The organism is Microcella alkaliphila (genome assembly GCF_004216855.1).
GTDB lineage: Bacteria > Actinomycetota > Actinomycetes > Actinomycetales > Microbacteriaceae > Microcella > Microcella alkaliphila.
On the sequence record NZ_SGXT01000013.1, the window covers coordinates 280,911 to 395,171 of the forward strand.

At 69.0% G+C, this 114,261-nt stretch carries 110 protein-coding genes and 3 tRNA genes (2 of these 113 running past the window's edge); 74 read left to right on the forward strand and 39 right to left on the reverse strand.

Annotation, left to right across the window (positions count from 1 at the left end):
• Window positions 1–928, forward strand: the 3' portion of a protein-coding gene (locus EV140_RS04735; RefSeq protein WP_130281563.1) for a transglutaminase TgpA family protein. It extends 1,376 nt beyond the left edge of the window; only the last 928 of its 2,304 coding nucleotides appear in the window; the start codon falls outside the window, past its left edge; its stop codon occupies window positions 926–928.
• Here EV140_RS04735 and EV140_RS04740 read toward each other — a convergent pair.
• Window positions 915–1,436, reverse strand: a complete 522-nt coding sequence (locus tag EV140_RS04740; protein WP_130281565.1) for a ribonuclease FAU-1 family protein — start codon at window positions 1,434–1,436, stop codon at window positions 915–917. The genes EV140_RS04735 and EV140_RS04740 overlap by 14 nt on opposite strands.
• Window positions 1,437–1,498: 62 nt before the next feature.
• On the opposite strand from EV140_RS04740, the gene EV140_RS04745 reads away from it, so the two are divergent.
• The 6 genes from EV140_RS04745 to mutM all read left to right on the forward strand — a co-directional run bounded on the left by EV140_RS04745 (window position 1,499) and on the right by mutM (window position 6,837).
• A complete protein-coding gene (locus tag EV140_RS04745) occupies window positions 1,499–2,758 on the forward strand; it encodes an FAD-binding domain-containing protein (protein WP_241971295.1) in 1,260 nt (419 codons plus the stop codon).
• A gap of 87 nt (window positions 2,759–2,845) precedes the next feature.
• A complete protein-coding gene (locus EV140_RS04750) occupies window positions 2,846–4,219 on the forward strand; it encodes an aspartate aminotransferase family protein (RefSeq protein ID WP_130281567.1) in 1,374 nt (457 codons plus the stop codon).
• 118 nt (window positions 4,220–4,337) lie between these two features.
• The gene (locus EV140_RS04755; protein WP_130281569.1) at window positions 4,338–4,868 is read left to right on the forward strand and encodes a YceD family protein; all 531 of its coding nucleotides are present in this window, start codon (window positions 4,338–4,340) and stop codon (window positions 4,866–4,868) included.
• A gap of 75 nt (window positions 4,869–4,943) precedes the next feature.
• Window positions 4,944–5,147: a 50S ribosomal protein L32 gene (rpmF, locus tag EV140_RS04760; RefSeq protein ID WP_130281571.1), complete on the forward strand. Its 204-nt coding sequence runs from the start codon at window positions 4,944–4,946 to the stop codon at window positions 5,145–5,147.
• Window positions 5,148–5,169: 22 nt separating this feature from the next.
• Complete coding sequence (gene rnc / locus EV140_RS04765; protein WP_130281573.1) at window positions 5,170–5,877, forward strand: ribonuclease III; 708 nt, start codon at window positions 5,170–5,172, stop codon at window positions 5,875–5,877.
• A 30-nt stretch (window positions 5,878–5,907) separates the two neighbouring features.
• On the forward strand, window positions 5,908–6,837 hold the full coding sequence (gene mutM / locus EV140_RS04770; protein ID WP_130281575.1) for a bifunctional DNA-formamidopyrimidine glycosylase/DNA-(apurinic or apyrimidinic site) lyase: 930 nt from the start codon (window positions 5,908–5,910) through the stop codon (window positions 6,835–6,837).
• A 399-nt stretch (window positions 6,838–7,236) separates the two neighbouring features.
• Here mutM and EV140_RS04775 read toward each other — a convergent pair whose 3' ends face one another.
• Window positions 7,237–8,316, reverse strand: a complete 1,080-nt coding sequence (locus EV140_RS04775) for a GNAT family N-acetyltransferase (protein WP_130281577.1) — start codon at window positions 8,314–8,316, stop codon at window positions 7,237–7,239.
• A gap of 96 nt (window positions 8,317–8,412) precedes the next feature.
• Here EV140_RS04775 and EV140_RS04780 point away from each other — a divergent pair, with 96 nt between their 5' ends.
• Entirely contained in the window at window positions 8,413–12,222 is a 3,810-nt protein-coding gene (locus tag EV140_RS04780) for a chromosome segregation SMC family protein (RefSeq protein ID WP_130281579.1), read from the forward strand.
• Window positions 12,223–12,367: 145 nt separating this feature from the next.
• Window positions 12,368–12,544, forward strand: a complete 177-nt coding sequence (locus EV140_RS13215) for a hypothetical protein (protein ID WP_157985603.1) — start codon at window positions 12,368–12,370, stop codon at window positions 12,542–12,544.
• Window positions 12,545–12,666: 122 nt separating this feature from the next.
• On the opposite strand, the gene EV140_RS04785 is transcribed toward EV140_RS13215, so the two are convergent.
• Window positions 12,667–14,007, reverse strand: a complete 1,341-nt coding sequence (locus EV140_RS04785; RefSeq protein WP_130281581.1) for a nicotinate phosphoribosyltransferase — start codon at window positions 14,005–14,007, stop codon at window positions 12,667–12,669.
• 60 nt (window positions 14,008–14,067) lie between these two features.
• Here EV140_RS04785 and EV140_RS04790 point away from each other — a divergent pair, with 60 nt between their 5' ends.
• From EV140_RS04790 to EV140_RS04810, 5 genes are all read left to right on the forward strand, one after another.
• Window positions 14,068–15,417 (forward strand): cryptochrome/photolyase family protein, encoded by a 1,350-nt coding sequence (locus EV140_RS04790; RefSeq protein ID WP_241971296.1) that lies wholly within the window; start codon window positions 14,068–14,070, stop codon window positions 15,415–15,417.
• Window positions 15,418–15,915: 498 nt separating this feature from the next.
• Complete coding sequence (gene murI, locus EV140_RS04795) at window positions 15,916–16,758, forward strand: glutamate racemase (RefSeq protein ID WP_130281583.1); 843 nt, start codon at window positions 15,916–15,918, stop codon at window positions 16,756–16,758.
• A complete protein-coding gene (rph, locus tag EV140_RS04800; protein ID WP_130281585.1) occupies window positions 16,755–17,507 on the forward strand; it encodes a ribonuclease PH in 753 nt (250 codons plus the stop codon). Before murI ends, rph begins: the two co-directional genes overlap by 4 nt.
• Complete coding sequence (rdgB, locus tag EV140_RS04805) at window positions 17,507–18,124, forward strand: RdgB/HAM1 family non-canonical purine NTP pyrophosphatase (RefSeq protein ID WP_130281587.1); 618 nt, start codon at window positions 17,507–17,509, stop codon at window positions 18,122–18,124. Before rph ends, rdgB begins: the two co-directional genes overlap by 1 nt.
• Before the next feature lie 9 nt (window positions 18,125–18,133).
• Window positions 18,134–18,802 (forward strand): metal-dependent transcriptional regulator, encoded by a 669-nt coding sequence (locus EV140_RS04810; RefSeq protein WP_130281589.1) that lies wholly within the window; start codon window positions 18,134–18,136, stop codon window positions 18,800–18,802.
• A 9-nt stretch (window positions 18,803–18,811) separates the two neighbouring features.
• Here EV140_RS04810 and EV140_RS04815 read toward each other — a convergent pair whose 3' ends face one another.
• Both EV140_RS04815 and EV140_RS04820 read right to left on the reverse strand, forming a co-directional pair.
• On the reverse strand, window positions 18,812–19,786 hold the full coding sequence (locus EV140_RS04815) for a DUF368 domain-containing protein (RefSeq protein ID WP_241971297.1): 975 nt from the start codon (window positions 19,784–19,786) through the stop codon (window positions 18,812–18,814).
• On the reverse strand, window positions 19,783–20,613 hold the full coding sequence (locus EV140_RS04820) for a DedA family protein (RefSeq protein ID WP_130281591.1): 831 nt from the start codon (window positions 20,611–20,613) through the stop codon (window positions 19,783–19,785). The genes EV140_RS04815 and EV140_RS04820 overlap by 4 nt, the downstream gene beginning before the upstream one ends.
• A gap of 109 nt (window positions 20,614–20,722) precedes the next feature.
• Between EV140_RS04820 and EV140_RS04825 the strand changes: the two genes are divergently transcribed.
• Both EV140_RS04825 and EV140_RS04830 read left to right on the forward strand, forming a co-directional pair.
• Window positions 20,723–22,279, forward strand: a complete 1,557-nt coding sequence (locus EV140_RS04825) for an L-lactate permease (protein ID WP_130281593.1) — start codon at window positions 20,723–20,725, stop codon at window positions 22,277–22,279.
• A gap of 161 nt (window positions 22,280–22,440) precedes the next feature.
• Complete coding sequence (locus tag EV140_RS04830) at window positions 22,441–23,535, forward strand: alkene reductase (RefSeq protein ID WP_130281595.1); 1,095 nt, start codon at window positions 22,441–22,443, stop codon at window positions 23,533–23,535.
• A 60-nt stretch (window positions 23,536–23,595) separates the two neighbouring features.
• Here EV140_RS04830 and EV140_RS04835 read toward each other — a convergent pair whose 3' ends face one another.
• Complete coding sequence (locus EV140_RS04835; RefSeq protein WP_130281597.1) at window positions 23,596–24,228, reverse strand: hypothetical protein; 633 nt, start codon at window positions 24,226–24,228, stop codon at window positions 23,596–23,598.
• A 242-nt stretch (window positions 24,229–24,470) separates the two neighbouring features.
• On the opposite strand from EV140_RS04835, the gene EV140_RS04840 reads away from it, so the two are divergent.
• Entirely contained in the window at window positions 24,471–24,872 is a 402-nt protein-coding gene (locus EV140_RS04840; protein ID WP_130281600.1) for a hypothetical protein, read from the forward strand.
• 29 nt (window positions 24,873–24,901) lie between these two features.
• Here the strand turns inward: EV140_RS04840 and EV140_RS04845 are convergent.
• Both EV140_RS04845 and EV140_RS04850 read right to left on the reverse strand, forming a co-directional pair.
• Window positions 24,902–24,983: transfer RNA gene (locus tag EV140_RS04845), tRNA-Leu, on the reverse strand.
• Between the two features lie 198 nt (window positions 24,984–25,181).
• Window positions 25,182–26,738 carry a PucR family transcriptional regulator gene (locus tag EV140_RS04850; protein WP_130281602.1) on the reverse strand — a complete coding sequence of 519 codons (1,557 nt, stop codon included), beginning with the start codon at window positions 26,736–26,738 and terminating at the stop codon, window positions 25,182–25,184.
• Window positions 26,739–26,888: 150 nt separating this feature from the next.
• Here EV140_RS04850 and gabT point away from each other — a divergent pair, with 150 nt between their 5' ends.
• The 5 genes from gabT to EV140_RS04875 all read left to right on the forward strand — a co-directional run bounded on the left by gabT (window position 26,889) and on the right by EV140_RS04875 (window position 32,644).
• A complete protein-coding gene (gabT, locus tag EV140_RS04855; protein ID WP_338418536.1) occupies window positions 26,889–28,241 on the forward strand; it encodes a 4-aminobutyrate--2-oxoglutarate transaminase in 1,353 nt (450 codons plus the stop codon).
• A 54-nt stretch (window positions 28,242–28,295) separates the two neighbouring features.
• On the forward strand, window positions 28,296–29,756 hold the full coding sequence (locus EV140_RS04860; RefSeq protein WP_130281604.1) for an NAD-dependent succinate-semialdehyde dehydrogenase: 1,461 nt from the start codon (window positions 28,296–28,298) through the stop codon (window positions 29,754–29,756).
• 322 nt (window positions 29,757–30,078) lie between these two features.
• Complete coding sequence (locus EV140_RS04865; protein WP_130281606.1) at window positions 30,079–31,626, forward strand: APC family permease; 1,548 nt, start codon at window positions 30,079–30,081, stop codon at window positions 31,624–31,626.
• Between the two features lie 35 nt (window positions 31,627–31,661).
• A complete protein-coding gene (locus tag EV140_RS04870) occupies window positions 31,662–31,925 on the forward strand; it encodes a sigma-70 RNA polymerase sigma factor region 4 domain-containing protein (protein WP_130281608.1) in 264 nt (87 codons plus the stop codon).
• A gap of 2 nt (window positions 31,926–31,927) precedes the next feature.
• Entirely contained in the window at window positions 31,928–32,644 is a 717-nt protein-coding gene (locus tag EV140_RS04875) for a gamma-glutamyl-gamma-aminobutyrate hydrolase family protein (protein WP_130281610.1), read from the forward strand.
• Here the strand turns inward: EV140_RS04875 and EV140_RS04880 are convergent.
• A complete protein-coding gene (locus tag EV140_RS04880) occupies window positions 32,597–33,640 on the reverse strand; it encodes a phosphotransferase (RefSeq protein ID WP_130281612.1) in 1,044 nt (347 codons plus the stop codon). The genes EV140_RS04875 and EV140_RS04880 overlap by 48 nt on opposite strands.
• 112 nt (window positions 33,641–33,752) lie before the next feature.
• On the opposite strand from EV140_RS04880, the gene nudC reads away from it, so the two are divergent.
• A complete protein-coding gene (gene nudC, locus EV140_RS04885) occupies window positions 33,753–34,697 on the forward strand; it encodes an NAD(+) diphosphatase (RefSeq protein ID WP_241971298.1) in 945 nt (314 codons plus the stop codon).
• Entirely contained in the window at window positions 34,694–36,439 is a 1,746-nt protein-coding gene (locus tag EV140_RS04890; RefSeq protein WP_130281616.1) for an ATP-dependent helicase, read from the forward strand. Before nudC ends, EV140_RS04890 begins: the two co-directional genes overlap by 4 nt.
• Here the strand turns inward: EV140_RS04890 and EV140_RS04895 are convergent.
• A complete protein-coding gene (locus tag EV140_RS04895; RefSeq protein WP_130281618.1) occupies window positions 36,408–37,208 on the reverse strand; it encodes a hypothetical protein in 801 nt (266 codons plus the stop codon). The two genes, EV140_RS04890 and EV140_RS04895, sit on opposite strands and share 32 nt — an antisense overlap.
• Window positions 37,209–37,263: 55 nt before the next feature.
• Entirely contained in the window at window positions 37,264–38,661 is a 1,398-nt protein-coding gene (locus tag EV140_RS04900; RefSeq protein WP_130281620.1) for a zinc-dependent metalloprotease, read from the reverse strand.
• A gap of 113 nt (window positions 38,662–38,774) precedes the next feature.
• On the opposite strand from EV140_RS04900, the gene EV140_RS04905 reads away from it, so the two are divergent.
• The 4 genes from EV140_RS04905 (at window position 38,775) to EV140_RS04920 (ending at window position 43,537) form a co-directional block, all read left to right on the forward strand.
• A complete protein-coding gene (locus EV140_RS04905; RefSeq protein ID WP_130281622.1) occupies window positions 38,775–39,887 on the forward strand; it encodes a YlbL family protein in 1,113 nt (370 codons plus the stop codon).
• 75 nt (window positions 39,888–39,962) lie between these two features.
• Window positions 39,963–42,872 (forward strand): UPF0182 family membrane protein, encoded by a 2,910-nt coding sequence (locus EV140_RS04910; RefSeq protein WP_198674349.1) that lies wholly within the window; start codon window positions 39,963–39,965, stop codon window positions 42,870–42,872.
• Between the two features lie 138 nt (window positions 42,873–43,010).
• Window positions 43,011–43,403: a hypothetical protein gene (locus EV140_RS04915; protein ID WP_130281624.1), complete on the forward strand. Its 393-nt coding sequence runs from the start codon at window positions 43,011–43,013 to the stop codon at window positions 43,401–43,403.
• A gap of 60 nt (window positions 43,404–43,463) precedes the next feature.
• Window positions 43,464–43,537 (forward strand) — tRNA-Met (locus EV140_RS04920).
• A gap of 17 nt (window positions 43,538–43,554) precedes the next feature.
• Here EV140_RS04920 and EV140_RS04925 read toward each other — a convergent pair.
• The 7 genes from EV140_RS04925 to EV140_RS04955 all read right to left on the reverse strand — a co-directional run bounded on the left by EV140_RS04925 (window position 43,555) and on the right by EV140_RS04955 (window position 50,871).
• Window positions 43,555–44,622 carry a glycosyltransferase family 4 protein gene (locus EV140_RS04925; RefSeq protein WP_198674350.1) on the reverse strand — a complete coding sequence of 356 codons (1,068 nt, stop codon included), beginning with the start codon at window positions 44,620–44,622 and terminating at the stop codon, window positions 43,555–43,557.
• Complete coding sequence (locus tag EV140_RS04930) at window positions 44,619–46,205, reverse strand: ABC transporter permease (RefSeq protein WP_241971299.1); 1,587 nt, start codon at window positions 46,203–46,205, stop codon at window positions 44,619–44,621. The genes EV140_RS04925 and EV140_RS04930 overlap by 4 nt, the downstream gene beginning before the upstream one ends.
• Window positions 46,206–46,213: 8 nt before the next feature.
• Window positions 46,214–47,005 (reverse strand): ABC transporter ATP-binding protein, encoded by a 792-nt coding sequence (locus EV140_RS04935; protein ID WP_130281628.1) that lies wholly within the window; start codon window positions 47,003–47,005, stop codon window positions 46,214–46,216.
• On the reverse strand, window positions 46,995–48,014 hold the full coding sequence (locus EV140_RS04940) for an ABC transporter substrate-binding protein (RefSeq protein WP_130281630.1): 1,020 nt from the start codon (window positions 48,012–48,014) through the stop codon (window positions 46,995–46,997). Before EV140_RS04940 ends, EV140_RS04935 begins: the two co-directional genes overlap by 11 nt.
• A gap of 67 nt (window positions 48,015–48,081) precedes the next feature.
• Window positions 48,082–49,041, reverse strand: coding sequence for a lysylphosphatidylglycerol synthase transmembrane domain-containing protein (locus tag EV140_RS04945; RefSeq protein ID WP_198674351.1), 960 nt, complete (start codon window positions 49,039–49,041; stop codon window positions 48,082–48,084).
• The gene (locus EV140_RS04950; protein WP_157985604.1) at window positions 49,038–49,790 is read right to left on the reverse strand and encodes a CDP-alcohol phosphatidyltransferase family protein; all 753 of its coding nucleotides are present in this window, start codon (window positions 49,788–49,790) and stop codon (window positions 49,038–49,040) included. The genes EV140_RS04945 and EV140_RS04950 overlap by 4 nt, the downstream gene beginning before the upstream one ends.
• A 196-nt stretch (window positions 49,791–49,986) precedes the next feature.
• A complete protein-coding gene (locus EV140_RS04955) occupies window positions 49,987–50,871 on the reverse strand; it encodes a ribokinase (RefSeq protein ID WP_130281634.1) in 885 nt (294 codons plus the stop codon).
• A 62-nt stretch (window positions 50,872–50,933) separates the two neighbouring features.
• Here EV140_RS04955 and EV140_RS04960 point away from each other — a divergent pair, with 62 nt between their 5' ends.
• Complete coding sequence (locus EV140_RS04960) at window positions 50,934–51,740, forward strand: carbon-nitrogen hydrolase family protein (protein WP_130281636.1); 807 nt, start codon at window positions 50,934–50,936, stop codon at window positions 51,738–51,740.
• Here EV140_RS04960 and EV140_RS04965 read toward each other — a convergent pair.
• Together EV140_RS04965 and EV140_RS04970 are read right to left on the reverse strand one after the other, a co-directional pair.
• Window positions 51,737–52,933 (reverse strand): aminotransferase class I/II-fold pyridoxal phosphate-dependent enzyme, encoded by a 1,197-nt coding sequence (locus EV140_RS04965; protein ID WP_241971300.1) that lies wholly within the window; start codon window positions 52,931–52,933, stop codon window positions 51,737–51,739. The two genes, EV140_RS04960 and EV140_RS04965, sit on opposite strands and share 4 nt — an antisense overlap.
• Before the next feature lie 35 nt (window positions 52,934–52,968).
• Entirely contained in the window at window positions 52,969–53,622 is a 654-nt protein-coding gene (locus EV140_RS04970) for a TetR/AcrR family transcriptional regulator (RefSeq protein ID WP_130281638.1), read from the reverse strand.
• Between the two features lie 240 nt (window positions 53,623–53,862).
• On the opposite strand from EV140_RS04970, the gene EV140_RS04975 reads away from it, so the two are divergent.
• The 4 genes from EV140_RS04975 (at window position 53,863) to EV140_RS04990 (ending at window position 57,836) form a co-directional block, all read left to right on the forward strand.
• Window positions 53,863–54,432, forward strand: coding sequence for a hypothetical protein (locus EV140_RS04975; RefSeq protein WP_130281640.1), 570 nt, complete (start codon window positions 53,863–53,865; stop codon window positions 54,430–54,432).
• A gap of 134 nt (window positions 54,433–54,566) precedes the next feature.
• Window positions 54,567–55,334 (forward strand): hypothetical protein, encoded by a 768-nt coding sequence (locus tag EV140_RS04980; protein ID WP_130281642.1) that lies wholly within the window; start codon window positions 54,567–54,569, stop codon window positions 55,332–55,334.
• Between the two features lie 125 nt (window positions 55,335–55,459).
• Entirely contained in the window at window positions 55,460–56,758 is a 1,299-nt protein-coding gene (locus EV140_RS04985; RefSeq protein WP_130281644.1) for a S1C family serine protease, read from the forward strand.
• Window positions 56,759–56,783: 25 nt separating this feature from the next.
• Window positions 56,784–57,836: a glycosyltransferase family 2 protein gene (locus tag EV140_RS04990; RefSeq protein ID WP_130281646.1), complete on the forward strand. Its 1,053-nt coding sequence runs from the start codon at window positions 56,784–56,786 to the stop codon at window positions 57,834–57,836.
• Window positions 57,837–57,857: 21 nt separating this feature from the next.
• On the opposite strand, the gene EV140_RS04995 is transcribed toward EV140_RS04990, so the two are convergent.
• A complete protein-coding gene (locus tag EV140_RS04995; RefSeq protein ID WP_198674352.1) occupies window positions 57,858–60,650 on the reverse strand; it encodes a CDP-glycerol glycerophosphotransferase family protein in 2,793 nt (930 codons plus the stop codon).
• 129 nt (window positions 60,651–60,779) lie between these two features.
• Between EV140_RS04995 and EV140_RS05000 the strand changes: the two genes are divergently transcribed.
• Entirely contained in the window at window positions 60,780–62,087 is a 1,308-nt protein-coding gene (locus EV140_RS05000; RefSeq protein ID WP_241971301.1) for a CDP-glycerol glycerophosphotransferase family protein, read from the forward strand.
• Here EV140_RS05000 and EV140_RS05005 read toward each other — a convergent pair.
• The 4 genes from EV140_RS05005 to EV140_RS05020 form a co-directional block, all read right to left on the reverse strand.
• Entirely contained in the window at window positions 62,065–62,877 is an 813-nt protein-coding gene (locus tag EV140_RS05005) for a hypothetical protein (protein ID WP_130281650.1), read from the reverse strand. The genes EV140_RS05000 and EV140_RS05005 overlap by 23 nt on opposite strands.
• Window positions 62,874–63,617 (reverse strand): ABC transporter ATP-binding protein, encoded by a 744-nt coding sequence (locus EV140_RS05010; protein ID WP_130281652.1) that lies wholly within the window; start codon window positions 63,615–63,617, stop codon window positions 62,874–62,876. Before EV140_RS05010 ends, EV140_RS05005 begins: the two co-directional genes overlap by 4 nt.
• Window positions 63,618–63,619: 2 nt before the next feature.
• Entirely contained in the window at window positions 63,620–64,417 is a 798-nt protein-coding gene (locus tag EV140_RS05015; RefSeq protein ID WP_130281654.1) for an ABC transporter permease, read from the reverse strand.
• A 78-nt stretch (window positions 64,418–64,495) separates the two neighbouring features.
• The gene (locus tag EV140_RS05020) at window positions 64,496–65,188 is read right to left on the reverse strand and encodes a phosphocholine cytidylyltransferase family protein (RefSeq protein WP_130281656.1); all 693 of its coding nucleotides are present in this window, start codon (window positions 65,186–65,188) and stop codon (window positions 64,496–64,498) included.
• Window positions 65,189–65,396: 208 nt separating this feature from the next.
• Here EV140_RS05020 and EV140_RS05025 point away from each other — a divergent pair, with 208 nt between their 5' ends.
• The 3 genes from EV140_RS05025 to EV140_RS05035 are packed head-to-tail and all read left to right on the forward strand — an operon-like array spanning window position 65,397 to window position 68,129.
• Window positions 65,397–66,302 (forward strand): ABC transporter ATP-binding protein, encoded by a 906-nt coding sequence (locus tag EV140_RS05025; RefSeq protein ID WP_338418537.1) that lies wholly within the window; start codon window positions 65,397–65,399, stop codon window positions 66,300–66,302.
• Entirely contained in the window at window positions 66,278–67,840 is a 1,563-nt protein-coding gene (locus EV140_RS05030; protein WP_130281658.1) for an ABC transporter permease, read from the forward strand. Before EV140_RS05025 ends, EV140_RS05030 begins: the two co-directional genes overlap by 25 nt.
• Before the next feature lie 22 nt (window positions 67,841–67,862).
• The gene (locus tag EV140_RS05035; RefSeq protein ID WP_130281660.1) at window positions 67,863–68,129 is read left to right on the forward strand and encodes a DUF3039 domain-containing protein; all 267 of its coding nucleotides are present in this window, start codon (window positions 67,863–67,865) and stop codon (window positions 68,127–68,129) included.
• Window positions 68,130–69,554: 1,425 nt separating this feature from the next.
• Here EV140_RS05035 and EV140_RS05045 read toward each other — a convergent pair.
• The gene (locus tag EV140_RS05045; RefSeq protein WP_241971302.1) at window positions 69,555–70,160 is read right to left on the reverse strand and encodes a vitamin K epoxide reductase family protein; all 606 of its coding nucleotides are present in this window, start codon (window positions 70,158–70,160) and stop codon (window positions 69,555–69,557) included.
• 345 nt (window positions 70,161–70,505) lie between these two features.
• Here EV140_RS05045 and EV140_RS05050 point away from each other — a divergent pair, with 345 nt between their 5' ends.
• From EV140_RS05050 to EV140_RS05065, 4 genes are read left to right on the forward strand one after another with little or no spacing between them, the layout of a single operon-like run.
• Complete coding sequence (locus EV140_RS05050) at window positions 70,506–73,025, forward strand: Rne/Rng family ribonuclease (protein WP_422386085.1); 2,520 nt, start codon at window positions 70,506–70,508, stop codon at window positions 73,023–73,025.
• A gap of 50 nt (window positions 73,026–73,075) precedes the next feature.
• Window positions 73,076–74,065, forward strand: a complete 990-nt coding sequence (locus tag EV140_RS05055; RefSeq protein ID WP_130281947.1) for a permease — start codon at window positions 73,076–73,078, stop codon at window positions 74,063–74,065.
• Window positions 74,055–74,807 carry a TIGR03943 family putative permease subunit gene (locus tag EV140_RS05060; protein WP_130281667.1) on the forward strand — a complete coding sequence of 251 codons (753 nt, stop codon included), beginning with the start codon at window positions 74,055–74,057 and terminating at the stop codon, window positions 74,805–74,807. The genes EV140_RS05055 and EV140_RS05060 overlap by 11 nt, the downstream gene beginning before the upstream one ends.
• Window positions 74,788–76,170, forward strand: coding sequence for a hypothetical protein (locus EV140_RS05065; RefSeq protein WP_130281669.1), 1,383 nt, complete (start codon window positions 74,788–74,790; stop codon window positions 76,168–76,170). Before EV140_RS05060 ends, EV140_RS05065 begins: the two co-directional genes overlap by 20 nt.
• 10 nt (window positions 76,171–76,180) lie before the next feature.
• Here the strand turns inward: EV140_RS05065 and EV140_RS05070 are convergent, their stop codons facing one another.
• Window positions 76,181–76,456, reverse strand: coding sequence for a DUF4031 domain-containing protein (locus EV140_RS05070; RefSeq protein WP_130281671.1), 276 nt, complete (start codon window positions 76,454–76,456; stop codon window positions 76,181–76,183).
• Between the two features lie 167 nt (window positions 76,457–76,623).
• Between EV140_RS05070 and rplU the strand changes: the two genes are divergently transcribed.
• The 9 genes from rplU (at window position 76,624) to rsfS (ending at window position 83,435) form a co-directional block, all read left to right on the forward strand.
• Window positions 76,624–76,932, forward strand: coding sequence for a 50S ribosomal protein L21 (gene rplU / locus EV140_RS05075; protein ID WP_130281673.1), 309 nt, complete (start codon window positions 76,624–76,626; stop codon window positions 76,930–76,932).
• Between the two features lie 18 nt (window positions 76,933–76,950).
• Window positions 76,951–77,205, forward strand: a complete 255-nt coding sequence (rpmA, locus tag EV140_RS05080) for a 50S ribosomal protein L27 (protein ID WP_130281675.1) — start codon at window positions 76,951–76,953, stop codon at window positions 77,203–77,205.
• Window positions 77,206–77,312: 107 nt separating this feature from the next.
• Complete coding sequence (gene obgE, locus EV140_RS05085) at window positions 77,313–78,827, forward strand: GTPase ObgE (RefSeq protein WP_130281677.1); 1,515 nt, start codon at window positions 77,313–77,315, stop codon at window positions 78,825–78,827.
• Window positions 78,824–79,609 (forward strand): glutamate 5-kinase, encoded by a 786-nt coding sequence (gene proB, locus EV140_RS05090; RefSeq protein WP_130281679.1) that lies wholly within the window; start codon window positions 78,824–78,826, stop codon window positions 79,607–79,609. The genes obgE and proB overlap by 4 nt, the downstream gene beginning before the upstream one ends.
• Window positions 79,610–79,625: 16 nt before the next feature.
• A complete protein-coding gene (locus EV140_RS05095) occupies window positions 79,626–80,924 on the forward strand; it encodes a glutamate-5-semialdehyde dehydrogenase (RefSeq protein WP_130281949.1) in 1,299 nt (432 codons plus the stop codon).
• Between the two features lie 47 nt (window positions 80,925–80,971).
• Window positions 80,972–81,175: a hypothetical protein gene (locus EV140_RS05100; protein WP_096421068.1), complete on the forward strand. Its 204-nt coding sequence runs from the start codon at window positions 80,972–80,974 to the stop codon at window positions 81,173–81,175.
• A gap of 25 nt (window positions 81,176–81,200) precedes the next feature.
• A complete protein-coding gene (nadD, locus tag EV140_RS05105; protein ID WP_277871089.1) occupies window positions 81,201–81,812 on the forward strand; it encodes a nicotinate-nucleotide adenylyltransferase in 612 nt (203 codons plus the stop codon).
• Complete coding sequence (locus EV140_RS05110; protein WP_130281683.1) at window positions 81,809–83,008, forward strand: hypothetical protein; 1,200 nt, start codon at window positions 81,809–81,811, stop codon at window positions 83,006–83,008. Before nadD ends, EV140_RS05110 begins: the two co-directional genes overlap by 4 nt.
• A gap of 34 nt (window positions 83,009–83,042) precedes the next feature.
• A complete protein-coding gene (gene rsfS, locus EV140_RS05115; protein WP_130281685.1) occupies window positions 83,043–83,435 on the forward strand; it encodes a ribosome silencing factor in 393 nt (130 codons plus the stop codon).
• Here the strand turns inward: rsfS and EV140_RS05120 are convergent.
• Window positions 83,395–83,952 carry an antibiotic biosynthesis monooxygenase gene (locus tag EV140_RS05120; protein ID WP_096421072.1) on the reverse strand — a complete coding sequence of 186 codons (558 nt, stop codon included), beginning with the start codon at window positions 83,950–83,952 and terminating at the stop codon, window positions 83,395–83,397. The genes rsfS and EV140_RS05120 overlap by 41 nt on opposite strands.
• 113 nt (window positions 83,953–84,065) lie before the next feature.
• Between EV140_RS05120 and EV140_RS05125 the strand changes: the two genes are divergently transcribed.
• From EV140_RS05125 to EV140_RS05140, 4 genes are all read left to right on the forward strand, one after another.
• A tRNA-Ala gene (locus EV140_RS05125) sits at window positions 84,066–84,141 on the forward strand.
• Between the two features lie 118 nt (window positions 84,142–84,259).
• A complete protein-coding gene (locus EV140_RS05130; protein WP_130281687.1) occupies window positions 84,260–85,660 on the forward strand; it encodes a pyridoxal phosphate-dependent decarboxylase family protein in 1,401 nt (466 codons plus the stop codon).
• Between the two features lie 53 nt (window positions 85,661–85,713).
• Window positions 85,714–86,385, forward strand: a complete 672-nt coding sequence (gene pdxH / locus EV140_RS05135; RefSeq protein WP_130281689.1) for a pyridoxamine 5'-phosphate oxidase — start codon at window positions 85,714–85,716, stop codon at window positions 86,383–86,385.
• Between the two features lie 78 nt (window positions 86,386–86,463).
• Window positions 86,464–87,546: an LLM class flavin-dependent oxidoreductase gene (locus EV140_RS05140; RefSeq protein ID WP_130281691.1), complete on the forward strand. Its 1,083-nt coding sequence runs from the start codon at window positions 86,464–86,466 to the stop codon at window positions 87,544–87,546.
• A gap of 7 nt (window positions 87,547–87,553) precedes the next feature.
• Here the strand turns inward: EV140_RS05140 and EV140_RS05145 are convergent, their stop codons facing one another.
• From EV140_RS05145 to EV140_RS05155, 3 genes are read right to left on the reverse strand one after another with little or no spacing between them, the layout of a single operon-like run.
• The gene (locus EV140_RS05145; protein WP_130281693.1) at window positions 87,554–88,390 is read right to left on the reverse strand and encodes a UbiA family prenyltransferase; all 837 of its coding nucleotides are present in this window, start codon (window positions 88,388–88,390) and stop codon (window positions 87,554–87,556) included.
• A 10-nt stretch (window positions 88,391–88,400) separates the two neighbouring features.
• Window positions 88,401–88,766, reverse strand: a complete 366-nt coding sequence (locus tag EV140_RS05150; protein WP_130281695.1) for a rhodanese-like domain-containing protein — start codon at window positions 88,764–88,766, stop codon at window positions 88,401–88,403.
• Window positions 88,767–88,823: 57 nt separating this feature from the next.
• The gene (locus EV140_RS05155; RefSeq protein WP_130281697.1) at window positions 88,824–89,081 is read right to left on the reverse strand and encodes a hypothetical protein; all 258 of its coding nucleotides are present in this window, start codon (window positions 89,079–89,081) and stop codon (window positions 88,824–88,826) included.
• A gap of 195 nt (window positions 89,082–89,276) precedes the next feature.
• On the opposite strand from EV140_RS05155, the gene EV140_RS05160 reads away from it, so the two are divergent.
• Together EV140_RS05160 and EV140_RS05165 are read left to right on the forward strand one after the other, a co-directional pair.
• Window positions 89,277–90,509, forward strand: a complete 1,233-nt coding sequence (locus tag EV140_RS05160; protein WP_130281699.1) for a phosphotransferase family protein — start codon at window positions 89,277–89,279, stop codon at window positions 90,507–90,509.
• A 70-nt stretch (window positions 90,510–90,579) separates the two neighbouring features.
• Window positions 90,580–90,972 carry a hypothetical protein gene (locus tag EV140_RS05165; RefSeq protein ID WP_130281701.1) on the forward strand — a complete coding sequence of 131 codons (393 nt, stop codon included), beginning with the start codon at window positions 90,580–90,582 and terminating at the stop codon, window positions 90,970–90,972.
• A gap of 6 nt (window positions 90,973–90,978) precedes the next feature.
• On the opposite strand, the gene EV140_RS05170 is transcribed toward EV140_RS05165, so the two are convergent.
• The 3 genes from EV140_RS05170 to EV140_RS05180 are packed head-to-tail and all read right to left on the reverse strand — an operon-like array spanning window position 90,979 to window position 94,152.
• A complete protein-coding gene (locus tag EV140_RS05170) occupies window positions 90,979–91,641 on the reverse strand; it encodes a response regulator transcription factor (RefSeq protein ID WP_130281703.1) in 663 nt (220 codons plus the stop codon).
• Window positions 91,638–93,173, reverse strand: coding sequence for a sensor histidine kinase (locus EV140_RS05175; protein ID WP_130281705.1), 1,536 nt, complete (start codon window positions 93,171–93,173; stop codon window positions 91,638–91,640). Before EV140_RS05175 ends, EV140_RS05170 begins: the two co-directional genes overlap by 4 nt.
• A gap of 52 nt (window positions 93,174–93,225) precedes the next feature.
• Window positions 93,226–94,152, reverse strand: a complete 927-nt coding sequence (locus EV140_RS05180; RefSeq protein ID WP_338418538.1) for an App1 family protein — start codon at window positions 94,150–94,152, stop codon at window positions 93,226–93,228.
• 300 nt (window positions 94,153–94,452) lie between these two features.
• Here EV140_RS05180 and EV140_RS05185 point away from each other — a divergent pair, with 300 nt between their 5' ends.
• From EV140_RS05185 to EV140_RS05205, 5 genes are all read left to right on the forward strand, one after another.
• Window positions 94,453–95,094 (forward strand): TetR/AcrR family transcriptional regulator, encoded by a 642-nt coding sequence (locus tag EV140_RS05185; protein ID WP_130281709.1) that lies wholly within the window; start codon window positions 94,453–94,455, stop codon window positions 95,092–95,094.
• A gap of 210 nt (window positions 95,095–95,304) precedes the next feature.
• Window positions 95,305–96,129: an ABC transporter ATP-binding protein gene (locus EV140_RS05190; RefSeq protein WP_130281711.1), complete on the forward strand. Its 825-nt coding sequence runs from the start codon at window positions 95,305–95,307 to the stop codon at window positions 96,127–96,129.
• Window positions 96,126–96,830, forward strand: a complete 705-nt coding sequence (locus tag EV140_RS05195; RefSeq protein WP_130281713.1) for an ABC transporter permease — start codon at window positions 96,126–96,128, stop codon at window positions 96,828–96,830. The genes EV140_RS05190 and EV140_RS05195 overlap by 4 nt, the downstream gene beginning before the upstream one ends.
• A complete protein-coding gene (locus EV140_RS05200) occupies window positions 96,827–97,585 on the forward strand; it encodes an ABC transporter permease (protein ID WP_130281715.1) in 759 nt (252 codons plus the stop codon). Before EV140_RS05195 ends, EV140_RS05200 begins: the two co-directional genes overlap by 4 nt.
• Entirely contained in the window at window positions 97,585–98,511 is a 927-nt protein-coding gene (locus EV140_RS05205) for an ABC transporter substrate-binding protein (RefSeq protein ID WP_130281717.1), read from the forward strand. The genes EV140_RS05200 and EV140_RS05205 overlap by 1 nt, the downstream gene beginning before the upstream one ends.
• Window positions 98,512–98,547: 36 nt before the next feature.
• Here EV140_RS05205 and EV140_RS05210 read toward each other — a convergent pair whose 3' ends face one another.
• Window positions 98,548–99,264 (reverse strand): DedA family protein, encoded by a 717-nt coding sequence (locus tag EV140_RS05210; RefSeq protein WP_241971305.1) that lies wholly within the window; start codon window positions 99,262–99,264, stop codon window positions 98,548–98,550.
• Window positions 99,265–99,478: 214 nt separating this feature from the next.
• On the opposite strand from EV140_RS05210, the gene EV140_RS05215 reads away from it, so the two are divergent.
• On the forward strand, window positions 99,479–100,912 hold the full coding sequence (locus EV140_RS05215; protein WP_130281953.1) for an aspartate ammonia-lyase: 1,434 nt from the start codon (window positions 99,479–99,481) through the stop codon (window positions 100,910–100,912).
• A 21-nt stretch (window positions 100,913–100,933) separates the two neighbouring features.
• On the opposite strand, the gene EV140_RS13310 is transcribed toward EV140_RS05215, so the two are convergent.
• Entirely contained in the window at window positions 100,934–101,095 is a 162-nt protein-coding gene (locus EV140_RS13310; RefSeq protein WP_173826864.1) for a hypothetical protein, read from the reverse strand.
• Between the two features lie 119 nt (window positions 101,096–101,214).
• Here EV140_RS13310 and EV140_RS05220 point away from each other — a divergent pair, with 119 nt between their 5' ends.
• The 7 genes from EV140_RS05220 (at window position 101,215) to EV140_RS05250 (ending at window position 107,118) form a co-directional block, all read left to right on the forward strand.
• Complete coding sequence (locus EV140_RS05220) at window positions 101,215–102,462, forward strand: PrsW family intramembrane metalloprotease (protein ID WP_241971306.1); 1,248 nt, start codon at window positions 101,215–101,217, stop codon at window positions 102,460–102,462.
• Window positions 102,463–102,908: 446 nt separating this feature from the next.
• Complete coding sequence (locus tag EV140_RS05225) at window positions 102,909–103,355, forward strand: DUF4190 domain-containing protein (protein WP_130281721.1); 447 nt, start codon at window positions 102,909–102,911, stop codon at window positions 103,353–103,355.
• A 150-nt stretch (window positions 103,356–103,505) separates the two neighbouring features.
• Window positions 103,506–104,324, forward strand: coding sequence for a DUF4397 domain-containing protein (locus tag EV140_RS05230; RefSeq protein ID WP_130281723.1), 819 nt, complete (start codon window positions 103,506–103,508; stop codon window positions 104,322–104,324).
• A gap of 37 nt (window positions 104,325–104,361) precedes the next feature.
• Window positions 104,362–105,006, forward strand: a complete 645-nt coding sequence (locus EV140_RS05235; RefSeq protein ID WP_130281725.1) for a class F sortase — start codon at window positions 104,362–104,364, stop codon at window positions 105,004–105,006.
• 17 nt (window positions 105,007–105,023) lie between these two features.
• Window positions 105,024–105,647 (forward strand): RNA polymerase sigma factor, encoded by a 624-nt coding sequence (locus tag EV140_RS05240; RefSeq protein WP_130281728.1) that lies wholly within the window; start codon window positions 105,024–105,026, stop codon window positions 105,645–105,647.
• Entirely contained in the window at window positions 105,631–106,428 is a 798-nt protein-coding gene (locus EV140_RS05245; protein WP_130281730.1) for an anti-sigma factor, read from the forward strand. The genes EV140_RS05240 and EV140_RS05245 overlap by 17 nt, the downstream gene beginning before the upstream one ends.
• 30 nt (window positions 106,429–106,458) lie before the next feature.
• Entirely contained in the window at window positions 106,459–107,118 is a 660-nt protein-coding gene (locus tag EV140_RS05250) for an LbetaH domain-containing protein (RefSeq protein WP_130281732.1), read from the forward strand.
• A 73-nt stretch (window positions 107,119–107,191) separates the two neighbouring features.
• Here the strand turns inward: EV140_RS05250 and EV140_RS05255 are convergent, their stop codons facing one another.
• Window positions 107,192–108,376, reverse strand: a complete 1,185-nt coding sequence (locus tag EV140_RS05255; protein ID WP_130281734.1) for a MarP family serine protease — start codon at window positions 108,374–108,376, stop codon at window positions 107,192–107,194.
• Window positions 108,377–108,530: 154 nt separating this feature from the next.
• On the opposite strand from EV140_RS05255, the gene rpsO reads away from it, so the two are divergent.
• The 5 genes from rpsO to EV140_RS05280 all read left to right on the forward strand — a co-directional run bounded on the left by rpsO (window position 108,531) and on the right by EV140_RS05280 (window position 113,336).
• Window positions 108,531–108,800, forward strand: coding sequence for a 30S ribosomal protein S15 (gene rpsO / locus EV140_RS05260; RefSeq protein WP_096421095.1), 270 nt, complete (start codon window positions 108,531–108,533; stop codon window positions 108,798–108,800).
• Window positions 108,801–108,896: 96 nt separating this feature from the next.
• Entirely contained in the window at window positions 108,897–109,514 is a 618-nt protein-coding gene (locus EV140_RS05265; RefSeq protein ID WP_130281736.1) for a Pr6Pr family membrane protein, read from the forward strand.
• 53 nt (window positions 109,515–109,567) lie between these two features.
• On the forward strand, window positions 109,568–110,269 hold the full coding sequence (locus EV140_RS05270) for a hypothetical protein (RefSeq protein WP_130281738.1): 702 nt from the start codon (window positions 109,568–109,570) through the stop codon (window positions 110,267–110,269).
• Entirely contained in the window at window positions 110,266–110,790 is a 525-nt protein-coding gene (locus EV140_RS05275; RefSeq protein ID WP_130281740.1) for a hypothetical protein, read from the forward strand. The genes EV140_RS05270 and EV140_RS05275 overlap by 4 nt, the downstream gene beginning before the upstream one ends.
• A 278-nt stretch (window positions 110,791–111,068) precedes the next feature.
• Window positions 111,069–113,336 carry a polyribonucleotide nucleotidyltransferase gene (locus EV140_RS05280; RefSeq protein ID WP_130281742.1) on the forward strand — a complete coding sequence of 756 codons (2,268 nt, stop codon included), beginning with the start codon at window positions 111,069–111,071 and terminating at the stop codon, window positions 113,334–113,336.
• Between the two features lie 73 nt (window positions 113,337–113,409).
• Here EV140_RS05280 and EV140_RS13590 read toward each other — a convergent pair whose 3' ends face one another.
• The gene (locus tag EV140_RS13590; protein ID WP_130281744.1) at window positions 113,410–113,808 is read right to left on the reverse strand and encodes an ATP-binding cassette domain-containing protein; all 399 of its coding nucleotides are present in this window, start codon (window positions 113,806–113,808) and stop codon (window positions 113,410–113,412) included.
• A gap of 55 nt (window positions 113,809–113,863) precedes the next feature.
• A protein-coding gene (locus EV140_RS05290) for a YbhB/YbcL family Raf kinase inhibitor-like protein (RefSeq protein ID WP_130281746.1) crosses the window boundary here: on the reverse strand, window positions 113,864–114,261 show its 3' portion. The gene runs 130 nt beyond the window's last position; only the last 398 of its 528 coding nucleotides appear in the window; the start codon falls outside the window, past its right edge; its stop codon occupies window positions 113,864–113,866.

The following is a 114,261-nucleotide window of genomic DNA, read 5'->3' on the forward strand; positions in this document are numbered from 1 at the left end:
CGACATCGTGGCGCAGTTCCTCGTCGAGCGCAGCGGCTACTGCGTGCACTTCGCGAGCGGGATGGCACTGATGGCGCGCACGCTCGACATCCCGTCGCGCATCGCGGTCGGGTTTCTGCCGGGGGCGCGCAACCCGCAGGTGCCGAGCGAGTACATCGTGAGCTCTGACAACATGCACGCCTGGCCTGAACTGCACTTCGACGGCCTCGGCTGGGTGCGCTTCGAGCCGACCCCCAGCCTGGGCGTCGTGCCCGAGTACGCAACCGACGACATTCTGATCGGCGACGACTTCGTGCCACCCGACGGCGAGGCACCCGCGCCCGACGAGACCGACCCCGCCGACCCGGCGAACCCCGACGGTGACACCGACCCGGCCGACCCGGCGAACCCCGACGGAGACTCCGACCCGGACGGGCCCGACGGCATCCCCGACCTCGTCGACGGTGACGACGTTGCGGGCGGCCTCGGCAGCGACGGCGGTCTGCTGGCCGATCCCGTGCTGCGCTCGAACCTGATCGTCGCCGCGCTCGTGCTGATCGCGCTCGCGCTGCTGGCGACCCCCGCCCTGTGGCGGGCGAGCCGTCGCCGTCGACGGATGCGCGCCACCGATCCGCTGATCGTCTGGCGGGAGGTGCGTGATACGGCCCGCGACCTGCGTTTGGCGGCCGAGCCGACCCGCACCGTCCGCGAGCTCGGCGCAGGCTGGGGCGTCGATATCGCGCTCGTCGCGCCGCTCGTGACGGCATTGGAGGCGCGGGCCTACGCCGGACCGCACGGCGAGGGCGTCGTCGCGCCGCCCGTCGAGCCCGTCCTCGCCGCGCTCAGAGCGGCCGTGCCGTGGTGGCGCCGCGTGCTCGCGGTGATCGCCCCCCTGTCGCTGATCGACCGTGAGCCCGACGACGCGCGCGTCGTCGTCACGGCTCCATAAGGGCAAGCCACGCGTCGGCGCGGCCATCGAACACGCCCTCGCCCCGGGCGGCCAGGTCGCGCACGCGGCGGGCGTCGCTGAGCACGCGCGCCGCGACATCGTCCGGGTAGCCGAGGGTGCGGCGGTGGGCCGAGAACTCGTCGACGTCGTCGATGTAGGGGTTCACGCGCGGCGAGCGCACGATCACGTCGAGGTCCATGTCGATGGCCGAGGCCCCGAATTCTTCGAGCCGTAGCTCGGCCGCGATGTCGACGTAGAGGCCGATGCGGGCACCCTCGCGGTCGGGAAAAAACGCGGGCATCCACTGCTCGCCGGGCATCAGTACCTTCACGTTCGGCCGGTAGGCGTGGAAGTCGGCCCCCGGGCGGCGGCTCACGGTGCCCTGCTGCTGGCCGAACCAGACGCCCGTCTCGTCTTCGCCGAGCACGATCACCGGATGCACCCAGTGCGGTGACCCGTCCCACTTGCGCCAGCGCAGCTCGGCAGCGGAGCCGGGCTCGAGGGTCATGCTCGGAAGGCTATCGACCGCCCCTCAGCGAACGCCCGGCGCGCCCGCCGACACTGAGAAGCGTGACCGATGCCCACGCCCTCACCGACTGTGCATCGTCGCTGTTCCCGCCCACCCGCGTCGCCGGCCTCCAGCGCGCCGTCGACGCCGTGCCGCGCCTTGGCGCCGCGTACGGCCGCGACCGCAACTACGACCGAGGCCTCGGCAACGACACCACCGTCAGCGCGCTGTCGCCGTACGTGCGCCATCGGCTCATCACCGAGCACGAACTGGTGGCGGCCGTCATCGAGCGGCACGGTGTTCGTGCGCCGGAAAAGTTCGTCCAGGAGGTGTTCTGGCGCACCTACTGGAAGGGCTGGCTCGAACTCAGGCCGCAGGTGTGGCGCGACTACGTGGCCGATGTGAGCCGCCTTGTGGACGATGGCGAGCATCCGCTGCCCGTCGACGCTGGGCTGCGCGAGCGATACCTCGCCGCCATCGAAGGACGCACCGGCATCGACGGCTTCGACGACTGGGCGCGCGACCTGGTCGCCGACGGCTGGCTGCACAACCACGTTCGCATGTGGTTCGCCAGCATCTGGATCTTCACACTGCGCCTGCCCTGGCAACTCGGCGCCGACTTCTTCCTGCGGCACCTGCTCGACGGCGACCCCGCCTCGAACACGCTCAGCTGGCGGTGGGTGGCCGGCCTGCAGACCCGCGGCAAGACGTACCTGGCCACGGCCGAGAACATCGCGCGCTACACCGACGGGCGCTATCGGCCACGCGGGCTCGCGACGACGGCGGAGCCGCTGGACGGGCCTCCCGTACCGGCGGCGACTGCCGCACCCGAGCCGAGGCCTCTCGCTCCCGGGCGCGCTCTGCTGCTGCTGGGTGAGGACGACCTGCACCCCGAGTCGCTGCCGTTTGCCGGCGTCAAGGTGGTGGGGGTGGTGCGGCCGGAGCGGGGCGCGCCCCGCGGTCCAGGGCGTGCCGCAGGCGGGGTGCAGGCGTTCCAGCGCGGCGCGCTCGTCGACGCCGGTCGGCGCGCGAGCGAGCGATACGGATGCGCGGAATCCGTGATCGACGAGGTGCGAGCATCCGAGCTGGTTGCGCTCGCCCACGCGCACGACGTCGACCGCATCGTGACCGCGTATGCGCCCACCGGCTACGCCGCCGACGCGCTCGAGTGGGCGCGCGCGGAAGCCGCCGGGGACGGCATCGTGATCGAGACCGTGCTGCGCGGCTGGGATGCCCGTGCCTGGCCCCAGGCGACGCGCGGCTTCTTCCCGTTCACGGAGCGCATCCCCGGGCTTCTTCGTGATGCCGGAATTGGCGCGTGACACGGCGCCGCGACCGGCGATAATGAGCGATAGCGGCGCCGGTGCCCACCGGCGCGTCACACCCTCGTTGTCAAGGAACCGATAATCATGACCGACACGATGAACCGGTCAACTGCATCCCCCGCCCACCCCCACCTCGACCCCGCGGACGGCCGCCGGGCGTACGAGCTCGATCGCCAGTACGTGTTCCACTCGTGGAGCGCGCAGGGCGCCCTCGACCCCTTCGTGATCGCCGGTGGGGCCGGCAGCGAGGTGTGGAACTACGACGGCGAGCGCTACCTCGACTTCTCGTGCCAGCTCGTCAACACCAACATCGGGCACTCGCACCCGAAGGTCGTTGCCGCGATTCAACAGCAGGCCGCGACGCTCGCCACGGTCGCGCCGTCGCACGCGAACCTCGCCCGCGGCGAGGCCGCCAAGCGCATCGTCGAGAAGGCCGGTCCCGGTTTCTCGAAGGTCTTCTTCACGAACGGTGGCGCCGACGCGATCGAGAACGCCATTCGCATGGCGCGCCTGACGACCCGCAAGCACAAGGTCATCTCGACCTTCCGCAGCTACCACGGCAACACCGGCGCCGCGATTGCCGCGACCGGTGACTGGCGCCGCATGCCGAACGAGTACGCGTGGGGGCACCTGCGCGTGTTTGGCCCGTTCCTGTACCGCAGCGAGTTTCACGCCACGACCGAGGCTGAGGAGTGCGAGCGCGCTCTGCAGCACCTCGAACGGACGATCCAGGCGGAGGGACCCGACACGATTGCCGCGATGGTGCTCGAATCCGTGCCCGGCACGGCCGGCATCTTCGCGCCGCCCGCCGGCTACCTCGCCGGCGTGCGCGCCATCGCCGACAAGTACAACATCGTGTGGATCGCCGACGAGGTCATGGCGGGGTTCGGTCGCACCGGCGAGTGGTTCGCCTGGCAGGGGCAGAGCGTCAACCCGGAGGGCGTCGTGCCCGACCTCATAGCGTTCGCAAAGGGCGTCAACTCGGGCTACGTTCCGGTCGGCGGAGTCGTGATGTCGCCCGAGATTGCGGCGGCCTTCGACGAGCGCGTGTTCCCCGGCGGCCTCACGTATTCCGGCCACCCGCTGGCGATGGCCTCGATCGTCGCCTCTATCGACGCGATGGAGGAGGAGGGCATCATCGAGAACGCGAAGATGATCGGTGAGCAGCACCTCGGCCCCGGCCTTCGAGCGCTCGCCGACAAGCACCCCATGATCGGCGAGGTGCGCGGCCTCGGTGTCTTCTGGGCGCTCGACCTCGTCACCGACCGCGAAACGCGTGAGCCGGTACCGGCCAGCGTGATCGGCGCGCTGAAGCGTGAGCTGATGGCGCGCCGGGTGCTGCCGTTCGCTGCCGACAACCGCATCCACGTCGTGCCGCCCTGCGTCGTGACGCCGGAGGAGGTCGAGCGAGCGCTCGTCGCCTACGACGAGGCGTTCACGGCGGTTACGCAGGGCTGATCAGGCGCGCTCCCAGTGTCGTTGGGGCGGTTACGGAGACAGCGCCGCCTACTGTGATGAGGCCGCGGCATCCACCGTTTGATCGGGGGTGGATGTCGCGGCCCTACACTTAACGGCTATGCCTGCTGCGATTTCTCCCTACCGCGTGTCCGCGCGCGACCTCATGCATCGCCCCGGCGAAATGCGCGAGCGCAGCCTCGAGTTCGCGGCCCCCGAGCAGCTCGGTGTGGGCGCGGCCTACGTCGCTGAGGGCTCGCCGCTCACGATCGCGTTGCGGCTGGAAGGCCTGCACGACGGAATTTTGGTCACGGGTGAGGTCGATGCGACCCTGTCGGGCGAGTGCGTGCGGTGCCTTGATCCCGTCTCGCGACCCCTCGAAGTCGAATTCCAGGAGCTTTTCGCGTATTCTCCTGAGGACGCTGTCGACTACACGGTTCACGATGATCACGTGGATTGTGAACCCGTAGTTCGGGACGCGGTTGTGCTCGCGCTTCCGTTCCAGCCCGTGTGTCGCGACGACTGCCCCGGCCTCGACCCCGAGACCGGCGAAAAGTTGGCGGACCACGCTGAACAGAGGCCGCGCGAGGTCATGGACCCGCGCTGGGCTGCCCTGGAAGGATTCCGGGCGGCTGAGACCGACACCGACTGACACCGGCACCCCCACTGACTGAAGACTGAACCTGGGCGCGCGTGCGCGCCGAGGCTGAGAGAGAAGAGAGACACCATGGCTGTTCCCAAGCGGAAGAAGTCGCGCGCCAACACCCACGCCCGCCGCTCGCAGTGGAAGGCTGAGCTCCCCACGCTCGTCAAGACCGTCGAGAACGGCAAGGTCGTGTACAGCCTTCCCCACCGTGCGAAGGTCGTTGAGGACTCGGCGGGCACCCCGCTGTTCCTCGAGTACAAGGGCCGCAAGGTCGCTGACGTCTGATCGGTCCGACCGATCCGTGGCGATGAGCGCTGACCCCGGGGTGACCCCCGACCGGTCGGCGCTTATTGCCGCGCTCGGGGTCACGATTGACCCTGAGCTGCTCGAGCTTGCCCTCACCCACCGCTCGTGGGCGTACGAGAACGGCGGGGTGGCGAACAACGAGCGCCTCGAGTTTCTCGGCGACTCGATTCTCGGCCAGGCCGTCACGGTCATGCTCTACTCGAGCTACCCCGACCTCGACGAGGGTGAGCTGGCGAAGCGTCGCGCGTCGCTCGTCTCTGCGGTGGCGCTCGCCGAGGTGGCCCGGGGCATCGGCCTCGGCGATCACCTAAAGCTTGGCAAGGGCGAAGAGCTCACCGGCGGCCGCGGCAAGTCGTCGATTCTCGCCGACACGGTCGAAGCGCTGATCGGCGCCGCGTATCTCGACTGCGGCGGCGACGAGGCCACTGCGCTCGTGTTGCGGCTCATCGATCCGTTGCTTGCCGACCCTGCCCGTTTTGGCGCCGCCATGGACCCGAAGACGTCGCTGCAGGAGCTGGTCGCATCTCTCGGCCGCACGGCGCCCGTCTATGAAGTCGTCGACGCTGGCCCCGACCATTCGAAGGTCTTCACCGCGACCGTCGTCGTCGACGGTGAGGGCATCGCAACCGGCACCGGCACGAGCAAGAAGCAGGCCGAGATGGCTGCGGCGTTGAGCGCCTGGACGGCGCTGTCGGCGCGCACGGCGTGAGCCGGCGCGTATGGCGCGAGGCGAGCATCCGTGCCTGAACTGCCCGAGGTTGAGGTCGTCCGCCACGGCCTCGCCCCCGCCGTCACGGGCGCGACGATCGAGCGCGTCGAGGTGCTCGATGAGCGCTCGCTGAAGCGCCACGACGGGCCCGCGGAGGACTTCATCGACCGGCTGACGGGGGCGCGCCTTGTCGCGCCCGTGCGGCGCGGCAAGTTTTTGTGGATGCCCGTGGCCGCGGGCAGAGGATCCTTCGGCGACCCCGTCGAGGCCCTCGTCGTGCACCTCGGCATGAGTGGGCAGGTGCTGTTGCGCTCGCGCGGTGCGGACGATGGTCCGCTGACGCGCATCCGGTTCGAGATCGTGCACCCGGAGCACGGCGAGCTGCTCGTGAATTTTGTGGACCAGCGCATCTTCGGGTCGATGGCGCTCGATGTGTTGGAGGTGACGCCCGATGGGGCGGCCGGCGGCTATGGGTCTGAGTTGGCGCTCGTGCCGGGCCAGGTCGCGCACATTGCGCGTGACCCGCTCGACCCGGCGTTCGACGATGCGGCGTTCATCGCGGCGCTGCGGCGGCGCCGCACGGGCATTAAGCGGGCGCTGCTCGACCAGACGCTGGTGAGCGGCATCGGCAACATTTATGCCGACGAGGCGCTGTGGGCGGCGCGCCTGCACTATGACCGGCCGACCGCGTCGCTGCCCGTTGCTCGCGTTCGCGAGCTGCTCACCGAGGTTCGCGTGGTGTTGGCGCGGGCGCTCGAGGAGGGCGGTACGTCGTTCGACGCCCAGTACGTGAACGTGAACGGAGCGAGCGGGTACTTCAGCCATTCGCTGCGCGCCTACGGCCAGCAGGGTAAGGCGTGCTCGCGGTGCGGAGGTCTGATCGTGCGCGAGCAGTTCATGAACCGCGGCTCGCACTTCTGCCCGCGCTGCCAGCCGCGCGCCCGCCGCCGCGCCGCCTGAGCCGCGGTCGCGCTGGCCGCCGCCGCTGGGCCGCCCCGGCGCTGCCTGTCCTCCCGCCGCGCCCGAGCCCGACGTCGCCTCACGCGTGGGTGACGTCTCTGACTGGCCTTGCCCCGAGAGGTAATCCACCACCCTCAGCAACTTCCACAACAGCGGAATGCCTGACGTGAATTCACGCGTTCCGCTTCTTTGGAAGGCGCGGCAGAGGGCATACTTCGCCGCGAGTGTGCAGTCGTGGCGGGTTTGCCTCACGCCGCACAGCCACAACTGCACACTCGCGCGACCTACTGCTCGCGCGGGCTGTCTCTCGGCGAGGCGAGCCGCCGTGCGCGCCGCCAGGTAGGTCGAATTGCGCGCGGCGGCCCAGGTCGCGCCACGCGCCCTGCCGGAGCACCAGCCCTACGCGCGCACGTCCTTCCTCCACGCCCCCTCGTACACGAACGGCGCAAAGCCGATCGCCTCGTTCACGCTCAGCATGTGCCGGTTCTCCTCCGCGTTGTAGGTCACGATGCGGGGGTGTCCGGGCCGCACCCGTTGCAGGTGCGCGATGTTGGCGAGTTTCAGCAGCATCCCGAGGCGGTGGCCGCGGTGCTCACGCACCACGATCGTGTCCTCTTGGTCGACCGGGCGGGTGAGGTCGTCGGGGGCGAGCAGCTCGGTGAAACCGGCAAGACGGCCGCTCGGCACGTGCTCGACGGCGGCGACCAGCGCGGTCGACGGGTTCTCGGCCTCGAGTGCCTCGTCGGCGAGCAGGCGCTCCACCGTCCACGGGTCCTCGCTCTCCTCGAGCCCGGCAGAGGGCGCATCGGTGCTCATACGGGTCAGCAGGTGCGCGATGTCCTCGCGCCACTCGGGCGGCGTTGCGTCGGTCCAGGTGTGGATGCGGTACTCGCCGCCCGCCGCATCGCGAGCCTGCGCGCGCATCGCCTCCAGCGAAGCCTCGTCGACCGGAAGGGGAAGCCAGCTGCCGCGTTCCACCTGCTCGAGCCGATAGCCGAGCGACTGCAGCAGGCGGGTCTCGGGGGTGTCGGCGGCGACGTCGCCGAAGCCCGTCGGCGCGGCGAGCCGGGGCCCGCCCACACGCCAGCACGAGGCGTAGACGATGAACTTCGTCGCCCGCGCCTGCCGCGCGAGAGCCTCCACGCGCTCCGCGAGAGCGCGCCCGATTCCGCGGCCCCGAGCATCCGGAACCACCTCGACCGCCAGCCACGCCGTGTCGGCGGCGTCGCCGAGCCGGTGCTCGGCGATTCCGCGCGCGACGGGGCGTCCGTTGTCACGCGCCAGCAGCATCCGTTTCGGTTCGAATTCCTGCTTCCTCCACCCGGGCAACATCTCCTCCGGAGGGCGCACCTCGTCGCGGGTGCCCGAGTCGTGCGCCCACACGGCGCTGCGCACATCGATGCAGGAGATGAAGTCGGCGGCGTTCGGCGCGTCGACGCTGTCGGGAATGACCACCTCGGTGATCTCTAGGCCGGTCATGTCTGCTCACTCTCGGTCGGCCAGCCCGCCAGGCTACTCCCGCGCGAGCCGGTACGGTAGGCCTGTCCGCATCCCCATCCCCGTGAGGCGTCGCCCGTGCACCTGAAGTCCTTGACCATCAAGGGGTTCAAGTCGTTCGCCCAGCCGACGACCTTCCACTTCGAACCGGGCGTGACCTGCATCGTCGGGCCGAACGGCTCCGGCAAGTCGAACGTCGTCGACGCGCTCGCGTGGGTCATGGGCGAGCAGGGCGCGAAGACGCTGCGCGGCGGCAAGATGGAGGACGTCATCTTCGCCGGCACCGCCACCCGCGGCCCGCTTGGCCGCGCCGAGGTGCGCCTCACGATCGACAACTCCGACGGGATGCTGCCGATCGAATACTCGGAGGTCACGATCTCGCGCACGCTGTTCCGCAACGGCGGCAGCGAGTACGCGATCAACGGCACGGCGTGCCGCCTGCTCGACGTGCAAGAGCTCCTGAGTGACTCGGGCCTCGGCCGAGAGATGCACGTCATCGTCGGCCAGGGCCAGCTCGACAAGGTTCTACACGCGAGCCCCGAGGAGCGCCGCGGCTTCATCGAAGAGGCCGCCGGAATCCTGAAGCACCGCCGCCGCAAAGAGAAGACGGTGCGCAAGCTCGAGGCGATGCAGACGAACCTCACCCGCCTGAACGACCTGGCGGGCGAGATCCGCCGCCAGTTGACGCCGCTCGGCCGCCAGGCCGAGATCGCGCGCGAGGCGCAGACGATCGCCGCGATCGTTCGGGATGCCCGTGCCCGCCTCCTCGCCGACGAGGTCGTCAGCATTCGGCGCGCCCTGCACGAGCACCAGCGCACCGAGGCCGAGCGCACGAGCGAGCGCATCGTGGTGCAAGAGCAGCTGGACCAGGCGCGCCTGCGGGTGCAGCGCATCGAGTCGCAAATGGTGGGCGACGCCGTCGACCAGGCGCGCGGCGTCACCTTCGGGCTCGAGCAGGTGCAGGAGCGGCTGCGCTCGCTATCGTCGCTCGCCCAGCAGAAGCTCACGCTGCTCAGCCAGCAGGCCGAGTCGCCGGGCGCGCAAACGACCGTCACGCAGGCGCAGATCGACGAGGCGCTCGCCGAGACTGACGAGCTTGCCGCCGGCGTGGGGGAGGCCGAGCGCCGTGTCGGCGAGGCTGCGGCCCGCACCGCGACGGCCCGCGCTGCCCTCGACTCGCTCGACGAGGAGATCGCCGCGCAGTCGGCGCTCGTCTCGCAGCACGACCTCGAACTGCAGAGCCTGTCGGGGCGGGTCGACGTCGCCCGCTCGACGCTCGCCGCTGCCCGTGGTGAGCTGCTGCGGCAGCAGAACGCGCTCGAGCAGGCCGAGGCCCGCGTCACCCAGACCCGCGCCGACCTTGCGGCCCTTCCCGAGCTGGAACAGGCCGAGGGTGTCGACGCCGAACTCGACGAGGCGCTCGCCACCGCCGACGCCCGCGTCGCCGAGGTGACCGCCCGTATTGACGCGGAGCGCGATCAGCTGCACTCCCTCGAGCGGGAACGCGACGCGCTCGCCGCCCGCGTGAGCGCCCTGTCGCAGGCGGTCGACGTCGGCGACGGCGCCGCAGGACTCGCCGGCAGTGACGGCGTGCGGGGGCTCGTCAGCGACCACCTCCAGGTCACCCCGGGCTACGAGGCGGCCATCGCCGCAGCCCTCGGCACGCTCGCGGACGCCGTACTCGCTGACGATCTTGACGCGGGCCTCGAGGCCCTGCGCCGCGTGCGCGACGACCAGGGCGGCCGCGTCGAGGTGGTGCTCGCCGACCTCATCTCGCCCTTCGACCCGACGAGCGGCTTGCAGTCGACCGGCGGCCTCGTGCGCGCATCCGGCGTCGTGACCGCCCCCGACGGCGTGCTGTCGTTGCTCGCTCACACGCTCGTCGCCGACGATCTTGAGGCCGCCCGCGCCGCGTGGCCCGCGGTCGAGCGACTCGGCTCCGTCACGAGCGTGACCGTCGTCACGCGCGACGGCGAGGTGCTGTCGCGCGCGGTCCTGCGCGGCGGATCGGGCGCGGGCCGCAGCCGCCTCGAGTTGGCGGCTGAGCGCGACGCCGCATCCAGCGCCCTCGATGACGTCTCGACCGAGATTGAGCGCGCCCGCGGCGTCCTCGACGACTCGCGCCACGAGTTGGCGGCCGCGAAGGACGAGGCGACGGCGGCGCTCGCCGCCGTGCGCGACCAGGATGCTCAGCGCGCGGCACGCAGCGAGCACCTGTCGCGCGCGCGCACGCAGGCGGAGGCCGCCGAGGCCGAAGCCGAGCGTCTCGCCGCCGGCGTCAACCGTGCCGAGGCGAGTGTGCGGGATGCGGAGGTCGCCGCCTCCGCCGCCCAGCAGGCGCTGGACGAGTTCTCGTCGCGCCCGCGCCCCATGCTCGACGCGAGCGCCCGCGACGGGCTGGTCGCCGAACTCGACGCGACCCGCGCCGCCGAAGTCGAGCAGCGCATCGCGCTCGAGACGGCCCGGGAGCGCGTCCGTGCCGCACGCGACGCGGCTGAGCAGCTGCGGCGCCGCCGCGAGGCCGAGCGCGCCGCCGCCGACGAAGCCGCCCGCCGCGCGGTGCTGCGGCAGCGCCAGGTCGACGCCGCCCGCCGGGTCGCCGCAGCCCTACCCGCCGTGCTCGCTGCCGTCGACCGCTCGGTCGCCGAGGCCCGCGTTGCCCTGCACGCCCGGGAGGCCGAGCGGGCGCAGCAGAACGACGAGCTCGCCGAGCTGCGCCGCACCGAGGCGGGCCTGCGCGAGCGGCTCACCGGCATCACCGAGGGCGTTCACGGACTCGAGCTGCAGATCTACGAGAAGAAGCTGCACCTCTCTCAGTTGCTCGAGCGTGCGGGAGACGAGCTGGGGCTCGTCGAAGACGTGCTGGTCGCCGAGTACGGGCCCGAGGTGCCGGTGCCCGACGACGACGCGCTGACGAGTGCAGCGCAGGCCGCGGCCGACGCGGTGGCCGCGCAGGCGGCGGCGCGCATCGACCCCGACGATCCCTTCGCCGAGGCGGAGCCCGAGCCTGCCGACGCGGGCGACGGCGCCGGTGACGGCGCCGATGCTGCTGACGCCGCTGCCGAGCGTCGCGTCGCCGAACTCGTTGCGGCGAACGCGGCGTCCACAATTCAGGAAGACGGCGCCGATTCGGCCGCCGGTGACGACGTCGACGGCTCGCATCCTGAGTTACGAACGCTGCCCGCCGGCTCCGCGCCCTCCGGCAAGCCGTTCGTGCGCGAAGAGCAGCAGGCGCGCCTCGCCCGCGCCGAGCGCAAGCTCGGCCAGCTCGGCCGCGTGAACCCGCTCGCGCTGGAGGAGTTCGCCGCGCTCGAGCAGCGCCACAAGTTCTTGACCGAGCAGCTGACCGACCTGGCGAACACGCGCCGCGACCTGCTGTCGATCATCGACGAGCTCGACGAGACGATGCAGCACATCTTCGCGGAGGCCTTCGCCGACACGCAGACCGCCTTCGATCAGGTGTTCCCGATCCTGTTCCCGGGGGGCTCGGGAAGCCTCATGCTGACCGACCCCGAGAGCATGCTCACGACGGGTATCGAGGTCGCGGTGAAGCCCGCCGGCAAGAAGATCGAGCGGCTGAGCCTCCTGTCGGGTGGTGAACGCTCACTCGCGGCCGTTGCCCTATTGATCGCCATTTTCAAGGCTCGCCCCAGCCCGTTCTACATCATGGACGAGGTCGAGGCCGCCCTCGATGACGCGAACCTCGGGCGGCTGCTCACGATCTTCCGCGACCTGCGCGAGAGCTCGCAGCTGATCGTCATCACCCACCAGAAGCGCACGATGGAGATCGCGGACGCGCTCTACGGCGTCAGCATGCGCCAAGACGGCGTGAGCGCCGTCGTCGGCCAGCGGGTTGCTAACCCCGAGGCCGAGGCCGCCGCGAGCTGAGTACGCTCGCGCGGAAGGCCGCCCCGCGCGCTTCCTGGCACGCGGCAGGGCGCTCCCTCCACGTTGCCTGCAAAAGAGTGTCTACCCCCTTTCGAGGGTCACCGTGCCTCGTTATCTTTTCGTAACCGATCGAAAGGAGACGCTCATGAAGCGCGCACTTGTGATTCTCGGAGTTGCCAGCACGTTCGCCCTCGCCGGCTGCGGCGACGGCACCGTCAACCAGGCACCCGTCGACGAGCCGCTGCCGGGTGAGCAGCAGCCCATGCCGGAAGAGCCGGGTATGCCCGGTGAAGACGGCACGGACGACGACCTGCAGCCGTAGGCGCCCCCGGGGGGGCGTGCGCGACTACGCGTCCCCTTTCGACACGCCCCGGTCGGCCTTGCGCGCCGCCGGGGCGTCGTCGTGTCTGCGCGCGTCGGAGCGGAGCGGGGCGGGGCAGCGAGCTACTGGTAGACGGTCGGCAGGGCGGGTTCGCCGGCGCCGAGCCGCAGCCCCTCCGCCGGCAGCTCCGCGATGGCGGCCGCGTGGTGGGCGCGCGCGTGACGCACGCCGTCATGCCCGCGGTAACGAGCATCCAGATCGCCGTCGGTGGCGTACGAAATCGTGAGATCGCGGATGCTCGCCCCGGCTTCGCGCAGATCGTCGCGGTCGACGGGCGCATCCGGTACGCCGTCTCGCGTCTCGTCGACGATGACCAGTTCGGCACGGGCGACGCCGTCGGCCCCGATGAGTCGCCGGCCGCGCTTCGCGGCGCCCCGCGACACTTTGCCGGCCGAGGCTTTGGCGACGGGACGCCAGCCGCCCGCCTCCGCGTCCTCCACGGCCACGAGCTTGTACACGAAGCCCGCGGTGGGAGCGCCCGAGCCGGTGACGAGGGCCGTGCCGACGCCGAACGCGTCGACGGGAGCGCCGCGCAGGGCTGCGATCGTGTACTCGTCGAGGTCGTTCGTCACGGTGATGCGCGTGTTTACCGCCCCGAGGGAGTCGAGTTGCTCGCGCACCTGCCGCACCAGCTGCGGGAGGTCGCCCGAGTCGAGGCGCACCGCGCCAAGCTCGGTGCCGGCGACGCGCACGGCCGTCTCGACACCGCGCTCGACGTCGTACGTGTCGACGAGCAGGGTCGTGCCGGGGCCGAGCGCGGCGACCTGGGCGCGGAACGCCTCCTCCTCGCTGTCGTGCAACAGGGTGAACGCGTGGGCGGCGGTTCCCATTGTCGGAACGCCCCAGCGCTCGCCCGCGGCGAGGTTCGAGGTGGCGGCGAAGCCGGCGATGTGGGCGGCGCGGGCGGCGGCGATGGCGGCCTCTTCATGGGTGCGGCGCGATCCCATTTCGCTGAGCGGGGACCCGTCCGCGGCGGCCACCATGCGCGCGGCGGCGCTCGCGATGGCGCTGTCGTGGTTGAGCGTGCTGAGTGCGAGTGTCTCGAGGGCGACCGCTTCGGCGAAGGTGCCGGTGACGCTCAGGACGGGAGAGTTGGGGAAGAACAGCTCGCCCTCCGCATACCCCTCGATTGAGCCGCTGAAGGCGCTGTCGTGCAGGCGATCGAGGGTGGCGGTGTTGACGACGCCCTCGCGGGCCAGCCACTCGACCGTCGCGGCGTCGAAGCGGAAGTCGGCGAGAGCATCCATGAGGCGGCCGGTGCCGGCGACGACGCCGAAACGGCGGCCGGCCGGCAGGCGCCGCGTGAACACTTCGAAGCGGCACCGGCGGTCGGCGCGACCCGACGCCAGAGCCGCCTCGATCATGGTCAGCTCGTATCGGTCGGTTCTCAGGGCTGTGGTCACGGGGCCAGGTTACGCTCGCGCCATGATCGACCGGCCAATCTTCGCGCCCGGGGCGCCTACGTGACCGCCCCGACCCGCTGGCTGACGAGTGAGCAGCTCGGCCCGCACTTCGATGACGGCGGCGAGATCGCGCTCGTCGAGGTGCTCGACCAGTATCGCCGCCGTCCGGTGCACCGGCAGAAGGCGCATCTGCACCTGAGTGCGCTGCGGCACCGGGCGCGTGAACTGGGCGACCGGGCTCGCGTGCTCCGCGGCAACACGCACCGCGCGGCGCTCAAGGAGGCGGAGCTCTCCGGCGACCGGCTCGAGACGGTCGGCGCGATTAGCTGGGGCATGCGGCGCCTCGTCGAGGAGCTCGGCGGCACGATGCTCGAGCCCCGCGGCTTCGTCACCGAGCGGGCCGTGTTCGACGACTGGGCGGCCGGTAAGAGCGCCTCGCAGCTCGTCATGGACCGCTTCTACCGGGAGGTGCGCGAGCGCACCGGCCTGCTCATGGAGGGCGGCCAGCCCGTCGGCGGCCAGTTCAGCTTCGACGCCGACAACCGCGAGCGCCCGCCGAAGGGCGCGGCCAGCCTCGGCCTGCCCGAACCGTGGCGGCCGACCGAAGACGACATCGACGCCGCCGTGCGTGTGGATCTCGACCGCCTCGCCGCTTCGGGTGCGAAATTCATCGGCGTGGATGCGCCGCGCCGATTCGCGGCGACGCGCGAGGAGGCGCTCGCCGCCCTCGACGACTTCATTGAGTCCCGCCTCAACGACTTCGGCCCGTTCGAAGACGCGATGCTGCGCGGCGACGCGATCATGGCCCACACGCGCCTCAGCGTGCCCATCAACCTGGGCCTGCTGCACCCGCTCGAGGTCGTCGAGCGCGTCGTCGCCGAGTATGAGGCGGGCCGCGCCCCACTCAACAGCGTCGAGGGCCTCGTGCGCCAGCTCATCGGCTGGCGCGACTGGGTCTGGCACCTCTACTGGCACCTCGGCCCCGACTACACGACGAGCAACAATTTTCTGGATGCTCGCACGCCGGTCCCCGAGGACTGGTGGCGGCCGGATCCGTCCGTCGTCGCGGCGGCGTGCCTCTCGGACACCCTCGACCAGGTGGCGCAGACCGGCTGGACGCACCACATCGTTCGACTGATGGTGCTCGGCAACCACGCGCTGCAGCGCGGCTACGACCCGGCGGAGCTCACCGCGTGGTTCCGCGACGCGTTCGTCGACGGCACCGCCTGGGTGATGCCGGCGAACGTCGTGGGCATGAGCCAGTTCGCCGACGGGGGAGTCGTCGCGACAAAGCCGTACGCGTCGGGCGGCGCGTACATCCAAAAGATGAGCGACTACTGCGGCTCGTGCCGCTTCGACCCGAAGAAGCGGCTCGGCGACGATGCATGCCCGTTCACCGCCGGGTACTGAGCGTTCCTCGACCGGGTCGAGCCGCGCATCCGCGGAAACCATCGCATGGCCCAGCCGCTTGCGGACCTGCGCCGCCTCGCCGACCGCGAGCAGGTCGTTGCGCAGGAGCGCGCCCGCGAGCAGTACTGAGCCGCGCCGGAGGCTGCGTGCGCGATCACGGCGCTGGCCCGCGCCCCGTTCCCGTCGCGCCGCCCCCGTGACCCGAACGACCGCGAGGTTGCACTTGTGGTCGTCCGGGCGGCTGCGATTTCGCCACAACTGCACACTCGCCGTCTTGCGTGCGCCACGGGCTGCGTTCAGTGCGCCAGTCGACGCCTGTCGTGCGCCATATGCATGCGAATGCGCATCTCGGGGCCGAAACGTGTGTGCCGTGGGAGGCACATACGGAATGCGCGGAGGTCCTCTCCCGTGGCCGCGGCCCCAGCGCTCGCGGGTTGCGGCGAGGCGTGACGCCCGGGGTGCGGAACACGAATACGCCGCGCGCCTAGACTGGGGCGGGTGAGCAACGCGCCGATCGGAGTCTTCGATTCCGGTGTCGGCGGCCTCACCGTGGCCCGCGCCATCATCGACCAGCTGCCGGGCGAGCAGATCGTCTACCTCGGCGACACGGCGAACGGTCCCTACGGCCCGCGCCCCATCGCGCAGGTGCGCGAGCACGCCCTCGCCGTCCTTGACGAACTCGTCGACCAGGGCGTCAAACTGCTCGTCATCGCGTGCAACACGGCAAGTGCCGCCATGTTTCGGGATGCCCGCGAGCGTTTCGAACAGGGCCACGGCATCCCCGTTGTCGAGGTCATCCAGCCCGCCGTGCGCGCCGCCGTGCGCCGCACGCGCACGAAACGCATCGGCGTGATCGGCACCGAGGGAACGATCCGATCCGGGGCGTACAGCGACGCGTTCGTGGCCGACCCGAGCATCCAACTGACGACCGCCGCCGCCCCGCGCTTCGTCGAATTCGTCGAGGCTGGCATCACGACCGGCCCCGAGGTTCTGGCCCTGGCCGAGCAGTACCTGGCGCCGCTGAAAGCCGCCGACATCGACACCCTCGTGCTCGGCTGCACGCACTACCCGCTGCTCGCCGGCGCGATCCAGTACGTCGTCGGCTCCGACGTCTCGCTCGTGTCGAGCGCGGAGGAGACCGCCTACGACGTCTACCGTCGCCTCGTCGCGCACGGCATCGAGGCCACCCGAACGGATGCTCCCACGCACGTCTTCGAGGCCACCGGCGCCGATACCGAACGGTTCCGCGAGCTCGCCCGACGCTTCATCGGCCCCGCCGTCACGCGCGTCGACCCCTTCCCGACCGGCACGATCCCCCTCCCGAAAGGCCCCACCGCATGAACGCCACCATCGCCGAGTCCTCCGGCCTGCGCGCCGACGGGCGCACCAACGACCAGCTGCGCCCCGTCACGATCGAGCGCGGCTGGAGCGCCCAGGCTGAGGGCAGCGCACTCATCAGCTTCGGCGGCACCAAGGTGCTGTGCACGGCGAGTTTCACGAACGGCGTGCCGCGCTGGCTCATGGGCAAGGGCTCGGGCTGGGTCACGGCCGAGTACGGCATGCTGCCCCGTTCGACCAACGAGCGCATGGACCGCGAGAGCGTGAAGGGCCGCATTGGCGGCCGCACCCACGAGATCTCGCGACTCATCGGCCGCAGCCTCCGCGCCGTCGTCGACACGAAGGCGCTCGGCGAGAACACGATCAAGATCGACTGTGACGTGCTGCAGGCCGACGGTGGAACCCGCACCGCCGCTATCACGGGCGCCTTTGTGGCGCTCGCCGACGCCGTCGAGTGGGGCCGCGACAGGGGCTTCATCGCCCGCCGCGCCGCCGCCCTCACGGGCACCGTGTCGGCCGTCAGCGTCGGCATCATCGACGGCACCCCCATGCTCGACCTCGCCTACGTCGAAGACGTGAAGGCCGAGACCGACATGAACGTGGTCACCACCGGCGATGGCCGCTTCGTCGAGGTGCAAGGCACCGCCGAGGGCGCTCCCTTCGACCGCGACGAGCTGAACGCTCTGCTCGACCTCGCCGTGGGCGGCACGACCGAGCTGACCCGCCTGCAGCGCGAGATCCTCGGCCGCTGATGACGAGCATCCCGACGCTCAGAGCCGTCGTCGCCACCCACAACGCGCACAAGGTGGCCGAGCTGCAGCGCATCCTCGGCGCGGCCCTGCCCGGCCTCGAGCTGGTCGCCTACGACGGGCCGAGTCCGGTGGAGGACGGCGACAGCTTCGCGGCAAATGCCCTCATCAAAGCGCGCGCTGCGGCCGAGCACACGGGCCTCGTCGCGATCGCCGATGACAGCGGCATCAGCGTCGATGCGCTGGGTGGGGCGCCCGGCATCGAGTCGGCGCACTACTCAGGGCGACGCGACGATGCGGCGAATGTGAGCCACCTGCTCGCGAACCTCGCCGACGTGCCTGCCGACAACCGCGCCGCACAGTTCACGTGCGCCGCCGCCCTCGTCGACCCCACCCGCACCGACGACACCCGCGAACACGTCGAACTCGGCGTCTGGCCGGGCCGCGTGGCACTCGAGGCCGCCGGCGGGGGAGGGTTCGGGTACGACCCGGTGTTCATCCCCGAGGGGCTTGAGGTCACGAGCGCGGAACTCACCGCCGATGAGAAGAACGCCATCAGCCATCGCGCCCGAGCCTTCGCGGCCCTCGCCGCCGTCCTGCGCGAGCGCTACGGAGCGTAGGGTCACCCCATGTCTGACACGGTCGCCACCACCGTCACCGACGACTACCTGAAGACGATCTGCCAGCACACCGAGTGGCAGCCCGAGCCGATCACGCCGAGCCAGCTTGCCGTCGCCCTCGCGCTCGCCCCCTCGAGCGTCACCGAGATGGTGAAGAAGCTCGCCGCCGCCGGGCTTGTCGACCACCGGCCGTACGGTGCCATCACGCTGACCGAGGCCGGCCGTGCCCGCGCGCTCGCGATGCTGCGCCGCCACCGCCTCATCGAGACGTGGCTCGTCGAGCGGCACGACTACGGCTGGGACGAAGTACACGACGAGGCCGAGGTCCTCGAGCACGCCCTCAGCGATCGCCTGCTCGACCGCATCGACGCGGAGCTCGGGCACCCGACGCGCGACCCGCACGGCGATCTGATTCCTCGCAAAGACGGCACGATCATCCGGCCTGACGCGGTGCGCCTCGATCGCGCGCCCGCCGGAACCGAGGGCATCGTCGTGCGCATCAGCGACCGCGACCCGGACGTGCTGCGGGTGCTCGATCGGCTGGCGCTGACCCTGGATGAACGGGTCCGGGTCGGCGACGACCCCTCGCCCGCCGCCGGCGTCGCGCTGGTGCGCGCGTCGGGCTCGACGATCCTCGTCGAGCCCGCGGTGGCGCGCGCCGTGTGGCTCGCTGTCTGAAGTCGGGCGCTACTCGGGGTCGCGCACGGTCGGGATGGTGTCGGTCGCGGGGTCGCTGACGACGTCGGCCGAGAGGAGGCGCCGCGCCACGAGCATCCGTTCGAGGGCGATGAGGGCCAGAATGACGGCCGCGCCGGCGACGGCGAGGCCGAGCATGAGGGGCCCGTCGCTGCCGACCGGCTCGAGCCCTCCGTCGTCGGTCTGCCACGGCCAGAGCGCCCGCAGCGAACCGGCCATGAGGCCCGTCATGACCACGAGCGTGATGCGACGTCGCTTCGCGAGCAGCCACTGCAGACCCGACACGAAGACCCCGAGGCCGAGGATTGCGCCCAGGATGAAGGTGCCCAAATACCCGAAATTGCGGTCGTTGACGGCCGCGAGCGTGGGCGCGTACATGCCGACGGTGAGCAGGAGGTAGGAGCCGGATACTCCCGGCAATACGAGGGCACACACCGCGACGGCGGCGGCCACCACGATCACGATGAATGTCGGATCTTGGTCGGCGGCCCGAGGCAGGCCCGTGAGGACGAACGTGAGCGCGGCGGCGGCGGCGAACACGAGGTACTCGTGGGGCTTCCATCGCCCACCCACCATCCCGATGGGCACGATCAGCGACGCAATGATGAGCCCGGCGAAGACGGCGCGCGTCTCGGCGGGGTACTGCTCAAGGAGGGGGGCGATGAGGGCGGCCCCGACAACGATGGCGGCGAGCATCCCGATGCCGATCGGCACGATCGCTCCCCAGTGCACGCTGCGGAAGTGAGCGCGCGCCTCAGCCGTGCCGCGGCCCCGCACACCGTCGGCAACGAGTCGTGCCACACCGCGCGCGAGATGGCCGGCGCTGTCGATCAGGGTGTCGTACACGCCGACGATGAGGGCGATGGTGCCGCCGGAGACGCCGGGCACGATCTCGGCGAACCCGATGAGGGATCCGCGGGCGGCGTCAAGTATCGACCGCGCGGCGGTGCGGGGGGTGATGCTCACAGGGGGAAGTTTTCCTTCTCGTGCTTGCCGTCGTGTGGACCCACGCCGTAGGTGGGGGCGGTCGCCGACGGCTCAGTGGCCTCGTGGCGACCCTCGTGCGCCGGCTCATCAACCCAGATCGCGACCGGGGGCAGTTCGACCCCGGCGCGTTCCAGCTCGTCTTCGATTCTTTGCTGGTGGCGCTCGTGGAACCAGCGATACGCGATGCCGAGCAACACAATGCCGACGATGACGAGCAGCACGATATCGATGTAGGCGATCACCCAGTCGGCAACGCCAGGGATTTGCGCGATGCCGTAGCCGAGCAGGGGTAGCCCGGTGCCCCAGAGAATCGCGCCGATGGTGTCGAAGAAGAAGAACCGCCGGTAGGGCATTCGCCCGACGCCCGCGGCGACCGGGGCGATGGTGCGCACGACGGCGATGAAGCGCGCGATCGTGATGGCGAAGCCGCCGTAGCGCAGGAAGAACGCCTCGGTGCGGGCGACGCTGCGTCTCGAGAAGAACCCCGCCTGTTTGCGGTTGAAGATTGGCGGGCCGACCTTGCGCCCGATCAGGTAGCCAAGGTTGTCGCCCGCCATCGTCGACAGGGTGATCGCCAGTGCCACCAGCCAGATCGGCTGCGGGATGACATCGGTGAACGTCAAGACGCCCGTCAAGATCAGCAGGGTGTCGCCCGGCAGCAGAAAGCCGATGAGCAGCCCCGTCTCGACGAACACGATGCCGCAGACCACGATGAGCGCCCAGGGGCCAGCGTCGCGAATCAGCGACTCGACATCGAACAGTCCGATGTCCATGGGCAACATGGCGACTCCAGCGGTGCGGGGCAAGGGGTTCAGCGTATCGCCGCGCAGGCGCCCCGCCTATCCGGGGCGATGATCGGTCACCCTCCGTTACCCCTGGATATGGTGGACGCGACCGGAAGGACACCTCCCGCCGATGCTCGCTGTGCTCGCCGCGTTGCCCGTGCTCGCCGTTCTCGTGCTCATGACGGTGGTCGGCTGGTCGGCCGCGCGGGCCGGGCTGGTTACCGCCGCCGCGACGCTCGTGCTGGCCGTCGTCGGCTTCGGCTTCGGGGTGGGCAAGGACACCGACCCGGGGCTCGCCTGGTCGCTCACCGGCGTCGTCGCCGAGGCGGGCTTCATCGCCTTCACGATCATCGGCATCATCGGCCCGGCGCTCGGCATTCACGTGCTGCAACGCTCGACGGGAGCCGCGGCACGGTTGCGTCTGGCGCTCGCCGTGCTGCACCCCGACCCGCGGCTCGGAGCCCTGCTCGTCGCCTGGTTCTTCGCGCTCTTCTTGGAGGGAGCGGCGGGCTTCGGCACCCCGATCGCCCTGGCCGCGCCGTTCCTGGTCGCCGCGGGCATGACGCCGGTCGCCGCGGTTGCTGCCGCCCTCGTCGGTCACGCGGCGGGCGTCTCGTTTGGCGCTGTGGGCACGCCGATCCTCGCACAGGCGACCATTGCATCCACGACCCTGCCCGAGGCGACCGGCCAGGTGTTGGCCCGAGGCGTCCTGCCATACCACCTGGCCCTCGGCTGGATCCTGCTCGTCGTGCTGATCGTGATCATCGGCAGCGCCTACGGCAACCGGCGCGGGCTCGTCGGCTGGGGCTTGCTCGCCTGGGCGAGTTTCTTCCTGCCCTACAGTCTGATCGCCTGGTTCGTCGGCCCAGAGCTGCCAGCGCTTGGCGGCGCCCTCGTCGGGGCAATCCTGTTTTCCATCGTGCTCGCCTGGCGACGCGAGCGGGCGGAGGTCGCCGCGGGGGCGCGCCAACCGCACCCGGACGTGGAAGAAACCGTGCTCGCCGAGCTGTCGGTGCTGCGGGCCGCCGCCCCGTACCTGGTGCTCGTCGCGATCGTGCTCGTCACCCGGCTGATTCCGCCGATTCAGGATGCGCTGCGCTCGGTCACGCTCGAATGGCAACTTCCCGGGGGCTTCGCCGGATCCGTGCAGCCGCTGTATCACCCGACGATGTTGCTCACCGTGGCGTTCGTGGTGGGCGCGCTGATCCAGAGGGCGTCGTGGCGGCGCATCCGCATCGCGGTCGTGTCGGCGACCCTGCAGCTCGGTCCCGTCCTGCTGGCGCTTGTGGGGATGATCACGATCGCTCGTGCGATGTCGGCCTCGGGCATGACGCAGACACTCGCCGAGGCGGCCGCGTCGACGGGAGCGGCATGGCCGCTGTTCACTGTGGCAGTCGGAGTGTTCGGGTCGTTCATCACGGGCAGCGCGACGGCCTCGAACCTGCTCTTCACTGACCTGCAGGTGTCGACGGCGCGGGCGATCGGGGCGCCGTCGCTTCCACTCCTCGGTGCGCAGGGCTACGGTGCCGCACTCGGCAACCTCATTGCCCCCGGCAACATCATCGCGGCGGTCGCCACTGTCGGCCTCGCCGGGCGTGAGGGGCTCATTCTGCGGCGCACACTCCCGTGGGTTGTGGTGTGCACGATCCTGGGCGGGGCGTTCGCGCTGGTGCTGACACTGTCCTGAGAAGGTGCTCCGAGCATCCCGCCGATCGGGAATAGGGGCTTGTCTTCCCACGTTCAGTGTTTACTGTGGCTGAACGCCTTATTGGCCACGGGCGGTCGCGGCGACATCGTCGCTGCCCGCCCGTTTCCGCTGTTCCCCGATGTACAGAAAGCGATACCGCTATGTCTTTGGACTCCCTCTGGCAGCCGATCACCGTCGGCCGCATGGACCTCCCGCACCGCCTCGCGATGGCGCCGATGACGCGCAGCCGTGCCAACGCGGACGGTACGCCGGGTGCGCTCGCCGCCGAGTATTACGGCCAGCGCGCATCCCTGGGGCTGATCATTTCGGAGGGCACGCAGCCGTCGGATGACGGTCAGGGCTACCTGAACACCCCCGGCATCTACACGGATGCACACGTCGCGGGCTGGCGCGAGACCGCCGACGCGATTCACGCCGGTGGCGGCTACCTGTTCATTCAGCTGATGCACGTGGGCCGCATGTCGCACCCCGACAACACGCCGCACCACCGCCAGCCGGTCGCCCCCTCGGCGATCGCCCCGGGCGTCGACATGTTTACGGCGGCGGGCATGCAGCCCGCCCCCGAGCCGCGCGCGCTCGCAACCGAGGAGATTGCCGACGTCATCGCCGAGTTCGTGCACGCCGCGAAGTCGGCCGTCGAGGCCGGTGCCGACGGTGTCGAGATTCACGCCGCGAACGGCTACCTCGGCCACCAGTTCCTCGCCCCGAACGCCAACGTGCGCGACGACCAGTACGGCGGATCGGTCGAGAACCGTTCGCGCTTCATCGTTGAGGTGACGAAGGCCGTCGCTGAGGCGATCGGCGCCGACCGCACCGGCATCCGCATCTCTCCCGGAATGCCTCTCGGCGGCCTCGACGAGGGCTCGGTCGAAGAGGTTCGCGAGCAGTACCTGCACCTCGTGGGCGAGCTCGCGAAGCTCGACCTCGTCTACCTGCACCTGCACCACGGCGGCGACGACGTGCTGCTGGAGAAGATCCGCAGGGCGTGGCCGAACACGCTGCTGGTGCTGCGCTACGGCCGCACTCGCGAGCAGATCGCCGACGAGATCAACGCGGGCCTCGCCGACATCGCCCCGCTCGGCCAGTTCGCCCTCGCGAACCCTGACGTGGTCGAGCGTCTGAAGACCGGTGCCCCGTTCAACGAGGCCGACCCGGCCACGTTCTACGGCGGCGACGCGACGGGCTACACCGACTACCCGACACTCGCCGAGGCTGACGACGAGGCGGCCGCGTAGTTCTCGCGCTTCACAGACACGGTGCCCTCTTCTGCGATGACGCGGGGGAGGGCGCCGTTCTTAACGGCTGGCAGGCGATGTCGCCACGGACGTGCTTTCTCGGGCGGTCTGGCTGGCCGTCGTGCCGCGAGCCGCGATAAACCATCCGACAACAGAGCCCACCGCCAGCAACACAGGTGCGGCCACCGCGGGATTGATTGCTGCGGCGGCGAGCGCGGCGCACACTCCGATGGCAGCGAAGAGTTTTTGAACTGCGACGACGGCTATGCCCATGGCGGAGAAGACAAGGCATGTTACGGCGCTAGCTATGGACCACATTGCAAGAGCGGCAGCATCACCGATCGCAAGATCCATCGTGCTTGCAAGAACTACGGCACTTCCGACGGGCGCGAACGCTCCTACCCCGCACGCCAGGAGCGCGCGATAACCGACCGCGGATTGCGTCACCGCTCGGCTCACCGACACGGTCGCGATCACACACAGGAGCTGAATAGTGACGAGGAGCGCCACTGCTGCAAGCCGGTTGGACGGCGAGTCGATACACGCTGTGTCTGCCTCGGGCGACGGCAGGCCCTGGCAGTCGATCTGAGGTTCGCCGGCAAGCGAGGCAAGCAACGGTGTGGCGGCTAGCGAGAGGACGGCGGCGATAGTGACGACCCACATGCTGGCCCGTAAGGAGCGCTCAGGTGTCATGGGTCGATGGTGACAGACGTATTGGTGCGTGGCGGACCGAAATCGTCGGTCCGTCACTGAGTTGTGATTCTGATCGTGCGAATTGTTGTTGTGACATGAGGGGCGCTCGTGACAGGCTGGACCTTATGGATGACCGCCAGATGCGTCGAGCTGAAAACCGCCTGTCAGGTCGACGGTCGCGAATCGCAGTGGTGGCTGGCACGGCCCTGTTGGCGCTCAGTGCATGCACGAGCATTGAGCCCATGTCACCGGGCGCAGGTTCGTCCTCGGCAGGCTCCATCGAGTTGGCGATCGCGGATGCCTGCGTAGACACCGCCGTCGATGGGTGCACCGCATCGGCGGGCGATAGCGTGATCCTCCCGTCCGACTTCGAACGAGTCGGTGTTATCGATGCCGTCGCCGTTGATGAGGGTGGCCAGAACGCGATCGCTCTAACGCTCACCAGTGATGGGGCCGCGGTGCTCGCCGAGTTGACTGAGCAGGTCGTAGCCACGGGGCTGGAGACGCGCCTCGTTGTCAAGATCGGCGATGACATGCTCTCGGCCGTTCGAGTCGTGGAGGCGCTACAGACAGACGTCGTTGTCGTCGCGCTGCCGACGAGCGAGAGCCCGAACGATGTCATTGAACTCGTTCGCGCTGGCTAGCCCACGCGTCGCCGCGCGTCGGTAGACCGTGCGGAAGGAGGGACTTGAACCCTCACGCCCGAAGGCACAGGAACCTAAATCCTGCGTGTCTGCCAATTTCACCACTCCCGCTGGCGCCGCAAGTCTACTGAGCGCCGGCCGTTGGCAGGTTCGGAAGGCATGCGGCAACTGCCGCGAACACAAAGACGGCCCCCTTGCGGAGGCCGTCGGGCCTGGCTGACCGGAGTCAACCAGGTGTGGTGATCAAACAGTAAGCACCGGCCGAGTCGGTTTCAAGCTCGCGCCGTGGTTGTTCGGTGCCCAAATCCCTTACGCGCGCCCGGCCGCGACCAACGCCGCCCACAGTTCTGCCCTGGCCGGGAACGCCCCGAGGTCGCGCCCGAGCAGCTGCTCGGCCCGCCGCACCCGGGCCCGCACGGTGTGACGGTGCACACCCAAGACTGCGGCGGCCTGCTCGGCGACCGCGTCGGCACCGAGCCATGCCGCGAGTGTGGCGACCAGAGCATCCCCGCTGTCGGCGTCGTGGCTGTCGAGCGGCGCGAGCATCACTTCGGCGGTGCGCCGCGCATCCGCCCCCGCGAGCCGCGTGAGCATGCCGTCGTCGCGCAGCGCCGCTGCATCCAGGATGCGGTCAGGGGCGGCCGCGTCCGCGCCGACCCGCTCGGCCATGCGGTCGGCGGCGCGGGCAGCGTCATCGATGGCCTGCTCGAGGCGCTCCCAGCGCACGCGGCGCACGACCCCGGCGGTACCGCGCGACTGCTCGACGAGCTCGGGCAGCAGTTCGTCGATGCGCTCGCTGTCGGCGAGCACGACGACGCGCGCGCCGTCGCGGGCGTGGAACACCGAGCGCTCGCTTCCGCGCTCGCGGCCCCGAGACCCCGGAAGCTCGCCCCCCGTCACCGACGCCTCCCCGCGCGCCCGCGCCCCCAGCAGGTCGAGCAGAGCCTCCCGTCGACCGGAGGCCGGATCGATGACGGCCACCGCGAGCGGCTCGTCGGGGATGCCGCCGCCGAGTGCCCGCAGCGTGGTGGCGACCAGCTCGCGCTCGCCGCGCACGAGGGCCGACAGCAGCTCGGCGCGCAGGTCATCGAGGGTTCGGGCGAGGCGCCGCTCCTGCTCGAGGGCGAGGCCGACCATGGCGACGACGCTCGTGACGACGGCGCGGGTGGCGTCGTCGTGGCCGGCGCCGCCGACGGCGAGCACGCCGCGCAGCGCGTCGGGGCGTCCGATGGTTTGCAGGGTGACCCCGTCGATGACGACGGCGGCGCGGCGACCGTCGGCGAGCATCCGCCGGGCGGTGTCGAGGGCGACGCGGCCGGGCCGGTGGCCGACGGCGACGCGGCCGTCGCTGCCGATGAGGGCGACGGGGCCGCCGACGCGGCGCTCCAGTTCAGTGAGGGCGGCGGCGAGGCCGTCGGGTCGCAGGGCCGCGAGGGCGATGGCGCGCTGTGCGTCGAGGGTGAAGCGCACGCGGGCGAAGCGTTCGCTCGCGTCGAGGTCGGCGACCGTGCGGATGACGGCGATGAAGGGGGTGCGGTACGGCACCTCGAACAGGGCGATAGCGTGCGCCCGGCACGCGGCGGTGAGGGCGTCGGGCGTGCCGTCGCGAAACACCTCCGTGCCGAAGCCGATCGCCGGAACCCCGACCGCGGCCAGGCGCTCGACCCAGGGGGCGATGTCGGCGTCGTCGCGCCACTGCGTGCCGGTGGTCAATAGCGCGTCGCCGCGAGACAGAAAGGGGGACGGGTCGGCGAGGTCGCTGGAGTGCACCCAACTCCACGGGCGGGCCGCGGCCTCGTCGTCAACCCAAACGGTGCTCAGCCCGAGCTCACGGCGCTCGAGCATCGACGTCAGCGTGATCGGCATGGCGGCCCTCCGGCGGGAGAAAAAAGGGATGCGCGCAGCCGCCGGTGTCCACGGTGGCGGGCGCGTGCATCCGAAGTGTACAAGCTGGATAGGCAAGACGGATGCGCGGCTCGCTACCGTGGGGCTCACTCGATTCGAGAGGACACCGTCATGAGCATGACCACTGCAGGCCCGACCGTCACCGGCGGCCCCTCGCTTCCCCAGGAGCGTCGCCTCGTCACGGCGATCCCCGGCCCGAAGTCGCAGGAGCTCATCGAGCGCAAGAACGCCGCCGTGTCCGCCTCGGTCGGCACCATGATGCCCGTCTACGCGGTCGCCGCGGGCGGCGGCGTCATCGTCGACGTCGACGGCAACAGCCTCATCGACATGGGGAGCGGCATCGCCGTCACCAACGTCGGCAACGCCGACCCGCACGTCGCACAGGCCGTCATCGAGCAGGTGCAGCGCTTCACGCACACGTGCTTCATGGTGACCCCATACGACGGCTACGTCGAGCTGGCCGAGAAGCTGAACGCGATCACCCCGGGCGACCACGACAAGCGCACCGCGCTGTTCAACTCGGGCGCCGAGGCCGTCGAGAACGCCATCAAGATCGCGCGCTATTACACCGGTAAGTCGGGCGTCGTCGCGTTCGACCACGGCTACCACGGCCGCACGAACCTCACCATGGCGCTCACCGCGAAGGCCATGCCCTACAAGAGCGGCTTCGGCCCATTCGCCCCCGACGTGTACCGCGCGCCGATGTCGTACCCCTTCCGCGACGGCCTCTCGGGCGAAGAGGCGGCTGCCCGCGCCATCCACACGATGGAGAAGCAGATCGGCGCCGACCGTCTCGCCGCGATCATCATCGAGCCCATTCAGGGTGAGGGTGGCTTCATTGTTCCCGCGAAGGGATTCCTGCCCGCCCTGCAGAAGTGGGCGAACGACAACAACGTCGTCTTCATCGCCGACGAGGTGCAAACGGGCTTTGCCCGCACCGGCCAGATGTTCGCCAGCGAGGACGAGGGCGTCGTGCCCGACATGATGACCCTCGCCAAGGGCATCGCCGGTGGCCTGCCGCTCGCCGCGGTCGTGGGTCGCCAGGACATCATGGACGCCCCGCACGTCGGCGGCCTCGGCGGCACCTACGGTGGCAACCCCATCGCCACCGCGGCCGCGCTCGGCGCGCTGAAGGCGTACGAGGAGGGCAACCTGCTCGAGCGCGCGCACGAAATCGGCGCGATCCTCCACGCCGAGCTCACCGCCATGAAGTCGCGCGACCCGCGAGTCGGCGACGTGCGCGGGCGCGGCGCCATGATGGCGATCGAGCTCATCGACGCCGACGGCAAGCCCGACGCCGCCCTCACGCAGCGCGTCGCGAAGGCCTGCCACGCGGCCGGCGTCATCGTGCTCACCTGTGGCACCGACGGAAACGTGTTCCGCCTGCTGCCGCCGCTGTCGATCACCGACGAGCTGCTGCGCGAGGGCCTCACGGTCATCGCCGACGCGCTCGCCGCGAACTGACGCCGCATCTCGACCGCTCCCCGAGCATCCCGATCTGACCCACGGAAAGCGACCATGATCTCTGAATCCGACCTCCTCGCGAAGGTGCCCACGCAGCTGTTCATCGGCGGCGAGTGGGTGGCCGCCGAGAACGGGCGAACCCTGGCCGTCAATGACCCGTCGACGGGTGAGACGCTCGTCGACATCGCCGACGCGTCGGTCGCCGACGGCGTGCGCGCCCTGGATGCTGCCGTCGCGGTTCAGGACGAATGGGCGGCCACGGCGCCCCGCGAGCGGGGCGAGATTCTGCGTCGCGCGTTCGAGCTGGTGCGCGAGCGCACTGACGAATTCGCCCTGCTCATGACGCTCGAGATGGGGAAGCCGCTCGCCGAGGCGCGTGGTGAGGTGGGGTACGGCAACGAGTTCCTGCGCTGGTTCAGCGAGGAGGCCGTGCGCATTCACGGCCGCTTCGGGTCGAACCCCGAGGGCACCGGCACGATCGTCACCTCAAAGGCCCCCGTCGGCCCGTCGTTCCTCATCACCCCGTGGAACTTCCCGCTTGCGATGGCGACCCGCAAGATCGCCCCGGCGATCGCCGCCGGCTGCGTCAGCGTCGTGAAGCCCGCCGCACTCACGCCGCTCACGACCCTCTACTTTGCGCAGACGCTTGTCGACGCGGGGCTGCCGAAGGGCGTCGTCAACGTCGTCACGACGTCCGAAAGCCGCGCCCTGTCGGCCGAGATCATCGGCGACCCGCGCCTGCGCAAGCTGAGCTTCACCGGCTCGACGCCTGTGGGCCGTCAGCTGATGAAGCAGGCCGCCGACGGCATCCTGCGCACTTCGATGGAGCTCGGCGGCAACGCCCCCTTCGTCGTGTTCGAGGATGCTGACCTCGACAAGTCGGTCGACGGCGCGTTGCTCGCCAAGTTCCGCAACATCGGCCAGGCCTGCACGGCGGCAAACCGCTTCCTGGTCCACCGCAGCATCGCCGACGAGTTCTCGCGCCGTATCGCCGAGCGCGTGCAGGCGATGAAGATGGGCCGCGGAACCGAAGACGGCGTGCAGATCGGCCCGCTGGTCGACGACAACGCCGTCGAGGGTTCGCACGAGCTGGTGAGCGACGCCGCCAGCAAGGGAGCGACGATCCGCGTGGGCGGCTCGATCCCCGAGGGTGCCGGCTCGTACTACCCGGCGACCGTCCTCACCGACGTGACCCCGGATGCTCGTCTCCTGAAAGAGGAAATCTTCGGCCCGGTCCTCGCGATCGTCCCGTTCGACACGGAGGACGAGGCGGTGCGCCTCGCCAACGACACGGAGTACGGCCTCGTGAGTTACGTCTACACGCAGGACCTGAACCGCGGCATGCGCATGATCGAGAAGCTGCAGACCGGCATGATGGGCTTGAACGCCGGCGTTATCTCGAACGCGGCCGCCCCCTTCGGCGGCGTCAAGCAGTCGGGCATTGGCCGTGAGGGCTCGTTCGAGGGCATCGAGGAGTACCTGACCACGAAGTACACCTTCGTGCCGCGCGCTTAGTCGCACGCACTCAAGTTTCCGTCGCCGGGCGCTGTGGTGGCCGCCCGGCGACGGATCTCTCTTGCCGCGGCGGCCCGAACGTTCCCCACCCAACCCCGGCGTGGCCGCGCTCGGCCATTCCCACCCTCAACCCCGCGCATTTGGTGCAACACCTCGCGTTCGAACGCGCAGTATTGCACCACAGTGACGGTGTAGCGGGGACTCGCGCGTGAACAGCTGCTCGTCGTTTCTGCTTGACGCGGTCTCGTGCATCCAGCACTCTGTACCCAAGTCGTTTTGATCCGAACGACCTTTCCACTCAATGAGGAGTCCGGGAATACCCATGTCCGATCAATCCACCCCCACCTCGTCCCCGTCCCGGAGCGCTCATGCTGCCGACAGCGCTAGCAGCACTACGGGCGGCAGCGCACTGAAGCGCGGCCGCATCGGCGTCGTCGGCATCGTCTTCTTCGTCGTCGCGGCCTCCGCGCCGCTCATCGGCATGACCGGTGCCGTGCCGGTCGCCATGGTGCTCGGCAACGGAGCGGCCGTCCCCGGCGCCTACCTCGCCGTCGGCCTCACCTTGCTGCTTTTCACGGTCGGCTACGCCGCCATGAGTCGCACGATGACCAACACGGGCGCCTTCTTCGCCTACGTCGGCAAGGGCCTCGGCGTCAACGCGGGCGTCGCCAGCGCGTTCACCGCGGTCGTCGCCTATGTCACCATCCAGCTCGCCATCTACGGCTTCTTCGGCGCCGTGATGGGCGGCACGATGGCCGAGCTCGGCGTCGAGCTGCCGTGGTACGTGTGGTCACTGCTCGGCTGGGTGCTTGTCACCGGGCTGTCGCTCCTCAGCGTCGACATCGGCGCCAAGGTGCTGGGCGTGCTGCTGACGCTCGAGATCCTCGTGCTCCTGATCGTCGGGATCGCCTCTCTCGGCAGCGGCGGCCCCGAGGGCATCGACTTTGCCGCTTCGTTCAGCCCCGTCGCGGTGCTCGCGGGCGGCTTCGCCGGCACTGCGGGCATCGCGCTGGCCTTCGCCTTTGCGAGCTTCATCGGGTTCGAGGCCACAGCGATCTACGGCGAGGAGTCCAAGGATCCGAAGCGCACCGTCCCCCTCGCGACCTACGTCGCGATCGCCGTCATCAGCGTGCTATTCGCGATCGTCTCCTTCGGCGTCGTAACCGGCCTCGGCGCAAGCGGTGTCGTCGACGAGGTGCTCGAGCGCTCGAACGGCCTCGAGGCTCCCGAGGGGGTTCTGTTCAGCCTCGCCGAGCAGTACGTTGGCGGCTGGCTCATCTTGCCCATGGCGATCCTCGTGATCACGAGCCTCTTCGCAGGCCTCCTGGCCTTCCAGAACGCCGCCGCACGCTACTTCTTCGCGATGGGCCGCGGGGGAGTGCTGCCGAAGCGCCTCGCGGCGACGAACTCCCAGGGCGCGCCCGTGGGCGGCGTCATCGTCGTCTCGGCGCTCGCTGCGCTCGTCATGATCGTCTTCGCCGCGACGGGCCTCGACCCCGTGCTCAACCTGTTCTTCTGGATGAGCTCGATCACGGTGATCGCGATCGTCACGGTCGAGATCCTCGTGAGCATCGCGGTCATCCGGCACTTCGTGAAGCGGGGCGACGGCGGCCTGTGGTCGACGAAGATCGCCCCCGCGCTCAGCGCCGTCGTGCTCGCGCTCGGCCTGTACCTGCTGATGTCGCGCTTCAACCTGCTCGCCGGCACGGCCCCGGCCGACGTTGACCCGTCTCTGCCCGAGAGTGCCTGGCTGCTCAACCCGCTCGGCTGGTTCCTCGTGCTGGTGCCGTTCATCTCGCTCGTGGTCGGTTTCGTCGTTTCGGCGGTCCGCCCGAAGAACGAGCAGCTCGTGAAGGACTTCGCGAGCTAACCTGCCCCCACCCCCGATTCGACGAGGAGCCCGTCATGGCCAACGACACGTTCGATCTCGACGTCACCGCCGAGCATCCGATCGACGATGAGGCGTTCGCGGCGATCGATCGTGACCGTCTGGTCGCCGAGATCGCCGCGCTGCCGAGCGATCTGCGTGCGGGCATGACGGGCATCCTCGTCGACGGGCGCACTTACTCTGACGTGTCGCAGGAGCTGGGCATCCGCCAGCCCGAGCTCGTGCGCATCGTTCAGCGGGGCAAGGCGATCATCCTGCGCCGCACCGCGCAGGCCGGCTAGCGATGACGGTGCTGATCGGCCTCAGCTCATACATGGAGCAGGCCGCCATGGGCCTGTGGGACCGTCCTGCGGCGGTTCTGCCGCGCGTCTATTCCGATTGCGTCGTCGGCACGGGGGCGGCGTTCGTTGCGCTGCCGCCGCAACCGCCGACCCTGGATGCTGTCTCTCGCGTCCTCGACGCGATCGACGGTCTCATCGTCACCGGCGGCAAAGACGTGGATGCTCGCCTCTACGGCCAGGAACCGCATCCGGAAAACGACGCCCCGCGGCCCGATCGCGACCAGTGGGAGATCGCCCTCGTGCGTGGCGCGATCGAGCGCGATCTGCCGTTCCTCGGCATCTGCCGCGGGCTGCAGATCCTGAACGTGGCGCTCGGCGGCACGCTCATTCAGCACCTGCCCGACGTGATCGGCTCGAACCGCTACAGCTATGGAGGCGCGGTGTTCGCCGACAACCCGGCGATCACCGAGCCGGGGTCGCGCCTCGCATCGATCGTGGGGGACCGCGTCACCGTGAAGAGCTACCACCACCAGGCCATCGATCGGGTTGCTGACGGCCTCACCGTGAGCGCGCGCGGCGACGACGCCGTTATTCAGGCTGTCGACGTCGACGGAATGACGTTCGGGGTGGCCGTGCAGTGGCACCCTGAGGAGTCGCCCGACGACCTGCGGTTATTCGCGGCCCTCGTCGACGCTGCCGACGCCCGACTCGCGCACTGAGCGCTCGGCGAGCCCTCCGTCGGCGAGGTCGATGGCCTCGGTGAGGCTGCCGCTGCGGCGTTCGGGGTCGACACTCTCCGCGAGAGGGTGCATGACGTCGCCGCCGACCCGGTCGAGCAGCGCGTGCAGCATCTCGACGGCGTCGTCGACGATCTCCGTCGACCGCTGGTCGGTGCCGTGCAGCAACCAGCGAGCCACCTCGAGTTCTGCCGCGAATGCGGCACGCTTGCCCACCTGACGGTCATTGACGCCGCGGGCGTGGGTGTAGGCGTCGAGCGCCGCCTCGGGCACGGCTGGATCGGCCGAGCCGAGGATCCAGAACAGGTCGCGCGCGGGGTCGCCGACCTGCAGGCGCGACCATCCGAGCATCCCAGTGACGGTCTCGCCGACGGCGAGCAGTGAGCCGGCCGAGAGCGAACCGTTGATGACGGTGGGCGTGAACTGCCACAGCGACTGGTCTTCCGTCGCCGCCTCCCAGCGGGTGAGCAGGGATGCCGGTACGAGCCCGGTTGCGGCGGCGCGGTCGAGGGTGGCGACGGCTTCGCGCACGACGTCGACGGGGCGCCACTGCGGCAGTCCCACATCGCCGACGACGCTGGTGGGCAGCGCGTGCACGGCGGCGACGGCCCGCCCGATCGAGGCGGCCTGGCCGGGCGTGATCCGCTGCAACTGCAGAGCAGCGCCGTCGAGGTAGTCGGTAACGACCGCGCGGGTGCCGTCGACGATCGTTGTGCCGAGGATGCGGTGCACGGCAAACGGCAGCCGGTTTCGCACCCCGTCGCTCAGGGCGCGCAGGGCGACCAGCTCGGCCGACTGCTGCTGCTCGCCGGCCGGTGTGCGCGGGAGCCGCATGATGAGCGTGCGCCCGTCGCGCGCCGACAGCACGGCGACGTCGGCGTCGCCGCCGGCCGTGCCGAGGCGCTCGGCTTTCACGACGTCGAGGCCGGGCACGGCCGCCGTGGCGAGCGCGGCGAGAGTGAGCGGTGTCCTGGCCATGCCCACCAGGGTAGGTGCGCAGGCGCCCGAGCGCGTCGTTCGCCACACGTTCTCTCGGGTCAGCGGGCGTAGGGTTATCGTCGCTCGTCGTCACGTCCACCCTGGAGGCCTAGTGCTTCGCTCGCTCACCGGTCGGCTGCCGCTGTCGCGCTACCGCATCGATCGCGACAACGCGACGCGCGAGCGACCGCACGTATTCGATGAACTGTGGGCGGATGCTCGCACGCGCGTCCTTGCGCTGTGGCGCGGAGAGGTGCTGCTGACCCCCACACAGGAGCCCGCCCTCGAGTTCCTCACGCCCGACCGGGTGCCTTCCGACGCTCTGCGCATCTATCTCGGCCGCACGGTCGACGACGACCCGGACGGCGGGATCCCTGCCGGGTCGCCCATTGTGGCGGTGGTTGTCGACGACGCCACGGGGCAGACGTTGGCCTCCGACATGGTGCGCTGGGGCAACCCCCGCACGTTCGGGCACCAGCTCTGCGATCGCGATGCGGGGCTCGCCATTGAGGCTCTCGGCATCGCCAATTGGCACGCCTCGCACCAGTTCTCGCCGCGCACCGGAAACGCGACGGAACCAGGCCGAGCCGGCTGGGTGCGCGTGGACGTCGAGACGGGCCGCGAGATCTTCCCCCGCACCGACGCCGCCATCATCGTGGGGGTCACCGATGAGCGTGACCGACTCGTCCTTGGCTCAAACGCGCAGTGGGAGTCGAATCGGTTCTCGCTGCTCGCCGGGTTCGTCGAACCGGGGGAGTCGCTCGAGGCCGCGGTCGTGCGGGAAGTCTTCGAAGAGTCGGGTTTGCGCGTCGTCGACCCGCAGTACGTCGGCTCGCAGCCGTGGCCGTTCCCCGCGTCTCTGATGCTGGGATTCCGCGCGAGCCTCGACCCCGCGCAGGCAGCCACGCTGCGCCCCGACGGCACCGAAATTCTCGACCTGCGCTGGTTCAGCCGCGACGAGCTCGCCGCGAGTCTGCCCGACATCGTGCTGCCGAGCCGCACCTCGATCGCCCGCGCGATCATTGAGGACTGGTTCGGCGGGCCGCTCGACGCATGACGACCGTCACGGCCGACCGCCTGCTCGCCCAGCTCGACGACCGGCAACGGGAGGTCGCCGAGGCCCTCATCGGGCCCGTCTGCGTGCTCGCGGGCGCCGGCACCGGCAAGACCCGCGCGATCACCCACCGCATCGCCTACGGCGTATCGACGGGGGCGTACGACCCGCGCCGCGTGATGGCGCTCACCTTCACGACCCGCGCGGCCGGTGAATTGCTCGGTCGGTTGCGCGCGCTCGGCGCCGAGGGGGTCGCGGCCCGCACCTTCCACTCGGCGGCGCTGCGCCAGCTTTCCTACTTCTGGCCGACGGTCGTCGGCGGCTCCCCGCCCCGCGTGCTCGACGGCAAGGGCCCGCTGCTCGGCCAAGCCGCGCAGTCGCTGCGCATCAGCGTCGACACAGCCGCCCTGCGCGATCTCGCCGCCGAGATCGAGTGGCGCAAGGTCAGCCGGCTGTCGATCGAGCAGTATGCGACCCGGGCGCCGAGCCGCAGCATGCCGGGCGGCCTCACGGTCGAGCAGGTCGTCGACCTGCAGCGCCGCTACGAAGACGTGAAGGACGAGCGCCGCCAGATCGATTTCGAGGACGTGCTGCTCGCCACCGCCGGGATGCTCGAAAACGAACCGCGCGTCGCCGAGCAGGTGCGCGAGCAGTACCGCTTCTTCGTCGTCGACGAGTATCAGGACGTCTCGCCGCTGCAGCACGACCTGCTCATGCTGTGGCTCGGCGGCAGGCGCGAACTGTGTGTCGTCGGCGACGCCTCGCAGACGATCTACTCGTTCACGGGCGCCACGAGCGACTATCTCGTGCGATTCGGCACCGAATTTCCCGAGGCCGCCATCGTGCGGCTGGAAGACAACTACCGGTCGACGCCCGCGATCGTCGACACCGCGAACCGGCTCATGCGCGGTCGGCCCGGCGCCCTGACGTTGCGGGCAGCGACGCCGGGGGCTGATGGCGACAACGGCGTGGAGGGGACGCGGGCGCGCGGTGCTGCCCCGAGCATCCGGGGTCACGCCGACGACGCAGCCGAAGCGGCGTATGTCGCCGAGCAGGTTGCCCAGCGCATCGCCGACGGCGCCGCACCGGAATCGATCGCCGTGCTGTACCGCATCAACACCCAGTCGATCGCCCTCGAGGCGGCCTTGCGCCGGCAGGGCATCCCCGTGCAGTCTCGCGCGAACAGCCGCTACTTCGACCAGCCCGAGGTTCGCCAGGCGCTCATGCTGCTGCGCGGCGCCTCCGTCGCCGTCGGCGATGAGCCGCTGTTCAAGAGCGTCAGCGACGTGCTTCGGGGTCTCGGCTGGCGGCAGGACCCGCCGACCGGCGGCGGGGCCGAACGCGCGCGGTGGGATGCGCTCAACGCGCTGCTGGCGCTCGCCGAGGAGGCGCCCGCCGGGACGACCCTCGCCCAGTTCGTCGACGAGCTGCGCGCCCGCGCCGAGCAGCAGCACGCGCCCACGATCTCGGCGGTCACGCTGTCAACCCTGCACGCCGCGAAGGGCCTCGAGTGGGACCACGTTCACATCGTCGGCCTGTCGGAGGGCCTCGTGCCGATCAGCTACGCGGGCACCGACCTGGCGGCACTCGACGAGGAGCGGCGCCTGCTCTACGTGGGCGTGACTCGCGCGCGACGCACGCTCGACCTGTCGTGGGCGGCGACCGGCGCGAACTCGCGCGGAGAGCGCGCGCCGAGCCGCTTCCTGGCGGAGCTCAGCCCGCCGCGATCGGCGTCACGCCGCTGAGCTCCAGCCCACGGCAGCCGCAGCGCGGCGATGGCTGCCAGGTGCGCTCGGTGCGTGCGCCCGTCTCCGTGTCGAGGCGCACCTGGTGCGTGGCACGCTCGGCGAGCATGCGCACGACCTCGAGTGCCGCCTCGGTCGCGGCCAACTCGGTGTCGGCCGAGGCCCTTGTGCGCCACAACTGCGGGCTGATTGCCGCCCAGGCGGGGTCGGCGTCGGTGCGCTGCTGCTCGACGCAGGCGATGCACGGGGTGAGGCCGGGGTCGACGAGCGGGCCGATCGTCACGGCCAGCTCGCCGAACACGACGGGCACGTGCAGGAGGTCGCGGTTCAGCCACCGCAGGTGTTCGAGCGGGTCGACCACGTGGTGGCTGACGAGCACCGCTGCGGCGATACCCGCGGTATCGAGTGCCTCGCCGGTCGCACCCGTGACGACGCGAAAGCCGGCGCTGGCGAGCAGCCCCGCAATGCGCGCGGTGGCCGGAACCGCACCGACGACGGCGACGCGCGGTCGAGCCACCGGCTCGGGCGGGGGAGCGAGCGCCGGCTGAATGGCCGCCACGAGCCGCTCGACCCGGTCGAGACGCACTCCGGCGAGTTCGGCGAGCACGTCGAGCCCGTCGCGAGTGACGCCGGTCGCGAGCGCCCCGAGCAGGCGAGCCTCGCCGTCACCGATGTCGTCGATCACCGCGACGACCGGGTCGACGCCCAACTGAACGGTGTGCGGGTCACGCCAGACGAGGGCTCTGCGCGGGTCGAGTCGGAGGATCATGGCGCACATGATGCGCCTGGCGTGCTAGCCGCAGCGCGGGTTGTGCACAGCCCCGCTACGCGGTCGGCTCGTCGCTCGACGGCGGCTCCTCCGGAGCCTCGCCCGGCCCGCGCTCGACAGGCCGGTCACCCTCCCCAGCGAGCAGGTCGCTGAGCGCCTTGTCGAGGGCGTCGGGCTCGGCGTCGCCCTCCGTCATCGACCGGATGCGCGCATCCGGGTCATCGATGTCGGCTGCGGTCGGCATGAGGTCGGGGTGGGCCCAGAGGGCGTCGCGAGCGTCGGTTCCCACCGCGTCGGTGACCTGACGCCAGAAGGCGGCGGCCTCGCGCAGTCGTCGCGGTCGCAGTTCGAGCCCGACCAGAGTGGCGAAGGCGCGCTCGGCGGGGCCGCCGGATGCGCGACGGCGGCGCACCGTCTCGGCAACCGCGTCGGCCCGGGGGATGCGCGTGGTCGCGTCGGCCGTGACCACATCGACCCAGCCCTCGATGAGCGCCAGGGTCGTCTCCAGGCGGGCGAGCGCCTGTTCCTGCTCGTCGCTCTTCGGCGGAATGAGCGCACCACTCGTGAGCGCCTCGCGGAGGCTTTCGGGGTTCTGCGGGTCGAAGTCGGCGGCGAGCGACTCGATGCGCTCGGTGTCGATCGTGATGCCCCGCGCGTAGTCGGTGATGGCGCTGATCAGGTGGGCCCGCAGCCAACGCGCGTGCCGGAACAGCCGGGCGTGGGCGAGTTCACGCACCGAGAGGTAGAGCTGTACCTGGTCGACGGGAATGTCGAGGTCGGTGCCGAACGCGGTGACGTTCTGCGGCAGCAGTGCCGCCTGCACGTCGGTCTCGTCGCGGCCCGGCAAGAGCGGGATTCCGATGTCGCCACCGGAGACGACCTCCGCCGAGAGGCGGCCGACGATTTGCCCGAGCTGCAGCGCGAAGAGGGCGCCGCCCACCTGTCGCATCATCTGGGAGGCGCCAGCGAGCATCCCCTTCAACTCTTCCGGGACCTGCTCGGCGAGCACTTCGGTGAGCGAGTCGGCGATGGAGGTCGCGACCGGCTCGGCGAGCTCGGTCCACACGGGCATCGTCTGGTGCGCCCACTCGGCGCGGGTGAGCAGCGCCGGCTCGCTCGTCAACTGGGTGATGCTGGTCGCTTCGTCGAGCCACAGTGCGGCGACGCTGAGTGCCTGGCGCAGGCGGTCGAGGTCGAGCTGGGCGGTGCGGGTCGAGCCTTCGGCAGCGATGCGCCCCGCCTCGTCCCGCGCGTTTTGCCAGTCGATGCCGTCGCCCGTGGATTCCATGGCCTTCCGCAGCTGGCCCATGAGGCGCGCCATCATCACCGGGTCTGCGGGCAACCCCGCGGCGCCGGCGAGCTTCGACGGGTCGATGTCGCCCTCCCCGGAGAGGAACTTGCGCATCATGTCGCGGAACTCGTCGTCGTTCGCCCCGAGGGGGTTCTCAGCCATGGTTCCTACGCTAATGCGGTTGCCGGGCGCAGCACCCGGGCGTTCGCCGTAGGCTGACCGGGTTCCCAGTGGCGCCTCAGCCCCCGCCGCAGAAACGTTGATCAAGGAGACGCGTGAGCTTGTTCACCGACGACGACGCGCGCGTCGAACAGACGGTACGCCGGGGCGGTCGCCGCGTCGGCCTCCTCATGATGGCCGTCACCGTCTTCGGGATGCTCGGGCTCGCGATTTTGCCCTCGCCGTACGTCATCGAACGGCCCGGCCCCGTCATCGACACCCTGGGTTCTGTGACGGTCGACGGTGTTGACGTTCCCCTCATTGAGATTCCCGACGAGCCGACGTATCCCACCGATGGGTCGCTCAGTCTGTTGACGGTGAACGTGCTCGGAAACCCCGAGAACTCACCGAGCTGGTTCGAGGTCATGCGCGCCTGGGTGACACCATCGCAGTCCGTCGTGCCCGTCGACCAGGTGTTCCCGCCCGGGGTGTCCACCGAGGAGCGCCGCGAGCAGAGCCGCATCGACATGGAGAACTCGCAGCAGGAAGCCGTCGCTGCCGCCCTGCGTGCGATCGGTGAGCCGTACGAGAGTCGCCTCGTCGTGGTCGACCTGCTCGAGGGGAGCCCCGCGGCTGACGTCATCGAACCCGACGACGAGATCGTCGCGGTCAACGGTGTCGCCGTGCGGGATGTGACCGCGCTGCGTGCCGAGATCGCCCGCAACGGTGTGGCGGGAGCGGCCGACGTGACGATTCGCCGCGACGGTACCGAGCAGTCGGTGCCGATCACCCCGGTGCTGTCGGAGGGCACCGACCGGGTTCCGGTGATCGGGGTCCTGATCGCCGGCCAGTACGAATTCCCCATTGACGTGCGCATTCAGCTTGAGAACGTCGGCGGACCGAGCGCGGGAATGATCTTCGCCCTCGGCATCATCGACAAGCTCACACCGGGGTCGCTCTCGGGCGGAGCTGAGGTCGCGGGCACCGGCACGATTGCCGCCGACGGCTCGGTCGGTCGCGTCGGAGGAGTGGTGCAGAAGATGCACGGAGCGGTCGGCGTGGGAGCCGATGTCTTTCTTGCCCCGCTCGCGAACTGCGGCGAAATCTCGGGCAACATTCCGGGCGACTTGGACGTCTACCCGGTCGCCTCCCTCAACGAGGCTATCGCGGTGTTGCAGGCCATCGAGTCGGGGGCGCCGACCGACGATTTCGCTCGCTGCGGACAGTAGGGGCTTGCCGGGGAGTGCCAAGCTTTCTCCCACTAGTCTGAAAGGGAGTGCCCACCTACCCCGGGAGTCCCCGACGTGACGTCCACAGCAACGCCGCCCCAGAACCGCTCGAGGTCGACCCTCGCGATCTCCGCCGGAATCCTCGCGGCGCTCGTCATCCTGTTCTTCGTATTCGCCAACTTCTACACCGACATCCTCTGGTACGACCAGCTCGGATTCCTCAACGTTCTCACCACGCGGTGGATCGCGACGGGTGTCATGTTCCTCGTTGGCTTCGTCGCGATGTTCCTGCCCGTATGGCTGAGCCTCCAGCTCGCCTACCGCACGCGGCCGATGTACGCGAAGCTCTCCTCCCAGCTCGACCGCTACCAGGAGGTCGTCGAGCCGCTGCGTCGCGTGGCGATGCTGGGTATCCCCGGCGTGCTCGGGCTTTTTGGCGGCGTCGCGGCGGCCAGCAGCTGGCCCGTCGTCTTGCAGTGGCTAAACCGCACCCCGTTCGGCATCGCTGACCCCGAGTTCGGCTTTGACGTCGGCTTCTTCGTCTGGGAGCTGCCGTTCTGGCGCGGCATCATCGCCTTCGCCTCGGCTGTCGTCTTGCTGTCGCTGCTCGCGGCCGCCGCGACGGGCTACTTGTACGGATCGATCCGCGTCAACGGCCGCGAGATCCGCATCAGTCGCACCGCACGCATCCAGCTGGCGATCACCGGTGGTTTGTACGTGGCCCTGCAGGGCGTGTCGATCTGGTTTGACCAGTACGCCGCAGCCGTAGAACCGAGCGTCGGCTTCCTCGCCGCCGGTGCGGGCTTCACTGAGGTGAACGCGACCATCCCGGGCCGCGCGATTCTCGCCGGCATCGCCGTCGTCGTTGCGATCCTGTTCTTCATCACGGCGGTCATCGGTCGCTGGCGCCTGCCCGTCATCGGTACGGCCCTCCTCGTGATCAGCGGCCTCATCATCGGCAGCGGCTACCCGGCCCTCGTGCAGCAGTTCCAGGTCGTGCCGAGCGAGCGCGAGCTCGAGGCTCAGTTCATCCAGCGGAACATCGACTTCACCCGCGATGCCTACGGTCTCGCCGACATCGTCGAGGTCCCGTACAACGCGGTGACCGAGGCGGAGGCGGGCGCCCTGCGCGAAGACGCCGAGACCACGGCGAACATCCGCATCATCGACCCCGCGCTGGTCTCGCCGGCGTTCGCGCAGCTCGAGCAGTTCCGCCAGTACTACCAGTTCCCGCGCTTCCTCGACGTGGGTCGCTACGAGATCGACGGCCAGACGCAAGACACGGTTCTCGCCGTGCGCGAGCTGAACCCTGACGGCCAGTCGGCGCAGAACTGGGTCAACCAGCGAATCGTCTTCACCCACGGCTACGGCCTCGTGGCCGCCTTCGGCAACCAGCGCTCCGACGACGGTCAGCCGGTCTTCCTCGAGCAGGGCATTCCGGTGGGTGGTGTGCTCACCGAGCAGCTCGGTGAGTACGAGCCGCGCATCTACTTCGGCGAGTTCTCTCCGACGTACTCGATCGTCGGCGCGCCGGAGGGAGCCGAGCCTCAAGAGCTCGACTTCCCCGCCGAGGGCGAGGTGGGCAGCGACGAGAACATCGACGCGTCGGGCAACGCTCGCTACACCTTCACCGGTGACGGCGGCCCTGCGCTCGACAACGTCTTCAAGCGCCTCATCTACGCCATCACGTTCCAGTCGACCGAGATCCTTCTGTCGAACCAGGTGAACGACCAGTCGCAGATCCTCTACGACCGCGACCCGTTGACCCGCGTGCAGCGTGCCGCGCCGTACCTGACGCTCGACAACGACCCATACCCGGCGATCATCGACGGACGCATCAAGTGGATCGTCGACGGCTACACGACGACGGCGAACTACCCGTACTCGACCTCTGTTGCGCTGTCGGCGGCGATCGCCGACACGTACACACCGGCGCCGCAGTTCCCGATCGACAACATCAACTACATCCGTAACTCGGTGAAGGCGACGGTCGACGCATACGACGGCTCCGTGACGCTGTACGCGTGGGACACGGAAGACCCTGTTCTGCAGACGTGGCAGAGCATCTTCCCGAACACGCTCGAGTCGGCCGACGAGATGTCGGACGCGCTGCTCAGCCAGGTGCGGTACCCGAGCGACCTGTTCAAGGTGCAGCGCAACATCCTCGGCCGCTACCACGTGACCGAGCCGGGCTCGTTCTTCGCCACCGACGACGAGTGGCGCACCCCGAACGACCCGGTGTCGAACCCGAACGCGCCGACGCTGCAGCCCCCGTACTACCTGACGATGCAGGTTCCGGGCAGCGACGACCCGTCGTTCACGCTGTACTCGACGTTCATCCCGGCGGCAACCGGCGAGAACCAGCGCAACGTGCTCTTCGGCTACCTCGCCGCGAACGCCGACGCGGGCGACGACTACGGCAAGCTGACGCTGCTGCGTCTGCCGCGCCAGACGACGATCCCCGGCCCCGGACAGGTGCAGGCCCAGTTCGACTCCGACGCCAACGTCGGCCAGCAGCTGAACCTGCTGCGTCAGGGTCAGACCGAGGTCATCAGCGGAAACCTGCTGACGCTCCCCGTGGGTGGCGGACTGCTCTACGTGCAGCCCGTCTACGTGCAGTCGACGGGTGACACGAGCTTCCCGCTCCTGCGTCGTGTGCTCGTGTCCTTCGGTGAAGAGATCGCGTTCGAAGACACGCTCGATCAGGCGCTCGATGTGCTGTTCGGCGGAGACTCGGGTGCCATCGCCGGTGACGGCGATGTCGAGCCGACCGACCCGTTGCCGACTGAGCCGACGGAGCCGACCGACCCGTCGACGCCGGCGCCGCCGATCGACCCGAACGCGTTGCAGCAGGCGCTCACCGACGCGCGTGACGCACTGCTTGAGCGCGAGGCGGCGTACCGCGCCAACGACCTCGTCGCGGCGGCACAGGCGGATGCACGTCTCCAGGAGGCTCTGGAGCGGGCGATCGCACTGAGCGACTAGCACCACATCGCGGGCCCCCGGCGGGAGCGGGCAGAACGTGTGTTCTGTCCTCCAGCCGGGGGTTCCCCGAGTTGGGACTGCTCACCCCAGATTCGGACCTCTAGGGTCTTTCATAGGGGCTGGGAAAGGGAATGTCTCATGGTCACCATCGACCGTCAGGCAGAATCGATCACTATGGGGGAACACGACGACTTCGTCGCACGTTTCGCGACCGTGCACGGCGCGCTTGAGCAGTTCGCGTGCGTTGCCGTCGCGTCGCTCATGGTGTCCGAGGCGCGCATCGAGTTGCAGACCGACGCCGGTCGTCTGACGCTCGCCGCTTTCGGCGACCCGGTCGATCGTCCCGCCTACCGCTTCGAGGTTCCGATTCGCGCGCTCACCGGCGAAACCATCGCGTACTTCATCGTGCTCGACCCGAACGCGCGCGAGACGAACGGATTCGACCTCGAAGTGATCTACAAGCTCGCCGACAGTGCTCAGCGCAAGCTGATGCTCGCCTGGAGCGACGCCGGTCCCCGATCCGTTCTGTAGGCCCCGGGGCCGGCGTCGATTCGACCGCGCCGTTCACCCCGTGGTAGCCTGGGAGCACGCCGCGGGGTGGAGCAGTTCGGTAGCTCGCCGGGCTCATAACCCGGAGGTCGTAGGTTCAAATCCTGCCCCCGCAACTCGCTGCGAAAGCCCCTCAACCGTCCGGTTGGGGGGCTTTTTCGTGGCTACAGGTTCTCCAGCACGCGCTGGGCGACCGCGCAGGTGTCGAGCCAGCTGGGCAGGTCCCGGCCCGCGGCGGCGGATGCCGCGGCCAGCGACATTCGCGCGGCATTGTCCGTGAGGAGCGCGCGGAGGCGTCGGCGACGGCAGCGTCATCGCCGACGGGGACGAGCATCCCTGCGTCTGCCGGCACCGTCTCAGGAACTGCGCCGGTCGCGCACGACACGATCGGCAGGCCCCACGCGAGGGCTTCGTCGAAGACGAGCCCGTATCCCTCGTAGCGGGTCGCGAGCGCGAAGATGCTCGCTCGGGCATACAGCGCGTCCCGCTCGGCATCCGGCAGTCGGCCAGCGAGCGTCACGCGGCTCCCGAGGCCGAGTTCGGCGTGCAGGCGGGCAAGCTCAGCGACGTATGGCGGGTCGTACGGGGTGCCGACGATGACCGCCTGCCAGTCGAGGTCGGTGAGGCGCGCGAGCGCGCGAAAAAGCACATCGTGCCCCTTCCGCGGGTGCTGGATGCCCACGGACAGGATCAGGGGCGGCGCACTCGGCGGTGCGGGCAGGCTCGGCCGGTCGGTGCCGGGGCGCGCGATCGTGATCACCGTCGGGTCGACGCCGTACTCGGCCGTGAGGATGCGCCCCGTGTGGGAGCTCGGCACGATCACGGCGCGGGCGAGCGCGAGGTTGTCACGCTCGGTGCGGAACAGGTGCCCGCGGCGCGCATCGTCGAGCCCCTCCTCGTGCGCGAGCGGGTGGTGGATCATCGCGACGATCGGGGCGCGCAGCTCGGCCACGAGCTGTGTGGGCAGGGAGCCGAAGACGAGACCGTCGACGATGAGCGGCACGTCGGCGCCGATCGCCGCCATCGCCGCAGTCGCGTCGGCTGCGTCGACCGAGGTGGGGTCGGGAAACGAGTCGCCCACGCGCAGGTAGGCGACGTCGGTGCCGAGCTCCCGCAAGCCCTCGAGTAGCCGCTTCTCGTACAGGTACCCGCCCGTGACGGTGGTGAGTTCGCCCGGGATCGCGAAAGCGGCGCGCCTCACGAGGCTTGCTCCGGGGCGTAGCGGGCGAGCATCCGGGTCTCGATCGCGCCGACGGCAGCGTAGCCGAGGGCGGCGACGGCCGTCACCAACACCACGGCGCCGGCGAGGGCGTCGTAATTCGACAGGGAGGCGCTTCTGGCCATGAGGGCTCCGATCCCGGTTCCGGTGGCGAGCCACTCGACGACGGTGACCGCGAGCACGGCGGCGGGCACGCTCATGCGGGCGGCGGCGAAGAACGCCGGCAGCATCGCCGGGATGCGCGCGCGCACGACAACGCGCCACGGTGCGGTCGCGTAGACGGCCATGACATCGAGCACCTGACCCGGCGCCTGGCGCAGGCCGTGCAGGCAAGCGACGAGGGTCGGGAAAAACACCATGACCGCGATCAACGTGATCGCGCCAAGAGACCCGCGACCGAGCAGCAGCACGATCAGCGGCGCCGAGGTCACGATCGGCACCGAACGCAGCGCCACGGCGACCGGCATGATCGCGCCGCTCGCTCCGGGCGCGAGCACGATCAGCACGGCGAGCAGCACGCCGGCGGCGAGACCCGCGATATACCCCGGCACGACGTACACGGCGGTGTCGCAGAGCGCCGCGAACAGCGCGTCACGCGTGAGCCCACCGTCGCGCGTGCCCGCAAAGATTCCGACGACGTCGAGCGGAGTGCGCGCAACGAACGGCGTGATGCCGAGCAGGATGATGCCGCCCCACCACAGCACGATCGTGGCGACGACCGCCGAGGCGGTGCTCGCGAGAGTGCGGCGCACGCGGCCCGGTCCCGCGGCGATGCGGGGCGCCGCGAGGATCGTCGGCGGCTGCCCACCCGTCGCCGCCCGCCCGATCATGCCGACGATGGCGTAGGCGAGCATCGACACGGCGGCGGCGATCGTCGCGAGCGCCCACGTGAGGTCGACGTCGAGATCGCGGGACGCGCGGATGGTCAAGACGCCGAGCCCCCGCTCCGCCCCCGTGAACTCGCCCACCATGGCCCCGAGAAACGCTGCGGGCGCGGCGATCTGCAGGCCCGCAGCGAGGTAGGGCACCGACGCTCGTGCTCGCACGACGACGAGGGCCGTGACCGCCCCGCGCCCGGCGACCCTCACGAGATCGAGCCACGTGTCGGGCACGGCCCGCAGACCCACCAGCAGTGGGATGAGCGTCGTGTAGTACACGGCGAGCGCGGCGAGCGCGATCTGCGGCCCGTCGCCCGGCCCGAGCAGCACGCGCAACAGGGGAGCGGTCGCCACGAGCGGCAGACACACCACGATCAGGGCAAGCCCCGTCACCGTGCGCTGGCTGCGTGGCCAGGCGGCGGCGAGTCCCGCGAGCGCCACGGCCGCGAGGTTGCCGATGACGAAGCCGGCCAGCGCGGTCGAGCCCGTCGCCGCGAGAGCCCGACCGAGCAGCGGCCCGTTATCGACGATGGCGACGACGACGGCGGTCGGCGCGGCCAGCACGAACGCGCCCTCGAGGCTGCGCGCGAGAACCTCCCAGGCGACGAGCGCGACCACAACACCGGCAACCCCGACGGCGGCGTCGCGGCGGGCGGGCGCAGCCAGCGGGCGGATGCTCGCGGTCACCGCCACGATCATCCGCCCGTCTGCGCGGCGTCGCCTCCGGCGTGCCCGCGTTCGAGCGCCTCGACGACGGCGCGCTCGAGCCTGTCGGCTGCCGGGTCGGAGTCGCGGCGCGGCCGCGGCAGCTTGATGGGGATATCGGCCAGCACGCGCGCGGGCCGCGGCGACAGTACGATCACGCGGTCGGCGAGTCGCACCGCCTCGGCCACGGAGTGGGTGACGAGCAGGGTGGTGGTGCCCCCGCCCTCCCACAGGGCGGGCAGCTCGCGGGCGAGCTGCTGGCGCGTCAGCTCGTCGACGGCGCCGAACGGCTCGTCGAGCAGCAGCAGGCGGGGGTCGGTGGCGAGGGCGCGGGCGATGGCGGCCCGTTGCCGCATGCCGCCCGACAGGGCCGCGGGCTTCGTTGCGGCGAAGCCGGTGAGCCCGACGAGGTCGATCAGTTCGGCGACGCGCTCGTCATCGCGATCGAGGCGGGCAAGTTCGCGGGCGAGCGCAATGTTTGCGGCGACGCTTCGCCACGGCAGCAGCGACGGGTCTTGAAACGCGACGGCGAGCTCGCCGCGGCGTTGCACAATCGTCGGCGGCTCACCGTCAACGAGCACCTCGCCGGCGGTCGCCGACTCGAGCCCCGCGATCATGCGCAGCAGCGTCGACTTGCCGCAGCCCGATGGCCCGACGAGGACCGTGGTGCGCCCGGGGTCGAGGGTGAGCGTGATCGGGGCGACGGCCTCCGTGCCATCCGGGTAGACCTTCGTGGCGGCGTCGACCGTAACGGTGACGCCGGCGCGGCGGTCAGGCGCCATGCACCTGTTCCAGAATCGAGCTGTCCCACAGGTCAGGCGTCACGCTCTGGCCGAGCAGGGCGAGCGTCTCGATGTTCTGCGCGACTGTCTCCTCGTTCCAGAACCCGAAGCCCAGTTCGTCGGTGAGCTCGGAGAACATGAGCGGCACCTGGCGGGCCGCCTGCAGCTGCTGAGTTTCGAGATCGAGCCCGGCGTCGGGGTACATCTCGACGCTCAGGGCAGCGGCCGCGTCGGTGTCGAGCCGGTATTCTTCCCAGCCGCGCACTTCGCCGGCCATGAGGGCGACCACGTCGTCGCGGCGGTTCGCGAGGCTGTCGTCGGTGGCGATGTAGGTCTGCGAGTGCAGGGTGTAGCCGTAGTCAGCCATCAGCATGGTGATCGATTCGACGCCCTGGATCTCCATCGCGACCGGCAGGTCGGTCTCCCAGCACAGCAGGCAGTCGACCTCGCCGGAGGTGAGCGGCTGCGCCGCGTACTGAGTGGGAACGATCTCGATGGCGGTGATGTCGACGCCGTTGAGCGTGCAGAGCGTTTCGAGCGTCGGCGTGTTCGCGAGCGCCATGCCGATGCGCTTGCCTTCCAGATCGCCGGGCTCGTTGACGGGGTTATCGGGCAGTGACGCGATCACAAAGGGGTTGTTCTGCATCGCGACACCAATGATCTTGAAGGGTGCGCCCTCGGCGACAGCGGCGGCGGTGAAGTCGGCAGCCGAGACCCCCACAAGGGCCTGACCCGAGACGACCGGCGGTTCGACGGGGGCGTTGGGCCCGCCCTGAAGGAGACTGACGTTCAGCCCCGCGTCGCTCCAGTAGCCGCGGTCGAGAGCGATGTAGCTGCCGGCGAACTGTGCCGAGTGCAGCCATGAGAGTTGCAGTGCGACGTCGGTGCCGTTCCTCGGCGGATTGCGGAACGCCGACACTCCAGCGAAGGTGGCGGCGCCGATCCCTGCGGCACCCAGCACCCCCGCTCCGATCAGAGTTCGGCGACTGAGGGTTCGGCGTTCTGCCATGGCTGTGTCCTTCACGCGGAGCCGGGTGCCGACGCATCCATCGCGCCGTGCCTCCCTTTCGACACTGTCACGTTCTGTGCATCCGCGCCGCTCGACGCCCCCATAACGGCACGATTCCGGGCATCGTCGCGGCAAGTGCCACGAGTCCAAACAGGATGCTCGCAGCCAACGCCCCGGAGGCGCTCACCCCGGCAAGAGGGAGCAACGCGACCGCGGCCCCCTCGCGCACACCCCACCCGCCGACCGTGATCGGGATCAGCATGGCGAGCAGCACGACGGGCACGACGGCAACGATGCCGCCGAGGCTCAGCGGCGCGCCGACGGCGGCTGCAGCGCTCGCGAACGCCACCAGGATGCAGAGAGTCGTTCCGAGGCTCAGCCCCGCGACGCTCGCGAGAGCCCCGCGATCCACCACGGCCGAGCGGATCGCCGCCGTGAGGTCCTGCGCCCGCGCACCGAGCCGTCCGGGGAGCAGGGTCGCGCCCGCGATGAGGGCGGGCAGACCGAGCGCTCCGGCAATCAGCACCACGAGTAACGGCACGGCCGCGCTCGGCCAGTCCACACCCCCGGGCAGGACGATCGTGGAGGCAACGGCGATGCCCATCACGATGAGCAGCGCGTACTGCCCGGCGAGGCGCTCGAGTACGACGGCGAGGCCGGCCGCGCCCAGACCTGCGGGTCGCCGCGAGCGCACCGCGCGCCCCGCGTCGCCGACTACCCCGCCCGGAACAACGGCGTTCACGAGCTGCGATAGGTAGTACTCACCGACGGCCTCCTGCACGGGGATGGCGATTCCCAGCCCGCGGGCGACCCGCCGCCAGCGCAGCGCCGCAAGCAGGGTGTGGGCGGTGAGGGCCGCCGCGCACAGCGCGATGAAGTCCCAGCGCGCCGAGCGCAAAAGGCGCCCGGTCTCCGGCCCGTCGACGAGACGCCACAGGGCGACCACCAGCGCGACGGCGACGAGTGCTTGCAGCGCGACCACGAGCATCCGGCGTCGCCTGCTCGCGGGCGCAGTGGCGTCGCTCACGCCGTCCGAGCGCGGCGCAGAGCGACGATGTCGACCGCAAACGACCAGACGAGGGCGGCCGCGACCCCGATAACGATGCTCAGGGCCGCCCAGACCGGCAGCCAGGGCAGCTGCAGCGCGATCAGGGCGATGAGTTGCACCACGCAGATCACTTTGCGGCTGTAGCGGTCGGCGAGCGGGCCGTTCAGCCACGGCGCGATCAGCGCGGCCCCGCCGAAGAGGTAGCGCGGAAGCCCGAGCACGAGCGCCACCGGCCCCGCCGGCCCGAGAGCGGCGAGCGCGGCCAGCGCCAGGGCGAAGACCGAATCGACCTCCATGTCGTACGCGGCCCCGAATCGCGACTCGAGCCGCTGTCGGCGGGCCAGCTTGCCATCCACCCCGTCGAGGCTCAGCGCGAAGATCGCGAGCCCGATGACGGCGGCTGCTGACGGTGCCCCGGCAACGAGCAGGCCCACAAGGATCGACACGAGCCCCCACCGGATGCTCGTGACCGCGCTCGCGGCGCCCAATCGCGCGTGCGGGTGGTGCCGCGTCAGGAAGGCGGCGGCGAAGCCGAAACCCGCGACGGCGCTCACCGCCGTCGCCACGGTCGGAGCCGTCGCGAACCCCGACAGTGCCGCCGTCGTGGTCGCGGCGCCGAGCGAGATGAGCGTCGCCCCACCGAGGAACATGCCGAGTGCGCGCACGCCCACGCCGACCTGAGCCGCGCCGCGCGCTGCGTCGGCAGGGGCGAGATTTGCGGTGGTCACGGCGGCACGCCAGCACCGCATCCTGCGCGTATTCGTTCACCGAACATTCCGGCGCTTCTGTGCTGGGAGTACTCCGAATGTTGCGCCACAGTGTGCATAAGGCTTTCGCCGCTCAGCCCCCCTACGTTGGTGCGGCGCAGCCGGTCGGGGCGCTGACGGAATCGGGTTTCGTTAGTGCCCCGACCACCCTGACTTCTCAGCGGGCTGGCGGTTGCGCCCCGCGCCACTGCACGGCCGCGGCGCCCGAGCGCACGCCGGCCGTCACGGCGTCGGCGAGCGCGGCGCCGTCGGCCAGTTCTGCGCACACGGCGCCCACGAACGCGTCGCCCGCCCCCGTCGTGTCGACCACCTCGACGCGTGGCGCGGCGACGTGGCCGCTCGCCTCTGCCTCACACCAGACGGCGCCGTCTCCACCGAGGGTGATGATGACGCTGCGGCAGCGTGTGACGAGCGAGCGCGCGGCGGCCAGTGCCCCCTCCACGTCAGCGAAGGATGCTGCACCGACGGCCCGCGCTTCGCTTTCGTTGACGACGAGTGGGTCGCAGAGGCCGAGTAGTTCGTCCGGGATGTCGCGCGCGGGCGACAGGTTCAGCACCACCCGGCCGCCGGCTCCGACAACCGCGAGGGCGGCGGCCTGGACGACGGTGAGCGGCACCTCGAGTTGGCTGAGCAGCACCGTTCCGGGGCCGGCGAGATCGGTAATCGTGGCGACGACAGCATCCGCGTCGAGTCGGCCGTTCGCGCCGGGGGCGACCACGATCGTGTTCTCGCCGTCGCGCGACACGGTGATGAGGGCGACCCCGGTAGGGGCGTCGGTGAGCCGGGCGACGCTCGACACATCGACGCCGCCGCTGCCGAGCGCGTCGAGCATGGCGCGGCCCCCCGCATCGTCTCCGACGGCGCCGAGGAAGACGGGCATCGCACCGGCGCGGGCCGCGGCGAGAGCCTGGTTGGCTCCCTTGCCTCCGGTCGCGACTACGACGTCGCCGCCGAGCAGGGTCTCACCCGGCTGGGGATGGCGGTCAACGACGACCGTGTAGTCGGTGTTCGCCGAACCGAGAACGATGAGGGAGGCGCTCATGGCTCCATGCTGGCAGAGCGGCGACCGTGGTGAGCGGCCCCGGCCGCCTCTAGGCTGGCAGCATGAGCGAAACGCTGCGGGTCGCTGTCGCCCAGTTCGCGCCGGGGCCGTCGCGCGACGAGAACCTGGCCGGCGTCGCGCAGCTCGTGCGCGAGGCCGCTCGGGAGGGCGCCGAGCTCGTCGTGCTGCCCGAGTACTCGGCGTTCTTCGGCGGCAAGATGGGCGCGCACTGGGTCGCCGCCGCCGAGGCTCTCGACGGGCCGTTCGTGTCGGGGCTTGCCGACATCGCGCGGTCGAACGCCGTTGTCGTCGTCGCCGGGATGCTCGAAACGGCCTCGCGTGACGACCGGTTCCGCAACACGATCGTCGCGCTCGGCGCCGACGGTGCCCTGCTCGGCGCAACCCGCAAACTGCACCTGTACGACGCCTTCGGCCAGACCGAGTCGGACTGGGCGGAACCCGGCGACCTCGTCGACGCCGAAACGTTCGACGTGCGGGGAGTGCCGGTCGGCGTGCAGACCTGCTACGACCTGCGGTTCCCCGAGGTGACCAGGCGTCTCGTCGACGCGGGCGCCGAGCTCGTACTCGTGCCCGCCGAGTGGGTTGCCGGCCCCGACAAACGCCACGCCTGGCGGACCCTCGCCGCCGCCCGCGCCATCGAGAACACCGTGTACCTCGCCGCGGCTGACCACCCGCCGCCCGTCGGGGTGGGGGCGAGCCTGATCGTCGACCCGCTCGGCCGCGAGCTCGCCTTCGTCGACGACGAGGTGGGTATCGCCGCGGCGACGGTCGACCGTGCCGAGGTCGTCCGGGTGAGGGCCGTCAACCCGGCGCTCGCCCTGCGCCGCTTCCGGGTCGAGCCCGCTTAGCGGCCCGAGGTCAGGCGGCGCACGGCCTCGTCGATCTGGCCGTCGGTTCTGCAGAACGCGAAGCGCAACGACGACCGGATGCGCGCATCCCGTGATCGCGGATCGAACGCCGCCAGCGGAATCGCCGCCACCCCCCGCTCGACCGTTAGCTCGCGGGCGTAGCGTTTCGCGTCGCTCACGCCGAGTGGGGCGGCGTCGGCGACCACGAAGTAGGAGCCCCTACTCGGCGACACGGCGAATCCGGCGGCGGCGAGGCCGGCGCTCAGGCGGTCACGCCGGGCGGCGAGGGTGCGTCGCTGCTCGGCGAAGTAGTCGTCGCCGAGGCCGAGGCCCACTGCGACCGCCGGCTGAAACGGAGCACCGTTGACGTACGTCAGGTACTGCTTGACCGCCATGGCCGCGTCGATGAGCTCGGCCGGCCCGGTCATCCAACCGACCTTCCAGCCGGTTACGCGGAACGTCTTCGCGGCGCTCGAAATGGTGAGGCAGCGCTCGGCGGCACCCGGGATGCTCGCAATCGGTGTGAACGGAGCATCGTCGAACACGAGGTGCTCGTACACCTCGTCGCTCACGATGACCGCGTCGTGCCGGGCGGCCGCGGCGACGATCCGCGCTAGGTGTTCGGGGGCGATGACCGAACCGGTCGGGTTGTGCGGGTTGTTGAGCAGCACCATGCGCGTGTTCGGGCCGATGGCGGCGTCAATCGCCGCGGCCGTGGGCTGGAAGTCGTCCCCCTCGAGCGGGATCGTGACGTGCCGTGCGCCGGTGAGACCGACCATGGCGGCGTAGGCGTCGTAGAAGGGGGAGAGGGTGACGACCTCATCACCCGCACTCACGAGGGCGAGCATCGCGGCCGCGATCGCCTCTGTGGCTCCGGCGGTGATGAGTACTTCGGTGTCGGGGTCGCGGCGCTCGCCGAAGAACCGTTCGCGGTGTTCGGCGACGGCGCCGCGCAGCTCGGGGGTGCCTCGGCCGGGCGGGTACTGGTTGAGACCCGCGCGGATCGCAGCGATGGCGGCCTCGGTAACGGGGGCCGGAGCATCCTCGTCGGGGTAGCCCTGCCCCAGGTTGATCGCGTCGTGCTGGGCTGCGAGGGCGCTCATCTCGGCGAAGATCGTCGCGCGCACGGTGCCGTCGGCATCACGAAGGCCTGCGGCGTCGATGGCGCGCAGCCACGGCGGTGTGGTCGTCACGCTGTCACCCTAGCCGGGGCGAGCTGGCGGCGAGCTCAGTCGACCTCACTGTCGGCGTCGGCCTCGGCTCGCGGCTGGGTGAGGCTCGTCGCCCACTGGTAGAACACCTGCTTGCCGGGCTCAGTGTTGTCCACGTGCTCGTCGACGCCACGCGCGAGCAGGTCGCTGAGTCCGCGCACGATCGCGTCGAGGTCGTCGTGGGGGGCGGTGAGGGCGAGGCCCGCGGTGAATGACGAGATGACGGCCGACAGTCGAAACGCGTCGATGTCTCGCCGCACCATGCCGGCCTCCTGGAGAGCCTCGATGAGCTCGCCGCGCACGCCGATCTGGGGCACGTAGCGGAACGACGAGTTGTTGCGCATGATCGCGTTGAGCGCGCTGCGGTCGATGATGAAGAGCGTGCGCGCGAGAGGCCGCTCGTAGAGCGCGGTGAGGATGTAGAGGTACACCCGCGACAGCAGCCCTCCGCGGGGGTCGCGCTCGATGTTGTCGACGATGCTCGAATAGATGCGCTGGAACTCGCGGTTCAGCATGCTGACCAAGACGTCACCGCTCGAGTCGTACACCGTCTCAATCTCGCTCACCGGGTAGCCCGACTTTTCGCTGATCGACTTCATGGTGACCGCGTCATAGCCGTCATTCACGATGATGTCTACTGCAGCATCAAGGACTCGGGTCACGTCGGTCACGGAGTTCGTCATGGATGGCGGGCTCTCTCGGGGGCTGGTGGTCCTTCGATACTAAGCGGGCAGATAGACCAGTGGGTCGACCCATTTGGGGGGACAGTCGAAGTTGTCTGGGTACGTTCACAGTGCGGAGAGGTCGGGGTGAGGGATGCCCGCTCCTCACCACCTGCTGCGGCGCCGCCATTCCTCGCAGGTGTGGACACCTCGCCAAGGCGTGGAGGGGTGCCGTCTACGGTGTCGCGCATGCCCCGACGTTCTCTCACCCTCCGTGTTGCCGCGACACTCGCCGCACTCACCCTCGGAGCGAGCCTCACCGCCTGCGCCGACACGACGCGCATCCCGCCCGCCCCGACCGACACGGGCGCCGCCGAGCCCCTGTTCGCGTCGGACGAAGAGGCGCTCGCCGCCGCGGTCGAGGCGTACGAGGAGTACGCAGCCGTTGTCGACGCGCTCCTGATGGGACGCGAACCGAGCGTGCCTCTCGAAGCAGTAGCGTCGGGAGCACTTGTGGAACAAACGTTGGAGGACGTGGCTGAGTTTGCAGAGCTTGGCTGGGTAATCACAGAAGGCCGACAAACCCTGAATCCTCGACTGCAGTCTCGACAGCCCGTAGGCGACGGTGGCGAGCTGGTCGTCCTCTACTTTTGCGAAGATGTTTCTCAGGTCGATGTCATTGATTCTGCGGGCGAGTCCGTTGTCAACGAAGACCGCGATCCGTTCACGCCGTTTGAGGCGACGATCCGGCTGGAATCAGGAGATGAGCCATTGGTCCTCGAACGGCGCGTTTGGGAAGGTAGCGGTATATGCATCTAGCTGCGCTCATCGTGGCAGGAGCACTGATTTTCCCTTCCGCAGCAATTCCAGGCGCGAACGAGTGCCCTCGGTCTTCACAGTTGACGGGGGGTTGCTCCAGCTCCACGGGCGAGATTCGTGGTCAAGGCGTGGAATTGACTGGGCAGTCCAACTCCGGCAGCCAAACGGGACAAGGGTCGAGCAGCGGCGGCGGATCGGGAGCTGACTCTGCAGACTCGACTTCTTCCGGCACGTCGTCTGAAGGGTTCGGCTCCGCCCCAGCGAATCCGGTCTACCGACCGCTGAACCCCGCGCGCTTCGGCACGACCGACATTCGATGCGTCATCACGGTTGGCGGCCGCTGCGAAGTCCCATTCATCGGTAATGCACAGACGGAAGACGAAGACGCTGTCCTCGACGCCGGCGATTCACTGACCGTCGTCACGATCAGCGACATCGCCAGCTTCGCTCCTCGCGCCGCAGTCCAGTTCATGCAACCCGACCGCTGGATGGTCGTCGGTTTACCCACCAACTTCTACGCGCAGATCGACCGCCACGTCGTGTCCGGCACCCTGCTCGGGCAGCCCGCCGACGTGCGCTTCACCCCGCGCGCCTACAACTGGAGCTACGGCGACGGCACGACCGCGCTTCGCGGAACGCCCGGCAACACGTGGCAGGCACTCGGGCTCGCCGAGTTCGACCCCACCGCCACAAGCCACGTGTACACCGCCGAAGGCACATACGTGATCGACCTCACCGTGCTTTACACCGCCGAATACCGCTGGGCCGGCGGCGCGTGGACGCCTATCGCCGGCCACGTCGAACTGCCCGCCAACAGGCTCGTCGCCCAGGCCACGTCTGACGCCGTCACCGTCCTCGTCGACCGCGACTGCGGGCGGGCACCCGTCGGCCCCGGCTGCTGACACCACCCGCACGACCGGCCCTCGCCGCCGACGACTTAGCGAACCGTCGGAGACCGCTCAGACGCGGCAAATAACATGCCAAGGTTGACGGACCACGCTGGACGCGGCGAAAGGACACACCACCCATGAGCAACACGCCCGAACAGCCCGCCGCGCCTGCTGACCCCGCCGCCGCGCCCGTGCATCCCGCCCACTCGGCGAACCCCCCGCAACGTCGCTCGCTGCTCCCCGTCGTCGCCGCGCTCGCCGTCGGTGCCCTCATCGGCGGTGCCGCCGGAGGCGGCGTTGTCGCCGCCCTCTACGGCGGCCAGTCCGGCATCATCACCAGCGGCGGCAACCCCACCACCGTCACCGTCAACAACCCCGACAACGCCACCGAAGTGACCGGCGTCGTCGCGCGCGCCATGCCCTCCATCGTGACCCTCAGCGTCAGCGCCACCAACGGCGCCGCCGGCAGCGGCTCCGGCGTGATCCTGAGCGACGACGGCTACGTGCTCACCAACTCGCACGTTGCCACCCTCGATGGCGCGACCACCGAACCCACCATCCGGGTCACGACCCACGACGGACGCATCTGGAACGCCACCCTCGTCGGCGCCGACCCGATCGCCGACCTCGCCGTCGTTCGACTCGAAGGCGCGACCGGCTTGCAGCCCATCGAATTTGGCGACTCCGACGCCCTCAACGTCGGCGACCGTGCCATCGCCATCGGCGCGCCGCTTGGGCTGAGCGGCACCGTCACCAACGGCATCGTGTCGGCCCTCAACCGCTCAATCACCGTGCGCTCCTCCGCCGTGCCCGATGCGCCCAGCGAGATGGCGCCCGACGACGGCGACACCGAGGGCGACCTCGACGAAGCCCCGCCCTTCGACTTCTGGAACTTCGCGCCCCCCGGCGACGCCGAACCGCAGCGCCGCCCCAGTGCCCCCATCTCCCTGAGCGTCATCCAGACCGATGCCGCCATCAACCCCGGCAACTCCGGCGGTGCCCTCCTCGACAGCGACGGGCGCCTCATCGGCATCAACGTCGCCATCGCCACCGCGGGAGGAACGTCCACAGCCGGCAGCATCGGCGTCGGCTTCTCAATCCCCGCCAACTTCGCCCAGCGCATCGCCACCGAACTCATCGAAACCGGCCGCGCAAGCCACGGGCTGCTCGGCGCCACCGTCACCGACGCATCCAACACGGCAACAAGCCCGGTGGTCGGAGCGCTCATCGACCAGGTGAGCCCCGGCGGCCCAGCCGAACTCGCGGGCCTCCGCGCCGGCGACATCGTCACCGAATTCAACGGGGTGCCCATCACCAACCGCATTGACTTGACGGCCCAGGTCAGGGTACTCGCGGGAGGCGACGACGCGACACTCGTCTATGTCCGCGGCGGCCAGGCGCGTGAGGTGCGCGTCACCCTCGACGAACTGCAGTAGCCGCCGCACCCGCTAGATTCGGGGAATGGGCGGGCCCGACACACAGCGCAGCGGCGTGAGCTACGTCATGCCGGTGTACAACGAGATCGCCTACATCGACGACGCCATCGACAGCGTGCTCGCCCAGCAGTACGACGGGCCCACCGAGCTGGTGCTCGCTCTCGGGCCGTCCACCGACGGGACCAGTGAGCGTGTCCGCCAGCGCGCCGACGCCGACCCGCGCATCCGCATCGTCGACAACCCCGACATGGCGATCCCGATCGGGCTCAACCGGGCGATTCGCGCATCCCGTTACCCGATCGTCGTGCGCGTCGACGCGCACACGGAGCTGAGCGAGGGATACACCGCCACCGGCGTCGCCACGCTCGAGCGCACCGGTGCCGTCAGCGTCGGCGGCGTCATGGTCGCGAACGGCCGCACCACGTTCCAGCGCGCCGTCGCCCGCGCCTACAACAGTCCGCTCGGTCTCGGCGGCGCGAGCTACCACACGGGCGGCGAGGAGGGTCCGGCCGAGAGCGCCTACCTCGGCATCATGCGTCGCGACGAGCTGCTCGACATCGGGCTGTACGACGAAGAGATCAACCGCGGCGAAGACTGGGAACTCAACAAACGCCTGCGCGACGCCGGCCACATCGTCTGGCTCGACCCCGCGCTTCGCGTCACCTACTGGCCACGCGACACGTGGCGGAAGCTGGCCCGCCAGTTCCGCGCGACCGGCATCTGGCGCGGAGAACTCGTGCGCCGCGCCGGCGGCCGCAGCCCGCTGCGCTACTACGCGCCGCCCGCCCTCGTCGCCGCCAGCGCGTTCAGCGTGCTCGGGCTCATCGCTCTCGCCCTCGGTCTGCTCGCCCCCGACACCGGGCCCGTCGCCCTCGCGGTGATCACCGCGCCGACGGCGCTCTACCTGCTGCTACTGCTCAGCCTCATCGTCGCGCCGCTCGGCGGTTCCACCGCGCGCGATCGGCTCGCGTTTGTCGGCGTCATAGCCACGATGCACTTTGCGTGGGGTGCCGGCTTCATCGGCGGGGCACTGTTTGGGGCGCGCGGCTCTGTCGACCGGTCGCGCACCGAATCCTGACCGGGGCGGTCCTCGACCGGCTCAGTCGAGCATCCCCTCGGCGAAGATGCGGTCGACGACGCGCGCGGACGCGTGACCGTCGTCGAGGGGCGCGAAACGCGCGCGCCAGTCGGCGCGGCGCCGCCCCCACACGGTCGCATCCGGATGCTCGCCCCGCGCCAGCGTCGCCAGCACCAACAGCAACGCATCGCGGTCCGACGCGGTCGGGCCCGGGAAGTCGGCCGTCACGTCGAAGTAGAACCCGCGCAACTGTTCGCGGTACTTCTCAAGGTCGGGGGTAAAAAGCACGAGCGGCGCCTCCGTCGTGATCGCGTCGAACATGATCGACGAGTAGTCGGTGACAATGACGTCGGCGGCGACGAGGAGCTCGCTCATGTCGGGGTAGGTGGTGACGTCGATGAGGCCGGGCGCGCGCCGGTCGGCACCCCCGCGCAGGGTGCGGCTGTGCCCGCGCACCAGCACCACATGGTCGATGCCGATCGTGCCATCCAGTGCCGGGGCGATGCTCGGCAGGTCGAGGTAGTCGACGATGTCGTCGGCGTCATCGCGCCACGTCGGGGCGTACAGCACGGCGCGCTGACCCGGTCTGAGGCCGATCCGGCGCCGAATCGCCTCGCGGTCGTCTGAGACGAGCACGTCGTCGCGCGGATAGCCCTCCACCCATAAAGGCCCGGTGAAGGCGTAGGCGCGGCGAAAGATCTCGGCGGCGTAGTCGTTTTGGGCGAGCAGGACGTCCCACCGTCGTGACTCGCGTCGCACGGCCAGCCGGGTGCGCAGCCCAACGCCGTCCCTGTCGAGTGCCAAGCGCTTCAGCATCGTGCCGTGCCAGGTCTGCAGCACGCGTTGGTGGGGGCGGGGCTTCCAGCGTTTGCGCATCCAGTCGTTGACGACGATGAGCCGCGCGGCCGCGCGCACCCGCCACCACTCGTCTGAGCCCTCCACGACGGCAATCGCGCCGTCAGGTACGGCCACCGAGCGGTCGACCACGCTCCAGTAGCGGGGGACGTCGGGGCGGCGGGCCGCGAGCTCGCGGTCGATCGCGAGCGGATTGCAGGCGGCTGACTGCGAGTAGAAGCTCTCGAACATGACCGCGTTCTCGGGGGTCGGCCGGGCGCGGCGGTAGGCGCGCTCGCGCTGACGTTGCGCTCCGGGGGCGCGCTCGTCGTCGGTGAGTGGCGCGGCGACACGGACGACGAGGCCACCCGACTCGCTGGCAACGTCGCACCGCATCAGGCCCGTCGTGAGCGGCGACGGCGGGACGGTGGTCACCGCGACCCGCCCCGACTCGTGCACCGCGTTCGCGGCCCGCCACTGCAGCCGATAGGTGCCGCTGACCGGGGCTAGCCCGGTTCGGCCCCACCGCTCACGAACGAGCGGAATCGACACACTCAGACGCCCATCACGGGTCATCATGTTCGCCTCGAGACGCATGCGCGGCCCAACCGCTGCGAGCGACTCGAGTTCGACCTCGCTCGACCCCTCGAGGCGTAGAGCGTCGCCGTCGAGCGTGATGCGGTCGATGGTCACGGCGGGCCGTGAGTCGGGCAGCGGCGGGGCCGGTACCGGTCGGCCCGCGACCAGCGCGTCAATCGCCTCCAGCACGCGCACTGTCGCCCCACCTGCCGGGTGATCAACGTGCTCGTCGCGCAGCCAGCGCGTGTGCTCGGCGACGGTGTGCGCGAAAGGAGTGCGTGCATCCCGAAGCTGATCGAGCTGGTCGAGCGTCGCCCGCCAGCTAGTGACATGGCGGCCGCCGGTGAATTCCGCGTAGGGCATGTACAGGCCACGGGTCGCAAGGTAGGTCGCCACGTCGGGGGCGAAGAACACGCTCGGCACGCCCGCGATTGCGCCGTCAAACGCAATCGACGAGTAGTCGGTGACGATCGCGTCGAGCGCCGGGATGACCGGGGTGACGTCCGCGATGACATCGCGTCCGATCAGTCGAACCCTCGCACTCAGCGCAGGGCCGCCGGCGTACGAGCCTGCTCCCAGCGGATGCGATCGCACGAGCAGTGTCGTGTCCGTCCTCTCGCACCACGCCGCGATCGCCGCCCACTCCTCCTCGCTCGGGATCGCCGGGTCGAGCGCGCCGTCGCGCCACGTCGGCGCGTAGAGCACGACCGAGCCGGCCGGCAATGCGCCGATGGCGGCCTCGATTCGGCCGCGCGCATCCCGTCGTCGAGATTCGGCGTCGCCCGTCGTGAGCACGTCGTCGCGCGGCTCGCCGAGAGCGACCACCCGCTCAGCCGGAATACCAAACCCACTGCGGATGCGCGTCGCCACCAGCTCAGACGCCACCGGAAACAGCGAAATGCCCCGCCCGGCGCGCCGGTACAGCGCCGCCATGAGCCGCCGCGCCCCGGGCAGCGACCCGACGAGGGGGAGGCTTAGTGCTGCTGAGGTATCGAGGTGCAGTCGTTTCAGCGGGATGCCGTGCCAGAGCTGCACCACGGTGGCGCCGCGCGTGCCGAAACGGTTGACGTCGCCGGCGCCGTGAGTGATGACGACGACGCGGGCGCGCAGGGTTGCCCAGAGACCGCGCGGTCCGCGCTTCAATTCGCTGCGCATGCCGCGGGCGCGCGCCTCGTCGCGCTCCGTCGCGGACGAGGCGAGCCACAGGTGGTCAGCGCCGTCGGCACGGGTGACGGCCGCGTCGTAGAGAGCGAGAGCGCCCTCGCCGAGACCGATGCCGCTGCCGTACACCCACCGTCTCGATGAGCGGGGCACGACGGCGGCCGCGAGCCAGCCCGCCGCGTAGAGCGGAGCGCGGGCGAGCACCCGGGCGTTGCCGGCGCTGAACGTGAAGCTGGCCATCGGGCCGATTCTTCCACGCGGGTGGACGGCGCGACCGCTCATTCACCCGAGCGGGAGCCGTCGCTACGACTCGGTAACGGTGTCGGCGAATGGTCAGGAGAGCCTCACCGGGCTTGCGAGAATCGACGGGTGAACGTGGGGGAACAGCTGAAAACCGCGCGCCGGGTGATCTCCCGGTTGCTTCGGCAGCGCCGCAATCGCCTGCTGATGGACAAGCGCATGGCGGAGGTCGACCTGACCCTGCCGAACGACGTCGAGGTCGCCGTCTACTTCGCCGACGGTGTCGTCAACCTCTACCAGGTGCGCCAGTGGTTCGCGCCCCTCGCCGAGCTCGCGAAGACTCGTCGGGTCGCGATCATCACGCGCAGCCCCGGCGCCACCCTCGCTCTGCTCGATGAAAGCCCGGTGCCCGTCGCGTACTGCCGCACGGTGCTCGACCTCGAGCAGTTCGTGGCGCAGAATCCGACGCGCATCGTGATGTACGTCAACCAGAACGCCAAGAACTTCCAGATGTTCCGCTACGGACGCATGTGGCACGTGTTCATCAACCACGGCGAGTCCGACAAGATGTACATGACCACCAACCAGTACAAGGCGTACGACTACGCGTTCATCGCCGGCCAGGCCGCGCACGACCGCCTGAGCAAGGTGCTCTGGGGGTACGGCCTCGAGACGCGGGCCCTGCGCATCGGCCGCCCCCAGGCTGATCACTTCGCGGGAGAGCTTCCCTACACGCCCGACGATCGAACTGTCGTGCTGTACGCGCCCACTTGGGAGGGCGATCGCCCCGCAGCCTCGTACGGCTCGATCGCCAGCCACGGTGAGGCGATCGTGTCGGCGCTGCTCGCCACGGGTCGCCACCGCGTGATTTACCGGCCGCACCCGCGAAGCGGCGTGCTCGACCGTGACTACGGCCAGGCCCACCGCCGCATCGTGCAGGCGATCGAGCAGGCGAACGCGAGCGACCCGGCCGCGCAGCACATCTTCGACGACGGACCAAGCCTCGGCTGGCAGCTCGCCGCCGCTGACGTCGCGATCTGCGACATCTCGGCGATGATCTACGACCGCCTGGCGACGGGAAAGCCCCTGCTCGTGACGAGGCCGCTATCGGCGGATGCTCTCGTCGACACGGGCGGGTACCTTTCGGCATGCGAGTGGCTGACCGCCGACGCGGCATCGGAGGTCGTTCCGGCGCTCGACCGTGTGCTCACCGACGCCGACGCACACGCCGCACTGCAGCACTGGGCGTCGCACTACTTCGGCGACACGACGCCAGGGGCTGCGACCGCACGCTTCCACGCGGCGATCGATCAGCTAATCGACGAGTGGCACGCGGCCGAACGGGAGCACCGCCGCGACCCGGTCGTACTCGGCACCGAGCACGACGCCGACGACCCGCTCGACGACGAAGCGCTCAGCGACCGAGCCGTCGTTTAGCTCCGTCAATCGCGGGCCGAAGCGACAGGCGACGCTTCTCGCCCTCGGCGCGGGGCGGCTTGGGTGCCTTCGGAGGCTTGGGCGCCTTGACGACCGGTTCCAGCCCCGCGGGAAAGAGTGCCGGTGCGGGGCCAAAGGCCTCGCGGGCCGCATCGACGGCGCGACCGCCGAGCGTGCGGTTGGCGCTGCCCCCGATGATCGCGCCGATGCCGAAAGGAATGAGGCGCCCCGCCATACTGCCGCCCTGAGCGACGGCGAAGCGCCGAACGAACTGCTCCCGGAGCTTCGCGTTGAGGGCCGTCGTGAGTGCTTTCGGCATCGCGGAGGCCACCGTTTCGCCCCAGTACTGGCGTCGGTCGGGGCCGGTGCCCGACGCCTGCAGCAGGAACTGCTGCACGAGGTCCTTGCCGGGCCCGCCGAGCAACAGGGCCATGACGATGGTGTGGGCGCGCTCTTCGTCGTCGACGACGATGCCGTGCACCTCGGCGACTGACTGCGCGTACAGCGCCGTCATCTCGAAGAACGTGACCGTTTCGACGCCGATCACCGTCAGGCCGACGGCGGTTCCGACACCGGGAATCATCGTCGCCGCACCACTGCCGGCTCCGGTCGCGGTGACCCCGGCGAGGTAGCGGCGCTCGAGGATGCGCACCACCTGCTCGGGCGTCGCCTGCGGGTAGCGCTGGCGGATCGACCGGATGTGCGCGATGACCGCCGGCCGCTGGGCCGACATGGCGGCACGAAGCCCCCTGATCAACAGGGGGTCGGATTGCCGCTCAATCTCGGTCACTGTTTCGTTCCGTAATCGGTGTTGTATCGCTCGAGCACGTCCGCGATCGGACCATCGAGCGCGAGAGCGCCCTTGTCGAGGTAGAGCCCGCGGGTGCAGAACCGCTTGAGGTCGCGCTCGTTGTGCGACACGAAGAACAACGTTCGGCCCCCGGAGAGCAACTCATCGATGCGGGCGTAGCACTTGTCGCGGAAGGCCTTGTCACCGACCGCGAGCACTTCATCCACCAGCAGAATCGGCTCGTCGAGTCGCGAGATGACCGAGAACGCGAGCCGCACCTTCATGCCGCTCGATAGGTGCTTGTAAGGCGTGTCGATGACGTCGCCGAGTTCCGCGAAGTCGATGATCTCGTCGAACCGTTCGTCGATCGCGCTGCGTGTCATGCCGTGCAGCCCCGCCGTCAGCAGCACGTTTTCGCGCACGGTCAGGTCGTTGACGAACCCGCCGGTAATCTCGATCAGCGGAGCGACACCCCTGTGCACGGTCACCGCACCCTCGTCGGGCAGCATGACGCCAGCAACAAGCTTCAGCAGCGTCGACTTACCCTGACCGTTGCGGCCAACGACGCCGATCGCCTCGCCCGCGTGCACGGTGGCCGTGACACCGCGCAGGGCCCAGAACTCGCCGGGACGGGAGCGTCGGTTGCGACCCGCGAAGAGATCCTTGAACGAGCGCCGGCCGCCCCGATTGCGACGAAAACGGATGCCCGCATCCCGTACTTCAATGACCGGTTCGGCCACGCTCACACCTCCTTCAAGACGGCACGGATGGTGCGTCGGAAGACCAGCATGCCGATGCCGAGGAAGACGAGCGACATGACGGCAGCGATGCCGACGGCCCAGAGGTCGAGTAATTCAGGGAAGAAGGCGGCGCGGTAGAGCGAGAAGATCCCGGCGAGCGGGTTGAACGCTGCCCACACCTCGAGCCCGTCGGGCAGGTCGTCGATCGCGTAGATGATCGGCGAGGCGTAGAACAGGAACCGCAGGATGAGCTTCACCGCCCGCTCGAGGTCGCGGAAGAACACGACCAGTGGCGCGATGATGAGACCGAGCCCCACAATGACGATCGCCTGCAGTGCCACCGCGAGCGGGAACCACAGCACTCCCCACGTCAGCTCGGCGCCGAACGCGATCGCGAACACGGCGATCACCGGCAGGCTGAAGAGAAACTCGATGCCCTTCGACAGCACGATGCGGTTCACCCAAATGCTGCGCGGGATGCGCGTGGACCGAACCAGCTTCGCGTCGCGGATAAACGCGCGGGTCGAATCACCGACGGCACCGGTGAACCACATCCACGGCAGCAGGCCGGCGAGTAGGAAGACGATGTACGGGCTCGCGCCCACTGTGCGGTCGAACACCTGCGTGAAGACGAACCAGTAGATGCCCGCCATCACGAGCGGGTCGAGCACGCTCCAGAGGTACCCGAGAAACGACGTCGAATAGCGCACTTTCAGGTCACGCGACGTCAGCAACCACAGCGACTGCCGGTAGGCGGCCGCGGGGGAGCGGCGCTCAGGCGTCGATGCGGCAGTGGTCACGGCAGAAACGCTAGCGGGTTCGGGCGAGAACGGATGCAGACGGAGCCGAACCGGCCCCGTGCATCCGAACGCAGCGAATTAAACGAAGAGGTTCGCGCGCTCGAGGTCCTCGGCGAAGTCGACCTCGACGGCGTACAGGTCGCTGATGTCGGCGGGCTCGATACGCAGGCCGTCGTGCTGGATTGCGAGTTCGATGCCGCGCTCGAAGTAGTCCTGATCGTCGACGCGCTTCAGCTGGGCGATCAGAGCCTGCTTGTCGGCACTCGAAATGTAGTTGATGCCAACGGCCTCGCCGAGACCACCGACGACCTCCTTCGAGATCTCGTTGATGAAGCCCTCGGCGTCGACCGTGTACTTGACTTCTTCGTCGCTGACCTTTGCCGTGTTGACGGTGACGAAGCTGCGGTCGGCGTGGACGAGCGGGGCAGAGCGGACAAGCGCCTGCGGGTCGAACACGACATCGCCGTTCAGCCACAGAACTCCGGCCTTGCCGGTCGCCTTCAGCGCCCGCAACAGGCTCTTCGAGGTGTTGGTCTGGTCGTACGCCTCGTTGTACACGTACTCGACCTCGGGGAAAGCCTCGACGATGTGCTCGAGTTTGTACCCAACGACGGTAGTGATGACGGCGTCGTCGCCGAAGGCAGCACGGATGTTATCGTGCTGCTGCTGCATAATGGTGCGGCCATCGCTGAGCTCGGTGAGCGGCTTCGGCAGGTTACGGCCAAGGCGGCTACCTATGCCAGCGGCAAGAATGACGACGTTGACGGTCATGACGGACTCCTTTGGAGAAGATGGGCGATGACACTCCGTCGTGTACCGGCTGAGTTTACCCGAACAGTCCGCAAATGTTCAGGAACTGTCCATCTCGAATCCGCAACGACGTCACCCGCAGCCGCCGTGAGCCACGCTTTGCGAGTTATTCTCCCGTGAACGGGTGCGGTAACTACACCGACCCGTCGGCGTTGGTACGGTGGGTCGCGTGAGCGCCGCCAAGACGGGCCAGAAATCGGGTTCGGCCACCCCGAAACGGCCGAAGACGAGCCAAAAAGCGGCGAACACGAAAGGGCCGAAAGCGAAAGCCTCGCCCCCCACTGCCGCCGTCGAGCCGCCCGCACCGAAGCCGGCCCCGATCGTGCTGCAGGTGGATGCGCTGACCAAGCGCTTCGGTCGCACGACCGCGGTCGACGCTGTGTCGTTCGATGTGCGCCGCGGGTCCATCTTCGGCTTCGTCGGGCCGAATGGTGCGGGCAAGACGACCACACTCGGCATGGTGACGGGACTGTTGCGCCCCGATTCTGGCCGCGTGCACGTGGGTGAGGCGGACGTCTGGGCGAAGCCGGTCGAAGCCAAGCGACTCATCGGCGTGCTTCCCGACCGGATGCGGCTGTTCGACCTGCTCACCGGTGCGCAACTCCTCTACTACTGCGGAGTCCTCCACGGGCTCGACCGCGAGACAGCACGCACGCGCACGGCCGACCTGGCGCGGTCGCTCGGCCTCGACGACGCGCTCGAGCGCCCCGTGCGCGACTACTCGATCGGCATGATCAAGAAGATTTCGCTCGCCGCGGCGTTGATTCACTCGCCGCGCCTGCTCGTGCTCGATGAGCCATTCGAGGCGGTTGACCCCGTGTCAACCCAGCTGGCCTCCGATGTCCTGCGGCGCTACGCCGATGCGGGCGGCACGGTCGTCCTGTCCAGCCACAACATGAACTTCGTCGAGCGAATGTGCGACGAGGTAGCGGTCATCGTGGGCGGGCGCGTCCTGGCGCGCGGCCCCATGGACGAGGTGCGCGACGGCCTCAGCCTCGAAGAGCGCTTCGTCGAACTGGCCGGCGGACGCCAGGCAGTGGAGGGGCTCGAGTGGTTGACGACCTTCTCCGACTGAAGTTCGCGCTCCTCGTCTCGGCTCTGCGCCCGGGGTCTCGGCGCGCGGTGCGCAGCCTCGTGGTGGCGGGTCTCGTCGTCATCGTCGCCGGCGGGATGCTCATGGCCGGCTCGGCCGTCGACGTCACCGACCCTGGGCAGCGCTCAGCACTCGTCATCGCCGCGGGCGCGCTGTCGTTCGGCATCCTTGTCGCCCCGCTCGCGGCGGGTCTCGGGTCGGCCATGGAGCCGCGCCGTTTCGCGGCCTTTCCGATTCCTCCCGGGCGACTCGCCCTGGGCCTCTATGCGGCCGGCTTCGTGGGCGTTCCCGGCCTGCTCGCGATCACGCTGGCGGTCTCCGTCGAGAGCGCGTGGTCCGAGCATCCTGGCCGCGGGGTTGCGGTCGCGGCCGGCGTGATCACGGCGCTCACGATCATCCTGTCGTCGCAGTTGCTGGTCGCGATCGCTGCCCAGCTGGCGGTGTCCGAGTCAGCGGCGCGGGCCGTCACGGGCACGGCGCGCGCTGTCGTTGCGGTCGCCATCGCCAGCGCGGTTCTCGCCGCGGTTGTCGCCGTCCGCGGAGACGATGAGGCGGCGCTTGTTCGCTTCGCGTCCGTCGTGGGTCGCAGCCCCGGAGGCTTGACGTGGGCGGCCATCGGCGAGCCGGGGGGTGAAGTCGCGTTCCGGTTGAGTGTCGCGGTCGTCGCGTTGCTGGCGCTCGGCGCGCTCTGGTTCGGCGTCGTCAACCGGCTCATGGTTGCCGCACAGCGGCAGCGCCCCGCCGCCGATCGCCGAACCGATGCGGGGCTCGGCTGGTTCGACATGACGCCGGCGACGCCCGGCGGCGTGATCGCAGCGCGCTCACTGCTCTACTGGACGCGCGACCCGCGCTACCGGGTGGTGCTGCTTGGCCTCCCACTCGCTCCGCCGCTCATCATGGTCGCGCTCCTGATTGCCGGTATTCCGCTGCCGCTGTTGTGGCTGATACCGCTGCCATTTCTCGCGCTGTTCCTGGGGTGGTTCAGTCACAACGACGCCGCCTACGACCACACCGCGATTTGGATGCACGTCTCCGCGCCCCTGCGGGGTGCCGCCGACCGCTGGGGTCGCCTTGTGCCGCCGCTCGTGCTTGGCGTACCCCTCGTGCTGATCACCGCGCCGCTCTTCGCGCTCTGGTCGGGCATCGACAACGGCTTCGAGGCGCTGGCGGGCATCAGCCTCGGCCTGTTGTTTACCGCCCTCGGAGTGTCGAGCGTCGTCTCGGCGCTCGCCCCCTACCCGGCGGCGCGCCCCGGTGCCGGCCCGTTCGATCAGCCACCGCTCACCGGTTCGCGCTCGTTCTGGGCGCAGGCGGGGTCGCTGGTCGCCGCCCTCGGATTCATGTCACCAGCCCTCACGCTCGCCTGGTGGGGCCTCATCGCGGATGCTCGCTGGCTGCCCATCGCGGGCCTCGCGGGCGCAGGAACCGGCCTCGTCATGCTCGGCCTCGGCGTGCTCGTCGGGGGACAGGTCTTCAAGCGCCGCGCACCCGACCTGCTGTCTCTCGCCCAGCGCACCTAGGCCCGCGCGTAGAATCGTGCCCATGGCTACGACCGACGATGCAGGGCAGGGTGGCGGCGTCGACGTGCTCGACCGCGAGCTTGAGAAGCTCCTCGAGGGTGAACAGCTCGAAGACGGCGACCACGAGCGCTTCTCGCACTACGTGCCGAAGGACAAGATCATCGAGTCGGCCGTGACGGGCAAGCCCGTTCGCGCCCTGTGCGGCAAGAAGTGGATTCCGGGGCGTGACCCCGAGAAGTTCCCGGTCTGCCCCGACTGCAAGAAGATCTACGAACGCATGAAGGCCTAGCCGCCAGCGGTTACCGCTGCCGCTTGCCGGCTTCGTCCACTGCGGCTTGCCCGGCGCACCTGCATTCCTCGCGGGCGCTGAATGTGCGGTTGTGGCTGTCTCCTCCCCAGGCATCGCGCCACGACTGCATACTCGAGAAACGCCCCGCCGCTGCTCTGGCCCATTCCCGAAGCGGCACAGTCGCGTCATGCCCGCCCGACCACAACCATTGCCCACGCAGCTCGAGAGTGGTCCGTTCGCCGTGTCGAGGGATGGGGCCCATGGCGTCTCACGAGGCCGCCTCCGTGCATCCGATATTGCACGCCCACATCGCGGCGTTGCCGTCGCGCAAGCCGCATTCCAGACCCTTCAAGAACGGGCGGCTGCCGCACTGCTTTTCGTTGGGCCCAATGCCTGGGTGTCTCACTCGACCGCGGTGCTAATCGCAGGGCTGCCGCTTCCCCGACGTCTCGAGACTGGGCCTATTCATGTCGCGGCGGTGCCTCCTCGAGCAGCGCCGCGTGCGCGGGGAATCATCGGTCATCGTCTCAATCTTCGTGATCATGAGCGCGATGTCCTTCACGCCACCGGGCTAAACCGGGAGTGGACCGAACTTCGTGCAGTCGCCGCTCCGCGGGCACTGTTGACTGTCGCGTCGGAGCTCAGACTCCCCGATCTCATCGCGGTTGTTGACGCACTGCGGTTTCGAACGTCTGACACTGACCGAACCCTCGCCGATTCGGGCGAGCGAGGGTGGGGCAACTCACAAAGCTGGGATGACAACCGGCTGGCCCAGGAGATGGGGCGTCTTTTCGCTGAGCACACCGGATCCCGTGGCCTCGTCGCGCTCAAGTCCGCATGGAAGGCGAGTCGACTCGGCGTCCGTTCGCGGCCCGAGTCACTCCTGCGCACGGCGTTGTGCGCGGCGCGTCTTCCCGAGCCTGTCGTCGGCCACACCATCTTTGGTGCCGGTTGGACGGCAACGCCTGACCTCGCCTGGCCACAGTGGAACGTCTTGGTCGAGTACGAGGGCGAGCATCACCGCACGAGTAAGCGCCAATTCGAGCACGATCTCGAACGTTTTGAGCGCTACATCGATGAGGGGTGGAGGCCGATACGCGTTCTCCGCCCAGACCTCTTTCACAACCCGGTACCCATGCTGTACCGGGTAGCTGACCGGCTTCGCTCGGCTGGCTGGCGCCCACGACGTCACTGGGCACTGCGGCCCGTGCCGGCTTTTCTGCCCTAACCGGACGACGACCATAGTCGCCGCTATCAGGGGGCCTGAGTGTGCACTTGTGGTTGCGCCGCTGCGCCGTGTCCAACCACAACTGCAACCTCGGCCGAGAGTGTGCGAGGGCTGCCGTCGTTGCCTGTCCACGGCACGCCGAACCGGAGCCGCGGCGCCTTCCCGTGTAGGCGCGTTGGCGCCAAACCCGTCGCGCCCTACCGCAGACCGAGGCTGGCGAGCAGCGTCGGGAAGACGGCGATGATGGTCAGCGCGATCGCCGCGTACGTCACCACGATGAAGACCCACGTGAACGGCAGGATGCGCGCGGCACCTTTCTGCGCCCGCCCGCGACGCCGCGTCAGCTTTCCGGTCGCGAGGCTCCACCACAGCGTCGACCAGAACAGCGGAATCGCTGCAGCCCACACCGCCATGCAGTAGGGGCACAGCACGCCGATGACGAACACCGACTGCTGGAAGAGCCACAGTACGAAGACGAACGCGACGCTCACGCCGCCGAGGAAGAGGCCCCAGAACCAGCGGTCGAATCGGGCACCGGCGAGCAACGCGACTCCCACCGCTATCGGCGCGACGAAGCCGGTGACACCGAGCAGCGGGTTGGGAAACCCGAGGAGTGATGCCTGCGGCGTGACCATGACGCTGCCGCACGACAGCAACGGGTTGACGTCGCACGCGATCTCGTAGGTGGGGTCGGTGAGGCTTCGCACTCGCTCGATGATGAGTGCCATGGCGCCCCACCATCCAACCGCGCCGGTGATCACCAGGGTGAGGGCCATCGCCCAGGGCCGTCGCGCATCACTCACCACCCCAGTATCGCCCGCCGTGCTTCGGCGCGCCTGGGCCGAACGTCCTGTCTTGCGGCTGTCGCGTGCGATAATGAGGTGCAATCGATGCGGGTCCCGCTCGCGTCGACACACGAAAAGCTTTCCGGGTACAGACCGGGCCGGCCGAGCGGCGCACGACGCGTCACGGCCGTCGGATAGCCAGCTCCGCACCTGACAGCGTGGTGACAGCGCGCGAAGGTTCCGTTCCGCCCCGGTTGTGCGGCACGGCACCACCAAATGAAGAGTTCGCCGGATGCTCGCGGGCGTTCGGCACAACAGGTTCCGTCTGGCAGGCCCAGACGATCGAGGAGTGCACCAGCGATGGTGAGTGATGACAGCACCAACACGACAGACACCGACGGTACCCGGCGACGGGGGCGTATTTTCGGGGGGCGCGGGCGCAAGCGCGCCGATGAGGGCGCGGTGACCGAGGTGCGCGACGCGGCCCCGGATGCGCCCGGCCCCGACAGCCGGGGGGACGACGCGGTGCCGACCGCGAACGCAACCCTGGTCGAGGGGTCAGCGGAGGAGCCGACTGCTGCGGCGGGCGGTGTCGAGCAGAACACGTCGACGCCGGAAGGGAGCGCGCTCGAGGCAGAGGACCCCGAACCGGCGGCTGAGCAGCCGGCGGCTCCGCGGGCGATCTCGACCACCGATTTGCTGTTCGTGCCCCCGCCCGTCGAACTCGTGCGCGCGACGACCGCGCCCGCTCGCGGCGGGGCTGCCCCGGCAGGGTCTGACGATGATGACGACGACACTGGCGCTTCGGGTCGCCGCCGTCGCCGCCGCTCCCGCGGTGGATCGCCGGCCGACGGCGAGACCGGCTCACGCGAGCAGGCCGACCGCGACGAGCGGGATGACGACCAGTCGTCCACGCGCACCCGTTCACGCGGCCGCGGCCGCAGCGGCTCGGCCCGACGCGAGCCCGAGCAAATCACCGAGCCGCAGCGCATCAAAGGCTCGACGCGACTCGAGGCGAAGAAGCAGCGGCGCCGTGACGGTCGCGACGCCGGCCGTCGCCGCCCCGTCGTCACGGAGGCCGAGTTCCTCGCCCGCCGCGAAAGCGTCGACCGTGTCATGGTGGTGCGCTCGAAAGAGAACCGCATCCAGATCGGGGTGCTCGAGGACGGCGTTCTCGTCGAGCACTACGTCGCGCGCTCCAGCGAGTCAAGCCTGATCGGAAACGTCTACCTCGGCAAGGTGCAGAACGTGTTGCCGAGCATGGAGGCGGCGTTCGTTGACATCGGCCGCGGCCGCAACGCCGTGCTCTATTCGGGGGAAGTCGATTGGGATGCGGCGCAGGCCGATGGCGAGAAGAACCAGCCGCGACGCATTGAGTTGGCGTTGAAGCCCGGCGACAAGGTGCTCGTGCAGGTCACGAAGGACCCGATCGGCCACAAGGGTGCCCGCTTGACGAGTCAGGTGAGCCTCCCGGGTCGCTACCTGGTGTACGTTCCGAACGGCTCGATGAGCGGCATCAGCCGCAAGCTGCCCGACACCGAGCGCGCACGCCTGAAGAAGATCTTGAAGGAGGTGCTGCCCGAGAACGTCGGCGTCATCGTGCGCACCGCCGCCGAGGGCGCCACCGAAGAGCAGTTGACGCTCGACGTTCAGCGCCTCACGAGCCAGTGGGAGCACATCCAGAAGCAGCTCGAGAACTCTGGTGCTCCGGTGCTTCTGCATTCCGAGCCCGACCTGCTGGTGAAGATTGTTCGTGACGTCTTCAACGAAGACTTCCGCTCCATGGTCATCCATGGCGAGGATGCGCACCGCACGATCACGAGCTACCTCGAGTCGGTCGCCCCCGATCTGCTCGAACGCGTGCAGAAGCACGACGGAGAGCACGACCCATTCGACGAGCACCGCATCTCCGAGCAGATCGAGAAGGCGCTGGAGCGCAAGGTCTGGTTGCCCTCGGGTGGCTCGCTCGTCATCGATCGCACCGAGGCGATGACGGTCGTCGACGTCAACACCGGCAAGTTCGTCGGCTCCGGCGGAAACCTCGAAGAGACCGTCACGAAGAACAACCTTGAGGCAGCGGAAGAGATCGTGCGCCAGCTGCGCCTGCGCGACATCGGCGGCATTATCGTCGTAGACTTCATCGACATGGTGCTCGAGTCGAACCGCGACCTCGTGCTGCGGCGACTCGTCGAGTGCCTGAGCCGCGACCGCACGAAGCACCAGGTGGCCGAAGTCACGAGCTTGGGTCTCGTGCAGATGACGCGCAAGCGCATTGGTCTGGGCCTGCTCGAAACGTTCAGCGAGACCTGTGACGTGTGCGCGGGCCGCGGGCTCATCGTGCACCACGACCCGGTCGTCAAGCACCGCGGCCAGAACGGTGGCAACGACGGTGGCCGTGGCAGCCGCCGCGGCAGTAACGGCAACGGCGCCGGAAACTCCAACGGCGGCGGCAGCCACGGCCAGCAGAGGAGCACGTCGGTTCCCGCCGCCCACGCGATCACGGAAGACGTCTCGAAGGCGCTCGCCACGATTGCCGCCAAGACGGTGCACCACGACAGCGACCCCGCCGTCGATGCGCCCGCGGCGCCGACCGTTGCCCCCACGGAGTCCGCGCCGCAGTCGCCCACGGTCGCCGAGAAGTCGACCGCTACTGCGGCAGCCGACACCCCGGCCGAGATTCTCGACATTCCGTTGCCGGTTACGAATGGTGGCCGCAAGCGACGCGCCGTCGACCCAAGCACCGCCGAGCAGTTGCTCGGCTCGGTACTCGAGTCGCTGCCCGAGCCGCCGGCTCCAGGTACGCGCAAGCGGGCGTCGCGTCGTGCGACGAGTGGAACCATCACCGCCGCACCGGCGACGACGGAGGAGACCGCGAACTCGTGACCCGCGTTGCCCCCGACCGCCGGTCGCTGCTTGCCGATTCATCTCGGCGGATGCGTCCACGCCACGTCGTGTGGATGCTCGCGGGCATCGCGGGGCTCGTTGGCGTCGTCGCGCTGCGGCACCTGACCGCGGCCGACGGGCCGTGGGATCTGCCAAACGCTGGTCAAGACCTGCTCACGCTCGCCACGAGCGTGCTCGTCGAGTCGCTGCCGTTCATCGTGCTCGGCATCACCCTGTCGATCATCGTGCAGGTGTGGGTGCCGCAAGCCTGGCTGATGCAGTGGCTGCCCCGCAACGCGGTCGGCCGACGCGCGATCATCTCGATGTTCGGCATGTTCCTGCCGGTCTGCGAGTGCGGAAACGTTCCGCTCGCGCGAGGGCTCGTGCGCCGGGGCTTCTCGGTGCCCGAGTCGATGACCTTCCTCATCGCCGCGCCGATCCTGAACCCCGTCGTCATCATCACAACGCATCAGGCGTTCGGCTTCGACGACGGAATCCTCGTCGCGCGCCTGCTCGGCGGGTTCCTGATCGCGAACCTGATCGGTTGGCTGTACGCGAAGCACCCCGAGCCCGAGACGCTGTTGACCGCGCGGTTCGCGGAGCAGTGCCGAATCGATGACGAGAGCCACGAACATCCGACGAAGTGGCAGCAGACGCTCGATTTGTTCGTGCGCGAGACGAGCATCCTGATGCCGGCGCTCGTCATCGGCGCGCTGGTCGCCGGAGGCATCCAGGTGATCGTGCCGCGCGAGATCCTCGTCGCGCTCGGCAGCGACCCGCTGTGGTCCATCGTGGCCATGATGGTGCTCGCGTTCATCATCTCGGTCTGCTCGAGCGTCGACGCTTTCTTCATCCTGCCGTTCGCCGCGACGTTCCTGCCCGGGTCGATCGTCACCTTCCTCGTATTCGGCCCGATCATCGACATCAAGATGCTCGCTCTCATGCGCACCACCTATTCAACGCAGACGCTGATACAGATCACGACCGTGGTGGGCCTGGTGGCTGCCGCTCTCGGCTTGATGGTGAATTATGTGGCGTAGCGTGCAGCGCTGGCGCGGAGTCGTCATCATCGGGGCGATGGCCGCCGTGATTTTGTGGCTGGCGGTCTCTGGTCAGCTCGCCCTCTACATTCACCCGCGGTACAACATCTTCGCGGTGCTGATGGCCGTGATCGCGGTGGTTTTGGTTGTCGGTTCGCTTGTCGGACGCCGCCACCACGACGACGAGGATGCACCCCCGCCGCCGCGCCTGCAGCGCGCGATCGCGCTCACCGCGGCCGCCCTTGCGGGCGCCTTCACGGTCGGGATGATCGTTGTGCCCCCAGCGACGCTGTCGACGGCGACGGCTGAGCAACGCGAGATCAATTCGACGGCGGCGAGCGACGCTGCCGCTTTCGAGGCGGCAACCACTGCTGACGCCGACGCCGTCGCACAGTTCACGGTGCGTGAGTGGGCGACGATCCTGCGACAGACCAGCGACCTGTCGTTCTTCGCGAACAAGCCGGTGACCGAGCTGGTCGGGTTCATCACGCCCGACTCCGACGACCCCGAGAACGTGTTCTATGTCTCGCGTTTCGTGGTGACGTGCTGCGCGGTCGATGCGCAGCCGCTCGGCGTGCCGGTCTACTTGCCAGGGTGGAGCCAGTCGTTCTCCGCCGACGACTGGGTCATGGTCGACGGAAGCTTCTCGAGCAACCCGAGCAGCGCGAGCCTGCAACCCGTCGTCGTTGTTCCCGACGCCGTTACCCCGATTGAGCAGCCGCGTGAGCCGTACCTCTTCTGACGGGCGCGCATTCACCCGGGCTTTCTGGTGGACGACCGCCGTCACGGCCGGCGTGGCGGCGGTCTTCCTCCTGCTCGGGGCGATGCAGGGGCCGAAGCTGTCGACCGCGCAGGTCGACTCGGTGCGCGTGACCGAGCAGGCCGGGCAGCAGCTGCGCTTGTTCGCCAACCAGCCGCTCAGTGAGATCACCGCCGAGCAGGTCAGCGTCGATCCGGCGGTGCCGGTGCAGGTGAGCGTCCAGGGTGAGTTGATCGCCGTGCAGTTTGAGCGCGCCCTCGACTACAGCACCGACTACACGGTCACGGTGAGCGGGGTGGCATCACCGTCGCGCAGCGCGACGAGTGACTTTGTTCACACCTTCACGACGGCGCCGGGGTCGTTTGTCTACGTCGATCGCGGAGAGACGGTTGACGAGGTACTCGTGGCTGACGTGGCGGGCACCGGTCGCGGCGAGGTGTTACACACGGCCCCGGGCATCCAATTCGCGGCGCCGCTGGAGAACGCGCTCATCCTCGCCCGTGACGACGGCAGCGGTGGCAGCATCCTCGAGGTGGTCGACCGGGCGTCCGACGCCGTGGAGCAGGTGCGCCTGCCCGCTGATGGCCTCCGGATCGACGCGCTTCAGGTGCCCCGCGTCGGCACAACCGTCGCCCTGATCGTGTCGGCGACGGACGGAGCCGATGGGGCCGCGAACCGCTGGCTCGCCCTCGTTGACCTTGCCGGTGTCGGCGTCGCCGACTGGGTAACAGGACTCGATGGCGAGCCGATCGCCGCCCTGGATGCGTTCTTCACGCAGGCGGGGGACGCCCTGCTCATTCACGACATCGACCAGGCGCTCTTCCGGCTGCCCCTCGCCGATCCGAGCCTCATCCTCCCCGTGGCACAGTTCACGGAGGTGCACGGGGTGTCGAGCGACGGCGGGCGGCTGAGCGCAACCGATCCCTTTGGCGGCGTTGCGTTCGACCTCGACTCGAGCGAGGAGGAGCGGATCAACCCGTCACTGTTCGACGATGCGCTCGTGTTTGGCGCCGATTTCCACCTCTTGGCGTCGGGGGAGTGGGTGCAGCGGGTCGCCGTCACCGATTCTTCCGGCCTCGCTGTCGCCAACCTCATCGTCGTGGATGACGGAGCCGGAGAGTCTCGATTGCTGGCGCGCACCGTCTCCGACGCCGGGTCGTTCGTGGACTTCCGGGTGTCACCGAACGACCAGTTCGTCGCCATCGAGGTGGTGCCCGTTGTCGCGGAGGCGCAGCCGGATGGTCGCGCGGTGAACGGGCGCGCAACATCGATCACCGTCGTGATCGTCAACATCGCCACGGGGGATCTCGTGCGGAGCGTGGCGGGGTTCGCGCCGACCTGGTGACCGGCGCGCGCTACGACGCCGGGCGCTTATCGCGTTGGCGCACCCGCAACCCGGAGGCGCTGAGGCGCAGGACAAGCTCACGACCGGAGACAGGGAGGGCGCCGAGCGCCACCAACTCGTCGTAGCGTTCCTCGGGTACGTCGTAGTGGTCGTGATCGAAGCCGCGCCGCGGAATGCCGGCCTGTGCGGCGAACGTATGCAGTTCATCCAGCGAGCTGTCGCTCACGAGATGAGCCCACAACCGGCCGTGCGCGGGCCACGCGGGGCGGTCGATGAGAATCGCCATGATCTTCAGAGTGTAGGCTGTTGGGGTTGCGCACCGCCCGTCGCGCTCGTTTGACCAGGTTGGGGGCGCTCGGCTATTCTTGACCGTTGGTGTGCGCTGGGCAGAAGCTCGCGCGAGGCACCTCAGTCTTGAGCAACAGATTCCTTCGAACGAAGTAAAGGTGAAACGTGGTCTACGCAGTTGTGCGCGCCGGTGGGCGGCAGGAGAAGGTCGAGGTCGGCACGATCGTCGTGCTCGATCGCGTCACCCCGGGTGAGGACGGCACGATCCAGCTGACCCCCGTTCTGCACGTCGACGGTGACACGGTCACGACTGACGCGAAGAAGCTTTCGAAGATCACGGTGACCGCCGAGGTGCTGAACGACCTGCGCGGCCCGAAGATCATCATCCAGAAGTACAAGAACAAGACCGGGTACAAGAAGCGTCAGGGCCACCGCTCGGAGCTGACCCGCGTCAAGATCACCGGCATCAAGTAAGAAGGGTCGCGAGAAGACATGGCACACAAAAAGGGCGCATCGTCCACCCGCAACGGTCGCGACTCGAACCCCCAGTACCTGGGCGTGAAGCGCTTCGGCGGCCAGGTCGTGAAAGCCGGCGAGATCATCGTTCGCCAGCGCGGCACGCACTTCCACCCCGGCGCGAACGTCGGCCGCGGTGGCGATGACACGCTGTTCGCACTGTCGGCGGGCGCCGTTCAGTTCGGCCAGAAGGGCGGCCGGAAGGTCGTCAACATCGTCGCGGGCGAGTAACCCGACGACCACACTCCTTCGATGACGGGGCGGGCTTCGGCCCGCCCCGTCATCGTCTTTCCCCCCACAGCCCCGATCGAAGGGCTCGAGCCGCGAGGAGGCCGACCGTGGCGACATTCGTCGACCGGGTGACTCTGCACCTGCGCGCCGGTCACGGCGGGCACGGCTGCGTGTCGGTCCGCCGCGAGAAGTTCAAGCCGTTGGCCGGCCCCGACGGCGGCAACGGCGGTGACGGTGGCGACATCGTGCTCGTCGCCGACGCGCAAGAAACGACGCTCCTCCCGTACCACCGGCGCCCCCACCGGACGAGCGACAACGGCGGCCCCGGAATGGGCGACAACCGCGCGGGATTCTCGGGCGGCGAGCTCGTGCTTCCGGTCCCAGTGGGAACCGTGGTGCGCGACGCGGATGGCACTGAACTGGTCGATCTCGTCGAACCGGGCATGCGTATCGTCGTCGCTCCCGGCGGCCGTGGCGGCCTCGGCAATGCTGCCCTCGCCACGACGAAGCGCAAAGCGCCGGGCTTCGCGCTGCTCGGAACGCCCGGGTGGGAGGGCGACGTCGTCCTCGAGCTCAAGACGGTCGCCGATGTCGCGCTCGTCGGATACCCGAGTGCCGGCAAGTCGAGCCTGATCGCCGCCATCTCCGCGGCGAAACCGAAGATCGCTGATTACCCGTTCACGACCCTGCATCCGAACCTCGGCGTGGTCGAAGCGGGCGACATGCGCTATACGGTCGCCGATGTTCCCGGCCTCATCGAGGGCGCCAGCGAAGGCAAGGGCCTGGGGCTCGAGTTCCTGCGTCACGTCGAGCGGTGCAGCGCCCTCCTGCACGTCCTCGACTGCGCCACGCTCGAGCCGGGCCGAGACCCGATCAGTGACCTCGAGGTCATCCTGGCTGAGCTACAGGCCTACGAGGTGCCCGAGGGGCAGACGCCGCTTCTTGAGCGCCCGCAGCTCGTGGCGCTCAACAAGGTTGACGTGCCCGACGGGCGCGAGCTTGCCGACTTCGTGCGGCCCGAGCTCGAGAAGCGCGGATACCGCGTCTTCGAGATCAGCGCGGTGAGCCGCGAGGGCCTGCGCGAGCTGACGTTTGCCCTCGGTGAACTGGTCGCTGCCGACCGCGATGCCCGGGCCGCAGAGACGACAGTGCGCGAGCGCATTGTGCTGCGCCCGACCCCGGTCAACCAGGTCGACTTCGTGGTCACCGTCGAGGGCGGCAGCTACGGCGACGTTTATCGCATTCGCGGCGAGAAGCCGGAGCGCTGGGTGCAGCAGACCGACTTCCGCAACGATGAGGCCGTGGGCTATCTTGCCGATCGTTTGGCGAAGCTCGGCGTCGAGGACGAGCTGTTCGCCAAGGGAGCGGTTGCGGGTGCCACCGTCATCATTGGCCCGGGTGATGGCGTCGTCTTCGACTGGGAGCCGACACTCACGAGCGCGGCCGAGTTGCTCACCGCTCCGCGCGGCACCGACCCGCGCCTCGATGCGCTCAACCGCCCAACGACCTCCCAGCGTCGCCAGGGCTATAAAGAGCGCATGGATGCGAAAGCCGAAGCGCGTGCCGAGCTGGAACGCGAGCGCGAGGCGGGCGTGTGGGACGTTGACGGGGAGGACGAGTGACCGCAGCTCGCCCCGCCGTCGTCGCGGCCCGTCGCGTGGTCGTGAAGGTCGGATCGTCGTCGATCAGTGGCGCCAACGCCGGGCAGATTGCCCCGCTCGTCGACGCCCTCGCGGGCCTGCACGCTCGCGGCAGTGAGGTCATTCTTGTCAGTTCGGGTGCCATCGCGACCGGCATGCCGTTCCTCCACCTCAACTCTCGACCGAACGACCTGGCGACCCAGCAGGCCGCAGCCGCCGTCGGCCAGAACCTCCTGATGGTTCGCTACCAGGACAGCCTCGACCGCTACGGGCTGACCGCAGCTCAAGTGCTCCTCACCGCCGGCGATCTCGAGCACGCGACGCCGCGCAGCAATGCGCAGCGCGCGATCGATCGCCTGCTCGGCTTGCGCATCCTGCCGATCGTGAACGAGAACGATACGGTCGCCACCCACGAGATCCGCTTTGGTGACAACGACCGGCTCGCGGCCCTCGTGGCTGAGCTGGTGAGCGCCGACCTGCTGGTACTGCTGAGCGACGTTGATGCGCTGTACACGAAGCCGCCGCACGAGCCGGGCGCGCAGCGCATTCCCGAGGTCGCCGCGAACGATGATCTGGGATACGTCGAGATCGGCGAGCCCGGAGCCGCAGGGGTGGGCACCGGCGGAGCCGCCACCAAGGTCGCATCGGCCCTCCTCGCCGCCCGACAGGGTACCCCCGTCGTGCTGACCTCAACGACGAACGTCGCTGCCGCGCTCGCGGGCGAGGCCGTCGGAACGTGGTTTCACGCCGCCGCCGTAAAATGACCGGGTGACGTCCACGATGGTAACCCCCGCCCTTGCCTCCGAGAACCAGCCGACCGACGCTATTCCTGACGGCCTGATCGACGCTCCGCTCACGGCGGCGAAGACCGCGTCGCGCGTGCTCGGCCAGGCGACAACGGCGACAAAGGATGCTGCGCTCGCGGCCATCGCGGACGCCCTGATCGCACACACCGCCCGCATCATCGACGCGAATGCAGAGGACCTCGCGCGGGGTCGTGAGGCGGGGCACAGCAGTGGCCTTCTCGATCGGCTTCGCCTCGACGATGCCCGCGTGAGCGCCCTCGCTGCGGCGGTACACGACGTCATCGCCCTTCCAGACCCGGTCGGAACGGTCGTGCGCGGCTCGACCTTGCCGAACGGCGTCCTGCTCAGCGAGGTACGGGTCCCGTTCGGCGTCGTGGGCGCGATCTACGAGGCGCGCCCGAACGTGACCGTCGACATCGCGGCGCTCGCGCTCAAGAGTGGCAACGCGGCGGTTTTGCGGGGCGGCAGTGCCGCTCGGTCGAGCAATGAGGTGCTCGTCGCCATCATCCAGGAGGCACTGGCGAGCGCAGGTCTGCCCGCCGACGCGGTGCAGACGATCGATGAGCACGGCCGTGCCGGAGCGACGGCCCTCATGCGGGCGCGCGGCTTCATCGACGTGCTGATTCCTCGGGGCAGCGCCGAACTCATCCAGACTGTGGTGCGCGAGTCGACCGTCCCCGTCATTGAGACGGGCGCGGGCGTCGTGCACATCGTTCTCGACGAGAGCGCCGACGAGCAGATGGCGATCGACATCGTGGTGAACGCGAAGGTGCAGCGGCCGAGCGTCTGCAACGCGGTCGAGACGGTGCTCGTGCACGCCGATGCGGCGAGGCGTCTCGTGCCCTCCGTCGTGGAGGCGCTGCGAGCATCCGGTGTTCTTGTCCGCGGCGACGAGCGCGCCCGCGTGATCGTCGGCGACCTGGACGTCGCGACCGACGATGACTTCGCGACCGAGCACATGGCGCTCGAACTCTCGATCGGCATCGTCGATGACCTGGATGCTGCTCTCGCCCACATCAGGACGTTCTCGACCCAGCACACCGAGTCGATCATCACCCGCGACATGGCGAACGCCGAGCGTTTCCTGGCGGAGGTTGACTCGGCCGTCGTCATGGTGAACGCATCGACCCGATTCAGCGACGGTGGCGAGTTCGGCTTCGGCGCCGAGGTGGGCATCTCCACCCAGAAGATGCACGCGCGCGGCCCGATGGGGCTTCCCGAACTGACGAGCACGAAGTGGATCGTGCGCGGTGCCGGGCAGGTGCGCAGCTAGCACCCGCTAGACTTCTGCCGTTCACCGTTCCGGAGAAAGAGAGCCTCATGACGTCGCTGAGCAGCGTGATCCTCGCCCTCGATGAGTACGCGCCCCTGTTCGCCCCGCCGTTGGTCATCGCCGGAATCGCGTTCCTGTTCTTCTTCATGCTCGGCGCCGTGACGCACGCGTACCGCGACGTCGCCAACCGCCACCGCAACAAGACCTCGAACCCGATGCGGGGCGAGGGCGGCCACGACGCGGGTCACTAGCGCCGGCGCCCGTCGGAGACCCGTTATCGCCCCCGCAGGAGCATCGGCGGCCCCGCGCCGCATCGGCGTGATGGGCGGAACCTTCGACCCCATCCACCACGGCCACCTCGTCGCCGCGAGCGAGGTCGCCGACCGGTTCGACCTCGACGAAGTTGTCTTCGTGCCGACCGGTGAGCCGTACCTGAAGCCTGACGCGACGGGTAGCGAGCATCGCTACCTGATGACCGTCATCGCGACGGCGTCGAACCCGAGGTTTCGTGTGAGCCGCGTCGACATCGATCGCGGCGGCCCGACGTACACAATCGACACCTTGACGGATCTCGCCGGTCAGTTCCCGGATGCGGAGCTCATCTTCATTTCGGGAGCAGACGCGATCGCGCAGATCGTCGACTGGAAAGACCACGACGCGCTGTGGTCACTCGCCCACTTCGTCGCCGTGACACGCCCCGGCCACCAGCTCAGCATTCGCGACCTTCCGGAGGGCCGCGTAAGCTGGATGGAGATTCCGGCGCTCGCGATCTCGTCGACCGACTGCCGTGATCGAGTCGCCCGCGGCGCACCGGTCTGGTACCTCGTGCCGGACGGCGTCGTGCAATACATCGCCAAGCACCAGCTGTATCGGAGAAACCCCGCATGAGCGCGCCGAACGACCCGCCGCTGACGCGCCGGGAAGCCCGGCGGCTTCAGCGTCTCGCCGAGGAGGCGGCTGCCGCGCCGACGGGTGGGCAGCAGGCCGACCCCGGCCTTGACAGTGCGCCCGGCTCGGGGTCTGCCGTGTCGGGAGCGAGCGCGGCCGAGCAGGGCGGCGACCCCCTGGCTTATCGCACTCAGGTGCGCCCGGCCATCCCGCGCTACGAGCCGGCAACCGTGGGGTCGGCGGCTGCTCCCGGCAGCGGCTCGGTGGTGTCGGCGCCGGCACGGCCCGACAGTGTGCCAGACGCTCCTCCGGCGCCGTGGGCCTCCGCGCCGGGCTCATTCCGTCGCCGTGATTTTGCGCCGTCGGCCCCGAGCGCCGATACGCCGCAGAGTCTCGCGACCGAGCGGCCCGACCAGCCACTCGACTACCACACGCAGGGCCGCAGCCCCTTCGTGCCGGTCCCCGATCTTGTCGAGCCGGCCGAGCCGCCGATCTTGCACGACTCCGTTCCGGCTTCGGCGCCCGATCGCCCCTTGTCGCGCCGTGAGTTGCGCGCCATTGCGGCGGAGGAGGTCGAGGCTGAGCCCCACGAGCCAGCCGTCGCCGAGGCCGATTCGGTCGACGTCGACGCCCGCTCGGAAGAGTCCGCTGCGACCGTCGCACCGGCTCCCGACTCTCCGCCGGCCCCGGCGATTCTTCCCGGCGAGGCGGCAGCCCCCCACGCGCCTCAGGTCTCGAGTCACTGGTCCGTTGGTGTTCACGACGACGAGGACCCTTTCACGAACACCTTCAGCCGCCAGGTTGGCTCGGCGGCGACGAGCGCGAATGCCCTGGTCTTGCCGGAGATGCCGCGTGGTGACCTGGCCGGCCCGGTCGCGGGCACCGGTGAGATCATCATCACCGGCATGATCGACGTGCCGTCGAGCGTTGCCTCCACCGGCGCCGTTCCCTCGGTCCATGACAGCCCCGACATCGACGACCCCTTTGACGTGGACACGGAGTACGCGTCGACCGACTCTGCACCGGTCAGCGCGATCAGCGCCGTGAGCAGCCACACCGGCACGCGCGACGTGATGGGCGGCCGCAAGGCCCGCCGCACCAACGTGCTGACGACGGTGCTCGTCAGCTCGACCGTCGTCCTGGCGGTCGTCGCCGTCGCCCTCTTCGTCGTCGCCGTCGTCAACGGTCTCTTCTAGTGACGCCGCGCCGCCCCGACCCCCGAAAGGCACCGTGACCGCATCCGACCGCGCCATCGAGCTCACCGCCGTCGCGGCCCGCGCCGCCGACGCCAAGCAGGGGGAAGACTTGGTCGCGCTCGACGTGTCGGGACCGCTGCCCCTCGCGGACGTCTTCCTGCTCGTGACCGGCCGCAGTGAGCGCAACGTTCTCGCGATCGCCGACGAGGTCGAAGACCGCATGATCGCGGCGGGCGCGAAGCCCCTGCGTCGCGAGGGCCGCAGTGAGGGCCGGTGGGTGCTGCTCGACTTCGGCGACGTCGTCGTGCACGTCTTCCACGAGGAAGATCGGCAGTTCTACTCGCTCGAGCGACTCTGGAAGGACTGCCCGGTCGTCCCTCTGGGCCTCAGCGACCCCGCAGCAGCCACGGCCGAAGCGCCCGAGTAATCAGGGGAAGCCCGACGTACGTCATCAGGGGCGAGACAATCGCGACCAGCGCGAGCACGCGCATCCACAGTGGCCAGTCGCCGCTCACCGGTGAGAGAGCCGCGTTGGTGGCGAGACTCAGGGGGTAGAAGACGAGCACGATCGCGATCATCTGCTTCCATCGCGGGGGAGTGGGAGCCGGTGCGGGCACGGTCTCGACCCGACGAGGGGTGTCAAACCAGCCTTCGATACCGGTCAGTCGCTCCTGTCGGGCGTCTTCGGCGAGACCCCGCGCGGTGCTGATCCACCAGCGGCGCTCATCCGACGACTCCCAGCGCGCAAGCGACTCGGCGTCGGCAAAGCGGAAGAGCATGTGCCACTCGTCAGAGTTCTCGTCGGGCCGCACCCAGCCCGAGCCAAGATAGCCGGGAGATTCCCGCAACAGGTCTTCACCGGCGCGCGCCCAGGCAGCGAACTCCCTGGCCCGTTCGGGAGGCACGGTGCGGGTGATCGAGACGGTCACGGGGGTCGAGGTCATGCCTCCATCCAACTGCCATCTGGCACTCTGCGCGACCGCGCATCGAATTGGTGCGGGGGCGCGCCGTGTACTACTCTGGTCGAGTTGCCGCGCCGGACGGTGCGCAGCATCGAGGGCCTGTGGCGCAGCTGGTAGCGCACCTGCATGGCATGCAGGGGGTCAGGGGTTCGAGTCCCCTCAGGTCCACCACGACGACCCGGCTTCGGCCGGGTCTCGTCGTATCCGGCGCCTGCTGTTCCGACCGGCGGGGCGGCGCGCTGGTGGCCGCGGCTCTGAGTCCGCGGCCCGGCCCGAAAGGACCACCGTCGTGACTGACGCCCTCTCCCGCCCAAACGCAGACCCCACGCGGATGCACTCGGTCACCCCCGAGACGACCGCGATCATCGACATGGTGCTCGATTACGCCCGCCGACGCCTGCTCGACACGGCTACCCCCCTCGACAAGCCGATGCCTCCGGCAGAGTTGCGGCGTCTCGCCTCGGGGTCGATCTCTGAGGACGGACTGGGCGGGCGCCGCGCGCTCGCACTGTTCGAGAACGTGCTGGCCCCGGCGTGCCTCACGATCGACCACCCGGGTTACCTGTCGTTTATCCCGTCGGCGCCGACGAAGGCCGCCAGCGCGTTCGACCTGATCGTGTCGGCGACGGCTGTCTACGGCGGCTCGTGGATGGAGGGCTCGGGAGCGGTCTTCGCCGAGAACGAGGTGCTGGCGTTCCTCGCCCGCGAGTTTGGCCTGCCCGAGTCCGCCGGCGGTGTCGTCGTGCAGGGGGGCACGATCGGCAACCTCTCGGCGCTCGTCGCCGCGCGCGATCACGCCGCGCGGCGCCTCGCCGACCGGGGCGCCGCGCGTCCTGACCGGTGGGTCGTCATTGCGAGTAGAGAGGCGCACTCGTCGATCGCGTCGGCGGCCCGCGTCATGGATGTCGACGTCGTCACGGTCGCGGTCGACGAGACGGGCGCCCTGCACGGCGACCAGGTGCGCCCCGCACTCGAGCAGTACGGCGACGCCGTGATCGCCGTCGTCGCGACGGGAGGATCGACGAACTTCGGAATCGTCGACGACATCGCCTCGATCACTGCGCTCAATGACGAGTTCGACGTCTGGCTGCACGTCGATGGCGCCTACGGCCTCGCGGCCGCCCTGGCCCCGTCGGCTCGGCACCGCTTTGCCGGTATCGACCGGGCCGACTCGCTCATCGTCGACCCCCACAAATGGCTGTTCACGCCCTTCGACGCGTGTGTCCTGCTCTACCGCGACCCCGCGATTGCGCGCGCGGCCCACACCCAGCACGCCGAGTACCTCGACACCTTGAACGACCGCGCCGAGTGGAACCCCAGCGACTATTCGATTCAGCTGACGCGCCGCCCGCGGGGCTTGCCGCTGTGGTTCTCGCTCGCGGCGTTCGGTGCCGCGGCCTACCGCGACGCGATCGAAGACTCGCTGTCTCTCGCACAGCGCATCGCCGACGAGATTCGTCGCCGGCCTGAGCTGCGTCTGGTGCGCGACCCGCAGCTCTCGGTGGTCGTCTTCGAGCGGGAGGGGTGGGACGTGAGCGACTACGCCGCCTGGTCCGACCGTCTGCTCGACGAGCAGCGCGCGTTCGTCGTGCCGAGCTCGCACGCGGGCCGTCCGAACACGCGGTTCGCGATCGTGAGTCCGCGCACATCGTTCGAGCTGCTGGTGGGGATCCTCGACACGATGCGCTGATCTCTCGGCACACGTTCGGTGATTCGTCGGCTCGGCAGTCGTACGCTCACACCATGAGCCACGATGCCGTACCCGACCCGCTGCTCGACAGGGCGCTGCGCACGCACACCGACTACGGCCAGGAGCAACTGGAAGAGCACGAGCTCGCCGCGGACCCGTTCACCCAGTTCACCGCGTGGCTCGCCGAGGCGGCCGAGCGTAAGGTCTACGAACCCAACGCGATGGTGATCGCCACCATCGACCCCGACGGCCGACCGTCCTCGCGCACGGTGCTCTTGCGCGGCATCGACGACCGCGGGTTCGCGTTCTACACCGACTACACGTCGCGAAAAGGTCGCGCTCTCATCGCGAACCCCGGCATCTCGGCCGTGTTCCCGTGGTACCCCCTGCACCGGCAGGTGCTGATCTACGGCGAGGCGCACAAGGTCGACGAGGCCGACTCGAACGACTACTTCTCGAACCGCCCCCGCGGGGCGCAGATCGCCGCCTGGTCGAGCGACCAGTCGCACCCGATCGACGGGCGCGACGCGCTCGAACAGAAGGTGCGCGACACCGAACAGCGGTTCGCCGACGCCGAGGCGGTTCCGCGGCCCGAGCGGTGGGGCGGCTTCCGCATTGTGCCCGACCGGGTCGAGTTCTGGCAGGGCCGCACCTCCCGCCTGCACGACCGGCTCGTGTACGAGCGGCAGGGGACCGGCTGGCAGGTGACCCGGCTGCAGCCGTGACGGGTGCGCGGGAATACCGCGAGCATCCCGTCGGTTCCTTTTGATACGTTTGCATAAATCAGCGAGAGGATGCGCGCCATGGCCCGCGAGATCGACCCGGCAGCCGTCGAATTCGGCATCAACACCTTCGGTGACGTCACCGAGCAGCCCGACGGAACCATGACCTCCTACCCGCAGGTGCTGCGGGACGTCGTCGAAGAAGGCGTCGTCGCCGACCAGGTCGGGATCGACGTGATGGGCATCGGTGAACACCACCGCGACGACTTCGCGGTGTCGGCACCCGACGTGTTGCTCGCCGCCATCGCGGCGAAAACCGAGCGCCTGCGCGTCAGTTCCGCCGTGACGGTGCTGTCGAGCGAGGACCCGATCCGCGTCTTCCAGCGCTTCGCCACGATCGACGCGATTTCAAACGGCCGCGCTGAGATCATCGCCGGCCGCGGCTCGTTCACCGAGTCCTTCCCGCTGTTCGGATTCGAGCTCAGCGACTACCAGGTGCTCTTCGACGAGAAGCTCAATCTGCTGGCCGAGCTGCTGAAAGAGAAGCCGGTGACGTGGAGCGGCTCGATTCGCCCTCCGCTCGACGGCGTTCAGGTGTACCCGACCACGGAGAACGGCATTCGCACGTGGATCGGCGTCGGGGGAAGCCCCGAGTCGGTGGTGCGCACGGCCACCTACGGCTTCCCCCTGATGCTGGCGATCATCGGCGGAGAGCCGGCCCGCTTCGCTCCGTACGTCGACCTGTTCGACCGCGCCCTCGACCAGCTCGGCAAGGAGCGCCAGCCGGTCGGCGTCCACTCGCCCGGCTACATCGCCGACACCGACGAGCAGGCGGCGGAAGAACTCTGGCCGCACTACGAGGTCATGTACTCGCGCATCGGACGCGAGCGCGGTTGGGGCCCGACGACCCGCGCGCACTTCGAGCAGGAGATTCGACACGGATCGCTGTATGTCGGCTCGCCCGAGACGGTGGCGCGCAAGATCGCGGACACGATCCGCGTGCTGGGCGCTGAGCGATTCGACCTGAAGTACGCGACGGGTCCGGTTTCGCACGGCAAGCTGGTCCACGCGCTCGAGCTGTACGGCCAGAAGGTGATCCCGATGGTGCGCGAGCTGCTGGCGGACCAGCCCGTGGACGCTGGCGCAGCAGCTTTCACGCGCTGAGCCCCGCTCAGCCGCCGAGGGTGCCGGCTCCAACCAGCGTGACGACGGCGGAGACGGCGGAGAGCATCACGATGCGAAACAGCCAGCGTGACTGGGGTGCCCGCACGAGCAGTATCGCCGCCGCGACGACGCACGCCAACGCCGTGCCGGCCCCGATTGCGCTGATCAACCCGATCGGGCCGGCGGCGGCCGCTCCGTAAATGCCGAGGGCACTGGCGATCGCGAGCGCCAAGATCGCCAGCGCGATGGATGCGCGGGGCGCGAGACGGTGCGGGATCGCCCGCATGCGGTGGCGCCGGTCGTCGTCGCGGTCGGGTGTGACGTTCGCGAAGTGCGCGGCGATGCCGAGCAGCGCTCCGGCCGCGGTTGCCCAGGGGGCGGCGACGGCCGGCGGCTCGCTCGCGAGCGTCACCACCGACGGCAGCGCCCCAAACCCGATGGCGTAGCAGGCGGTCGCCGCGACCGTTCGTTTGAGGCCGAGGTTGTATGTCCAGCCGGCGCCGAGCAGCAGCGCGTGCGCGACAGCGGCTGCCGGCCCGAGCAGAAGAGACAGGCCTACCGCGACGACGCCTGCTGCGATGGCCCAGCCGAGCAGCGTGCGGGCGGCGATCGCATCGCGCGCCACGGGCTTGTCGAGGCGGCCGACCTCGCGATCGCGGGCGGCGTCGATGGCGTCGTTCGACCAGCCGATCGACAGTTGATTGGCGAGAATGGTCGCAGCGACCAGCAGGATGGAGCGAGGTGGCAGCCCGACCGAAAGAGCCAGGCCCGTCGCTACGACCGTCACGACGGCAGTGGGGCCGGGGTGACACGCTGCAAGCAGTGTGCGAGCAGTCGGCCTCATGGCCCCCAGGTTAGGGCGTGACGACCGCGATTCCGGTCGACGCGGAGGCGGAGGCGACACTGCCCCCGTTGACGAGTTCGGTGAAGCCTAGCGACTCCATGCGCGTGATGGCCTGTTCTGAGCGGTTGCCGCTGCGGCAGTACACGACGTAGTCGCCTGTGGGGTCGAGCTGTGCGACGCGGTCCTCGAAATCGGCCGCCTGAACGTCAATGTTGATCGCGCCATCGAGGTGCCCGGTGGCGAACTCGGCGGGCGTGCGCACGTCGATCAGGACCGTGTCGGTGGTTACCTCAATCGTTCCTGTCGCGGGCGCGCACGCGGCGAGGCCCAGGGCGAGGCCGATTGTGGCGGCGAGGACGGCGAGTAGGTGGCGCATTGGGGCTCCAATCTGATGGCGAGAAGAGCCTATCAGATACCCTAGGGGGTATACCAACTAGATGGTCGGGAGCTGGAAATCGACGATGCGCTCGGGCAGGTTGTTCTCGCTGACGAACTTGGGTGCAGGAATCGTCGCCGAGGCGGGCTGCAGAATGGCGACGGCTCCGAGAGCCGACCCGATTACGACGGCGGCAGCGGAAACGGCCACGATCGTGCCCGTGATGACCGTGAGCTTCTGGTGCCGCTCAAGCGTGATCACGATGGCGCCGATGACGACCAAAGCGGCGGCGGTGCCGATCAGGGTGGAAACCATGATGTTCCTCGTCGGGTACGGGAACGACGCTGCGGCGGAGACCGCAGGCGGGTTCGAGCGGGTATCTCGGGTTGGTGTCGCTGGGTCGCGACCGTCCGTTGGGTAGCGGACTCACGCTCAGAATACCGTTCGTGATCGTGCATTCGCCAGCATTTCGCGACCCCACTTCGGACGACAACGCACCAAGATGGACTCGTGACCGATCGATCGCCCGAGATACTGCACCGCGATGTCCTCGACGCCGTCGCCTCCTCACTCGGGTCGGAGGTCATGGCCGCCCATGCCTTGCAGATCGAGCCCACGGGCACGGGATTCACGCACGGCTATCGCGTGAGCCTTCGCGACTCGTCGGGGGCACTCGCCGACCACACCGTGTTCGTCGAGACGTCTCCGCCCGACGCCACGCGCCCTGGGGTGCTGACACTCACCCAGCCTGACTCGGGGGAGCGCGTTGACGTCTGGGTGTACCCCGCCGACCCGGCGCTGCCGGCACTGCGAACGGCGGTGTACGCCGAGGCTGCAGGGATCGTGCTCGCACGTCTCGGCCTGCCGGTCGACGATCTGCGGGTCAGCCTCGCGGCCTATCGGCCGGGGAAGCGCGCCGTCGTGCGAGTGGATACCGCCCAGACCTCGTACTTCCTGAAGGTCGTGCGACCGCCCACCGCTGAACCATTGCAGGCCAAGCACACCCACTGGCGCAATGAGGGCGTGCCCGTGCCGGCTGTACTGGGGTGGAGCGAGGAGGGGCTCGTTGCCATGGAGGCGCTCGCCGGCTCTGAGCTCATCGGCGTGCTCGACAGGGTGTCGAACCCCGACGTGCTGCTCGACGAGATTCAGCATCTCGTCGCCCAGATTGCGAGCGTCACCTCGACGGCACCGGCGCGGGCGTCGCTCGTGAGGCGGCTCGACTGGTACGAGGAACGCCTCATCGAGCAGTTGCCCGATCACGATGGACTCATCGAGACGACGTCGCGCACGATCTCTCGACGCTATAAGGCAGGCGGAACGCCACCCCCGGAGCGCACCGTCCACGGCGACCTGCACCTCGCACAACTTCTTGTCGACCCGGCGGCGCCGACGACCATCACGGGCGTGCTCGACATCGACACCTCGGGGTGGGGCGACCCCGCCGACGACGCTGCTGCCCTCTATGCGCACCTCATCGCGACGGTGGTGCACGACGGAGGATCGCGCGCGACGATCCGAGCGCGGCGCTGTTCGGTGCTCGCGGACGGCTGGCGCCGCCGCTGGTTCCGGTCGTCGGAGCCGGGGCTCGCTGATCGAGCGCACGCGATCGCGGCCGTTCAATTGCTCGGGCATGCGCTCGCCCGTTCCGCTGCGGGGTCACCCGATGCGGCCATCTTGATCGAGCGAGCGCACCGCATGGTGTCGGCAGACGATCGTCCGCTCACATCTGCGACCTGGTGATCTCCGGCAGATGAGAAAGCTCTCATCTGCGCTTCCTTGATCTCTCATGTCTGGTCGCGACTATCAGTGCATGGACAAGAAGAGTTGGATAGCGGCGGGGGCGGCCTCTGCCCTCGGCCTCGGCGCACTCGCGTCGGGCGCACTCACGGTCGCGAACGCCATGCCCCTCTACGACGCCTCGACGGCGACGGACGTCCCCCCGATCACCACGGTCGCCTCTGACGCCAAGGCTTTCACCGGAACAGGCGACGTGCGCTTTTGGGTTCAGCAGTCCACGATGACTCCGACACCGACCGCCGTCACGCCAAGCCCGCTCACCCCGTCGCCGGCGTCCTCCACCGCTCCCGCTCCTGCACCCACCGTGCAGCAGGCGCCCGCTCCGGCTCCGCAGCCGGTCGCGCCCGCGCCCACGGGCAGTGTCGACAGCCTGGACAGTCCGGACAGTCCTGACAGCCCGGACTGATCGGTGCTAAACCAGGCGATAGCCCATTCCACGGACGGTTTCGATGCGATCGGCTCCGATCTTGCCGCGTAGGTACCGCACGTACACGTCGACCACGTTCGACCCGGGGTCGAAGTCGAAGCCCCACACCCGACTGAGCAACTGCTCGCGCGAGAGCACCTGTTCGGGGTGCCGAAGGAATTGCTCGGCGAGGCCGAATTCTCGCGCGGAGAGATCCATGCTCACCTCGCCGACCGTGATGCGGCGGGTGCGCAGATCGAGGCTGAGGTCGCCGTGCTGCAGGACCTGCTCCACTGTGACCTGCTGGCCCGATTCGCGCAGGCGCAGGCGAACCCGAGCGACCAACTCGTCGAACTTGAAGGGTTTCGGCAGGTAGTCGTTGGCTCCGCCGTCGAGTCCCGCAACGGTGTCTTCGACACTCGACCGCGCCGTCAGCATGATGATGGGCACGCTCGATCCGCTGGCCCGCACCCGCGTCAACACCTCGAACCCGTCGATTCCTGGTAGCCCCACGTCGAGCAACACCAGATCAAACGACCCCGTCATCAGGTAGTCGACCGCGTCCAGACCCGATGTGACGACGGTCGGCGTGTAGCCGGCGGCCGCGAGTCCCTTTTCGACGAAGGTCGATATACGCTCTTCATCTTCCACGATCAGGATGCTCGTCATGGGTGTCCCTTCTCGGTCGTCACATCGGGATGCTCGCCGTCCTCGTCGAGGGAGCCCGCGGCGGGCGGCGGGGCAGCGGGGGACGACGGAAGAGGAACGACGATGCCGAAGCGTGAGCCACTCGTGGAGGTGTCGAGGTTGACGTAGCCGCCGTGACCGCGGGCTATCGCCGCCACGATCGGCAGCCCCAGCCCCGAACCCGCGATTCCCCGGCCGGTGTCGGCCCTGCCGAACCGCTCGAAGATGCGCTTCTGGGCGTCTTCCGGAATGCCCGGCCCCTCATCGGCGACCCACATCTCAACGGCGTTGTCGTACAGGCTCGAGCCGATGCGAATGGCGGTGCCTTCCGGCGAGTATTTCGCGGCGTTGTCCGCCAGCTGGAGCCACGCCTGGGTGATCCGAGACGGTGCGAGCGGCGCAACGGCTTTGGCGACGCCGTCGAGTCGCCACTCGTGGCCGGCAATCGCGCGGGCCTTGGCGAATACCTGTTGGGTCAGGTCGGAGACGTCTGTCGGTTCGGTGAGCATGGTTGCCATCGAGGCCTGGGCGAGTACGTCGATGTCGCTGACGAGCTCGCTCATACGGTCGAGCTCGTCGATCGCGAGCGCGCGCGCCGCGTCGACCTCGTCCGGGGAGCGCGAGTCGAGGAGTTCCAGATGGCCGCGCACGATCGTGATCGGTGTCTTCAGTTCGTGGCGCACATCGTCTAGTAGCTGTCGCTGGGCGGTGGCGGACTCGTCGAGTCGTTCGAACATCCCGTTGATCGTCTCGGTGAGGCGAGAGACGTCGTCGCGGCCTGTCACGGGGATGCGCTCGCTGAGGTCTGTGCCCGTGATGCGTGACGCCGCTGCCGTCACGTCACGGATGGGCCGGAGCAGGCGTCCGGCGACGAACCACCCCGCGACGCCGATAGCGATCAGCGTGATGCCGGCAATGATTGCGTACGTCGTGAAGGCGCTGTCGATGTCATCGAGCTCACCCTGGATTTGATAGCCGGTGACGTACACCCCGATGGCCTCGTCGTCGGCGATGGTGACGGGTGCGGCGATGTAGCGAATGGCGCCGTCCTCGGTGAACGCCGTGCCAATGCTGACGACGCCACCCCGCGCCTCCGACCAGACCCGCTCCATGAAGGCGTCATCGTCGAACATCTGGAAGTCGACGTCGACAGGAGGGATGTACACGGGGTCCCCGTCGATGATCGCCACACTGCTTTCGCTGCGACCCGGAATGATCCCCTGCATGATGCGGACCATCGCGTCCTCGACGCTTGTCGGGGCCGACACCGGATCGGGCGACACCGGTGCGTCGGAATCGTCGCTCTCGGCCGCTTCGCGCGGAAGCCCCGTTGCGATGGCCCGCGCTGACTCGACCGAGGTGAAGAGTTCTTCGTCGATCACGTCGAGCACGCGTTCACGCTGCAATAGGTAGGCACTCGCGCCCGCCACGCTCATTCCGAGTGCGGTGATCACGAGGATCACCCCGAGAATGCGTGAGCGCACCGACCAGCGTGGTGGTGTCAGCACGGCCATCCCGCCATTATCGATGCCGTACTGTGCGAATCGGCCTCAGATGAGAGGACTCTCACCGCGCCGGCAGGACACCGATCTGCGTGAGAGCGTCGGCAAGCTCGGCACCGTTGGGGGCCTGCACCCAGGGTGCGCCGCGATGCGGCACGTCGGCGTTGCGACGGCCGCCCGCGAAGACCGCCTCCGGTGTGGACAACTGTCGAATCGCGACCGCCTCGACATTGTGTGGGTGGGAGTCGACGAACGCTTGGTAGAGCTCTTCGTCGTGCTGGCCGTCGTCTCCGACCAGGATCCAGCGGATGTCGGGAAACCCATCGGCGAGCCGCTCAAGGCTCGTGCGCTTGTGATCGCGACCGCTGCGGAACAGCCTGTCGGCGGTGGGCCCCCAGTCGGTCAAGAGCAGCGTGCCGGTGGGGTAGAGGTGTCGCCCCATGAACCGCTCCAAAGTGGGTGCGACGTTCCACGCTCCGGTCGAGAGGTAGACGACAGGCAGGCCGGCGTGTGCGGCGACGATGCGTTCGTAGAGCACCGCCATGCCCGGCACGGGCCGTCGCGCCCGCTCGTCGAGCACGAAGGTGTTCCAGGCGGCGAGGAAGGGTCGGGGGAGGGAGGTGACCATCACGGTGTCGTCGATATCCGACAGGAGCCCGATGCGTGCATCCGGGTCGATGATGTCGATCGGGGCGTCGACCGGTTCTCCATCCTCGACCTGCAGGGTGATCGTGTGCTCGCCCGGGGTGAATCCGACCTCGAGGGGCAGATCGACGTCGACGACACCTCCTCGGTCGGCGCGCACCGATACCTGGACGCCGCCCACGGTGACCGTGACGACAGCGTGCGCGACGGGGATGCTGACGAAACTGCGCCACCCTCGGATGCGCGCTCGCGCTGATCGCGAATCGCGCTCCGGTTTCGTCAGCAGTACGCGACACAACACGCGAACCCATCGCTCGGTGCCATACCCGCGATAGGGAATGATCACGGGAGAGAGCCCGCGCCGGCGCGCTCGGCGTTCTCGCCAGCTGTGAAAGGAGTCTTCGAGCCGCGCGGCCCGGCGCGCCCAGGGGCGGTCGGGTAGTGGAGTGTCGGGTGTTTCCGCGGCCGTCACTGGGCCAGTCTTGCAGAGGTGCCGCCGAGACGAGAAAGCCCTGGCCTTTTGGTATACCCGGACGGGTAAGCTCATGAGAGGAAACAAAAGGTTTCCGACACGCACCAGAATTTTCTCGTATTCGCCTCACTAAAGGGGCTACCATGAGGCACGGTCGTCGAAAGGACTGCTCACGTGTCGAACCTCGAACTCTCCTCGAGCCTCTTGGCTGGATCGGCGTTGATTCGCAACGAACCCGTCCAGGCTCGCAGTACTGCCCGCCTCGCCGCTCTGCTCGATGCCGCCGCGGCGGTCATCGACGAGATCGGCTACGAGCGTCTCACGACCGCGATGGTCGCTGACCGCGCCGGGGCCTCTATCGGCACCGTGTATCGCTACTTCCCCGATCGCATCGCCGTCTTGCAGGCGCTCGCCACCCGCAACTCCGAGCGGCTCGCATCGCGCCTGGCGGAGGAGCTTGCTCCCGAGCGTCACGCGACGCCGGCTGCGGCCATGCACGGCGTGTTGACCGCGGTGGCCGACATGTTCCGCCACGAGCCCGGCTACCCGTCGATCCGTGTCGGCGACGTGCTCGACCTTCGGCCGCCGGTATCGGCGGAAACCGCCAACGGGGCAGTGGCCACCATGATCACCGATGCCTTCATCGCTCGTTTCGGCGTTCGCGACTCGGCAGAGTTGCGCGGCGCGGTTGCCACGGCGTACGAGCTGATCGACGCCTTCGTGGCCCGAGCCTTCGCGCGCAACCGCGATGGCGACAAGGCGCTCCTTGCCGAGGCCAGCCGCGTGCTCGACGCGGTCATCGACGGCAAGCTGTAGCGCACATCCGACGACCGACGGGTCCTGGGCGTTGACCGCCCGGGGCCCGTCGTCGTTTCCCGGCCTGGCACGGTGTCGACAATCGTCTGGCAAGGGCCTTCGAATTGGGGGAAATCACCGAGTGCCGCCGCCGCCTACCTGCTTGACTGGGAGCGTGCTGGGCGTGCGCTCGGTGCGCGCACGACCGCCCCGCCCGAGGAGACACAACGCATGATCGAGTTCCGATCCATCGAAAAGTTGTTCCCTGACGGAACCCGCGCGGTCGACGACTTCAGTCTGGTGATCCCGTCTCACAAGACCACCGTGTTTGTCGGGTCATCCGGCTGCGGCAAAACAACCCTGTTGCGGATGATCAACCGCATGGTCGACGCGACCGGAGGGGAACTGCTCATCGACGATGAGAACGTGGCGAGTATTGAGCCCGTGCGACTGCGGCGCCGTATCGGCTATGTGATGCAGAATTCCGGCCTCCTCCCGCACCGCACGGTCATCGACAACATCACCACCGTCCCGCGGCTGACGGGGGTTCCGACGAAGGATGCTCGCGCACGGGCTCTGGAACTGATGGACACGGTCGGTCTCGATCGGGCGATGGCCGAGCGGTACCCGGCCCAGCTGTCGGGTGGCCAGCAGCAGCGCGTCGGTGTCGCGCGCGGCCTTGCGATCGATCCCAACATTCTGCTCATGGACGAGCCCTTTGGGGCGGTCGACCCCATCGTGCGCGCTGAGCTCCAGCAAGAACTGCTCCGTCTGCAGAGGGAGCTCGGCAAGACGGTGGTGTTCGTTACCCACGACATCGACGAAGCGTTCTTGCTCGGCGACCAGGTCGTCATCCTCGAAAAGGGCGCGCGAATCGCCCAGAAGGGCACGCCCGAAGAGATTCTCGCCAACCCGGCGAGCGACTTTGTTGCCTCGTTCATCGGAGCCGATCGCGGCAAGCGCGCCCTCAGCATCCGGGATGTCGACGGCGAGCGCGTCGTCGTCGACGGTGACGGAAATCTCGCGGGGCGCCTCACGGAGCCGGGCGCGGCGTGACCTGGCTGCTCGACAACCTCGAGCTCATCGGTCGACTGACCGGTGAGCATCTGCGGCTCAGCGCGATCCCCATCGTGCTGGGCTTCGTGCTGTCTATCCCGCTCGGGTGGGTCGCCTACCGCTATCGCCTGACCCGCGGACTCATCCTGACCCTCGTCGGTCTGCTCTACACGATCCCATCGCTCGCGCTCTTCGTGCTGTTGCCCGCCATCATCGGTACGCCCTTCCTCAGCGAAGCGAACGTCGTGATCGCGCTCACCATCTACGCCGTCGCGATCATGTCTCGATCGGTCGCGGATGCCCTGGGCAGCGTCGACCCGGACGTCAAGCAAGCGGCAACCGCCATCGGCTATTCATCATTCCGGCGCTTCTGGGCGGTGGACTTTCCTCTTGCCGGGCCGGTGGTGCTCGCGGGGCTTCGCGTGGTGGCGGTGAGCACCGTGAGCCTGCTCACCATCGGCGCCGCAATCGGCATCGACACATTGGGCTACCTGTTCACGAACGGCTACCAGCGCGGAATCATCGTGTCGGTACTCACCGGGGTGGTGGTGACCGTCGTTATCGCACTCGTCCTCGACCGGGTGCTCGTGGTCATCGGCAGGGCTCTCATGCCCTGGACTCGAGCGTCGAGAAGCTCAGAACGGTCTGGAGTGACACGCGCATTCATGACCGCCCGGAGGGTACGGGAGGCGGTCCCGTGAACCTCTTCGCCGACGCCTTCGCATGGATTCTGAACCCCGGCAACTGGGAGGGGCGCAATTCGATTCCCCAGTTCATCGGTGAGCACCTCTGGTACACCGTTCTCGCCATGATTCTTGCCAGTGCGATAGCGATTCCTCTGGGCTGGTACATCGGGCACACGGGGCGCGGTCGCGACATCGCCGTCGCCGCCACCGGTGCCGCGCGGGCACTGCCCTCATTCGGGTTGCTCTTCCTGTTCGTGATGATCGGCGGCGTCGCCAACCGAGACAGTTCCGTCATGATCGTGCTCGCGTTGCTTGCGATCCCGCCCATCTTGGCCGGGGCGTATGCGGGGTTCGAGGCGATTGACCGCCGCGTGATCGACGCTGCTCGCTCGATGGGGATGACGGAGCGTCAGATCGTCGCACGCGTCGAAATTCCGCTCGGCCTTCCCCTCTTGTGGGGCGGGCTGCGCAACGCGGTGCTGCAGGTCGTGGCGACCGTCGTGCTCGTGGGCTTTGTGCGGAACGCGACCCTCGGCTATCCGATCGTGCAGGGCATCCAGATCAACCGATTCGATCAAATGCTGGGTGCGTCGGTCCTCATCATCGTCCTCGCGCTGCTGCTTGACGCAATCTTTGCACTGCTGGAGCGGTACGCAACTCCCGCCGGCGTCCGCGCCGGCCGAAACCGAGACCACCGCACGTCGTCGACCCGGCGACGCGCGGCGGGCGGGGCAACCCCCGCCTCCACCGAGAAAGAAATGAGTGTGTGATGTTCACAGCAAGGAACAAGGGCCGGTTCGCGCTCGTCGCGGCCGCGGCTGGGGTGTCATTGGCCCTCGCAGGGTGTGCAACGGGCGACCCGCTCGACGACACGACAGACCCGACCACCGAGCCCGCCGAGCCGGGCACGAGCGAGTCGATCACCATCGGTTCGCAGGGCTACTATTCGAATGAGATCATCGCCGAGATCTATGCACAGGCCCTCGAGGCCGCCGGTTTCGAGGTGAACCGCCAGTTCAACATCGGCCAGCGCGACGCCTACATTCCGGCGCTCGAGTCGGGCCAGATTGACCTCTTCCCCGAGTACACCGGGAACCTCCTGCAGTACTACGTGCCCGATACAGAGGCAACGCAAGCCGACGAGGTGTACGCAGAGCTGCAGGTGTCGCTCCCTGACGGGCTACAGGTGCTTGACCAGTCGAGCGCCACCGACCAGGACAGCTACAACGTGACCGCCGAGTTCGCGGCCGAGAACAACCTCGTGACGATCGCCGACCTGGCGGGTGTCGAAGGCCTGATCCTCGGCGGCAACCCCGAGCTTGAAGAGCGTCCGTACGGCCCCACGGGTCTAGCCGATGTCTACGGCGTCGAGGTGTCGTTCGATGCAACCGGCGACGCGACCGTCGACGCACTGCTGCAGGGCGTCGTGAACGTCGCCAACGTGTTTAGCGCCGACCCCCGCATTGGTGAGAACAACCTCGTGACCCTGGAAGACCCTGAGGGGCTCTTCCTCGCCTCAAACGTCGTGCCGCTCGCGAGCGCCGACCTTCCGCAGGACGCGATTGACGTGATCAACGCCGTGAGCGCGGCGCTGACGCCGGAGGGACTCGTCGCGATGAATGTCCAGTCGACCACCGACGAGCTGTCGCCTGCTGTTATCGCGACTCAGTGGCTGACCGAGAACGGTCTGATCTAGCCGGAGACGGGCATCCCGGATGATCGGGGCGGGGCGCTAGTCGCCTCGCCCCATTTTCGCGTTGTCGCCATCGGCCCCCCGCGCCTCGCTCGCTTCCATCGCACGGAGCTCGCGGCGACGGGCCGTGATGCGACTGACGTACCGGTCAAGGATTCTCTTGACCGCATAGACCAAAAGCCAGAATCCGAGAATTGCGCCGACGAAGTAGTACGCCGCGCCGTCGAGGGTGCCGGCCGCAGCACGGTACCCCTCGGCTGCGGCTGACCCGACCGACACATACGCGAACGCCCAGATGATGCACGCGGGGGTGAGCCACAGCATGAATGTGCGGTAGCGCAGGTGGCTCATGCCGACCACGAGGGGCGTCAGCGAGTGCAGAACGGGCAGGAACCGTGAAACAAAGACTGCGATGCCGCCGCGGTGATCGAGAAAGTCTTCGGCGCGCTCCCAATTCTTCTCGCCAATGCGTCGCCCCAGACGTGAGCGACGGAGCCAGGGACCGAAGTGGCGCCCGATGAGGAAGCCGAGCGACGCGCCGGTCAAGCTGCCCGTGATGATTACGGCGACGAGAGAGAAGTACTCGACCGGCGCTTCGACACCAGCGCTCGCCACGAGGACGACCGTGTCGCCCGGTACGATCAGGCCCAACAGGACCGTCGTCTCGAGCATGATCAGAATGCCGGCGAGTGTGGTTCTCAGCACGGGGTCGACGGAAGCGACCCAGTCGAGAAAGCCGTCGAGCACCTCGTTCACAGTGCCGAGCCTAGCGACGTGTTCTCCGTCTCTGCTGGGTTTCGTCAGAGCGCTAGAGTGGGCGTGCCACCGCCACAGATGTCGGACCCCAACAGGAAGGCACGCACACGTCATGGTGCGCACAACTGGCCCCGCCCCGAGCTTCACCACGAGCGACGACGGGGTTCCGATCTACCGCCCTGGGATTAATGAAGATCCCGACGCCCCGCGCCGCATGCGCACCGAGAGTGACTCTCTCGGGGAGATGCCGGTTCCGGCTGACGCGTATTGGGGCATCCACACCGCCCGCGCTCTCGAGAACTTCCCGATCACGCGGCGCGCACTCTCGAACCACCCAAATCTCGTCATCGCTCTCGCGATGGTCAAGCAGGCGGCAGCACGCGCGAACCGCGACATCGGAACGCTGAGCGCCGACAAAGCGGACGTCATCGATCGCGCCTGCCAAGAGATCATCGACGGTTCCCTGCACGAGCAATTCGTGCTCGGGGTGCTGCAGGGCGGCGCGGGCACAAGCACGAACATGTGCGCGAACGAGATCATCGCGAACCGCGCCCTTGAGCTTCTCGGCTATGACAAGGGGCAGTACGAACACCTGAGCCCGCTCGACGATGTGAACCGCAGCCAGTCGACGAACGACGTGTACCCGACCGCGATCAAGCTCGCCATGGTCTTCAGCCTCGCTCGACTGCTCGACGAACACCGGCTGCTGATCGAGTCGTTCCGGGCGAAGGGGCGCGAGTTCTCCGAGATTCTGAAGGTCGGGCGCACGCAGCTGCAAGACGCTGTGCCCATGACGCTTGGGCAGGAGTTTCGCGGCTTCGCGACGACCCTGCAAGAAGACGTCGACCGCTTGAGTGAGGTCATCCCGTGGCTCAACGAGATCAACCTCGGCGCGACCGCGATCGGTACGGGAATCACGGCGGACCCGCGGTATGCCGAGCTCGTGCGCCGGTATCTCAGCGAGATCGCCGGCTACGAGATGGAGACGGCACCCGACCTCATTGAGGCGACGAGCGATACGGGCATTTTCATGACGCTGTCCGGCACTCTCAAGCGGGCTGCCGTCAAGCTGTCGAAGATCTGCAACGATCTGCGTCTGCTCTCGTCCGGCCCGCAGGCGGGTCTCGGTGAGATCAATCTTCCGCCCCGTCAGGCGGGCTCGTCGATCATGCCCGGCAAGGTCAACCCGGTCATTCCCGAGGTCGTCAATCAGGTGGCGTTCTCGATCATCGGAGCCGACGCGACGGTGACGGCCGCCGCTGAGGCGGGTCAGCTGCAGCTCAACGCATTCGAGCCCGTCATCACCTCCAGCATCATGCAGTCGCTGGCGTGGATGACAAACGCCTGCCGAACGCTGCGCCTGAACTGTGTCGACGGCATCACCGCCAACACCGAACGCCTTGAGCGCATGGTCGAGTCCAGCGTTGGAGTGGTCACCGCGCTCACCCCGTACATCGGCTACAAGACGGCGGCCGCCCTTGCCTACGAGGCGCTGGCGGGCGGGGGCTCGGTGCGTGAGCTCGTCATCGAGCGCGGTCTGATGGAGGCCGAACTGGTGCAGAAGGTGCTCTCGCCGGGTCGACTGTCCGGAGTCGTGCCGGCGACCGGCGTGATCACGCTGCCGCCCATGGTGCCGCCGGAAGACTGACGGTTTCGACGAGCGTCCGGCCTACCCGGCCGGGCGCTCGTCATCGAGGGCGATGTCGGGGTCGGGTTCCGGTTCGACGCGCTCCTCGGGGTCCAGAGTGGGCGGCGGCAGCTCGGTCTCGGCCGCGTCATCGACGTCAACAACGCGCTCGTCTTCCAGGTTCGGCTCGTACTCGCGGTCCATGATCGGTTCCCTCCGTTGGTCGCGCGGTCGGTCGCGCATCCATTCTCGTCGGATGCGCGCGGTTCGGCCAGGCCCGTGAGCGTACGTTTTCGTCGGCGCCGCCCGCTAGCCTCAGCATCGTGACGGATTACTCGCGGACACCCGACTACACGGCCACCGGCGTGCATCGGGTGGTGTCGCCACTGAGCGACGCGCCCACCGACATTCGAGCCGAGACGGCTACCTCGGTCGGCCCCGGGCCCAGTTCCCGTTTCGCTCCGGTCACGAGGGGTCGAGAGCCGGGCGCGGGCCGGGTTCTGCTCGCTGTGTTCGGGTTCACACTGCTCGGGCTCGTCTCGTCATTCGTGGCGGTGTACCTCGTCAGCGGACTCGGCGCGACGAGTGTGATCGTGGCGGCGCTTCTGGCGCTCGTGCCGCTGGGGATCGTGGTCTGGGGCGTGCGCTGGATTGATCGGTGGGAACCCGAGCCGCGACTCGCCCTGACATTCGCCTTTCTGTGGGGTGCGGGGGCCAGCGTTTTCATTGCGCTGGCAGTCGATGCCGAGATTCAGTCGATCGTCACCGCTGCCGGTGGCCCCGGGGCGAGCGCGGAGTTCTTGGGTGCCGCCGTGCAGGCACCGATCGTCGAAGAGGTGGCGAAGGGGCTCGGCGTCTTCATCCTTTTCCTCGCGGTGCGCCGCCGCTTTGACGGACCCGTTGACGGAATCGTGTACGCAGCCGTCGTCGCCGGCGGGTTCGCGTTTACCGAGAACATCCTTTATTTCGGGGTCGCCTTCGTCGATGGCGGCGCGCTGGGGCAAACATTCTTCGTCCGCGGACTCATGTCACCGTTCGCCCACGTGATGTTCACCGCAGCGATCGGTCTCGCACTCGGGTTCGCCGCGCGGCGGGGCGCGCGCTTCCCCGTGTTCGCATTCGTGGTCGGTCTCGTGCCCGCGATCGCTCTGCACGCTTTCTGGAACGGTGCGCTGTTCTTCGTCGGCGACTTCTTCGGCTACTACCTGCTCGTTCAGGTGCCGATGTTTGTGATCGCGGTAGCAATCGTGTCGTTGCTCCGTAGGCAGGAGGGGCGGATCATTGCCGAGCGGCTCACCGAGTATGCGGCCGTGGGCTGGTTTCACCCGCAGGAAGTCGCGATGCTCACGAGCACGAGCGGCCGTCGCACGGCCGAGCGGTGGGCCCGCGGTGTGGGCCATGGGTCGACGATGCGAGCCTTCATCCGTGACGCGACACTTCTCGCATATGCGCGCCAGCGGATCGTCGGCGGCCGCGATCAGATCGGCGCGCAACTCGACGAAGCAGAACTTCTCCGGCGCGTGTCGAGGGCCCGGCACGCGCTCGCCGCGCCCGGAGTGCGCACGCAGTAGGGGCAGCGCCTCTCGATGGCGTTGGTTTACAGACTCGCCGCCCAGTGGCGGGGCGATGCCTCCGGCGCTCCTGGGCGGCGAGTTGAACTTCTTCCATAGTGCGCCGAGTTTGTGGCCCCGTCAAGGGGCATTCGCACGCATGGTTGACCCCATGACGGGGGCACGCGCGCACAGCGGCCGCGTCGCTAGCGTGGGAATTGTCCGTGGTCAGGCGACGACGCTACGGTCGGTGAACGCTTCGAGAGGGGGAGTGGCGCATGAAAAACTGCACGACGTGTCGTGCTGTCCTCCGTCACGGCGTTCGCTTCTGCACGCAGTGCGGTGCGCCCTTCTCAGCGCCGCCCAGTGCGCCCCCGCCGTCGGCAGCGGTCCCACCCACCGTTGCGTCACCGCCGGCGTCGTCCGCGCGGGGTCTCGCGCGAGACGCGGCGCCGGACACGGTCGTTGTGCAACAGCTCGAGCGTGAGGACGTCGCCGAGCCGGTACCCCCCGTCGTCGTGGTCGACGAGCGTGCACCCCGTCAGCGCACCTCCCACCGGCTCCCTCCCGAACGCAGTGCTGCAGCAACCTCGGCCTTCGTCACGGGCCTTGCGCCCTTTGCAACGTCGGTGATCGGCAATCTGGTGGCCTCGCAGGCCGGCGCGCAGCTCGCGGCTGGCGCCGGATCGCTCGCGATGGTGCTCGGGATGCTCACGCTCGTTTTCGTCGTCAACGCCGCGTTACTCACGGTCTGCGGAATCACCGGTAGCCGGGGCATCCGCGAGACAGCAAACGGTTATACGAGGGGGCGGGGCCTGGCCGTTGCTGGTATCACGCTGGGTTCGATCAACCTGGTGCTCTGGCTTGCGGGGCTCGTTGTCAGCATCACCGCAATCGCCCCCTTTTTCGCGTGACCGGGTAGCAGTCAGCTTTATACCGGCTACCTGCCAGCTAAACCCGCATCCAAGGGCCGGGTTTGCGCGGAAGTGACTAGTGAAGGCAATTCCGCCTGACCCCCGAAGTCTGGGGAATCGTCCCCACGGGGAACCACAGTAGGAGGAGCTATGCGTAATCGTATTCTCGCGGGCGTGGGCGTTGCCGCTCTCGCCACGGTCGGCCTCGCGGCACCCGCCGTCGCCGACAACCACGACACATCAGACATCTACGTCGTCCACGGTATCCCTGGCCTGACGGTCGATGTTTATGTTGACGGTGAGCGTCTGCTTCAGAACTTCGAGCCCCGCGACGTGGCGGGTCCGGTTGAGTTGCCCGCCGGCGACTACCAGATCCAGGTCGTCGCTGCAGGCGAGACCGACCTGAGCGCAGCGGCGATCGACGAGGTCGAGACGGTGCCTGCCGCCGGCCTGAGCATTTCGATTGTGGCCCACTTGGACGCGGACGGAACGCCCGTTCTGACTCCGTTCGTGAACGACACGTCAGAGATCGCGGAAGGCGAGGGCCGCTTGAGCGTCCGTCACACGGCTGCTGCTCCTGCCGTTGACGTTTTCCTGGATGACGCCTTGACTGACTTCCGGGGTGTGGAGAACGGTGGCGACGGCGATGTCGACGTGCCTGTGGGAACTTACTCGGCGTTCGTTGCCGCTGCGGGCTCGGACGAGCCTGCGATTGGTCCGGCGGACGTGGAGATTCGCAACGGCGTGAACACGATCGTGTACGCGGTGGGCGACCTCTCCGCTGACCCGTCGACGGCCACTTTCTACATTCAGACCATTGGTGAGCCGGCGGGCTCGCCTGCCGGTGGCGCTGGATTGGTCGCCGAGGGCGCCAACTCTGGGCTTATTGGTGGCGCAGCGGCCCTTCTCATCGCTCTTCTGGCTGGCGCGGGTATCATCGCCCGTCGCGCAGTCGTTGCGAGCAAGTAAGAAAACATCAGCAGGTAATCCCTTGAGCAAGAGACTGGTGGCCACCGCTTTGGCGGCCACCAGTCTCTTGCTGCTTGGCGCGTGTGCGTCAGCCGATGCCAACGAGACGGCCGCGGCCGTGATCGAGGACGCCGAGTCGCACGTCGAGCAGGCAGAGGTGGGTGCCGATCGTCAGAGTCTGGGCATTTCGCCGATCGATATTCCCATCGCTCGAGACGTCGACAGTGTGCTCGCTCTGGCACCGACGCGGGTGGTCTTCCCCTCCCAGGGGATCGACATGGAGGTCATCGACGTGGGGGTTGACTCGGACAACCTGCTGATCATCCCCGAGAGCATCTACACCGCGGGCTGGTATCGCGAGGGTTCCGCGCCCGCGAGCGACCGTGGTGCTACCGTCATTTCCGCTCACGTCGACATGCCGATTCAAGGCGTCGGGCCTTTTGCTGCTCTCAGAGATGCGGAGATCGGGGCCGAAGTTACCGTGCGTGACGCGGCCGGAGAATCGCACGTGTACCGCGTTATCAGCGTTGAGAGGATCCCAAAAGCTGAAGTGCCGGTTGACAGGGTGTTCACGAGGTCGGGGCAGCCCCACCTCGTGCTGATCACCTGCGGGGGAAGTTTCGACGTCAACGCCCAGTCATACTCAGACAACTACATAGTCACTGCGGAAAAGGTGTCGTGACGGGTTCACCCGCTAGCATGACCGCGACCGGCGGGGCATACCGTCCCGTGCATCCGGCACCGAAGGAGACCCGCCCGCTCGTGACGACCGCAATCGACGACGCAACCGATATCGGCCGGCGCCTCAGCGCAGGCGATGAGCGAGCGCTCGCCGATGCGTACCGCGCGTGGTCATCCCTGGTCTACTCGCTGGCGCTGCGGTCGCTCGGCGACGCATCCGATGCGGAAGACGTCACCCAGAAGGTGTTCGTCAGTGCATGGCAGGGGCGCGAGAAGTACGACCCCGAGCGGGCCGCAGTGCCCGCGTGGCTCGTTGGCATCACCCGCAACACGATCGCCGACACCCATGCTGCCCGGGCGCGAGAGCGGGCGATCGCCGATCAGGTGAGTGCCGTCTCCCTCGATGATCCGTACCCGGCCGCGGAGGCGGGCCTCGCCGAGCGACTGCTGATCGCCGACGAGTTGGCGAAACTTGAGCCCGAACCTCAGGCCGTCGTGAGGCTTGCCTTCTTCGACGACCTGACCCACACGCAGATCGCCGAGCGGCTCAACATGCCGATCGGCACCGTCAAATCCCATATCAAGAGAAGCCTGACCCGGCTACGCAGCCGATTGGAGGTGAGTCATGGAGCAGCACTGTGACACCGGCGCGCTCGCCCTCGGAGCACTCGGCGAAGCGCTCGAGGCCGACGCCGATGCCCACCTGCGGGCATGCGGACGCTGCCAGCATGAGCTCGCCCGCATGGCTGCCACCGTCTCTGTTGCGCGGTCGACGCTCGGCGAGTCCGAACTGCACCGGCCCCCTGCGCACGTCTGGCAGAACGTCCACCGCCAGGTCGGGTTTGGCGACGCGCTGCGCAGCGACCCCCTGGGAACGCCAGCGGCTGACGCGAAGCCGCCGATCGAGGCGCCTTCCGTGGCCAGCGACGCCACGGTGGCGCCCGCGCCGGTCGCCTCGCTCCGTGACGCCCGCGAACGCCGCGGGCTCCGTCACATCGTGGTGCCGCTCACTGCCGCGGCTGCTGCGGCGGCGCTGATCGCCGGTGTCACCCTCGGCTGGCAGGCGCTGACGCCGCGTGACACCGGAACGATCGTGGCCTCAGCCAGCTTGGATGCCCTCCCCGCCTGGCAGGGCGCGGCCGGGTCCGCGGAGATCATCGAGCATACGAACGGTGAGCGAGTGGTTCGCATAGCCCTCGACGCCCCACCCGTGAGCGGGGCGGTGCAGGAAGTCTGGCTTCTCACGCCCGAGGTCGACGGTCTCATCAGCCTCGGCCTGCTCGGTGACGCGCGCGGCGAGTTCGTCATTCCCGCCGAGGTCGATCTCGACCGCTACTCGGTGGTCGACATCAGCGCTGAGCCGCTCGACGGCGACCCGTCGCACTCGGGCGACTCGATCGTGCGCGGCACGCTCGAGTCCTGACGCGCGGTCGCGCGGTTCTAGGCTGGCCGCATGCCGGAAACCGTTGCCATCGTAGGTGTGGCGAGCCCGTACGCGTGGGAGATCGTCGAGAGTGCCCGCCGACTCGGCCTGGGCGTCACGACGATCGATAACGTCGGCAGCGCCGACGTAACCCTCCCCGGCCTGCACTACGACCCCGTCCCGTCAGACCTCGACCTTGGATCGATCGTGGGTGTCGCCTCCACTCAGCACCGTTTCCGGGCGCTCCATGCGGCTTACTCGCTCGGATTCTCGAACCCGGTGTGGATCGCCGACCCGACGGCCACGATGCCGTCCACGGCGGTGGTGGGCCACATGGCCTTCGTCAATGCCGGAGCGGTTGTCGGCGCGAACACCCGCATCGACTGCGCCGCCAACGTCAATCGGCTCGCTGCGATCGGTGAATCCGCCGCGATCGGGATGGGTGCATCCATCGGGCCGGGCGCCGTGGTCGGGGCCCGCTCGTTGATCGCGCCCCGCGCCGCGATCGGCGCCGGGGCCATCGTCATGGACGGACTGCGAGTGGGAGAGGGCGCCTACGTTGCCCCGGGCTCAGTGGTGACCGAGGCTGTGCCCGATTTTGCCGTCGTCGCCGGAAACCCCGGCCAGAGGATGGCGCCGCAAGAGCCGTGGGCGGTGGGCGCGGCCTGTCCGTACTGCATCAACGCCTGAACCGCGAAAATCAACGGTTCAAGCCTGAGCTGCTCCCAGCATTCGTCGGGCGTCAGCATGATGGCGGGGCCGCTCAGCGCTGGCAGGCGCCGCTGTCGACGGGGGCGGAGAGCTCGGGGGCCCGGGCGATCACGGGGGTGAGCTCCGCCATCGTGTGGGCGTAGCCGATGTCGTCGCGCAGTTGCGCCTTGGCGAACACCATGCCCACCACGGCGCCCTCGAGGCTGAGCACCGGCCCGCCGGAGTTGCCGGGGTTCACGGTTGCGGCCAACGTGTAGGTGTCGCGCGGCGCGCGCGACGAGCCGTCGATCGACTCGGCGTCGATACTGCCGACGGCGAGCACCTCAGCACCGCCGGAGCGGAACCGGCCGCCGAACGGGTACCCCTGCACAGCCCCCACATCACCCTGCTCGAGGCTCGGAGCCATCGGTAGCGCCTGCGCCGGGAGGCCGTCGACGGCGATGACCGCGATGTCTTGCTGCCCGTCGAAGTAGACGATTCGGCCCTCACGCGTGCCGATGCCTGGCAACTCGACGAGGGGGGTATCGACTCCGGCGACGACGTGCGCGTTCGTGAGCAGGCGATCGTCGGCGATGACGAACGCCGTGCCGGACTGCACCTGTCCACACGCGTAGGCCGACCCGGTGACCCGGGCAACTGACTGGGCAGCGCGCGTCAGCTCGGGGCTGCCAGCGTCGATAATGGGCGGCTCCGCGGAACCGGCGACGGTGCCGCCCAGCGCTTCGGCGATGCGGGGGATGCCCTCGTCGACAACCGCGCCGCGGAGCGCCGCGATGGCCCGGGCGACGGAGTCGGGGGTGAAGCGGTCGATCGTGCGCAGCACCGTCGAGTTCGCCGTCGTCGACGAGACCACGGGGATGCCGAGGGCCGTCACCGTGGACCCCGCGAGCGAAATCACCAGCACGGCGACGACGCCGCCGGCGGCAAAGCCGGCCAGACGGTCGAGCGGCCTGAGCCCTTTCGCGACGCCGCGGCGGAGCGCGTGGCCAATGACTTCGCCGATGCTCAGGCCCGCCGTAATCAACAGCAGCAGCGCGCCGAGGGTGGCGAGGGGCCGCCACGTGGGGTCCGGTATCCATCCGCTCACAAGCGGCACGAGGAACACCGCGGCGATCGCCCCGGCGACGGCTCCGATGACGGCACCCAGCGTGTAGAAGAATCCCGCACGAGCGCCCCGGATGAGACCGCCGATGATGGCGATGACGAGCAGCACGTCCAAAACGATGACAAGTGGCACCGGGTCTCCTTCCCGGCGCCGATTCTGTCAGGTCGTCGCTCGGCGCACGCTGCTGGTATTCTTGTGCGGTTGCCGTCAGAACGGCCGCGGACAAAGAGAGCCACAGCATCCGGTTGTGTGCGCCGCGCAACGAGCAGAGAAGGGGGTCCCGTCTATGGCCCTGGACACCACCGCCAAGAAGGCGATCATCGATGAGTACGCAACCCACCCCGGCGACACCGGATCCCCTGAGGTCCAGGTCGCGATCTTGACGCACCGCATCAAGGAGCTGACCGAGCATCTCAAGCAGCACAAGCACGACCACCACTCGCGTCGTGGACTGCTTCTGCTCGTGGGCCAGCGTCGCCGTCTGCTGGGCTACCTGGCCGACATCGACATCGAGCGCTACCGCTCGCTGATCGAGCGGCTGGGGCTGCGCCGCTAGTCGATCGACACCGCGAACTTCTTCTGCGAAGGCCGCCCCCGAATGGTCGGGTGGCGGCCTTCGTGGTTTTTGGGCGTTGTCTGCCACGATGAGCGTGTGACTCGTGCTTCGCTCACCCGCGCCGCGCGCGGCGCGCTCGGCACCGGCGGGCTCGCCATCATCGCCTGCGACGTCGTGTTGACGATTCGCGCGACGGGGGGCCTCGATGTGGGGGACTATCTCGGGCAGTTCACCATCCTGAGCGTCGTGGCCACGAGCATCCTGATGCTGCTCGGTGCGTCGATGGCTCGCGAACTCCGGGGAGCGGTGTACCTGCGCGCGATGGCGCTCACGGGCTTGCTCGTCGCCGCCGTATTGCACGCGACCCTGCTCGGCGGCGCGGCCGGCCCGAGCGGCGAGCTGGTCAACACCCTCCTACACGTCGTCTTTCCCGTGCTCGCCCTCGTCGAGTGGGTGACGGTGCGGTCGCGCACGCGCGTGACGCTGCTCACCCCGCTCATCGGTCTCGCGTTCCCGGTGGTCTTTCTGGCGGCAACCCTCGCCCGGGGCGCCATCGTCGGCCGGTATCCCTACGATTTCGTCGACCCGGGTGCTCAGGGCGGCTACGCGGGTCTTGTCGGCAGCCTCGCGATCGTGTTGGTCGCCTTTCTCGCGGTCGGCGCGTTCGTGGCCGTCATCGGCGCCATTCGCGATCGGATGCTCGCCCCCCGCTGACTGCCCCCAGCGGCTCCCAGCCCGCATGCGGCCCGCAGTGCCACGCTGTGCCCATGCGTCGCCGTCTCGCTGCCGCAGCCGCTGCCGGTGTCGTGGCCGGTGTGGTGGCCGGTGTGGTGGCATGCGCGCCCGCCGGTGAGCGGCCCGTGGCGGGGCTCGACGTGTTGCTTCAGGAGCGCGATCGCGCGGTGCTTGAGCTGCACGATGAGACCCTCACCCGGGTCGCGGGCTTCTTGCGCAACACATGGGGGCCGGTGATCCTGCCCGAGGAGTCGATCGTGCGCCTCGTCACGGCGAGCGAGTGGGGCCCGGCAGTCGCCCGCTGTATTTCGACGTTCGGCTTTCCGGGCGTCGGCACGGCCGACGGTGGCGAGCGGCTCGACTTCAGCGGCGTGCAGGTCTCGGGCCCCCGCGAGAACTTCGAAATCGACGTCGCCACGTACCGCTGCTACGCCCGGTTCCCCGTGCGCACCCGCATCGACGAGGGTGTTCGCCAGGTCGAAGCTCCGTGGGCTTTCGCCTACACCCGCCACACGCAACTGCCGTGCCTGCTCGCCGACGGGCATCCCGTCCCGCCGCTGCCATCGCGAACCGAGTTCGGTGACGGGTGGCGGACCGTCGACGCGTTCGACGCCTACGCCGTGATCATCGATCCTGCCGACCGCCTTCGTGCGGCCGTGCGGTGCCCCGCGCCCCTCGACGTGCTCGTCGCCGCGATCGAGAGTCCAGAGGGCAGTCGGGCGGCGGCGCCGTGAACGACGACGAGCCGTGCCGAGCCGTGACGGTCGTGCGCGCCGGCGTGCGCCCCTGGGCCGACCGTCTCGCGTGGTCACTGGTCGTGGTTCTCACGGGCTCGGCTCTCGTCATCGCGGGGGTGGTGGACGGAACCATCGCGATCGTGACCCGCGTCCTCGTGATCGCCGCGTTCCTCCTCATGGTCGCCGCGCTGGCGATTGTGACCGTGCGTCTGCGCACGAGTTTGCGTTCGGACGGCACCGCCGTCGTCGTGCGTGACCCGTTTGGGGTTTCCGTCGTGCCTTTTCACGAGCACCTCGCGTTCGGTCGCTGGCTCGACCCGGAAAGCCGGCGCCCCGTCATCTGGATGACCGATCACGGCGGGCCCATCGTGCGCGTGCACCCCCGCCTTGATCCTGTGCGCGTCGAACTGTTTGCCGGTCGCGTAGCTCTCGCGGTGGTCGACCGTGACGGCGCGCCGCCCGCCCCGCCGGATCCGCCGCCCGTGACGCGCGACCGGCCGGCCGGGCCGCGATACTAGGCGGCCAGGCACGCCCCTGATAGCCTGGCTATCGGCGCGATTGCGTCGACAAGTGAATACCGTGCGCAGCAGGCCGGCTCGAAGCTGGTCACCGGTGGAGTTCTCCCGTTCATGGTGAACGGTGGATGTCTACTGTTGGCCAGAGCAGACACCGGCGGCGTATCCCGCCGATCGTCCCTTCCTGCCTGCTTGCCTCGTGCGGTGCGCCGCGCATCCCCTCGCGTCTGTGACGCGGTCGTCGGATGCCCGGTGCGAGAAACGCAAAGGAGTAAGACCTCGTGGAAGGTCCCGAAATCAAAGCCGCCGAAACCGTTATTGACAACGGTTCGTTCGGCACCCGCACTGTCCGTTTTGAAACCGGTCGTCTCGCGCAGCAGGCGCAGGGCGCCGTTGCCGCCTACCTCGACGAGGAGACGATGCTGCTGAGCGCGACGAGCGCCGGCAAGCACCCCCGTGAAGGCTTCGACTTCTTCCCGCTGACGGTTGACGTCGAAGAGCGCGCCTACGCCGCGGGCAAGATCCCCGGCTCGTTCTTCCGCCGCGAGGGTCGCCCCTCGACCGAGGCGATCCTCGTCTGCCGCCTCATCGACCGCCCGCTGCGCCCCTCCTTCGTCGAGGGCCTGCGCAACGAGGTGCAGATCGTCATCACGGTGATGTCGATCGCTCCCGACGAGTTCTACGACGCCCTCGCCATCAACGCCGCGAGCGCCTCGACGCAGATCTCTGGTCTGCCCTTCAGCGGGCCGATCGCGGGCGTGCGCATGGCGCTCATGCCGCGTCAGGACGGCACCGGCCAGTGGGTCGCGTTCCCGAAGCACTCGCAGCTCGCTGACGCCGTGTTCGACCTGACCGTCGCCGGTCGCGTTGTGACGAAGGCCGACGGCACCGAAGATGTCGCGATCATGATGGTCGAGGCCGAGGCCACCGAGTCCAGCTGGGGTCACATCCAGGCCGGCGCGATCAAGCCGAGCGAGGCCGTCGTGGCGGAGGGTCTCGAGGCCGCGAAGCCGTTCCTCGCCCAGCTGGTTAAGGCCCAGGCAGAGCTGGCCGCGCAGAGCGCCAAGGAGGTGCGCGACTACCCCGTCTTCCTCAGCTACAGCGACGAGTTGTACGCCGCGGTCGACGCGATCGCGCACACCGAGCTCGCTGCCGTGTACCAGATCGCCGACAAGGTCGAGCGTCAGAACGCCGACGACGAGCTGAAGGCCCGCGTCAAGGGAGAAATCGAGCAGAAGGTCGCCGCGGGCGAGCTGCACGAGGTGGCGCTGTCGCAGTTCGGTGCTGCGTACAAGGGTGTTTCGAAGAAGATCATGCGCAACCGCGTGCTCACGGAGGGCGTGCGCATCGACGGTCGCGGGCTCGCCGACATTCGTGCGCTCGATGCCGAGGTCCAGGTCATCCCGCGCGTGCACGGCTCGGCCATCTTCCAGCGTGGCGAGACGCAGATCCTCGGCGTCACGACGCTCAACATGCTGAAGATGGAGCAGCAGATCGACTCGCTGAACCCTGTGACGTCGAAGCGCTACCTGCACCACTACAACTTCCCGCCCTACTCGACAGGTGAAACGGGTCGTGTGGGCAGCCCCAAGCGTCGCGAGATCGGGCACGGCTTCTTGGCCGAGCGCGCGCTCGTGCCCGTGCTGCCGAGCCGCGAGGAGTTCCCGTACGCGATCCGTCAGGTGTCCGAGGCGCTCAGCTCGAACGGCTCGACCTCGATGGGGTCCGTCTGCGCGTCGACCCTGTCACTGCTGAACGCCGGTGTGCCGCTGAAGGCCCCGGTCGCCGGCATCGCGATGGGCCTCATCAGCGACGAGATCAACGGTGAGACGAAGTACGCCGCCCTCACCGACATCCTCGGCGCCGAAGACGCGCTCGGCGACATGGACTTCAAGGTCGCGGGCACCCGCGAGTTTGTTACCGCCATCCAGCTCGACACGAAGCTCGACGGCATCCCGTCGTCGGTTCTCGAGGGCGCGCTGACGCAGGCTCGCGAGGCTCGTCTGGCGATCCTCGACGTCATGACTCAGGCGATCGACGCTCCCGACGAGATGGCGCCGACCGCGCCGCGCGTTATCAGCGTGCAGATCCCTGTCGACAAGATCGGCGAGCTGATCGGCCCGAAGGGCAAGACGATCAACGCGATCCAGGACGAGACCGGTGCGCAGATCTCGATCGAGGAGGACGGCACCGTGTACATCGGCGCGGTCGACGGCCCGTCGGCCGAGGCTGCACGCCTGCAGGTCAACGCGATCGCCAACCCGATCAACCCCGAGGTGGGCGAGCAGTACCTGGGCACGGTTGTGAAGATCGCCGCCTTCGGGGCGTTCGTCTCGCTCATGCCGGGCAAGGACGGCCTGCTGCACATCAGCGAGGTGCGCAAGCTCGCCAGCGGCAAGCGTGTGGAGAACGTCGAAGACGTGCTCTCGGTGGGTCAGAAGATCCTTGTCGAGATCACGAAGACGGACGACCGCGGCAAACTGTCGCTCGCGCCGGTCATCGCCGAGGAGACCGCTCCGGAGGCTCCCGCCGACGGCGAAGACGGCTAACGCCACGACGCCTCATGACGACGGATGCCCGTCCTGCTTCTCGCAGGGCGGGCATCCGTCGTATGGGGGCTGGTTACGAGACGCCGACGTCGCGGCGACGGAACGCGATGACCGCGCCCGCGAGCATCCCGACCACGGCAATGAGCTTCACCGGGATCGCCGCGGCACCCAGCCGGTTGCGGCGATCGTCACGAGCACGAAGCGGAGCAGGCCGTAGGCGGCGCCCTGGGTGTACCCGGTGCCGTCGCGCGGGGCCCGCCGCCCGGCAGTTCTCGCCGAGCAGGCGAACTTCGCCAGAGGTGGGCCGGATGATGTCGAGCAGAATGCGCGTGGTGGTTGTCTTGCCGGCACCGTTGGGGCCGATCAGACCGACGATGCGGCCAGGCTCGATGGCCGGGTCGACGCCGTCGAGGGCAGCGCGGCGACCGTAGCTCTTGCGGAACTCGATCGCGGGGCGGGCGATAGGCCGCATGCCCTTCAGCTATGGGCGCTCCTCGAGGCGGTCGACATGCCACTGGTGTCCTGCGTCAGTCGGTATGAGACACGCCTGTCGAGACGGCCCGGGCAATGATGTGGTCGCGCAGCACGAAGCCCAGATACGCCGGCGTCGACTCGGGGTCAACGTCGAGTGCGGGGGTATCGAGCGTCGACAGGGTGAAGATGTAGCGGTGGTCGCCGTGACCAGCCGGAGGAGCGGCGCCCAGGTACCGCGGCAGCCGGATCTCGTTCGGCAGCATGACGGCGCCGTGCGGCAGTAGCCCTGCCTCGGGGTCGCCCGCGTTGCTCGGCAGAGATGTCGTCGTTGCGGGGATGCCGTGTACGGCCCAGTGCCACCACCCGCTTCCGGTCGGCGCATCCGGGTCGTACATCGTGAGCGCGAAGCTCTGTGTGCCCTCCGGTGCTCCCGACCACTCGATCGCCGGCG

Excerpts from the sequence above, each read along its gene's own strand:
- EV140_RS04880 (WP_130281612.1), bottom strand. The coding sequence starts at position 33,640 with ATGGCCAGGACACCGCTCACTCTCGCCGCGCTCGCCACGGCGGCCGTG.
- EV140_RS04995 (WP_198674352.1), bottom strand. The coding sequence starts at position 60,650 with ATGGCCAGCTTCACGTTCAGCGCCGGCAACGCCCGGGTGCTCGCCCGC.
- EV140_RS04915 (WP_130281624.1), top strand. The coding sequence starts at position 43,011 with ATGGTCACCATCGACCGTCAGGCAGAATCGATCACTATGGGGGAACAC.
- pdxH (WP_130281689.1), top strand. The coding sequence starts at position 85,714 with ATGAGCCACGATGCCGTACCCGACCCGCTGCTCGACAGGGCGCTGCGC.
- EV140_RS05215 (WP_130281953.1), top strand. The coding sequence starts at position 99,479 with ATGCGCACCGAGAGTGACTCTCTCGGGGAGATGCCGGTTCCGGCTGAC.
- EV140_RS04835 (WP_130281597.1), bottom strand. The coding sequence starts at position 24,228 with ATGACACCTGAGCGCTCCTTACGGGCCAGCATGTGGGTCGTCACTATC.
- EV140_RS04900 (WP_130281620.1), bottom strand. The coding sequence starts at position 38,661 with ATGGCTGAGAACCCCCTCGGGGCGAACGACGACGAGTTCCGCGACATG.
- EV140_RS05145 (WP_130281693.1), bottom strand. The coding sequence starts at position 88,390 with ATGAGGCCGACTGCTCGCACACTGCTTGCAGCGTGTCACCCCGGCCCC.
- EV140_RS05250 (WP_130281732.1), top strand. The coding sequence starts at position 106,459 with ATGCCGGAAACCGTTGCCATCGTAGGTGTGGCGAGCCCGTACGCGTGG.
- EV140_RS04850 (WP_130281602.1), bottom strand. The coding sequence starts at position 26,738 with ATGCCGATCACGCTGACGTCGATGCTCGAGCGCCGTGAGCTCGGGCTG.
- EV140_RS04875 (WP_130281610.1), top strand. The coding sequence starts at position 31,928 with ATGACGGTGCTGATCGGCCTCAGCTCATACATGGAGCAGGCCGCCATG.
- EV140_RS04940 (WP_130281630.1), bottom strand. The coding sequence starts at position 48,014 with ATGGCAGAACGCCGAACCCTCAGTCGCCGAACTCTGATCGGAGCGGGG.
- EV140_RS05155 (WP_130281697.1), bottom strand. The coding sequence starts at position 89,081 with ATGGTTTCCACCCTGATCGGCACCGCCGCCGCTTTGGTCGTCATCGGC.
- EV140_RS04825 (WP_130281593.1), top strand. The coding sequence starts at position 20,723 with ATGCTCGCTGTGCTCGCCGCGTTGCCCGTGCTCGCCGTTCTCGTGCTC.
- EV140_RS05150 (WP_130281695.1), bottom strand. The coding sequence starts at position 88,766 with ATGCGCCACCTACTCGCCGTCCTCGCCGCCACAATCGGCCTCGCCCTG.
- EV140_RS05095 (WP_130281949.1), top strand. The coding sequence starts at position 79,626 with ATGGTAACCCCCGCCCTTGCCTCCGAGAACCAGCCGACCGACGCTATT.
- EV140_RS05060 (WP_130281667.1), top strand. The coding sequence starts at position 74,055 with ATGTGGCGTAGCGTGCAGCGCTGGCGCGGAGTCGTCATCATCGGGGCG.
- rpsO (WP_096421095.1), top strand. The coding sequence starts at position 108,531 with ATGGCCCTGGACACCACCGCCAAGAAGGCGATCATCGATGAGTACGCA.
- EV140_RS04840 (WP_130281600.1), top strand. The coding sequence starts at position 24,471 with ATGTCACCGGGCGCAGGTTCGTCCTCGGCAGGCTCCATCGAGTTGGCG.
- rpmF (WP_130281571.1), top strand. The coding sequence starts at position 4,944 with ATGGCTGTTCCCAAGCGGAAGAAGTCGCGCGCCAACACCCACGCCCGC.
- EV140_RS04890 (WP_130281616.1), top strand. The coding sequence starts at position 34,694 with ATGACGACCGTCACGGCCGACCGCCTGCTCGCCCAGCTCGACGACCGG.
- EV140_RS05170 (WP_130281703.1), bottom strand. The coding sequence starts at position 91,641 with ATGACGAGCATCCTGATCGTGGAAGATGAAGAGCGTATATCGACCTTC.
- EV140_RS04740 (WP_130281565.1), bottom strand. The coding sequence starts at position 1,436 with ATGACCCTCGAGCCCGGCTCCGCTGCCGAGCTGCGCTGGCGCAAGTGG.
- rnc (WP_130281573.1), top strand. The coding sequence starts at position 5,170 with ATGAGCGCTGACCCCGGGGTGACCCCCGACCGGTCGGCGCTTATTGCC.
- EV140_RS05020 (WP_130281656.1), bottom strand. The coding sequence starts at position 65,188 with ATGACCGTCAACGTCGTCATTCTTGCCGCTGGCATAGGTAGCCGCCTT.
- EV140_RS04750 (WP_130281567.1), top strand. The coding sequence starts at position 2,846 with ATGACCGACACGATGAACCGGTCAACTGCATCCCCCGCCCACCCCCAC.
- EV140_RS05120 (WP_096421072.1), bottom strand. The coding sequence starts at position 83,952 with ATGACCTCGACCCCCGTGACCGTCTCGATCACCCGCACCGTGCCTCCC.
- EV140_RS04975 (WP_130281640.1), top strand. The coding sequence starts at position 53,863 with ATGCCCCGACGTTCTCTCACCCTCCGTGTTGCCGCGACACTCGCCGCA.
- EV140_RS05140 (WP_130281691.1), top strand. The coding sequence starts at position 86,464 with ATGGCCCGCGAGATCGACCCGGCAGCCGTCGAATTCGGCATCAACACC.
- EV140_RS04960 (WP_130281636.1), top strand. The coding sequence starts at position 50,934 with ATGAGCGAAACGCTGCGGGTCGCTGTCGCCCAGTTCGCGCCGGGGCCG.
- EV140_RS13590 (WP_130281744.1), bottom strand. The coding sequence starts at position 113,808 with ATGCGGCCTATCGCCCGCCCCGCGATCGAGTTCCGCAAGAGCTACGGT.
- EV140_RS04755 (WP_130281569.1), top strand. The coding sequence starts at position 4,338 with ATGCCTGCTGCGATTTCTCCCTACCGCGTGTCCGCGCGCGACCTCATG.
- EV140_RS05165 (WP_130281701.1), top strand. The coding sequence starts at position 90,580 with ATGGACAAGAAGAGTTGGATAGCGGCGGGGGCGGCCTCTGCCCTCGGC.
- gabT (WP_338418536.1), top strand. The coding sequence starts at position 26,889 with ATGAGCATGACCACTGCAGGCCCGACCGTCACCGGCGGCCCCTCGCTT.
- EV140_RS05230 (WP_130281723.1), top strand. The coding sequence starts at position 103,506 with ATGCGTAATCGTATTCTCGCGGGCGTGGGCGTTGCCGCTCTCGCCACG.
- rpmA (WP_130281675.1), top strand. The coding sequence starts at position 76,951 with ATGGCACACAAAAAGGGCGCATCGTCCACCCGCAACGGTCGCGACTCG.
- EV140_RS04810 (WP_130281589.1), top strand. The coding sequence starts at position 18,134 with ATGTCTGACACGGTCGCCACCACCGTCACCGACGACTACCTGAAGACG.
- EV140_RS05070 (WP_130281671.1), bottom strand. The coding sequence starts at position 76,456 with ATGGCGATTCTCATCGACCGCCCCGCGTGGCCCGCGCACGGCCGGTTG.
- EV140_RS05245 (WP_130281730.1), top strand. The coding sequence starts at position 105,631 with ATGGAGCAGCACTGTGACACCGGCGCGCTCGCCCTCGGAGCACTCGGC.
- EV140_RS04895 (WP_130281618.1), bottom strand. The coding sequence starts at position 37,208 with ATGATCCTCCGACTCGACCCGCGCAGAGCCCTCGTCTGGCGTGACCCG.
- EV140_RS05175 (WP_130281705.1), bottom strand. The coding sequence starts at position 93,173 with ATGGCCGTGCTGACACCACCACGCTGGTCGGTGCGCTCACGCATTCTC.
- EV140_RS13215 (WP_157985603.1), top strand. The coding sequence starts at position 12,368 with ATGAAGCGCGCACTTGTGATTCTCGGAGTTGCCAGCACGTTCGCCCTC.
- EV140_RS04955 (WP_130281634.1), bottom strand. The coding sequence starts at position 50,871 with ATGAGCGCCTCCCTCATCGTTCTCGGTTCGGCGAACACCGACTACACG.
- EV140_RS05205 (WP_130281717.1), top strand. The coding sequence starts at position 97,585 with ATGTTCACAGCAAGGAACAAGGGCCGGTTCGCGCTCGTCGCGGCCGCG.
- EV140_RS05240 (WP_130281728.1), top strand. The coding sequence starts at position 105,024 with ATGACCGCGACCGGCGGGGCATACCGTCCCGTGCATCCGGCACCGAAG.
- rdgB (WP_130281587.1), top strand. The coding sequence starts at position 17,507 with ATGACGAGCATCCCGACGCTCAGAGCCGTCGTCGCCACCCACAACGCG.
- EV140_RS04990 (WP_130281646.1), top strand. The coding sequence starts at position 56,784 with ATGGGCGGGCCCGACACACAGCGCAGCGGCGTGAGCTACGTCATGCCG.
- EV140_RS05110 (WP_130281683.1), top strand. The coding sequence starts at position 81,809 with ATGAGCGCGCCGAACGACCCGCCGCTGACGCGCCGGGAAGCCCGGCGG.
- EV140_RS04870 (WP_130281608.1), top strand. The coding sequence starts at position 31,662 with ATGGCCAACGACACGTTCGATCTCGACGTCACCGCCGAGCATCCGATC.
- EV140_RS04865 (WP_130281606.1), top strand. The coding sequence starts at position 30,079 with ATGTCCGATCAATCCACCCCCACCTCGTCCCCGTCCCGGAGCGCTCAT.
- EV140_RS04830 (WP_130281595.1), top strand. The coding sequence starts at position 22,441 with ATGTCTTTGGACTCCCTCTGGCAGCCGATCACCGTCGGCCGCATGGAC.
- EV140_RS04935 (WP_130281628.1), bottom strand. The coding sequence starts at position 47,005 with ATGGCGCCTGACCGCCGCGCCGGCGTCACCGTTACGGTCGACGCCGCC.
- EV140_RS04860 (WP_130281604.1), top strand. The coding sequence starts at position 28,296 with ATGATCTCTGAATCCGACCTCCTCGCGAAGGTGCCCACGCAGCTGTTC.
- EV140_RS05055 (WP_130281947.1), top strand. The coding sequence starts at position 73,076 with ATGCGTCCACGCCACGTCGTGTGGATGCTCGCGGGCATCGCGGGGCTC.
- EV140_RS05270 (WP_130281738.1), top strand. The coding sequence starts at position 109,568 with ATGCGTCGCCGTCTCGCTGCCGCAGCCGCTGCCGGTGTCGTGGCCGGT.
- rph (WP_130281585.1), top strand. The coding sequence starts at position 16,755 with ATGAACGCCACCATCGCCGAGTCCTCCGGCCTGCGCGCCGACGGGCGC.
- EV140_RS13310 (WP_173826864.1), bottom strand. The coding sequence starts at position 101,095 with ATGGACCGCGAGTACGAGCCGAACCTGGAAGACGAGCGCGTTGTTGAC.
- EV140_RS04775 (WP_130281577.1), bottom strand. The coding sequence starts at position 8,316 with ATGACCGGCCTAGAGATCACCGAGGTGGTCATTCCCGACAGCGTCGAC.
- EV140_RS05035 (WP_130281660.1), top strand. The coding sequence starts at position 67,863 with ATGGCTACGACCGACGATGCAGGGCAGGGTGGCGGCGTCGACGTGCTC.
- EV140_RS05190 (WP_130281711.1), top strand. The coding sequence starts at position 95,305 with ATGATCGAGTTCCGATCCATCGAAAAGTTGTTCCCTGACGGAACCCGC.
- EV140_RS04985 (WP_130281644.1), top strand. The coding sequence starts at position 55,460 with ATGAGCAACACGCCCGAACAGCCCGCCGCGCCTGCTGACCCCGCCGCC.
- EV140_RS05100 (WP_096421068.1), top strand. The coding sequence starts at position 80,972 with ATGACGTCGCTGAGCAGCGTGATCCTCGCCCTCGATGAGTACGCGCCC.